Source organism: Paraburkholderia sp. CNPSo 3281, from assembly GCF_024206515.1.
Taxonomy (GTDB): Bacteria; Pseudomonadota; Gammaproteobacteria; order Burkholderiales; family Burkholderiaceae; genus Paraburkholderia; species Paraburkholderia nodosa.
This window is the reverse complement of sequence record NZ_JAMBPS010000002.1, coordinates 339341-430719: the sequence shown is the minus strand read 5'-3', so window position 1 is coordinate 430719 and position 91379 is coordinate 339341. Positions and strand designations below refer to the sequence as shown.

At 66.2% G+C, this 91379-nt stretch carries 87 protein-coding genes (1 of these 87 cut by a window edge); 48 read left to right on the top strand and 39 right to left on the bottom strand.

From position 1 onward, the window contains the following. The 10 genes from M3I56_RS04000 to ggt form a co-directional block, all read left to right on the top strand. Positions 1-202, top strand: a 202-nt coding sequence (locus M3I56_RS04000) for a transposase domain-containing protein (protein WP_254352637.1), incomplete at its 5' end; no start/stop codon positions are given. 282 nt (positions 203-484) lie between these two features. After that, entirely contained in the window at positions 485-781 is a 297-nt protein-coding gene (locus M3I56_RS03995; RefSeq protein WP_254352636.1) for a hypothetical protein, read from the top strand. An 80-nt stretch (positions 782-861) separates the two neighbouring features. After that, on the top strand, positions 862-1455 hold the full coding sequence (locus tag M3I56_RS03990) for a type VI secretion system amidase effector protein Tae4 (protein WP_254352635.1): 594 nt from the start codon (positions 862-864) through the stop codon (positions 1453-1455). A 999-nt stretch (positions 1456-2454) separates the two neighbouring features. After that, entirely contained in the window at positions 2455-2808 is a 354-nt protein-coding gene (locus M3I56_RS03985; protein WP_254352634.1) for a helix-turn-helix domain-containing protein, read from the top strand. Between the two features lie 34 nt (positions 2809-2842). Beyond that, on the top strand, positions 2843-3127 hold the full coding sequence (locus M3I56_RS03980) for a SymE family type I addiction module toxin (protein ID WP_309249124.1): 285 nt from the start codon (positions 2843-2845) through the stop codon (positions 3125-3127). Positions 3128-3226: 99 nt separating this feature from the next. Continuing rightward, positions 3227-4015, top strand: coding sequence for a GntR family transcriptional regulator (locus tag M3I56_RS03975; RefSeq protein ID WP_211254022.1), 789 nt, complete (start codon positions 3227-3229; stop codon positions 4013-4015). A gap of 62 nt (positions 4016-4077) precedes the next feature. Further along, positions 4078-4896 carry an ABC transporter substrate-binding protein gene (locus tag M3I56_RS03970; RefSeq protein WP_254352632.1) on the top strand — a complete coding sequence of 273 codons (819 nt, stop codon included), beginning with the start codon at positions 4078-4080 and terminating at the stop codon, positions 4894-4896. Between the two features lie 15 nt (positions 4897-4911). Further along, complete coding sequence (locus M3I56_RS03965) at positions 4912-5679, top strand: amino acid ABC transporter permease (protein WP_254352631.1); 768 nt, start codon at positions 4912-4914, stop codon at positions 5677-5679. A gap of 1 nt (position 5680) precedes the next feature. Next, complete coding sequence (locus tag M3I56_RS03960; RefSeq protein WP_028201726.1) at positions 5681-6481, top strand: amino acid ABC transporter ATP-binding protein; 801 nt, start codon at positions 5681-5683, stop codon at positions 6479-6481. 68 nt (positions 6482-6549) lie between these two features. Next, a complete protein-coding gene (gene ggt / locus M3I56_RS03955) occupies positions 6550-8142 on the top strand; it encodes a gamma-glutamyltransferase (RefSeq protein ID WP_254352630.1) in 1593 nt (530 codons plus the stop codon). A 45-nt stretch (positions 8143-8187) separates the two neighbouring features. Here the strand turns inward: ggt and M3I56_RS03950 are convergent, their stop codons facing one another. Continuing rightward, positions 8188-8634, bottom strand: coding sequence for an SRPBCC family protein (locus tag M3I56_RS03950; protein ID WP_254352629.1), 447 nt, complete (start codon positions 8632-8634; stop codon positions 8188-8190). Between the two features lie 161 nt (positions 8635-8795). On the opposite strand from M3I56_RS03950, the gene M3I56_RS03945 reads away from it, so the two are divergent. Then, the gene (locus M3I56_RS03945; protein WP_254352628.1) at positions 8796-9089 is read left to right on the top strand and encodes a hypothetical protein; all 294 of its coding nucleotides are present in this window, start codon (positions 8796-8798) and stop codon (positions 9087-9089) included. A gap of 274 nt (positions 9090-9363) precedes the next feature. Here the strand turns inward: M3I56_RS03945 and M3I56_RS03940 are convergent, their stop codons facing one another. Continuing rightward, positions 9364-9672 carry a DUF4148 domain-containing protein gene (locus M3I56_RS03940; RefSeq protein ID WP_254334198.1) on the bottom strand — a complete coding sequence of 103 codons (309 nt, stop codon included), beginning with the start codon at positions 9670-9672 and terminating at the stop codon, positions 9364-9366. A 275-nt stretch (positions 9673-9947) separates the two neighbouring features. On the opposite strand from M3I56_RS03940, the gene M3I56_RS03935 reads away from it, so the two are divergent. The 6 genes from M3I56_RS03935 to M3I56_RS03910 all read left to right on the top strand — a co-directional run bounded on the left by M3I56_RS03935 (position 9948) and on the right by M3I56_RS03910 (position 16115). After that, positions 9948-10202: a DUF2282 domain-containing protein gene (locus M3I56_RS03935; protein ID WP_028201731.1), complete on the top strand. Its 255-nt coding sequence runs from the start codon at positions 9948-9950 to the stop codon at positions 10200-10202. A gap of 40 nt (positions 10203-10242) precedes the next feature. After that, on the top strand, positions 10243-11091 hold the full coding sequence (locus tag M3I56_RS03930; RefSeq protein ID WP_254352627.1) for a DUF692 family multinuclear iron-containing protein: 849 nt from the start codon (positions 10243-10245) through the stop codon (positions 11089-11091). After that, positions 11088-11867, top strand: a complete 780-nt coding sequence (locus M3I56_RS03925) for a putative DNA-binding domain-containing protein (protein WP_254352626.1) — start codon at positions 11088-11090, stop codon at positions 11865-11867. The genes M3I56_RS03930 and M3I56_RS03925 overlap by 4 nt, the downstream gene beginning before the upstream one ends. 330 nt (positions 11868-12197) lie before the next feature. Beyond that, positions 12198-13712 carry a sensor domain-containing diguanylate cyclase gene (locus tag M3I56_RS03920; protein WP_254352625.1) on the top strand — a complete coding sequence of 505 codons (1515 nt, stop codon included), beginning with the start codon at positions 12198-12200 and terminating at the stop codon, positions 13710-13712. A gap of 90 nt (positions 13713-13802) precedes the next feature. Next, positions 13803-14438, top strand: coding sequence for a DUF2239 family protein (locus M3I56_RS03915; RefSeq protein ID WP_254352624.1), 636 nt, complete (start codon positions 13803-13805; stop codon positions 14436-14438). Between the two features lie 372 nt (positions 14439-14810). After that, the gene (locus M3I56_RS03910) at positions 14811-16115 is read left to right on the top strand and encodes a solute carrier family 23 protein (protein WP_254352623.1); all 1305 of its coding nucleotides are present in this window, start codon (positions 14811-14813) and stop codon (positions 16113-16115) included. Between the two features lie 88 nt (positions 16116-16203). Here the strand turns inward: M3I56_RS03910 and M3I56_RS03905 are convergent, their stop codons facing one another. Beyond that, complete coding sequence (locus M3I56_RS03905; RefSeq protein WP_254334187.1) at positions 16204-17871, bottom strand: Na+/H+ antiporter; 1668 nt, start codon at positions 17869-17871, stop codon at positions 16204-16206. A gap of 496 nt (positions 17872-18367) precedes the next feature. On the opposite strand from M3I56_RS03905, the gene M3I56_RS03900 reads away from it, so the two are divergent. Both M3I56_RS03900 and M3I56_RS03895 read left to right on the top strand, forming a co-directional pair. Continuing rightward, positions 18368-19633, top strand: a complete 1266-nt coding sequence (locus tag M3I56_RS03900) for an EAL domain-containing protein (RefSeq protein WP_254334185.1) — start codon at positions 18368-18370, stop codon at positions 19631-19633. A gap of 48 nt (positions 19634-19681) precedes the next feature. After that, positions 19682-20383 carry a copper homeostasis protein CutC gene (locus M3I56_RS03895; RefSeq protein ID WP_254352622.1) on the top strand — a complete coding sequence of 234 codons (702 nt, stop codon included), beginning with the start codon at positions 19682-19684 and terminating at the stop codon, positions 20381-20383. Between the two features lie 61 nt (positions 20384-20444). On the opposite strand, the gene M3I56_RS03890 is transcribed toward M3I56_RS03895, so the two are convergent. From M3I56_RS03890 to M3I56_RS03860, 7 genes are all read right to left on the bottom strand, one after another. Further along, positions 20445-24068: an indolepyruvate ferredoxin oxidoreductase family protein gene (locus M3I56_RS03890; RefSeq protein WP_254352621.1), complete on the bottom strand. Its 3624-nt coding sequence runs from the start codon at positions 24066-24068 to the stop codon at positions 20445-20447. A 262-nt stretch (positions 24069-24330) separates the two neighbouring features. Continuing rightward, positions 24331-25269, bottom strand: a complete 939-nt coding sequence (locus M3I56_RS03885) for an ion channel (protein ID WP_254352656.1) — start codon at positions 25267-25269, stop codon at positions 24331-24333. A 240-nt stretch (positions 25270-25509) separates the two neighbouring features. After that, complete coding sequence (locus tag M3I56_RS03880; protein ID WP_028201739.1) at positions 25510-25755, bottom strand: hypothetical protein; 246 nt, start codon at positions 25753-25755, stop codon at positions 25510-25512. Between the two features lie 122 nt (positions 25756-25877). Continuing rightward, positions 25878-26099, bottom strand: a complete 222-nt coding sequence (locus M3I56_RS03875) for a hypothetical protein (RefSeq protein WP_028201740.1) — start codon at positions 26097-26099, stop codon at positions 25878-25880. 210 nt (positions 26100-26309) lie between these two features. After that, positions 26310-27293 carry a carbohydrate kinase gene (locus M3I56_RS03870; RefSeq protein ID WP_254352620.1) on the bottom strand — a complete coding sequence of 328 codons (984 nt, stop codon included), beginning with the start codon at positions 27291-27293 and terminating at the stop codon, positions 26310-26312. Positions 27294-27309: 16 nt separating this feature from the next. After that, complete coding sequence (locus tag M3I56_RS03865; RefSeq protein WP_254352619.1) at positions 27310-28644, bottom strand: AGE family epimerase/isomerase; 1335 nt, start codon at positions 28642-28644, stop codon at positions 27310-27312. A 73-nt stretch (positions 28645-28717) separates the two neighbouring features. Then, on the bottom strand, positions 28718-29773 hold the full coding sequence (locus M3I56_RS03860) for a LacI family DNA-binding transcriptional regulator (protein WP_254352618.1): 1056 nt from the start codon (positions 29771-29773) through the stop codon (positions 28718-28720). Positions 29774-30002: 229 nt separating this feature from the next. Between M3I56_RS03860 and M3I56_RS03855 the strand changes: the two genes are divergently transcribed. Then, positions 30003-30158, top strand: coding sequence for a DUF3309 family protein (locus M3I56_RS03855; RefSeq protein ID WP_035512102.1), 156 nt, complete (start codon positions 30003-30005; stop codon positions 30156-30158). A 107-nt stretch (positions 30159-30265) separates the two neighbouring features. Here M3I56_RS03855 and M3I56_RS03850 read toward each other — a convergent pair whose 3' ends face one another. Both M3I56_RS03850 and M3I56_RS03845 read right to left on the bottom strand, forming a co-directional pair. Then, positions 30266-32113 (bottom strand): phosphodiesterase, encoded by a 1848-nt coding sequence (locus M3I56_RS03850; protein WP_254352617.1) that lies wholly within the window; start codon positions 32111-32113, stop codon positions 30266-30268. Positions 32114-32342: 229 nt separating this feature from the next. Next, a complete protein-coding gene (locus tag M3I56_RS03845) occupies positions 32343-33389 on the bottom strand; it encodes a bile acid:sodium symporter family protein (RefSeq protein ID WP_133185413.1) in 1047 nt (348 codons plus the stop codon). A 590-nt stretch (positions 33390-33979) separates the two neighbouring features. Here M3I56_RS03845 and M3I56_RS03840 point away from each other — a divergent pair. From M3I56_RS03840 to M3I56_RS03830, 3 genes are all read left to right on the top strand, one after another. Beyond that, positions 33980-34540 carry a hypothetical protein gene (locus tag M3I56_RS03840; protein WP_254352616.1) on the top strand — a complete coding sequence of 187 codons (561 nt, stop codon included), beginning with the start codon at positions 33980-33982 and terminating at the stop codon, positions 34538-34540. A gap of 533 nt (positions 34541-35073) precedes the next feature. Beyond that, entirely contained in the window at positions 35074-36171 is a 1098-nt protein-coding gene (locus tag M3I56_RS03835) for a porin (protein WP_254352615.1), read from the top strand. A gap of 195 nt (positions 36172-36366) precedes the next feature. Next, positions 36367-37341: a LysR family transcriptional regulator gene (locus M3I56_RS03830; protein WP_028201744.1), complete on the top strand. Its 975-nt coding sequence runs from the start codon at positions 36367-36369 to the stop codon at positions 37339-37341. Between the two features lie 18 nt (positions 37342-37359). On the opposite strand, the gene M3I56_RS03825 is transcribed toward M3I56_RS03830, so the two are convergent. After that, entirely contained in the window at positions 37360-38325 is a 966-nt protein-coding gene (locus M3I56_RS03825) for a nitronate monooxygenase family protein (protein WP_254352614.1), read from the bottom strand. Between the two features lie 217 nt (positions 38326-38542). Between M3I56_RS03825 and M3I56_RS03820 the strand changes: the two genes are divergently transcribed. Continuing rightward, positions 38543-39436: an alpha/beta fold hydrolase gene (locus tag M3I56_RS03820; RefSeq protein WP_254352613.1), complete on the top strand. Its 894-nt coding sequence runs from the start codon at positions 38543-38545 to the stop codon at positions 39434-39436. 34 nt (positions 39437-39470) lie between these two features. Here the strand turns inward: M3I56_RS03820 and M3I56_RS03815 are convergent, their stop codons facing one another. After that, the gene (locus M3I56_RS03815; RefSeq protein ID WP_254352612.1) at positions 39471-39944 is read right to left on the bottom strand and encodes an Lrp/AsnC family transcriptional regulator; all 474 of its coding nucleotides are present in this window, start codon (positions 39942-39944) and stop codon (positions 39471-39473) included. 159 nt (positions 39945-40103) lie between these two features. Between M3I56_RS03815 and M3I56_RS03810 the strand changes: the two genes are divergently transcribed. Both M3I56_RS03810 and M3I56_RS03805 read left to right on the top strand, forming a co-directional pair. Further along, entirely contained in the window at positions 40104-41012 is a 909-nt protein-coding gene (locus M3I56_RS03810; protein ID WP_254352611.1) for a DMT family transporter, read from the top strand. Between the two features lie 102 nt (positions 41013-41114). Beyond that, positions 41115-42419: a DUF445 domain-containing protein gene (locus M3I56_RS03805; protein WP_254352610.1), complete on the top strand. Its 1305-nt coding sequence runs from the start codon at positions 41115-41117 to the stop codon at positions 42417-42419. Positions 42420-42632: 213 nt separating this feature from the next. Here the strand turns inward: M3I56_RS03805 and M3I56_RS03800 are convergent, their stop codons facing one another. The 6 genes from M3I56_RS03800 to M3I56_RS03775 all read right to left on the bottom strand — a co-directional run bounded on the left by M3I56_RS03800 (position 42633) and on the right by M3I56_RS03775 (position 46729). After that, the gene (locus M3I56_RS03800; RefSeq protein WP_254352609.1) at positions 42633-43565 is read right to left on the bottom strand and encodes an MBL fold metallo-hydrolase; all 933 of its coding nucleotides are present in this window, start codon (positions 43563-43565) and stop codon (positions 42633-42635) included. Next, positions 43562-44023 carry a MaoC family dehydratase gene (locus M3I56_RS03795; RefSeq protein ID WP_254352608.1) on the bottom strand — a complete coding sequence of 154 codons (462 nt, stop codon included), beginning with the start codon at positions 44021-44023 and terminating at the stop codon, positions 43562-43564. The genes M3I56_RS03800 and M3I56_RS03795 overlap by 4 nt, the downstream gene beginning before the upstream one ends. Next, the gene (locus tag M3I56_RS03790; RefSeq protein ID WP_254352607.1) at positions 44020-44247 is read right to left on the bottom strand and encodes a DUF1289 domain-containing protein; all 228 of its coding nucleotides are present in this window, start codon (positions 44245-44247) and stop codon (positions 44020-44022) included. Before M3I56_RS03790 ends, M3I56_RS03795 begins: the two co-directional genes overlap by 4 nt. A 2-nt stretch (positions 44248-44249) precedes the next feature. Beyond that, positions 44250-44756, bottom strand: a complete 507-nt coding sequence (locus tag M3I56_RS03785) for a YbaK/EbsC family protein (RefSeq protein WP_028201753.1) — start codon at positions 44754-44756, stop codon at positions 44250-44252. Between the two features lie 40 nt (positions 44757-44796). Further along, entirely contained in the window at positions 44797-45720 is a 924-nt protein-coding gene (locus tag M3I56_RS03780) for a hydroxymethylglutaryl-CoA lyase (RefSeq protein WP_254352606.1), read from the bottom strand. A 61-nt stretch (positions 45721-45781) separates the two neighbouring features. Next, a complete protein-coding gene (locus tag M3I56_RS03775) occupies positions 45782-46729 on the bottom strand; it encodes a glyoxylate/hydroxypyruvate reductase A (RefSeq protein ID WP_254352605.1) in 948 nt (315 codons plus the stop codon). 279 nt (positions 46730-47008) lie between these two features. Between M3I56_RS03775 and M3I56_RS03770 the strand changes: the two genes are divergently transcribed. After that, positions 47009-47620, top strand: coding sequence for an alpha/beta hydrolase (locus tag M3I56_RS03770; RefSeq protein WP_254352604.1), 612 nt, complete (start codon positions 47009-47011; stop codon positions 47618-47620). Between the two features lie 33 nt (positions 47621-47653). Here the strand turns inward: M3I56_RS03770 and M3I56_RS03765 are convergent, their stop codons facing one another. Beyond that, positions 47654-48910, bottom strand: a complete 1257-nt coding sequence (locus M3I56_RS03765) for an acetate/propionate family kinase (RefSeq protein ID WP_254352603.1) — start codon at positions 48908-48910, stop codon at positions 47654-47656. Then, on the bottom strand, positions 48907-49848 hold the full coding sequence (locus tag M3I56_RS03760; RefSeq protein ID WP_254352602.1) for a bifunctional enoyl-CoA hydratase/phosphate acetyltransferase: 942 nt from the start codon (positions 49846-49848) through the stop codon (positions 48907-48909). The genes M3I56_RS03765 and M3I56_RS03760 overlap by 4 nt, the downstream gene beginning before the upstream one ends. Before the next feature lie 495 nt (positions 49849-50343). On the opposite strand from M3I56_RS03760, the gene M3I56_RS03755 reads away from it, so the two are divergent. From M3I56_RS03755 to M3I56_RS03745, 3 genes are all read left to right on the top strand, one after another. After that, entirely contained in the window at positions 50344-53097 is a 2754-nt protein-coding gene (locus M3I56_RS03755; protein ID WP_309249123.1) for a DUF3141 domain-containing protein, read from the top strand. A 139-nt stretch (positions 53098-53236) separates the two neighbouring features. Then, positions 53237-54016, top strand: a complete 780-nt coding sequence (gene fabI / locus M3I56_RS03750) for an enoyl-ACP reductase FabI (protein WP_266230391.1) — start codon at positions 53237-53239, stop codon at positions 54014-54016. A gap of 143 nt (positions 54017-54159) precedes the next feature. After that, entirely contained in the window at positions 54160-55170 is a 1011-nt protein-coding gene (locus tag M3I56_RS03745) for a sulfate ABC transporter substrate-binding protein (RefSeq protein ID WP_254352601.1), read from the top strand. Positions 55171-55247: 77 nt separating this feature from the next. On the opposite strand, the gene M3I56_RS03740 is transcribed toward M3I56_RS03745, so the two are convergent. The 6 genes from M3I56_RS03740 to argS all read right to left on the bottom strand — a co-directional run bounded on the left by M3I56_RS03740 (position 55248) and on the right by argS (position 61950). After that, on the bottom strand, positions 55248-55553 hold the full coding sequence (locus tag M3I56_RS03740) for a hypothetical protein (RefSeq protein ID WP_254352600.1): 306 nt from the start codon (positions 55551-55553) through the stop codon (positions 55248-55250). 240 nt (positions 55554-55793) lie between these two features. Continuing rightward, positions 55794-57416: an ABC transporter substrate-binding protein gene (locus tag M3I56_RS03735; protein WP_254352599.1), complete on the bottom strand. Its 1623-nt coding sequence runs from the start codon at positions 57414-57416 to the stop codon at positions 55794-55796. 178 nt (positions 57417-57594) lie between these two features. Further along, positions 57595-58371: an SDR family oxidoreductase gene (locus tag M3I56_RS03730; protein ID WP_035512105.1), complete on the bottom strand. Its 777-nt coding sequence runs from the start codon at positions 58369-58371 to the stop codon at positions 57595-57597. 11 nt (positions 58372-58382) lie between these two features. Beyond that, complete coding sequence (locus tag M3I56_RS03725) at positions 58383-59036, bottom strand: thiol:disulfide interchange protein DsbA/DsbL (RefSeq protein ID WP_254352598.1); 654 nt, start codon at positions 59034-59036, stop codon at positions 58383-58385. 204 nt (positions 59037-59240) lie between these two features. Further along, positions 59241-60068, bottom strand: a complete 828-nt coding sequence (locus tag M3I56_RS03720) for an SPOR domain-containing protein (RefSeq protein WP_375541673.1) — start codon at positions 60066-60068, stop codon at positions 59241-59243. Positions 60069-60165: 97 nt separating this feature from the next. Beyond that, positions 60166-61950 carry an arginine--tRNA ligase gene (argS, locus tag M3I56_RS03715; RefSeq protein WP_254352596.1) on the bottom strand — a complete coding sequence of 595 codons (1785 nt, stop codon included), beginning with the start codon at positions 61948-61950 and terminating at the stop codon, positions 60166-60168. Between the two features lie 357 nt (positions 61951-62307). On the opposite strand from argS, the gene M3I56_RS03710 reads away from it, so the two are divergent. Then, complete coding sequence (locus M3I56_RS03710) at positions 62308-62634, top strand: DUF1840 domain-containing protein (RefSeq protein ID WP_035512106.1); 327 nt, start codon at positions 62308-62310, stop codon at positions 62632-62634. Positions 62635-62794: 160 nt separating this feature from the next. On the opposite strand, the gene M3I56_RS03705 is transcribed toward M3I56_RS03710, so the two are convergent. The 7 genes from M3I56_RS03705 to M3I56_RS03675 form a co-directional block, all read right to left on the bottom strand. Then, positions 62795-62998: a hypothetical protein gene (locus M3I56_RS03705; RefSeq protein ID WP_028201768.1), complete on the bottom strand. Its 204-nt coding sequence runs from the start codon at positions 62996-62998 to the stop codon at positions 62795-62797. Between the two features lie 248 nt (positions 62999-63246). Continuing rightward, positions 63247-65964, bottom strand: coding sequence for a methionine synthase (gene metH / locus M3I56_RS03700; protein WP_254352595.1), 2718 nt, complete (start codon positions 65962-65964; stop codon positions 63247-63249). Positions 65965-66025: 61 nt separating this feature from the next. Further along, entirely contained in the window at positions 66026-67096 is a 1071-nt protein-coding gene (locus tag M3I56_RS03695) for a homocysteine S-methyltransferase family protein (protein WP_254352594.1), read from the bottom strand. Positions 67097-67299: 203 nt separating this feature from the next. Then, positions 67300-67557: a DUF3567 domain-containing protein gene (locus M3I56_RS03690; RefSeq protein WP_028201771.1), complete on the bottom strand. Its 258-nt coding sequence runs from the start codon at positions 67555-67557 to the stop codon at positions 67300-67302. Positions 67558-67737: 180 nt separating this feature from the next. Next, positions 67738-68520, bottom strand: coding sequence for a 3-oxoadipate enol-lactonase (pcaD, locus tag M3I56_RS03685; RefSeq protein WP_254352593.1), 783 nt, complete (start codon positions 68518-68520; stop codon positions 67738-67740). A 434-nt stretch (positions 68521-68954) separates the two neighbouring features. Further along, positions 68955-70373, bottom strand: a complete 1419-nt coding sequence (locus M3I56_RS03680; protein ID WP_375541672.1) for a DUF3108 domain-containing protein — start codon at positions 70371-70373, stop codon at positions 68955-68957. Positions 70374-70490: 117 nt separating this feature from the next. After that, positions 70491-71510, bottom strand: coding sequence for an IclR family transcriptional regulator (locus M3I56_RS03675; RefSeq protein WP_375541671.1), 1020 nt, complete (start codon positions 71508-71510; stop codon positions 70491-70493). Positions 71511-71524: 14 nt separating this feature from the next. Between M3I56_RS03675 and M3I56_RS03670 the strand changes: the two genes are divergently transcribed. From M3I56_RS03670 to rfaE2, 7 genes are all read left to right on the top strand, one after another. Continuing rightward, positions 71525-72517, top strand: a complete 993-nt coding sequence (locus tag M3I56_RS03670) for a fumarylacetoacetate hydrolase family protein (RefSeq protein ID WP_254352591.1) — start codon at positions 71525-71527, stop codon at positions 72515-72517. A 154-nt stretch (positions 72518-72671) separates the two neighbouring features. Next, on the top strand, positions 72672-73838 hold the full coding sequence (locus M3I56_RS03665; RefSeq protein ID WP_375541670.1) for an ABC transporter substrate-binding protein: 1167 nt from the start codon (positions 72672-72674) through the stop codon (positions 73836-73838). A gap of 59 nt (positions 73839-73897) precedes the next feature. After that, on the top strand, positions 73898-74722 hold the full coding sequence (locus M3I56_RS03660) for an enoyl-CoA hydratase/isomerase family protein (RefSeq protein WP_028201775.1): 825 nt from the start codon (positions 73898-73900) through the stop codon (positions 74720-74722). A 119-nt stretch (positions 74723-74841) separates the two neighbouring features. Beyond that, positions 74842-75588, top strand: a complete 747-nt coding sequence (locus tag M3I56_RS03655; RefSeq protein ID WP_254352590.1) for a PhaM family polyhydroxyalkanoate granule multifunctional regulatory protein — start codon at positions 74842-74844, stop codon at positions 75586-75588. A 114-nt stretch (positions 75589-75702) separates the two neighbouring features. Continuing rightward, on the top strand, positions 75703-76914 hold the full coding sequence (locus M3I56_RS03650; protein ID WP_254352589.1) for a patatin-like phospholipase family protein: 1212 nt from the start codon (positions 75703-75705) through the stop codon (positions 76912-76914). A gap of 485 nt (positions 76915-77399) precedes the next feature. Next, a complete protein-coding gene (locus tag M3I56_RS03645) occupies positions 77400-78269 on the top strand; it encodes an acyl-ACP desaturase (protein ID WP_028201777.1) in 870 nt (289 codons plus the stop codon). Positions 78270-78422: 153 nt separating this feature from the next. Continuing rightward, positions 78423-78914, top strand: coding sequence for a D-glycero-beta-D-manno-heptose 1-phosphate adenylyltransferase (gene rfaE2 / locus M3I56_RS03640; protein ID WP_254352588.1), 492 nt, complete (start codon positions 78423-78425; stop codon positions 78912-78914). Between the two features lie 111 nt (positions 78915-79025). Here the strand turns inward: rfaE2 and M3I56_RS03635 are convergent, their stop codons facing one another. From M3I56_RS03635 to M3I56_RS03625, 3 genes are all read right to left on the bottom strand, one after another. Continuing rightward, the gene (locus tag M3I56_RS03635; protein ID WP_254352587.1) at positions 79026-79265 is read right to left on the bottom strand and encodes a hypothetical protein; all 240 of its coding nucleotides are present in this window, start codon (positions 79263-79265) and stop codon (positions 79026-79028) included. Between the two features lie 73 nt (positions 79266-79338). After that, positions 79339-80139, bottom strand: coding sequence for a type III pantothenate kinase (locus tag M3I56_RS03630; RefSeq protein ID WP_254352586.1), 801 nt, complete (start codon positions 80137-80139; stop codon positions 79339-79341). Next, complete coding sequence (locus tag M3I56_RS03625) at positions 80136-81047, bottom strand: biotin--[acetyl-CoA-carboxylase] ligase (protein ID WP_254352585.1); 912 nt, start codon at positions 81045-81047, stop codon at positions 80136-80138. Before M3I56_RS03625 ends, M3I56_RS03630 begins: the two co-directional genes overlap by 4 nt. 341 nt (positions 81048-81388) lie before the next feature. Here M3I56_RS03625 and M3I56_RS03620 point away from each other — a divergent pair, with 341 nt between their 5' ends. The 10 genes from M3I56_RS03620 (at position 81389) to M3I56_RS03575 (ending at position 90709) form a co-directional block, all read left to right on the top strand. Further along, complete coding sequence (locus M3I56_RS03620) at positions 81389-82522, top strand: ABC transporter permease (RefSeq protein ID WP_254352584.1); 1134 nt, start codon at positions 81389-81391, stop codon at positions 82520-82522. A 50-nt stretch (positions 82523-82572) separates the two neighbouring features. Then, positions 82573-83454 (top strand): ABC transporter ATP-binding protein, encoded by an 882-nt coding sequence (locus M3I56_RS03615; protein WP_375541678.1) that lies wholly within the window; start codon positions 82573-82575, stop codon positions 83452-83454. 73 nt (positions 83455-83527) lie between these two features. Next, entirely contained in the window at positions 83528-84493 is a 966-nt protein-coding gene (locus M3I56_RS03610) for an MlaD family protein (RefSeq protein WP_254352582.1), read from the top strand. Positions 84494-84571: 78 nt separating this feature from the next. Further along, positions 84572-85249, top strand: a complete 678-nt coding sequence (locus tag M3I56_RS03605) for an ABC-type transport auxiliary lipoprotein family protein (protein ID WP_254352581.1) — start codon at positions 84572-84574, stop codon at positions 85247-85249. A 68-nt stretch (positions 85250-85317) separates the two neighbouring features. After that, complete coding sequence (locus M3I56_RS03600; RefSeq protein WP_254352580.1) at positions 85318-86676, top strand: VanZ family protein; 1359 nt, start codon at positions 85318-85320, stop codon at positions 86674-86676. Positions 86677-86839: 163 nt separating this feature from the next. Beyond that, positions 86840-87166 (top strand): ferredoxin, encoded by a 327-nt coding sequence (locus M3I56_RS03595; RefSeq protein WP_069265095.1) that lies wholly within the window; start codon positions 86840-86842, stop codon positions 87164-87166. 47 nt (positions 87167-87213) lie between these two features. Beyond that, positions 87214-87846 carry an alpha/beta hydrolase gene (locus tag M3I56_RS03590; protein ID WP_254352579.1) on the top strand — a complete coding sequence of 211 codons (633 nt, stop codon included), beginning with the start codon at positions 87214-87216 and terminating at the stop codon, positions 87844-87846. Positions 87847-88149: 303 nt separating this feature from the next. Further along, positions 88150-89457, top strand: coding sequence for a D-alanyl-D-alanine carboxypeptidase family protein (locus M3I56_RS03585; protein WP_254352578.1), 1308 nt, complete (start codon positions 88150-88152; stop codon positions 89455-89457). Continuing rightward, positions 89454-90419: an aminotransferase class IV gene (locus M3I56_RS03580; protein ID WP_254352577.1), complete on the top strand. Its 966-nt coding sequence runs from the start codon at positions 89454-89456 to the stop codon at positions 90417-90419. The genes M3I56_RS03585 and M3I56_RS03580 overlap by 4 nt, the downstream gene beginning before the upstream one ends. A 2-nt stretch (positions 90420-90421) precedes the next feature. Then, the gene (locus tag M3I56_RS03575) at positions 90422-90709 is read left to right on the top strand and encodes a DUF493 family protein (protein WP_246089205.1); all 288 of its coding nucleotides are present in this window, start codon (positions 90422-90424) and stop codon (positions 90707-90709) included. Between the two features lie 84 nt (positions 90710-90793). Here the strand turns inward: M3I56_RS03575 and M3I56_RS03570 are convergent, their stop codons facing one another. Continuing rightward, positions 90794-91379, bottom strand: the 3' portion of a protein-coding gene (locus M3I56_RS03570) for a transcriptional regulator GcvA (protein WP_254352576.1). 392 nt of this gene lie beyond the right edge of the window; 586 of the gene's 978 nt are visible here — the last part of the coding sequence; its start codon lies off the right edge, out of view; it ends in the stop codon at positions 90794-90796.

Here is a 91379-nt window from a genome sequence, read left to right as displayed (position 1 = left end):
GGGGAGGTCGAACTGGTTGTTCGCAGGATCTCTGCGTGCCGGAAAACGAGCGGCCGCGATCATGACTTTAATCCGCTCTGCACAACTGAACGGACACGATCCGTTGGCTTACCTGAAGGACGTGTTGACGCGATTGCCGACACACCGTGCCGCCGACATAGCGCAACTGCTTCCTCATCGCTGGACGCCGGCCGCTGCTTGAGCGCTTGAGCGATTGCCTCCGTCAAGATGACTTCCCCGGGTGCTTACCGCGGTGATTACTCAGGGGCTAGATGACTGCACCTGTTCCAATCCACCGCCAAGCGTTCAGATCGCGACGCTTGGTATGTCGACGTACTGTTCCGCGTGCAAACAGGAAGGCTACATTGCCCCACGCGGGCCGCGCTGGCCGGGCACTGCATCAAACGGAAAGCAATGGGCACTTAGCGGCGATATCAACATATGTGGTTGCGAACCGTCGCCCGTGTTTTACGCGGAGCGCGGAATGAGCATGACGTTCACCGGGGAACAGGCGGTGGCACTGACTGGTAAAGGTTTGGTCAGCCCATCGAGCGCCGCCACGTCGACATTGGACTACGACGAACAGGTGCGCGGCGTTATGGCTCGCGCCTCGCTTTCCGGTTATCCCTACTACATCGAAACGGACTCCGGCGGCGTCTACAGCGGCCGTGTTGATTCGAGCGGGCTTCTTCCCCGCATCGCTACAAGGGAAGCAGAGCGATACACGGTCTATTGGGGCGACGAAGCGCTGGCGAAACAGGCGGATCTGGATAGGTGGTAGCGGGTGTCTGCTTCACACCTACGCCGACAGCAACACGATTCCTTGAAGCAGTGAAGCCATGAGCCACGAGGATGGAAGTAATGCCGAATAAGAAAACACAAGTTCAGACGAATTCGAAGCCCGGATCGATAAAAGAGGTCCAGCTAAGGGCCATCTCATTCCAGGAGCTATGGTCAGCGTATCCGGACGAGGAAGATCCATTCCGCGATTCAAAGACCGGTGAGGTGCCGCCATATGCCGACAATCAATGTGCGATTCGACTAAGCATTGCGTTGCACAATGTAGGTGTTGAGATGAAGTCCTTCCGCGGCGAAGGACAGATCCGCATCGATGGCAAGCGTACGGCGCTACGTGCTAACGAAATGGCGCACTGGCTAAACCTGAAACCCTTCGCCGGTCTTCCGACGCCGGAGGACATCACGGGGAGCGACTGGCAAGAAAAAATTCGGGGCCGTACGGGGATTGTATTTTTTTCGGGATATTGGGCGCGTAAAACCGACAAGAATGGTCAAACAACCGGAGATCATATTGATCTATGGAACGGGAAAAAGCTGACGTCGCCAGGTATGGAGGGTCGTGTGAATTCGTTCATGCGCTTTACCTTGTGGGTATCTTCCGCGTGGTATGCAGACTTGGGAAAGGCTAAGAAAATTCTCTTTTGGGAAATCAAGTGAAGCGTGTCGCCCTATCGATCGTTTACCTGTCTGTCGGACTTCTATTGTCATGGCAGTCAGCGTTGTGGTTCAGTAAATTGTCGCGGAAACTATCACTGCCACTAGTTAGTACCAGTTGGCACGAGTGTTGGGATATCGAGCACTGCAACGTGTCGTCTTGGGGCTACATAGCTATTGCCGCGTTCGTTGTTGGGCCTGGTTTTCTATGGGCTATCGCTGGATTCAAAGAAGCTAATGCCGTTGCATCCTCACGCCTCATCTCGATAGCCCTGCTCGCCACTTTCACGGTCCTTTATTACTTTGGCTTTTACGCCGCAGTGTGGCCTTGACAATGACACAGATCGTCAGTTGATCATGGCTTGGAAGCAAAAGATATCTTCTTTTGGGGGAGATAATTGACAAGGTGTCTCGTTAGCCTTCTGGGGTTCTTCTCTGGATTCGCCCTAACGTGGGTGTGTCTGCACGTCTTGAAGTATTTCCATTGGACTATGCACCCGAATGCTGTGGCTGGCGGTTGCCACGAACTCGGAAAATGCGCTGTCCCTTGGTGGACCTTGCCCTTTCTCATCACGTATCTACTGGGACCAGCAATTTGTCTCGCCATTCTTAATGCAGTAGCGTGGAAGAAATGGTCCGCACGCAAATGGGCGGGTGGGGTCTGCAGTGTGATGGCGATGACGATCACACTGTATGCGTTAGATTTCGTCGCATAACCGCGTCTCTGGTTTTGACCGCTGCGCTTCAAGAGAGCTGCCATGTAGAGGAGAACTGTTCAGTAACGTTGCAGTAACGGGAACCATACTCACAGTGTGCTTTCATTCAAGAGCGGATCTTCGGTCTGTCGCACATCATCGATCTGTCTTGAGTCAAATAAACACAAAAAGAAAATTCAGATAAGAGAAATCCAGTACTTCGTACTCCGATTCTCTATAGAATGACCTAACCAATCATCCTTGTATATTCGGCGTTGGCTAGCACGCTCTTCCGCGAGGCCCGAACATGAAAGATGAACAATTCTTCCGCGAGCTTGGGGAGCGCATCGTCAGCGCGCGCAAATCGCACGGTCTGACTCAGCAGCAATTGGGCGAAGCACTCGGTATCGCCCAACAGACGCTTGCTCACTATGAAGGCGGGCGCTCACGCGTTCCGGCGTCCATGTTGCCCATGATAGCGGAGCTGTTGATGCTCACTGTCGATGAGTTGTTGGGCAAGCCGCTCGGCATGCCGGTTGCAGGCTACAGATCAATGTCCCGCCTACAACGTCAGATCGCAGCAATCGAACAACTCCCCAAGCCCAAGCAGCAGTTCGTCTCACAACTGTTGGACACCGTGCTCGCCCAAGCACAGAAGTAGTAGAAGTCTCAATGCAGTAAACGAAGCGCGGGCCATGAGTGTTACCAGCACTCACGGCCCGCTAACCAAAACCAACTCAACACAGGAGTTGACCATGGCTGACGCCAATCTTAATGCATTGCACGCACATCCCGAGCGCCGCGTAACCATCCGGCAGTCTTGGCGGTACCGCAAGTCCAGTTCACGGGCAAGAAATGACCCACCGCTTTACCCCTGGCTAAAGCTCTCCGGCCGATGGCTCGAAGTCGCAGGCTTTGAACCAGGCCAGCGTGTCCGAATCACGGTAGAAAACAAAAGGCTTGTGATCACCCCAGACTGATCCGCCCGCCAGACCAAAGCCAGCACCAAACAAAGAAGGCCACGAACCCACAGGGTTCGTGGCCTTCACGCCTTCCGCAGGCCCATCATCAAATCTTTTTTGAAAGACTGGATCCACAAATCCACTTGGAGTAATCTGCCCCAACGACTCAGCAACCGCAATGGCATCCTCCCGCACCGCACAAAACGGATCAAGCGCACAAAAATGCCTGCTACCAACGTCCGCAGCACAGCCGGTCTGGCCTTAACCGCCGAGGAGGAGGCCTACCGCTTCCTGCTGGAAGCCATCATCGAAGGCCGCTACGCCGCAGGCCAGCGCATCGTCGCCGAAACGGTTGCCGAAGAACTCTCAATGAGCCGCATGCCGGTGCGGGCGGCGCTAAAAAGACTGCACACAGAAGGCCTGATCATCCAGCGCCCCAACCGAGGCGCAATCGTCCGCGGCCTGACCGTGGAAGAAGTCCAGGACATCTTCGACATGCGCATCGCGCTCGAGTGCCTGGCCATGCGCGTCGCCGCCCCCCGCTGCACCGAAGCGCATCTCACGAAGCTCCAACGCCTGCTGGAAGACATGGACGCCTGCGTAGGCGACACGGACACCTGGGTCCAACGCCACTGCGCGTTCCACGAATACCTATGCGAAATCAGCGGCCGCACGCGTCTCTACCAGCAGATTCACTCGCTCTACACGCTGATCGAAGGCCCCATGCGCCTGTGGATCGAGCAGGCCACCTTCAGACGCAAACGCGCACGCGACGCCCACCAGATCCTCATCGACGCGCTGCGCACCCGCGACCCCGCGCAAGCCGAGCAGGCGCTGCGCGAGCACCTCGAATCAACCGTTCCCCAGATCATCAAGTTCCTCGAATCGCCCGCGTCACGAGCGTAACGCGTCGGCGTCCTAACTGTCGTCGTACCTCACGCAGCTCACATTCAGCCAGGAGCCTCTCGATGTCAGCAAATCAGTTCAAGCGTCTTCGTCTCGCCGCCTGCGCAAGCTTCGCGCTCCTCGCGCAGGTTGCCGGCGCCTCCGTGGCGCAGGCCGCCGATCTGGGTCTCGTGAAAGGCGGCACGCTCACTTACTGTTCGAGCATGGATGCGCCACCGCTCGCGTCCTACGACGAGAATCAGCAGCCGCGCGGCTTCTCCGTCGACGTGGCGCATGACGTCGCGAAGCAGCTCGGCAATCTCAAGGTCGAGTGGAGGGTCATGTCGTTCAGCGGGCAGATTCCGGCGCTGCAGGCGAAGCAATGCGATCTCGTGATCGGCCAGCTCTTCGACAAACCCGAGCGCCGCCAGATTATCGACATCGTCGACTACATGTATTCGAGCCAGTCGATCATGGTGCCGCGCGGTAACCCGCGCCACGTGCGCTCGCTCGACGACCTTTCGGGCATGAAGGTCGCTGTGCTCAACGGCACGACCATCGGCACGCTGCTCGACAAGGAGAACGAGAAGCTCAAGGCTGCGGGCAAACCGCCCATGAACATCGTTGTCTATAGTTCGGATGCCGATGCATTTCAGGCCTTCCGTCTGAATCAGGTCGATGCCTACGGCACCACCTCGGAAAGCGCCGCGCACTTTCAGCAGGTCTCGGGCGACATGTTCGAGGAGGCGGTGCCCGGTTTCAATCGAATCGCGACCGGCATTGGCGCGCGCAAGGGCGAGCCGCTTTCGCCGGCCGTCGCGAAGGCCGTGGCCGATCTCGTGAAGAGCGATCGCTACGGCAAGATGCTCGCCACCTGGAAGCTCGAAAACGATCGCCTGTGAGCGCGGGGTGACGCCATGAATTTCAGTTGGGAAATCTTCCGGAAATTCCTGCTGGACCCGAGCCCGGCGTATCTGCACGGTTTGTGGCTCACGTTCTCGATCAGCGCCTGCGCAATCGCGTTCGGCGCCTCGCTCGGCCTGATCGTCGCGCTCATGCGGCTTTCGTCGAGTCTGCCCGTGCAGTGTCTCGCGCGCAGCTATATCTGGGTCATGCGCGGCACGCCGTTGCTCATGCAGATCGTGTTCCTGTACACCGCGTTTGCCGCGGCGAACATCTTTCACTTTCACGATCTCGACTTCGGCATCATCTCGCTGCCCGGCAATATTCAGGCGGCCGTGCTTGCGCTCGGCATGAATTCGGCGGCCTATCAGGCGGAGATCATTCGCGCGGGTTTGAGTTCGGTGGACAGAGGCCAGTACGAAGCGTCGCGCTCGCTTGGCATGTCTTCGGTGCTGCTCATGCGCCGTGTCGTGCTGCCGCAAGCGTTCCGCGTGATCGTGCCGCCGCTCGGCAACGAGTTCAACGTCATGCTCAAGAACACCACGCTCGTGAGCGTGATCGGCGTGCCGGAACTGCTGCTCAGCACGCAGATGATTACCTCGGTGAACTTCCGCGTGTTCGAGTTGTATCTCGTGCTCGGCATCTACTTCCTCGCGCTCACCACGCTCTGGGGTTTCGTGCAGCGGCGGCTCGAAGCGCACTTCGGCCGCGGCGAGGCGAAGCCGGCTGCGAATACGCGTCTGTTCGGCGCGCAAACGATGAAACTGCTGCGGGGGCGTTGACATGAACGAAGCACGCGAAATCGTCATCGAGGCGTCGGACATTCACAAGTCGTTCGGCCCGACCAAGGTGCTCAACGGCATTTCATTGAGCGTCGCGAAGGGGGAGGTGGTGGTGCTGATCGGCTCGTCGGGCTCGGGCAAGACCACGTTCATCCGCTGCCTCAATCTGCTCGAGTCGTACGACAGCGGGCGGGTGCGCGTAAACGGCCATCTGCTCGGGTTTGTCGAGCGCCCGAACGGTACGCTGGTGCGCGATTCCGCGCGCCAGCTCGCACGGCAGCGCCGCGATATCGGCATGGTGTTCCAGCGCTTCAATCTGTTTCCGCACATGACAGCGCTGGAGAACGTGATCGAGGCGCCTATCCACGTGCTGAAGATGCCGCGCGAAGAGGCGATCAAGCAGGCAAAGGCGCTGATCGCCCGCGTGGGTCTTGCCGATCGCGCCGATCACTATCCGTCGCAGCTTTCCGGCGGCCAGCAGCAACGCATCGCCATCGCCCGCGCACTTGCCATGCAGCCGAAGGTGCTGCTCTTCGACGAGCCCACCAGCGCGCTCGATCCGGAAACCGTCGGCGAAGTGCTGCAGGTGATGAAGGAGCTTGCGGAAGACGGCATGACGATGGTCGTCGTCACGCACGAAATGGGCTTTGCGCGCGAGGTGGCCGATCGCGTGGTCGTGCTCGACCAGGGCGAGTTGATCGAAGAGGGCCCGCCCGAGCGTATCTTCACCGCGCCTTCGCATCCGCGTACGCAGACGTTCTTGAAGCGTACGTTGCGAACTGCCATGCCTGCATCTGCGTAGGCATGAGCCGCAATGCTGCGTCACGTGAAATAACACATCGTCAGGACACCAAAGAGGAGAACGCTTCGATGCGTAACTTCGAAACGCCGGGCCGCTCGCTCGTCATGGCTCGAAACGGCATGGCTGCGACTTCGCACCCGAGCGCGACGCTGGCCGCCGTCCAGATTCTCGCCGCCGGCGGCAACGCCATGGATGCCGCGATTGCCGCGTGCGCGGTGCAGTGCGTGGTCGAACCGGGCTCGACGGGCATAGGCGGCGACTGTTTCGCGCTCTATTCGCGCGGCGGCGCGGATGACGTGATCGCCTACGACGGCTCCGGCTGGGCCCCCGCCGCAGCGAGCGCCGAGCGTCTGCGCGCCATGGGTGTGGAAACCATTGCGCGTCATTCGCCGCACGCCGTCACGGTGCCGGGCGCGGTGGATGCATGGACCACGCTCCATCGCGATCACGGCCATTTGCCGCTGCGCGACGTACTGGCTCCGGCCATCCGTCTCGCCGAAGAAGGCTACGCCGTCGCGCCGCGCACCGCGCGCGACTGGGCGGCAGAAGTGGAAACGCTCTCGCGCGACGCCGTAGCGCGCACCACCATGCTCGTGGATGGCGCTGCGCCGCGCGCCGGCTCGACGCACCGTCAACCGCGCCTCGCGAATACGCTGCGCGCCATCGCCGAAACGGGCCGCGATGCGTTCTACCGCGGCGCCGTTGCGGCCGATCTCGTCGCGCAGCTTCAGGCGCACGGCGGCTTGCACACGCTGGAAGATTTCGCAGAATTCCGCGGCGAATACGTCACGCCGATTCGCGCGAAATTCCGCGGCTACGACGTGATCGAATGCCCGCCGGCAGGGCAGGGCGTCATCGCGCTGCTGTTGCTGCGTCTGCTCGACAAATACGACGCCGAAGGCAGCCCGCTCGACCCCGACCGTCTGCATCGCGAGATCGAGGCGGCGAAGCTCGCCTACGCAGTACGCGACGCCGTGCTAGGCGACCCGCGCCATGGCGGCGTCGATGTCGATCGCCTGCTTTCCGACGACTATGTGGACAGCCTGCGCAGCCGCATCGACCTCGAAAGCGTTCTGGACCCGGCCGCCGCGCTCACCCAGGTCGAGCACCGCGACACGGTCTACATCACCGTCGTCGATCGCGACCGCAACTGCGTGAGCTTCATCAATTCGTTGTTCTATCCATTCGGCAGCGGGCTGATGGGCAAGGAATCCGGCGTGATGCTGCACAACCGTGGCATGAGCTTCTCGGTCGAGCTAGGACACCCCAACGCGATTGCGCCGCACAAGCGTCCGCTGCACACCATCATTCCCGGGATGGTCGCGCGCGATGGTCGCGTGCAGATGAGCTTCGGCGTGATGGGCGGCCACTATCAGGCCATGGGGCACGCGCACTTCCTTTCGAAGGTGCTGCATTACGGCCTCGACATGCAGGCTTCGATGGATCTGCCGCGTGTCTTTCCGCGCCCTGGGACGGGCACTGTGGAAATCGAATCGACCTTGCCCGCCAACGCGCGCGCGGTGCTCGCGGATCGCGGCTTCAGGCTCGTGCCCGCTGCCGGACCGATTGGCGGTTCGCAGGCGATCCGCATCGACTGGGAGCGGGGTGTGTTGACCGGCGCGTCCGATCATCGCAAGGACGGCTGCGCACTCGGGTATTGAAGCGGCATGCGGTCGAAAAGAAGGGGCGCGAGCGCCCCTTTTTCTTTACTGCTTGATCTCGGCTTCGACGAGCTTCGCGAGCAACGCCAGCGACTCCTGCCAGCCCAGATAACACGCCTCGACCGGAATGATCTCCGGTATGCCTTCCTGCACGACGGTCATTTCCGCGCCGAAAAACACCGCGCGCAGTTCCACCGTCGTCTGCATGGTGCCGGGCAGGTGCTGATCCTCGAACACACCGGTGTACCGCAAACGCTCGTTCGGCACGAGTTCGAGATATTCGCCGCCGAACGAATGACCGTGGCCGGCCGTGAAATTCTTGAACGACATCCGGTAGTGGCCGCCGACTTTCGCGTCGAGTTCATGAACCGTGCAGGTGAAGCCGTTGGGCGGCAGCCATTTCACGACTGCGCTCGCGTCGAGAAAGGCGCGATAGATGCGCTCGGGCGGCGCGCGCAGCACACGATGCAGGCGGACGGTGTTCGATGCCATGTGTAAGCTCCCAGGGTGGTGGATCGCCCTGCAATAGTAGGCCACCCGCCCGGGACCCATCGCCTAAACTTCCCAATACCGAATCAATACCGAACACCTGGCCGCATACCCATCGGCCGGATAGCCCGCAGCCGCTAACCCCGCGGCACCCGGAGGTCACCATGAGCGCTCAACCGCTTGCGATGCATCAGGTCGACTACGAAGGCTTCGAGATTCACGTTAGCGCTACGCCTGCCGACGAAGGCGCGAACCGCTACACCTATACGGCCTACGTTTGCCATCCCGGCGCGAATCCCTCGAAGCCGGGCCACACGGTCACGTATCACGCGGACGGCGACGAAACCTGGCGCAGCGAGCAGGACGCCACCGAAGAGGCGGTGCATGTGGGCCGCAGCATCATCGACGGCACGCACCCCGATCTTTCCGTGCTCTCGCTCGTCACCCACGGCTTTTAGGCCCTGCGAGCGCGCCGCCTGCGCGCGCGGCCCGCGCTAAAAAGCGGGCCGCATGCGTCGCGAGAGGGAAGCAGGAAAAAGGCCCGGACCGCAGTCCGGGCAAAGCCACCGGATTTCCGGCGGCGGAGGTTTTCGTGGGCGTACCGCTTATTTCTGCCGCGCGCGTTGCACGCGCGGCGCAGAAATGAAAGGCGGGCCCGCTCTCTCCCAATCGGGAGAGCGGGCCCGCCAGGCGTTGCTCGCGTAGTGCGCCGGCACTACGTGTGAGCCGCGATTACTGGCCGAAGTAGGTCGGCTTGATGTTCGGTGCGCGGGTGCCGGCTTGCGCGCTGCCGTTCGTCGATGCGCCATAGGCCGTGGCTTCTGCTGCGCCGTTCTGCTGGGCGACGCGTGCCTGGGCAGCCTGCAGGTCTTCCGGATAGTACGGGCTCGACAGATTCGGGCGGTAGCCGGCCTTTTCCAGCTGAACCAGTTCGGCGCGAACTTGAGCGCGCGTCACGGGCGCTTGCTCGGCTTGTGCGAACGACAGGGCCGGAGCGGCGAGGACGGTAGCGGCGAGTGCAGCAGCAATCAGATTCTTCATGGTAACAACCTCCGAAAATTATGTTGTCGATCCGTAACAATCGTGTTGTTCGAACCGTTGATGACACTTTATTGCAGTGCACTTCAAAGAAAAATACCGCAATCCAGCAAACATACTTACCGCGATTGCAATAATTCCGTCCATCTTCGGTGCTTTGGCCGGACCGGGACGTGGCCCGGTGAGGCAAAATAGGGCGCCGAAGGCCGCGCGTTGCGACGGCTGCGTATCCCGATCGCTTACTGCGAAACCCATTTCGAAGTTCAAGGAGAAACGCCATGAAGAACTCTCTCGGCCGCCAGGCGCTGATCGCCGCCGCGCTCGCGGGTCTTGCGACGGCCGGCGCGGGCGTGGCCCAGGCGGACGACACCGTGAATTGCTACGGCGTCGCCAAGGCCGGCCAGAACGACTGTTCGAGCAAGACCGGCGTGCACGACTGCGCGGGCCAGGCCAAGGTCGATCACGACAAGGGCGACTTCAAGACCATGCCGAAGGGCACGTGCGAGAAGCTTGGCGGCATGCCGGAAAAATGAGCCTCGCGGCTGAGGCGGCGCGTAACGCGGGGGGCGCAAGATGAGCGCGCCAGATGCACTGAGTGGCGTGGGCATTGGCCTGCGTCACGCGCACTACGAGGCCTTCATGGCAGGGCCGCCTGCGGTCGACTGGATCGAAGTCCACAGCGAGAACTACTTCGGCGAAGGCGGTTACGACCTGCACGTGCTCGAAACCGTGCGCCGCGATTTGCCGGTGAGCCTGCACGGCGTGGGGCTCGGGCTCGGCTCGGCTGCGCCGCTCGATACGGCGCATCTCGCGAGGCTCGCGCGGCTGGTGGCGCGCATCGACCCGGCTGTCGTCTCCGAGCATCTATGCTGGGGTGCGAGCGCGCAAGGCGCGCTGCACGATCTGCTGCCGATGCCCCTCACGCAAGCCTCGCTCGATCACTTGAGCGCGCGCGTCTCGCAGATGCAGGACGCGCTGCACCGTACCGTGCTGATCGAAAATGTTTCGACCTACGTACGATTTCGCAACGATAGCTACAGCGAGGCCGAATTCCTCGCCGCGCTCGCGCAGCGCACGGGCTGCGGCGTGCTTCTCGACGTGAACAATCTTTACGTGAATCAATGCAACCACGGTGAGGATGCACTGGCGGCCATGGCCATGCTGCCGCCGCAGATCGTCGGCGAGATCCATCTGGCGGGGCATCGCGCGACGCCCGCGGCCGTGATCGACGATCACGGTTCGCGGGTCGCGCCGGCGGTCTGGTCGCTGTACGAGGCCGCGCTCGAGCGCTTTGGCGCGACGCCCACGCTCATCGAGTGGGACACGGCGGTGCCGGCGCTCGAAGTGCTGCTCGACGAGGCGCGTCTCGCGCGCGAACGCTTCGCGAAGTACACGCGTCACGTAACGGAGCTGCGCTCATGACGGTGCGCAAGACGCTGGAAGCGACGCAACAAGCCTTCGCCGCCGCACTGGACGATCCGGGCGTCGATGCGGCGCTCACCCGCGAGCTGCTTCCCGCCGATGCCGCGCTGCTGCACGAGCGCATGGGCCTGTATCGCGGCAACGTGCGCGCGGCGCGGCGGCTTGCACTCGCGAACGCGTATCCGGTGCTCGCGGCCCTGACCGGCGAGACCTGGTTCGACGCGCTCGCGCTAGCCTATGCGCGCGCGCTTCCGTCGCGCGATGCCGATCTGAACCGCTTCGGCGCGCAACTGCCCGAATTCATCGAGCGTTACGAGACCGACGCACGTTATGCGTATTTCGGCGATGTCGCGCGACTCGAATGGGCGCTGCACGTAGCCAGCTACGCAGCGAACGCCACGCCTATCAACGCGCAGCAATGGCAAGCGCTCGGCGCAGAGCGCCTTGCGCAAGCGCGTCTCGCGGTGCACCCCGCCTGCGCCGCGCTCGCTTTACGCTTCGATGCCGTGGCGATCTGGCGAGCACACCAGCCGGGCGGCGTCTGGCCTGCGCGTGTGGATGTGCCGTCGTGGGCGCTCGTGGTCCGACCGCAATGGCGGCCCACGGCGCTCGTGCACACGCACGCCGCGCACGCGGCGTTTGTGGCGCTGCGCGACGGCGCCACGCTCGACAACGCGCTTGCGCAAGCGTTCGACATCGACCCGGCTTTCGACTTCGGCGGCCAGTGGCGAGCGTGGATCGAGGCGCGCGCCATCGTTGGCGTGCGCGACAACTGACCACGCCGCATGACAAGCGCATACGCAGACTCGCCATAAAGCAGAGGAATCCAGACTAACAAAACGCACGCCTCTCGAAACGCACTTTATTCAGGAGAATAGGGCGAAAAATCGAGCCGCGCCCCAAACGCCACCCTCGACCGGACTTGCCCGCATAGCCACGCCTGATGCGGCATGCGAGGATGAATGCATACGCACAACATGCGCCCGCCGGCCGTCGTACACTCGATTGCATCCCGGCGCGCGCGGCGTCGGGCATCGTCCACGGTCGGGCGCAGGCAAGCGCCCGGCAACCGGCGCCACTGCAAGGCCAGCCCCCGAAGGCCCGAGATGATGATCCGCCGACCGAACGCCGTGCTTGCCATCGGCATCGCGCTGGCCGCAGCGCTGACGCTGATCGCCGCATGGGTCATGGCGCAGATGCGGCACGACGCGCTCGCGAGCGCCCGCGCTTCCGCCTCCAATATGGCGCTGCTTTTCGAGCGCGACACGGCGCGCAATTTCGACGTCTACGACCTTTCGCTGCAGGCCGTCATCGACGCCATCGACGATCCGCGGCTCGCCTCGCTGCCCGCCGACATCCGCCAGAACCTGCTGTTCGACCGCTCGGCCACGGCGAAGAATCTCGGCGCGATCTTCGTCACCAACGCGGCGGGCGACGTGGTGTTCGATTCGCGCTCGGTGCCGCCGCGCGCGCTCAACGTGGCCGACCGCGACTATTTCATCGCGCAGCGCGACTCGGCGCACGTGGGCCTCTTTCTGAGCCACCCGTTCATTCCGCGCGACGGGCCGGCCAACGCGACCATCGGATTGAGCCGACGTCTCTCGAACCCCGACGGCTCGTTCGCGGGCGTGGTGGTCGGCACGATGCGGCTCGATTATTTCCGGCAGTTGTTCAGCGGCGTGGACATCGGCACGAACGGCACGGTGGCGCTCATGCTCGCCGACGGCACGCTGCTCATGCGCCGCCCATACGATCCGGCGCTGATCGGCAAAAGCGTCGCAGAAACCGCGCTGTTCCAGCGTTTCCAGCGATCGCAGGCTAACGGGTTCTTCTCGCTGGGCCCGATCGACAGCGTGCGGCGCTGGTTTGCGCTGCGGCGCGTGGAGCGCTATCCGCTCGTGTTCAGCGTCGCCGTCGCGGCGGACGACATCTACCGCGAATGGCGCGTGCGCGCCTGGATCATCGGCACGCTCACGTCGGTGCTCGACATCTCGCTGATCGCGCTCGCGTTGATGTTCACGCGTCAGTTGCGCCGGCGTGGCGCGGTGGAGGCGGAGTTGCGCGTGCAGGCGGGCACCGACGCGCTCACGTCGCTCGCGAACCGGCGCGCGTTCGAAACCCGCGCGGACCACGAATGGGCGCGCGCACGCCGCTCGGGCAGCCCGCTCGCGCTCGTGCTGCTCGACGTGGACCGCTTCAAGCTCTACAACGACCGCTACGGCCACCTCGCGGGCGACGACGCGCTCGCGGCCGTCGCGCACGCGTTCGGCGCACACGCACGCCGCGCGGCGGACTGTGCGGCGCGCTATGGCGGCGAGGAGTTCGTGCTGCTGCTGCCCGAAACGGGCGAGGCCCAGGCGCTCGCGCTGGCCGAAAAGGTGCGCGCCGCCATCGAGGCGCTGGCGGTGCCGCACGCCGGCAGCCCGAACGGCGTGCTCACGGTGAGCGTGGGCGTGGCGTGCACAACCCAAAGCGCGTTTGCCGACTGGCGCGCGCTGACCGACGCCGCCGACGCGGCGCTCTACACGGCCAAGCGCTCGGGCCGCAACCGCGTGGCGGCGTGGCTGCCCGCCACGACCGACGACACGCGCGGCGCGGATGTTGAAGGCCGCTCCGGCTGACCGCAATCAAATTTCACCCGGATGATATTGCGCAATGTAATTTACCCGGATAATATTCGCTCATCATTGGGTATCAAGAAGGAGAACACCATGGTGGTGGCGAACGGCTGTACGGCATTTGCGGGCACGCGCCTGATCGCGCGCGGCGCGCCGCTTCAGGTGGCGCTGGCGGTCAAGGCGGCACTCGAGCGCGAAGTGAATGAAAACGGGAACGAAAACGGCGCGCCGGTGCTGGTCTTCGACGACCGCGACGCGCGCCCGGTCGAATTCGATTTGCGCGGCACGGAACAGGACATCGAGGCGCGCATCGTCGCGCAGGCGAGCCGTGCGGAAAGTGCAGCCGCGCCGAACGTCGTCGACGAAGCAGCCCCGGACGACGCACCGCGCGGCCGCGGCCGCCCGAAGCTTGGCGTGGTGGCGCGCGAGGTGACACTGTTGCCGCGCCACTGGGACTGGCTCGGCGCGCAGCCTGGCGGGGCCTCGGTGGTGCTGCGCCGACTCGTGGACGCCGCGCGCCATGCGAGTGAGGCACGCGAACGCGTGCGCGCGGCCCAGGAAGCCGCGCACCGCTTCATGACTGCACTGGCGGGCAATCTTCCGGATTACGAGGAGGCGCTGCGCGCGCTTTACGCGGGCGAGCGTAGCCGCTTCGAAGCGGCTAGCGCGCCCTGGCCGGAAGACGTGCGCGACTATGCGCGGGAACTGGCGGAAGCCGCATTCGCCTGAACGGGCGAAGGGCTCAAATTGCGCGGGCAAAAAAAACCGCTCCAGCGGGGGGCAGGAGCGGGGAAGTCGGAGAGTTTACAACTTACAAACTCTGCATGAACTCTCGTGGGGGTCACGCAGCAAGGCCAGTCTAAATCCGGCATCCCACCCTCCATATAGGAGGAATCTGAAACTCCATTCGATGTTGACTTCATAACTCACGTCGACGGCTGCCGCGGTGGTTTCGGACGCCCGACATCCGGCTTGCCACGCCGATTGCGGCTCCGTACACTCCCGCCTGACCTGCATCAAGGGCGGCCGTTGCATCGATGCGTGCGCGCCAACGATCAAAACCAGAACCAAAACCGCAAATCACGCCGACAAGAGGAACCCATGTCCGACTCCTATTTCCCCCGCTGGCGCGCGCAGACGGGTGACGCCCGCAGCGTCGTGGCCCCCGACGAGCGGCTGGCCTGGCCGCAGATGTTCGCCATGGGCGTGCAGCACGTCGTCGCCATGTTCGGCTCGACCGTGCTCGCGCCGCTGCTCATGGGCTTCGACCCGAACCTGTGCATTTTCATGTCGGGTGTCGGCACGCTGCTGTTCTTCGTGGTGGTGGGCGGGCGCGTACCGAGCTATCTCGGTTCGAGCTTCGCGTTCATCGGTCTCGTGATTGCCGTGACGGGCTACGGCGGGCAGGGCCCCAATCCCAACATTCCGGTCGCGCTCGGCGGCATCATCGCGTGCGGCGTGGCGTATACGCTGATCGGTCTGCTCGTCTCGGCCGTCGGCACCAAGTGGATCGAAACGCTCATGCCGCCGGTCGTGACCGGCGCGATCGTCTGCGTGATCGGACTGAATCTCGCGCCCATCGCGGTGAAGGGCGTGAGCGGCTCGACCTTCGACTCGTGGATGGCCATCGTCACCGTGCTCTGCGTGGGCGGCGTGGCGGTCTTCACGCGCGGCACGCTGCAGCGTTTGCTGATTCTCGTCGGCCTGTTGATCGCCTATGTGATCTACGCGATCGTCACGAACGGCATGGGCCTCGGCAAGCCGATCGACTTCTCGATCGTCGGGAACGCCGCCTGGTTCGGCATGCCGAAGTTCACCGCGCCTGTGTTCGACCCGCACGCCATGACGCTGCTCGTGCCGATCGCCGTGATTCTGGTGGCGGAGAACCTCGGCCACATCAAGGCTGTCTCCGCGATGACGGGCTACAACCTCGACCGCTACGTGGGCCGCGCGTTCATCGGCGACGGGCTCGCCACGATTGTCTCGGGCTTCGCGGGCGGCACGGGTGTCACGACCTACGCGGAAAACATCGGCGTGATGGCCGTGACGAAAATCTATTCGACGCTCGTGTTTGTGATCGCCGCGGTCATCGCGCTCGTGCTCGGTTTCTCGCCGAAGTTCGGCGCCGTCATTCAGACGATTCCGGGCCCGGTGCTGGGCGGCGTCTCGATCGTCGTGTTCGGTCTGATCGCCGTGACGGGCGCGCGTATCTGGGTCGTCAACAAGGTGGACTTCTCGGACAACCGCAATCTGATCGTCGCTGCGGTCACGCTCGTGCTCGGCGCGGGCGACTTCTCGCTCAAGCTCGGCGGCTTCGGACTGGGCGGCATCGGCACCGCCACGTTCGGCGCGATCATTCTCTACGCGCTGCTGCGCCGCAAACCGGCGCAGGAAGCGGCGGTTTAAGCCTCACCGCCTTAGCGCGATATGCGGCGCCGGTCCTCGGCGCCGCGTTTTCTTTCTCCCGTTTTTCTACTCTGCGCGAGGCGCGCGCTCAGTTGCGATTGCGCCCGCGCGTCGTCATCGCGGTTTCCGAAAGATCGACTTCGCGCATCAGCTTCGCCAGCGTTTCGTCGTTGATCTGCATCAGGTTGCGCAGCTTGAGCAGCGTCGCGCGTTCGGCGCGCACGCCGGCGAGGCGCATTTCCAGTTCCAGCGCGTCAGCGCGGCGCGCGTTCGCGCTGCGGTCGCGGTCGGCGTCGAGCGAGGCGAGGCGCCGGCGGTAGGTGTCCATCACGCGCGCGGTCGTGTCGGCGGCGTAGGCGGCCTGCGATTCGTCGAGATCCTCGCTCACCTTTTCGTGCACCGCATCCACGGCGCGGATTCCCGCTTGCGCCGCCTGGATGCGCGCCGCGCGCTCCTCGGCCGCGTGCGGTCCCTGCGCGCCGCGCCGCACGCCGCGCAGCAAGAGCGGCAGGCCCACGATCGCCACCAGCAGAGACGCGAGAATCACACCTGTCGCAATGAAAATGGCGCTGTCGCGCCCCGGCAGCGGGCTGCCGTTGGCGAGCGCCACAGGCAGCGAGAGCACGCCCGCGAGCGTCACCGCGCCCCGCACGCCCGCCACCGTCGTGATCGCCACGGTGCGCAGACCCGGTACCGCGTTCGTCACGCCGTGACGCGCGGCGCGGCGGCTCGCCACCCAGCGCAGCAGCCACACCCAGCCGAAGCGCATGGCGTAGAGCGCTGCGAGCACGGCGGCGATATAGCCGATGAGGCGCAGCATTTGCACGTTGCTCGTGTGGTGCGCGTCGAGCAGCGCCTTGCCGAGAATGCCCGGGAACTGCAGGCCGAGCAGCGTGAACACCATGCCGTTGAAGACGAACTCGATCATCGACCAGGTGCTCGTTGCGCGCACGCGTGTCGACACCGGTCCTTTGTGCGCGATGCTCGTGTAGTTCATCGTCATGCCGGCGGAAACGGCCGCGAGCACGCCGGACACGTCGAGGTGCTCGGCGAACAGATACGCCGCGAACGGAATCAGCAAGGTGAGCACGACGCCGGGCGCGGGGTCGCCGTCTTCGTTCACGTTGAGAAAGCGCTCCGAAACAAAGCTGAAGAGCCAGCCGATCGCCGCCCCCAGCGCGAGACCGCCCGCCGCGATCAGGACGAAGCTGAGCGCCGCCGCGCGCAGCGAAAAATAGCCGGTGAGCGCGGCCGCCACGGCGAACTTGAGCGCGACGAGGCCCGAGGCGTCGTTCATCAGCGCTTCGCCTTCGAGGATGTGCATGAGCTGCGCGGGAATGCGGTCCTTGCCCGCGATGCCCGAGAGCGCGACGGCGTCGGTGGGCGAGAGCACGGCGGCGAGCGCGAATGCCACGGGCAGCGAGATCTGCGGCACGAGCCAGTGCACGAAATAGCCCACGGCGACGACCGTCAGCAGCACGAGGCCGAGCGCGAGCATGAGGATCGCGCGGCGCTGCATGAAGAACTCGCGTTTGGGCATGCGCCAGCCATCCGCGAACAGCAGCGGTGGAATGAACAGCGCCATGAAGATGTCGGGATCGAACGTGACGTGCGGATTCACGAGCGGAAACGTGAGAAGCGCGCCAATGCCGATCTGCACGAGCGGCAACGGCAGCTTGAGGGGCACGGTGCGCGTGATGACGCCGGACACGGCGACAGCAAGCAGCAGAATGAGAACGGTGAAGAGGATGTCCATCGAAAAACGTAGCGGGGGCCAAACGGAACAGGCGGGGAAGCGCTGAAGAGGGGACGGACGCCTCTTTTCACGCGCGGTGCGGCACTGCGTTCTGGCGCGCATTAGAGAGGGGCGCGCCGGTCGAGGGACAGTTTAGCCCGACGCGTCTGTAAGCCGTCGCGAAGCGCGCACGGCGAATGCGTGGCAAGCCCGATATTTGCCGAAAATGCGGCAATTTGTCCGCCTTGTGTGCGCCACGATTAAAGCAAAGGCGCGTGGAAAGGCGCACGATATCGGTGCGCCGTGCGATGTCTCGCGTGGTGCATGGCGTGCCCAATCGCTGCGCACGCGATGGGCGCGAACGCATTTCCCGATGCGTGCCAGATCGCAGTGCGAGCGAGCACGGACCTTGCTTGATCCCTCCTGTGACGCAACGAAAATCAGGCTATGGAGGAAAGCGCAGGCCGTGCAGAGGCTGTGCGGACTGCAGCGTCCTTCCTACGCGCTAGAGGATGGCATGATCACAGAGCAACAGGACAAAACAGCCGTGGCCCCCCACGGCTTCGATCTCAGCGTCACTTCGGGGCTGCAGCGCTACAGCGCACACCATGGCGACCTCACGCTCACGAGCGTGTTCCAGCCGGTGTTCAGCCTCTCGCACATGCGTGCGGTGGGCTACGAAGGGCTGCTGCGCGCGCACGATCCACTCGACCGCCCGGTCTCGCCGCTCGACGTGTTCGGCGACGCCGCGCGCGTGGGCGAAGCGCTGTTGGTGGACCGGCTCGCCCAGGGGCTGCATCTGGAGAACTTCGCGCTGCTCGGCGCGGAGCGCGAGTGGCTCTTTCTCAACGTGCATCCGGGCACGCTGATCGAGGCGTATCACTCGGCGGCGCTGCTCGCGAACCTGCGGCGGCTGAACATCGCGCCGCGGCGCGTCGTGCTGGAGGTGCTGGAGGACGAGGCGACGGACCTCGACGCCCTCGCGCAGGCCGTGGCGACGTTTCGCGAGCGTGGCTTTCTCGTGGCGCTCGACGACTTCGGCGCGGGCAACGTCGATATTGGCCGCGTGTGGCAGCTCAATCCCGACATCGTGAAGCTCGACCGCATCATGCTCATGCACGCGCAGCATCGCGCCGACATGGCCGCAACGCTGCCCGCGCTCGTCGCGCTCCTGCACGACGCGGGCAAGCTCGTGCTGATCGAGGGCGTGGAGACGGAACACGAGGCGCAGCTCGCGCTCGCGTGCAACGCGGACTTCGTGCAGGGCTTCTTCTTCGCGCGGCCAGCGCCCGGACTCGCCGACGCCGCCCAGGCGCAAGGTGTGATCGCCGAGGCGACGGAGCGTTTTCGTCAGCAGACCGAAACGCGCGAACGCGGCGAGACGAATCGCCTGGCGCCTTATCAGCGTGCGTTCGAGCGCGCGGCCGAACGGCTCTCGGCTGGCGAACCGCTGGAGGAGGTGTGCTGGAACTTCCTCGCGCTCGATCATGCGGCGCGCTGCTATCTGCTCGATTCGAACGGCAGGCAGGCGGGCCGCAACGTGGTGCTGCGCGTCGATCGCGCGGAGCGCGATGCGCGCTTTTTGCCGCTGGAGGACGCGCAAGGCGCGAGCTGGCTGCGCAGGCCGTATTTCCGCTCGGCGCTCGTGACGCCGGGGCGCGTGCACGTGACCGGACCGTATCTGTCGATCAACGAGGCGCTGCCGTGCTTGACGCTTTCGATGGCGGTGCAGGTGGGCGAGCGCCTGTGCGTATTGTGCGGCGATATCGACTGGTTCGAGTAGGCGTGCATCTGCGATCATGTCGTGTTCTTCACGACATGGCGCGCAAACATGCAACATGAACGGGTTCTGCTGGAAGTCATCGCGACCACTGTCGCCGATGCGCAAGCCGCTGAGCGCGGCGGCGCGGATCGTCTCGAACTCGTTACCGCGATGGGCGAGGGCGGCCTCACGCCGAGCATCGGCATGATCGAAGCCGTGGTCGCGGCGGTGGCGATTCCCGTGAACGTGATCGTGCGGCCGCACAGCCGGTCATTTGTTTACGATTCGAACGATTACGAGGTCATGCTGCGCGACGTGCGCGCCGCGAAGCTCGCGGGCGCGCATGCGGTCGTGATCGGGATGCTCACGCCTTCGCATGAAGTGGATCGCGAAGGAATGCAGCGCGCGATCGACGCCGCCGACGGCATGCCGCTCACGTTTCATCGCGCGTTCGACGAAGCGCGCGATCTGCACGAAGCGTTCGACGTGCTGCTCGGTTTCGACGCCGTGACGAACGTCCTCACGTCGGGCGGCAAGCCTTCGGTGCTGGACGCGCAGGCGCAAATCGAAACGCTCGTGCAGCGTGCGGCGCACACGCATTGCACGGTGCTCGCGGGCGCGGGACTGAGGGTCGATCGCGTTGCGCAATTCGTGAGCGCGACGCGCTTGCGCGCGGTTCACTTTGGCTCGGGCGTGCGCGTTGACGGTAGAGGGCTCGCTCCCGTCGACGAAAGCCAGGTGCGGCGCGTGCGGAACTTGCTCGACGCCTGATTCATAAAAAAAGCGCGCGCCATTCAGATGAACGGCGCGCGCTTGCCAGCTTCACCTCAGCTTACTTCGCCACGACCACCGGAATGCCGCGCAACGCGCCCGCGCCCTTGAACGACGCGAGTGCCTCTTGTACTGCCGTGCTCGTCTTCACGTCGATGGCAAGGCGCGCCGCCAGTTCGCGCTCGCTGCGTTTCACCGCCGCGAGGTTCGCAAGCTTCACGTGCCCATAGCCACGCACACGTTGATGCAGATTGGCGAGCTTGGCAATGTCGTCTGCGTTTTCGGCGGTGAGGCTTGCGAACGCACCGCGCAGCGTCGCCTCGTAGTCGCCGGCGAGTGCGCGCTCCATGCGGCGCTCCAGCGTCTTGCCGAACGGATCGAGCCAGGTGCCGCGCACGCTGCGGCCCTTCTTCAGCAGCCCGAATGCGCTCCACAGCCACTGGCCGAACTGCATCTTGCGCGGAGGCTGGCCGTTCTTCTCGCGCGCGATGAGCGGCGGCGCGAGGTTGAACTTCACGGTGAAATCGCTGCCGGCCGTGCCTTCGAACTGTGCTTCGAGCGCGGCGCGGAACGCCGGGTCGGCGTGCAGGCGCGCGACTTCGTATTCGTCCTTCACGGCCAGCAGCCGATAGAACGTGGTCGCGACGGCGCGCGCGAGCGTTTTCTCAGCACGCTTGTCGGCGTTGCGTGCGGCGTCGACCAGCGCGCGATAACGCTTCACGTAGCTCGCGCCGCCATAAGCGAGCAGACGCGCTTCGCGGTCGGCGATCAGTTCGTCGAGCGTTTGCGTGAGCTTGCGCGCCGTGGCTTTCGCGGCTGCCGCACGTTGCGTGTCGAGCGCTTCGAGCGCGGCCGGGTCGGCGGCGGCCATGCGGCCGATGGAGAACGCGAACAGGTTCGCCTGCACGGCCACGTTGTTCAGTTCGATGGCACGCGTGAGCGCCGCGAACGAAACCGGCACGAGGCCAAGTTGCCACGCAAAGCCGAGCATCACGATGTTCGCGCCGATCGTGTCGCCGAGATAGCGCTGCGCGAGCGCCTGGGCGTCGCAAGCTGAGAGCGGATCTTGCGCCGACGTTGCGCCATTCGTCGCCGCGTGCCGCATCTTCGCGAGCAGCGCATCGGCGTGCAGGTTCGCTTCTGGGTTCTGCACGAACGACGCGTTCGGAATCTCATGCGTGTTCACGACGATGCGCGTGCGGTCGTGTCGCACCGTTTGCAGCGCGTCCGCGCTCGCGCCCACCACCATGTCGCAGGCGAGCAGCAGGTCGGCCTGCTGCGTGTCGATGCGCACCTGGTTGAGCAGCGCGTCGGTCGCCGCGAAGCGCACGAACGAGAGCACCGAGCCGCCCTTCTGCGCGAAGCCCATGAAGTCGAGCACCGAAGCGCTCTTGCCTTCCAGATGCGCGGCCATGCTGATGAGCGCGCCCACCGTTACGACACCGGTGCCGCCCACGCCCGTCACGAGGATGTCGTAGGGCGCGTTGTCGAGCTGCGTGGCCGGAATGGGCAGCGCATTCACGCGCGCGGCGAGCGCCTGCGGATCGAACGCGGCGCCTGCGGCCTTCTTGAGCTTGCCGCCCTCGATGGTCACGAAGCTCGGGCAGAAGCCGTTCACGCACGAATAGTCCTTGTTGCAGGACGACTGGTCGATGCGGCGCTTGCCGCCAAGCTCCGTTTCCACAGGTTCGACCGAAAGACAATTCGACTGCACGCCGCAATCGCCGCAGCCTTCGCACACTTCCTCGTTGATGAAGAGGCGCTTGTCCGGGTCGGGGAATTCGCCTTTCTTGCGGCGGCGGCGCTTTTCGGCGGCGCAGGTCTGGTCGTAGATCAGCACGGTCACGCCCGGCGTTTCGCGCAGTTCGCGCTGGACCGTATCGAGTTCGCTGCGGTGATGGAACGTCGTGCCCTTCGGGAACAGGCCGTGATGGCCGTCGTACTTCTCGGGCTCGTCGCTCACCACCACGAAGCGCGAGACGCCTTCGGCTTCCACCTGGCGTGCGATCTGCGGCACGGAAATGCTCCCGTCCACGGGCTGGCCGCCCGTCATCGCCACGGCGTCGTTGTAGAGGATCTTGTAGGTGATGTTGGTCTTCGTCGCCACTGCCTGGCGAATCGCAAGGATGCCTGAGTGAAAGTAGGTGCCGTCGCCGAGATTCTGGAACACGTGCGGCATCTTCGTGAACATCGAGTGCGCGGCCCAGTCCACGCCTTCGCCGCCCATCTGGATCAGGCCGGTGGTGTCGCGCTCCATCCACGAAGCCATGAAGTGGCAGCCAATGCCGGCCTGCGCGATCGAGCCTTCGGGCACTTTGGTCGAGGTGTTGTGCGGGCAGCCCGAGCAGAAGTAGGGCGTGCGGCGCACGGCGTCGGCGGCGTTCGAGAGGATTTGCGGCGCGACGAGATCGACCACGCGCTCGCGGCGGTCGAGCGCGGGCCGGTGCTTCGCGAGCCACGCGGCGAAGACGGGCAGGATGCGCGAGGGGCGCAGCTCGCCCAGCTCCGAGAGCAGCAGCGTGCCGTCTTCGGCGTGCTTGCCGATCACCGTGGGGCGTGCGCCTTCCTTGCGGTTGTAGAGGTAGTCCTTGATCTGTTGCTCGATCACCGGGCCTTTTTCTTCGATCACGAGCACGTCGGTGAGGCCCGAGACGAACGCGTCGATACGCGACATCTCCAGCGGGAACGACAGGCCCACCTTGTAGATGCGCACGCCCGCGCGATCCAGGTCCTCGATGGTGAGATCGAGGCGGCGCAGCGTTTCCATCAGGTCCAGGTGCGCCTTGCCGCAGGTGACGATGCCCACGTTCGCGTGCGGGCTCGGCGCGATCCACTTGTCGATGCTGTTCATGCGCGCGAAGTGGCGCACGGCGTCGAGCTTGGCGGCGAGGCGCTGCTCGATGGCGAGACTCGGCAGATCGGGCCAGCGGTTGTGCAGGCCGCCCGGCGGCGGCGTGAATCCCTCCGGCGCTTGCCAGTCGGTCTTGATGGCATCGAGATCGACGGTCGAGCCCGACTCCACCGTTTCCGAAATCGCCTTGTAGCCCACCCACGCGCCCGAGTAGCGCGAGAGCGCCCAGCCATACAGGCCGAATTCGAGCATGTCCGCAATGTTCGACGGATTCACGACAGGCATGTGCCAGGCCATCAGCGCGAAGTCGCTCTGATGCGGCATGGACGACGACACGCAGCCGTGGTCGTCGCCGGCCACCACGAGCACGCCGCCGTGCGGCGACGAGCCGTAGGCGTTGCCGTGCTTGAGCGCGTCGCCGGCGCGGTCGACGCCCGGGCCCTTGCCGTACCACATCGCGAACACGCCTTCGACGGTGCGCTCCGGGTCCGCTTCCACGCGCTGTGTGCCGAGCACGGCGGTGCCGCCTAGCTCCTCGTTGATGGCGGGCAGGAAGCGCACGTCGGCGGCTTCGAGCAGTTTCTTCGCCTTCCACGCCTGCTGATCGACCATGCCGAGCGGCGAGCCGCGATAGCCGCTGATAAAGCCCGCGGTGTTCAAGCCATGCGCGCGGTCGAGCGCGCGCTGCATGAGCGCGAGGCGGATCAGCGCCTGGGTGCCGGTCAGGAAGATGCGGCCGCGGGTGGCGGTGAGGTTGTCGGTGAGCTTGTATTCAGCGAGGGGCGGCGTATCAAGCGGCGAGGACGTGTCGCCAAACGCGGGGCGCGCGGTCATTGGGGGGAGTCTCCATTTGTCGAACGCAGTTAGCGCTTCAGCGCTGACTGCGATTCCGTGCATAGCTTTGTGGTCGCTCAAGCCCCACGGAGCAGGGCGGCGACAGAGACTCTATTTTTTCTCGCCAATGACGGAAATTTTTTGCTAACTCTCCGGCGCTGCCGCTTATTCGCGCGAGAGCCTGCCCGCGCAGGGCGAATTTGGAGAGAGATTTTCCCTGCCGCGCCGCAACCCCGTCTGGATCGGCCTTCGGGACAATCTGTCAGATCGTCCGAGGTGCGTAGGGCTTCGTCCGATCGAACGGCACGACATCGTGAAAGTGCGTGTAGTCCATCGTGCTCACGCCGTCCGCGTCGCTCATCAGGTCGACGTAGCGGTAGTCCCAGCGGATCTGGCGGTCCGACCAGCTAAAGCGCGCCTGCATGGTCTGCGCGGTCGATTCGTCGGAGCCCTCGATCACGACAAGCAGCGTGGCGTGCTGCTCGGCCAGCGTCTCGGGCGTGACGCCGTAGAGCGGGCTCGACTCGTCGATCACGTGCATGAGATTCCAGCCCAGCGTGAAGAGCGGATGCTGGTCGCGCACGAGCTTGAGGTCGTGGATGCGCCGCGCGCGAAAGCCGTCCGACGAAGTCTCGATCCGGATGAGCCGCAGCTTCGCGCCCGCTTCGGCGATCACGTTCTGGCGGGCGTTGGCGGCGCGCGCCATCAGCGTCATGCGGCCTTCGATGGGGTGCACCACCACCTGGCTCGCGAACATGATTTTCGCGCGCGGGCGCGAGAAGCGCGCGAACACGAGGCCGGTCGCCAACGCGATACCTGACATGCCGACGAAGATTTCCAGCGTGGCGACGATATGCGCATAGAGCGTTTGCGGATGCATGTCGCCGTAGCCGACGGTGGCGAGCGTTTCCACGCTGAAGAAGAACGCACCGAGGAAGCCCTTCGGGTACTGGTTGGCGATAGACGCGGTGCCGAGCTGGTAGAGGCACGCGAACACGCCGTTCATGAGCAGGAAGAGGGCCGCGAGCGACGCAAAGAAGGTGGGCCAGCGCATGGTGAGCGCCGTGTGATAGAAGTCGCCCCAGGACTGCGGCATGCCGTAGACGAGCACCTCGCGCGTGCCGATCATCACCTTGCGCGGCCTCCCGCGTCTGGCTTTTTGCCTGGGCCCCGCGGGCGTTTCGGCCTTGCAGGCGGCCATGTCCACGCCGGGCGAAGCCTCGGGTGCCGATTCGGCTTGCTGGGCCGCTTCCTGGTTTGCGAAGCGCTCCGGCGTCTCGGACGTCATGATGGTCCCTGCGGATCTGAAGTAAGGAGAAGAGCGTAGCAATGCTGCAGGGGCAGGACAAGCGGGCACGCGCCAACGGGCGCTGGCAGGGCGCAGGGCTGGCGCGACGAGAGCAGGAGTGAGACGCGGCAGGAACGGCGTCGAACGAGAGGCTTACGGAAACCCGTGCGGCTTCGGAATGCCTGCGCCGTGTTCGATATCCGCGATGGCCTGGCGGCGCGCGGCGTCCACGGCTTGCGTGGGCGCCTCGAAGCCCGCGTTGCCGCCGACCGTGACCCACGGCTGCACGGCCTTGTCGCGATGCGTGATCTGATACTCGGCGTCCCAGCGAGCGCCCTGCAGTTCGAGGGGATGCACGTGGATGGCGTAGACGCCGTATAGAAAGAGCTGTTCGGACATGGCTAACCTCCTGTCGACCAGAGTTGGCGCTTTAGCGCTTACTCTGGTCCCATGCAGAGCACCCCCGTCTCATGCAGCGCTGCCGGCAGTCCCCGAGCGGGCACTGGGCTCACCGCGGCGACTTACAGTTCGAGTTCGCCGAGAATGCGATGCGCCAGCGCCTTGGCTTCTTCGAGAGCCTCTTCCGGCGTGCCCGAGGCGGCTTCGACTTCATACACCGCGTTTTCGAGTTCCTCGCCGTCGTCGCGCGCCAGGGAGACCAGGCCCTGGTACTGGCCGGCGTTCATGGGCCGCACAGAGGCGACGGCCGTGTAGATCCCCTTGGTGTAGCTGACGTCTTCCATAACGTGCTCCTCGTGGAAGGAAACTCCCCTCGACGGGTCACGTGGACTGGGGCGCGCAAGCGTCGCGCCTGACCCGCAGCAAGAGGGAGATTCCATGCTAGCACGTTGCCCGCGCGGCTGCGGGACACGGATATGACGGCGGCGCGGCGCTTTCGTGTCAGCCCCGCGCGGTGTCCAGGCGGTGCGCCAGAATGCGCGCCGCGTGCGCCTTCAGTCGGCGAGCAGCGCGACGACTTCGTCGAGCGTCGGCGAATGCGCGCCGGGCCGGCGGCACGCGGCCGCGCCCGCGGCGAGCGCGAAGGCGAGATGCTGGCGCCAGTTGCGCTGCGGCGCGCTCATGAGGCTGAACAGCAGCCCGCCGATGGACGCGTCGCCGGCGCCCACCGTATCGGCCACTTCGACGCGCGGCGGCGCCGCCTCGATCACCTCGTCGCCCACATAGAGCGTGGCCGCCTGCGCGCCGCGCGTGACGAGCAGTGTGGCGGTCGGATTGAGCGCGCGCACGGCGTCGATGGCTTCGGCTTCGCTCTTGCCGGCGAACAGCATGCGCAGGTCTTCATCGGAGACCTTGATGAGATCGGCGAGCGCAGCCATGCGACGCAGGATCGGCTCGTAGCCGTGCGCCATGAGGTTGCGGTAGTTCGGATCGAAGCTGATCTTCACGCCGGCCGCGCGCAGCTCGGCGGCGAGCGTGGCGAGCGTTTCGCCGAGCGGCTGGCGCACGAGGCTGATGCAGCCGAAGTGCGCCCACTTCGCGTGCGCGCGCCAGCCTTCGGGCAGCTTCGCGGGATCGAAGGCGAGGTCGGCGCTGTGCTCGCCGATGAAGTAGTACGCAGGCGGATGCGTCTGATGCACGATCGCGAGCAGCGGCGCGCGCTCCACGCGCTGCATGAAGCGCATGTCGAGACCGGCGGCCACGCTCGCGTTCCAGAGTTCGTCCGAGAAGTTGTCGACGCCGAGCGCCCCCACGCTCGCCGTGGGCAGCCCGAGGCGCGCGACTGCGCGCGCGACGTTCCAGCCCGCGCCGCCAGGATGCGCGCGCCAGTGCGAGTCCATGCCCGGTGAGCCGGGCTGCGAGGCGTGCGGCGTGCCCTCGGGCGCGGGGGTGCGCACGAGATCGGTGAGGATGTCGCCGGCCGAGATGAAGGCCGGGAAGCCGGACGAAAAGTCCGGACCGGTGCTGCAGGTGCTCATCGTCGTGTTCCTCTGTCTAGTTCTGGCCGCTGGTGCCTGTCATGCCCGTCATGCCACCAGCGGCGGCGGTCGCTTCCTCGCGGCCCGCGACCGGCGCCATGCCGCGTCCCGGCAGCGCGTTCAGCGCTTCGTAGCACGCGCCCATGGTGTGATAGTCGGTCTTGCCGGCGGGGCTCTTCTCGTCACTGTACTTGCGGTTGTCGCAGGTGAGGATGCGGTACCACGCACCGTAACGATGATCGACGAAGTTCGCCCAGCTGTAGCGCCAGATTTCGTCGTACCAGTCCCAGAAGCGCTCGTTGCCGGTGCGCTTGCCAAGCAGCGCCGCCGTGGCGAAGGTTTCCGCCTGCACCCAGAAGTACTTGTCGTGATCGCACACGGTGCCGTCCGGGCCGAAGCCGTAGTAGAGGCCGCCGTGATCGTTGTCCCAGGCGTGCGCCATCGCGGCGTCGAACAGTTCGATTGCGCGCGGCAGCAGCCAGGGCAGCGGCCGGTGACGTTCGAGCAGCAGTAGCAGCTTCGCCCACTCCGTTTGGTGGCCCGGCTGGAAGCCCCACGGACGGAAGATGTTCGAGCTGTCTTCCTCGTTGTAGTGCCAGTCCACCGACCAGTCCGCGTGAAAGTGCTCCCACACGAGCCCTTGCGAGAGCTTCGCCTGGCGCAGCGTGATGTTCGAGGCCACCCGCTCGGCGCGGTCGAGATAGACGAGATGGCCCGTCGCCTCGTAGGCCGCGAGCAGCGCCTCGGTCGTGTGCATGTTGGCGTTCTGGCCGCGATAGCCCGAGACGATCCAGTCGGCGCTGGCCTCGTCGGCGTAGAGGCCCGCCGCGCCGTCCCAGAAGCGGTGTTCCATCAGATCGAAGGTCGCGCCGATCATCGGCCGCGCTTCCTCGATGCCGGCCATCGCCGCATGCGCGTAAGCGAGCAGCACGAACGCGAGGCCGTAGCAGTGGCGCGTGGCGTCGAGCACGCGCTTCTTGCCGTCGCGCCAGTCGATCTCCCAGTCGTAGCCCTGCAGATGCGGGTCCCAGTGGCCCTCGCGCAGGAACTGCAGGCCGTGGCGCGCGTATTCCAGGTGCTGCGCATCGCCAAACTCGCGATACGCCATCGCATAGTTGAAGACGTAGCGGCAGCTGCTCACGAGGTGCCGCGAGTGCGCGTTGTAGATCGAGCCGTCGTCGCGGAAGTAGTGGAAGAAGCCGCCCGACGGATCGAGCACGTTCGGCGCGTAGAAGCGCAGTGTGTCCTGCACGTGGCCGAGCAGGAAGCCGCGGTCGCGAAAGCTCGCGACGCCCGGTACGGCGACGGGTTGTGCGGTGGCGGAGGAGGCGGTGTCGGCGGTCATCGTCATGGCTTTCTGTTCTGTCCTGGACGTGGCTTCAGCGTATTTTCAATGTGTGTTCAGCGTGTTTCGACGGAGCGCCTCAGGCGCTCTGTGGCGTGCCTGCAGCGTGATGGACGGCGTGCGCGGCAACGAGGTTCGATGACGCCGCACCCAGCGTGCTCGCACGCGCGACGAGCTGCACCGGCAAACGGATTTCACTCGCGGCAGGCGTCTCTTCGAGCAGCAGCTCGACGCCGCGCCGCCCGAGTGCTTCCTTGTCGACGGCGATCGTCGAGAGCGGCGGCGTGGCGTGCGTGGCGCCCGCGATATCGTCGAAACCGATGATGGCGATGTCCTCGGGCACGCGCAGGCCATTGGCGAGGCACACGCGCATGGCCGCGAGCGCGGCGGCGTCGTTGTAGGCGAAGAGGGCGTCGGGCGGCGGGCGCGATGCGGCGCGCGCCGCGTCGATCAAACGCTGCATGGCGAGCGACGCACCCGTGTCGGGATCGAGCCCGCCGTCGATCGTCGTTTCGAGCGACGGGTCGAACAGCAGGCCCGCCTCGAAGAACGCGCGCCGGTAGCCGAGCGCGCGCTGCGCGATGCTGTAGTGCGCGAGCGAGCCGCCGATGAACGCAATGCGCCGCCGTCCCAGCTCGAACAGATGCTGCATGGCGAGCGCGGCGCCCGCCGCGTTGTCGATGTTCACCGAGCGCAGGCCCGGCGCCCACAGGTCGATCAGCACGAGCGGGCGTTGCAGCGCGACGAGCGCAGCGAGCATTTCCGGCTCGACGAAGCCCGCCACGGCGATGGCGTCGGGCGCGTGCAGGCGCAACTGCTGGACGGTGTCGTCGGCGGGGCCGGCGGTGAGCAGCGCGGGCACGATGCCGTGTTCGCGACAGGCGTCTTCCACGCCGTGCAGCACGTGCGAGAAGAACGGGCTAGCCGCGAAGTTGTTGTGCTGGCGGTGGAGCAGGAAGGTGAGCCGGCGAATGCGCGGACGCAGTTGCGCGCAGTCATAGCCGAGCGTGCGCGCGACTTCGACGATGCGCCCGCGCGTGGCCTCGGAGAGGCCCGGCTGGTTCTTCAACGCGCGCGACACCGTGCCGATCGACACGTTGGCGGCTTGCGCGACGTCACGAATGGTTGTCCCCATGATTCCTGGCTGGCGGTGGCGCGGTGAGCGTTCCGGGTGTGGTCAGGTGTGCGGCGATTGTATAGTAAAAACCTGTCCAAAAAACCCGAATCTACGTCTCGAATTCCAGGTAAATACCAGTAAACAATGAAATAAACGCAAACATTCATGTTTAGTAAAATTCACTAAACGGGCGCAGGCACGACGGTTGCGGAAAGCCGGACACCAACATTCGACTTACGGAGGCGTCATGCTCGGCACCCTGCTTCTGGTCATTCTGATCCTGCTGCTCATTGGCGCGTTCCCAGCGTGGCCGCATAGCCGTTCATGGGGCTACGCGCCTTCGGGCACGCTCGGCATCATCGTCGTCGTGGTCGTCGTGCTGGTCTTGATGGGGACGATCTAGCGACGGCGCAGCAGTCAAGCAACGCAAGCAAAACGGGCCGGCGCGCGGCACCCGCCGCGCGGCCGGCCCGTTCATGTTCTGGGCTGCCGCAGGGGAGGTTCAGGCCGCTATGACCAACCGGCTTCGCCTGGTGTCGAACTGAGCGTGGGCACGAGGTTGGCGCTCGCGCTGCCGTCGATCACGACGAGCCCGCTCGCTTCCTGCTTCGCGCGGCGCTTGGCGAGGGCCGCGAGCGAGGCGATGGCGTCGCTGCTGTGCTGCGCACCCTCGCCCGGGGCGATGTACACGCAGCCGATCGCCATCGTCACGAAGGTGAAGAAGGTGGCGTTGCCGTGGCGATCCTCGCCGTGAATGCCGCCCGCGAGGCGGTCGCCCGGTGCATAGAAGCGCTGCGCGCCTTCGTTGAACGTTCCGATCGCCTGGCGCGCGCGCTCGCGCCACGTCTCGCTCTGGAACAGGATCAGGAAGTCGTCGCCGCCCACGTGGCCGAGGAAGTCGCGCGTGGGGTCGCAGGCGTCGGCGAGCACCGTCGCCGCGAACTTCAGCACCTCGTCGCCTTGCCAATAGCCGTACTGATCGTTGAAGGGCTTGAACTGGTTCAGGTCGACGTAGCACGCGTGAAAGCCCGCGTCGTGCGACAGCAGACGCTCGATATGCGAGCTGATGGGGATATTGCCCGGCAGGAAGGTGAGCGGATTGGCGTAGCGCGCCGCCTGGATGCGCACCTCCGTCACGGCGCGCACGAGGCTCTCGCCAGTGCCGAGCCCGGCGTAGCGGCCGTTATCGGTGATGACGAAGCCATCGGCGAGATAGCGCTGGTCGTCGCTTACGAGGAGCGTCGCCATCTGCTCGACCGTCATCGACTGCTCGATCAGCACCGGCTGCGCGTTGGCGAATTGCAGGCAGGCCTTCTTGCCGAACAGCTCGCGGTGATACGGCAGCGCATAGCGGTCCATGAACGCGCGCCGGTTGATGAGCGCGACGGGGGCTTCGTCTTCCACCACGGCCACCGCGTGCAGCTCGGGTTGACCGTTGAACAGTTCGAGCACGTCGTTGTTGGTCGCCTGGCGCGGCAGCGCGGGCGCGCGCACGAGCATCTTGCTGGCCGGCGCGCCGCCGCCCGCGGGCTGCGTGGCGGCGCTGCGCGTGGCCTCGGGGAACACGGCGATATGGTCCGCGCGAATCGCCTCGCGCGCTTCGCGGGCCAGCACGCGCAGCGGCTCCACGTTGGGGCGGCCGAAGAAAAAGCCCTGGCCGCAGTCGATGCCCATGTCGCGCAGCACGATCAGGTCGGCAGCGTTCTCGATGCCCTCCGCCACGAGCCGTGTGCCGCTCGCCTGCGCGAAATGCTGCACGGCGCGCACGGCTTCGAACTTGAGCGCGTCGTTGGCGATGTCGTGGATGAAGAAGCGGTCGATCTTCACGACATCGGGCTGCAACTGCACCCAGAGGTTGAGGCTCGCGTTGGCCGTGCCGTAGTCGTCGAGCGCGAACTGGGCGCCGGCCGCGCGCAGCGTGTCGACGACGGGCGAAAAATTGCGCAAGTCGTGGATGGCGCTTTGCTCGGTGAGCTCGATCACGACGCGCGTGGGGTCGATCGGGCCGTCGAAGAGGGCGAGCGCGGCGTCGCCGTCGGCGGTGAGCTGGCGCAGCGCGTCGGCGCTGAAATTGAGGAACAGCTTGCCGGGGCAGTCGAGTCTCGCGAACGTTTCGATGCAGGTGCGGGCGGCCGCGCGTTCGAGCGCGGCGGTGCATTGTTCGTCGCCGGCGCGCGCGAAGAGGGCGGCGGGCGTTTCGAGCGGCGAGCCGGCCGGCCCGCGAATGAGGCCTTCGTAGCCGAGGATCGCGCCACCCTCGAAATCGACGATGGGCTGGAAGACTGCGCGCAGCTGGCGCTGGGCGATCAGCGCCCCGACGCCGGGCGCCGCGTGCAGGAGTGGCGCGGGAGCAGACATGGACAGGCCGGAACGGGCGAAGACGATGAACTTAACGGCATATGATCGGATGAATTAAATGAAATTTTGGTGACAGTGCCGCGATGTCCAATCTTTGGGCGTGCGGCGGATGCGTGCGTGACGCGGGGAGGGGCTGGCGGAGGAGGTTGAGACGCCGGGAGCAAGCCGCGGCGTTTGCTGCAGCAGGGCGGCGGTTTCTCGCCGCCCCGAGTGACGTACTGAACGCCGCTTAGCGGCGCGCGGCGGTGGCGGTGCGTTCGCTCGCGCCGGCGCGCGATTCGTCGCCCGCGCTGGCGGCGCGCTCGGCGCTCATGTCGCGGGCACCCCAGCGCTGGGCGAGCGCCGCGCACACCATCAACTGGATCTGGTGGAACAGCATGAGCGGCAGCACGACCGCGCCCACGGCGTTGGAGGCGAAGATGACCTTCGCCATCGGCACGCCGGCCGCGAGGCTTTTCTTCGAGCCACAGAAAATGATGGTGATCTGGTCGGCGCGCGAGAAGCCGAGCTTCTTGCTCGTGAACATCGTGATGCCGAGCGCGAGCGCGAGCAGCACCGCGTTCACCACGAGCAGGCCGCCGAGTGCGGTGAGCGGAATGTGATGCCAGAGCCCTTCGTTCACGGCCTCGGAAAACGCGCCGAACACCACCAGCAGGATCGACCCCTGATCGACGAACTTGAGCACGCCCTTGTTGCGCTCGATCCAGCGGCCGATCACCGGGCGCAGCAGCTGGCCCGCCACGAACGGCACAAGCAGTTGCAGCACGATGTTCCACACGGTGTGCCAGGCCGAGCCGCCGCTCGCGCTCTGGTTCGTGACGATCAGGCTCACGAGTGCGGGCGTGACGAAGATGCCGATCAGGCTCGACGCCGAAGCGCTGCAAACGGCGGCGGGCACGTTGCCGCGCGCAATCGAGGTGAACGCAATGGACGACTGCACCGTGGAGGGCAGCGTGCAGAGGAACAACACGCCCGCGTAGAGCGCCGGGGTGACGAGCGGCGAAAGCACGGGCTTGAGCGCGAGGCCCAGCGCCGGAAAGAGCACGAAGGTGCTGAGCAGGACGACGATGTGCAGCCGCCAGTGCGTCGCACCGGCGACGATCGCCTCGCGCGAGAGCTTGGCGCCGTGCAGGAAGAACAGCAGGCCGACGGCCACATTGGTCAGCCAGTTGAAACCGGTGGCGGCCTGGCCGTGCACCGGGAACAGGCTCGCAAGAATCACCGTGCCGACGAGGCAAAGGGTGAAGTTATCGGGCAGGAATTTCGGACGTGCCATCGGACAATCTCAAATGCGCGCCTGGGCGCCTGGCTGCGCGCAGATCGATGTGCGTGCAACGGGTGAATCGGGATGTCTATTGTCGGCGCAAGCCGATTGAAAAAGCAAATTCATTTGAAGCATCGATTCATGATGGATACGCATGTATCGCCGGCGTCGATGTCCCCTTTATGCCGGATTCCTCATCGACGGGCGAGGGTATTCCCGAGCCGCAAAAGTCGTCAGGAGTCCGCGCATTCTTCAGATGTTCAGGCTTGCTCAAACATAAAACGAACAGCGCTCACACCTGTTCGGAGAGCCTTGCCAGGCGGCCTTCCGAGGGCGCATCCGAAGCGAGAAAACCCAGCAGTAACATGGTGTTACAACCCTTCGGGCGGCATAACATCTTTTGGCTCGACACCCATACAGCACGCCCATAAATTACCGTCAAGGACGCCCGGACCGTTGTGGCGGCAATCGTTACGCGCTCGCGCGGCGAGCGTCCCGGGACTGGCCTGCCATGGCCCGAGTGGCGGGTTGCCAAAGCGCGAACGTCGGGCAGGTGAAACGTCACAATGCACGCAGGGTTGTCAAAACTGGGACAGTGGGTCTTGGGGGCCGGATTAGCGGCCTTCGTTGCGCTCGCCCATGCTCAGCCCGGTTTTCCAGGGCACGGCGGGGGCGGCGGCTTCGCGCGCGCGCCTTCCATGCCCGCGATGCCCACCATGCACTCGATGCCCGCGCCGCGCGGTGGCATGTCGTTGGGCGGCGGCTACCGCGGCGCCCCTGAGCGCGGCCGCGGCCCGGCCGCTTACGCCGGTGCCGCTTCGCCCATGCGCGTGGCCGACCAGGGCGGCCGCTATGAGCGCGGCGGCAATCGTGCGCCGAACCAGTGGCAAGGTCAGGTCCAGCAGCAGGCTCCCCATCGCGACTACAGGTATGGCACGCCGTTCGGCGGCTACGGCGGCGGCTATCGCGGCAATCCCATCACGCCCGTGAGCGCGGAAACGCGTCCGGTGCCGCATCCGCCGGCCGACTCGCCGGTGCGCGCGGGCTCGATCCGCGAAGACGTCGCCCGCTACAACGAGGAGCGCGGCGGTACCTACCGGCCATTCCCGCGCAACGGCGGCGAGGTCCCGCGTCCGCCCATGCCTTCGCCTTACCGCAATTGAGCGCTGCCTCACGGCCCGCTTTTGTTTTCTTCCCCCGCACGCTTTCTCCCGCTTTCTTCATTTGATTCTCCTCAGGATTCGCTTCAGGCATTGACCTGCTAGCGACGCCGAAACACGTCCAAAACAAGGTGCGTTCGTCCACGCCGCGAAAACTGACGCGTGGATACCACACTTTTTTGGAAATCTCTCGTCATACACAACCCGTGCGTCTCAAATCTCGCTTTCGTTTCGGCGGCACGTCATTCGCAGCCCCACGCGTGCGGGAGCGCCCCGCTGGGCGCGGCCCGGCAGGCTGCGATTCGCTGTGACGCAGCGCAGCGGAAAGCGGCGTCGACAGCGGCAAACAAGGTTCTATCGACGGCAATCTAATCCGCCCCATATACCGGCAATAACACCGTTTATTTTTGATCATAAAAATGGTCCGCAAAGATGGATCCGCCCAGAACGGCCACGCCTGCGAACGACGAAAAAACAGAGCTCGCGTGAGCGCCTCAGCCGCCCGACACCCTTTTTTGACAAAGACTGGAGAACCCATGAATACAACGGTCAGCCGTGCGCTGAGCACCACCCTGAAGGCGAGCGCGCTCGCCGCTGTTATTGCCGCCGCGTCGTCGTCGGCGTTTGCGCAGTCGAGCGTCCAGCTCTACGGCCAGGTCGACGAATGGGTCGGGGCGACGAAATTTCCGGGCGGCCAGACTGCCTGGAACGTGAGCGGCGGGGGCATGTCCACGTCGTACTGGGGCATGAAGGGATCTGAAGATCTGGGCGGCGGCTACAAGGCGATCTTCACCCTGGAAAGCTTCTTCCGCGCGCAAAACGGCCAGTACGGCCGCTTCGCGGGCGACACGTTCTTCGCGCGCAATGCGTACGTCGGCATCGAATCGCCGTACGGCACGGTCACGGCGGGGCGCCTGACGACACAACTGTTCGTCTCGACGATTCTCTTCAACCCGTTCATCGATTCGTACACCTTCTCGCCGATGGTGTACCACGTGTACCTCGGCCTCTCGACGTTCCCGACCTACACGACCGACCAGGGCGTGGTGGGCGACTCGGGCTGGAACAACGCCGTGCAGTACTCGACGCCTAACTTCAACGGCCTCTCGGGTTCGGCCATGTATGCGTTCGGCAACCAGGCCGGCCAGAACGGCTCGAAGAAGTGGAGCGTGCAGGGCCTGTATTTCCATGGCCCGTTTGCGGCCACGGCGGTCTACCAGTACGTGAACTTCAACAACACGCCGGGCGACATCGGCAGCATCGTGAGCGGCGACACGACCATCATCGGCCTGAAGAGCCAGGGCGTGGCGCAGGTCGGCCTCTCGTACGACCTCAAGTACGTGAAGTTCTTCGGCCAGTACATGTACACGGCGAACTGGCAGCAGGTGGGCAGCTGGCACGTCAACACCGCCCAGGGCGGCGTGACGGTCCCGGCCGGCCCGGGCACGGTCATGGCGTCGTATGCGTACTCGCGCGACGGCGGCGGCCTGAACCAGACGCGCCAGACGGCGGCTATCGGCTACGACTACGCGCTCTCCAAGCGCACCGACGTCTACGCCGCGTACATGTACGACCACTTCGACAACATGTCGAGCGGCCAGACCTACGGTGTGGGCCTGCGCGCGAAGTTCTAAACGGCGCAGCCTGTAACGTCGCCGTTCGACGCAAAAACCCCGCGCTATGTGCAGCGCGGGGTTTTTGCTTTCTGGGCCGCCCGATTTAAGGCGCGGCAAAACGCGCCTGCGCGTTTCAACACCCGCATTTGATAAAACGAGGAAAATATCGCCGATTGATTCTCATTCTTTGATATTCGAATTGAAGGCCGCGCAATGGATACCCTCGTCAGCATGAAAGTGTTCCGCCAGGTGGTGGAGGCGGGCAGCTTCGTCGCGGCGGCCGAGCGCATGAACATGTCCGCCGCGATGGCGAGCAAGCATGTAATGCATCTGGAGCAGCAGCTCGGCGCGCGCCTGTTGAACCGCACCACGCGCCGCGTCGCGCCCACCGAGGCGGGGCGCGAGTATTACGAGCGCGTGGCCCAGGCGCTCACCGAACTCGACGAGGCCGGCCAGGCGGTGGGCGCGGCGAGCGTGGTGCCGCAGGGGCGCCTGCGCGTGTCTTCGCTCACGGCGTTCGGGCTGCGTCATGTGATGGGCGCGGTCGCCGACTACGCCGCCGGCTATCCGCAGGTGACCGTCGACATCACGCTGTCCGACCGCGTGGTCGAGCTGATCGACGAGGGCTTCGACGTGGCGATCCGCGCCGCGCCTTCGGGGCTCAAGTCGTCTTCGCTGATCGCGCGGCCGCTCGCCACCGCGCACATCGTGCTGTGCGCCTCGCCCGAGTACCTGCGCCGCCACGGCGCGCCGAAAACCGTGGCCGATCTCGCGCGGCACAACTTCGTTCAGTACGCGGGGGCTTCGGCCCAGGAACTCGCGCCGTTCGCGGAGGGCGCGGGCGGCATGAAGCCGAAGCCGGGCGGCAATCTCATCGTCAATCACCTGGAAGCGCTGCGCGTGGTGGTGCTGCAAGGCGGCGGGCTGTCGATGCTCGGCACCGAAGTGGTGGGCGACGATATCGCCGAAGGTCGCCTCGTGCCGCTGCTCGTCGACGCGCTGCCGCCGCGCGAACTGCCGATCTACGCTGTGTACGCGAGCCGCCGCCATCTCTCGGCGAAGGTGCGCTCGTTCGTCGATTTCCTTGCCGCGCGCTTTTCGGAGCGCGAACTCTGGCCGGGCGTCGAAGCGATACGCGCGGCGGCGGTCAATGCCGACGCCGCCCGTATTGCGTCCGCCCGCGGCTGAAACCGGGCCCGCCTGCGCTCAGCGGCCCACGCCCAGCCGCGCCTTCGTCGCCTCGTACTCGTGCTTCAGGCGCGCCACGAGATCCGCCACGGAGGGCACGTCGTCCATCAGGCCGACGGCCTGGCCTGCACCCCACACGTCTTTCCAGGCCTTCGCCTTCGAGGTGCCCGCGCCGAAGTCCATCTTCGACTTGTCCGACTCGGGCAGCGCATCGGGATCGAGCCCGACGTTCACGATGCTCTCGCGGATGTAGTTGCCGTGCACGCCCGTGAAGAGGTTCGTGTAGACGATGTCCGCGGCTTTCGCTTCGAGAATGGCGTGCTTGTAGTCGTCCACGGCGTGCGCCTCTTTCGTCGCGATGAAGCGTGTGCCCATGTAGGCGAGGTCCGCGCCCATGGCCTGGGCGGCGAGGATCGAGCCGCCGTTGGCGATCGCGCCCGACAGCACGATCGGGCCGTCGAAGATGCGCCGCACTTCGCCTACCAGCGCGAACGGCGAGGTCGTACCCGCATGGCCGCCCGCGCCCGCGGCCACGAGGATCAGGCCGTCCACGCCCGCTTCGAGCGCCTTGGCGGCGTGGCGCAGGTTGATGACGTCGTGCAGCACGATGCCGCCGTAGCTGTGCACCGCGTCGAGCAGCTCGCGCGGCGGCGCGCGCAGGCTCGTGATGAAGATCGGCACATGGTGCTCGACGCACACGCGCACGTCGTGCTCGAGCCGCGCATTCGACTGATGCACGATCTGGTTGACGGCGACCGGCCCGATGACGGCCTCGGGGTTCGCGCGCTTGTGCGCGGTGAGTTCCTCCCGGATCTGCGTGAGCCAGACGCCCAGTTCCTCGGCGGGGCGCGCGTTGAGCGCCGGAAACGAACCGACGATGCCCGCCTTGCACTGCGCGAGCACCAGCTCCGGGTAGCTGACGATGAACATCGGCGAGCCCACGACGGGCAGCGAGAGGTTTTGCAGGACGGCGGGCAGTGCCATGGGGAGGTCTCCTTGCGGCGCTTCGATAGACGGCGGGGGCGCGAAAACGGCCGTTCGATTATAGGCGTGAGGTCGATCGGGCACCGCGCGTGCGGATCCCTCGTGCGGTTTTCGAGGGAGTGTTCGGTTTCTACCGCTGCGGACCCAAAAGCACATTTTCGAGCCGTGCTCGCCTCATACAATGACCGCAGACCAACAAACACAAGAGACTAATCCCATGCTCTTCGACGGATTCCAGCCTTTCACCGTTCGCACAGCGGGCGGCGTAGACATCTGCGGCGTGAAGGGCGGCGACGGACCGCCGCTGTTGCTGCTGCACGGCCATCCGCAGACGCATATGATCTGGCACCGGTGCGCTTCCTCGCTCGTGCAGCACTTCACCGTCATCGCGACGGATCTGCGCGGCTACGGCGCCTCCTCGAAACCGGCCAGCGACGACACGCACGCCGCCTATTCGAAACGCGCGATGGCGGCCGATCAGGTCGAAGTCATGCGTCACTTCGGCTACGAGCGTTTTCTCGTGTGCGCGCACGACCGTGGCGCGCGCGTTGCGCACCGCATGGCGCTCGATCACGCCGACGCCGTCGAGCGGCTCATGCTGCTCGACATCGCGCCCACGCTCGCCATGTACGAGCAGACCGACCGCGAGTTCGCCACGCTCTACTTCCACTGGTTCTTCCTGATCCAGCCCGAGCCGCTGCCGGAAACGCTGATCGAAGCGAACCCCGACGTCTATATCGAGCGCGTCATGGGCAGCCGTCACGCGGGTCTCGCACCCTTCGCGCCGAAGGCGCTGGGCGCCTACCGCGCGGCGCTGCGCCAGCCGGGCGCCGTGCATGCGATGTGCGAGGACTATCGCGCATCGGCCACCATCGACCTCGAGCACGACCGCGCCGATCTCGAGCGCGGCAACAAGGTGGCGTGCCCGCTGCGCGTGCTGTGGGGCGAGGAAGGCGTGATCGAGCGCTGCTTCGACCCGCTCGCCGAATGGCGCAAGGTGGCGCGCGACGTGAGCGGGCGTGCGTTGCCGTGCGGCCATTACATTCCCGAAGAGGCGAGCGAGGCGCTGGTCGAGGAGATGCTGGCGTTCTTCGAGACCACGGAGCGCTGACGGGCTGCCGCGCCCGGGTTTCAGCACCCGGGCTTCAGCGTAGCGGCGGCAGGCGGCGCGGCACCGGCGTGGACTTGACGATGGCCGTGCTGGTTTCGGCGCGCTCGGTGACTTTCGCGAGAATCTCGTCGAGCTGATCGATCGAATGCAGATAAAGCCGGGCGATGAAGCAGTCGTCGCCCGTGACCTTGTCGCACTCGACGAACTCGGGAATGCGCCGCAGCACCTCTTCCACCAGATGCAATTGTCCGGGCAGCGGCTTCACGCGCACGATGGCCTGCAAGGTGTAGCCGAGCGCGCGCGGATCGATCTGCACCGCATAGCCGCCAATCACGCCTTGCGCTTCGAGCCGGCGCAGCCGCTCGGACGTGCTCGGCGCCGACAGCCCCACGTGCTTGGCCAGTTCGGCGACGCTTGCGCGGGCGTCCTCGGCGAGGGCCGCGAGCAGCATGCGGTCGATGTCGTCGAGCGGGGCCGCGGCGGGCGTTGGGTTCGGACGTCGGTTCATGATTGCGCGGGTGCTCCGCTAGGTTGGCCTTTCAATCGAAGGCAAGTCTTGCCTCTCGCCTAAGTTTAGCCATGTATTCCTCGCCTTGCAGCCGATAAACTGGCTTGCAGATACGAAGGGCTGCGCGCCCTTCGTGCGCTACAACGAGGATGCAAGCTCATGTCTTCCACCACTCCTGAAATTCGCCGCGGCGCCGCCGAGATGATCGTCGCGATGCTGATGTCCGGCACCATCGGCTGGCTCGTGGTCGCCTCGCGGCAGGCCCCGATCAACATCGCCTTTTTGCGCTGCGTGCTGGGCGGCGCGACGCTCACGCTCGTGTGCGCCGCGCTCGGCCTGCTGCGCCGCAAGCACCTGCCGCCGCGCACGCTCGCGCTCGCCGTGCTGGGGGGCGCGGCCATCGTCGCGAACTGGGTGCTGCTGTTCGCCGCCTATTCGCGTGCGTCGATCTCCATGGCCACGGCCGTCTACAACACGCAGCCGTTCATGCTGGTCGGTCTCGGCGTGGTCATTTTGCGCGAGCGCGTGAGCGCTTCGACGGTTGCGTGGCTGGCGGTGGCCTTCCTCGGCCTCGTATGCGTGGTCGAGGTGCAGCCCGCCGTGCTCGCCGTGCCCGGCGAGTACCTGCAGGGCGTGGCCTATGCGGCGGGCGCGGCGTTTCTCTACGCGATCTCGTCGATCATCACGCGCCATCTCAAGGGCACGCCGCCACACCTCATCGCGCTCGTCCAGCTCGCGTTCGGCGCGCTCGCGCTCGCGCCGTTCATCCACTACGGCACGCTGCCGGCCACGCCGCTGCACTGGGCGCAGCTCGTCACGCTCGGCATCGTGCACACGGGCATCATGTACGTGCTGCTCTACGGCGCGATCCAGAAGCTGCCCACGGCGATGACGGGCGCGCTCTCGTTCATTTATCCCGTGGTCGCGATCCTCGTGGACTGGTTCGCGTTCGGCCAGCGGCTCGCGTGGATCCAGGTGGTGGGCGCCGCGCTCATCCTGGTCGCGGCGGCGGGCGTGAACCTCGGCTGGCGGATCGTGCCGCAGCGGCGGGACACGCGTTCGGCCTGAGGCGTCGCGAGCGCGCCGCGCTGGCGCGGCGCTTCGGCATGCGGCGGTTGGCGCGCGGGCAGCATAATGTCGCGATTCGAACCTCGCGACTCTCTGCTCCTCATGACGCCTTCGAACGCCCCACGGGACGAAGCCGAACTCACGCGCGCCAAGCGCCAGGCGCTGGCGTTTCTGCTGGTTGCGGCGCTCGTCTTCGCCGGCACGGCGCTTTTTTTCCCGCCAGGCGTCGTGACGGACGGCGTCAAGTCCGTGAGCGAAGCGGCGATGGTCGGCGGCCTCGCCGACTGGTTCGCGGTTGTCGCGCTGTTCCGGCGCGTCCCGATTCCGTTCGTTTCGGCGCACACGGGCGTCATTCCGCGCAACAGGGACCGCATCGCCGACGAACTCGCCGCCTTTGTGCGCGACAAGTTTCTCGACGTGGGTTCGCTCGTCGGGCTGATCCGGCGCCACGATCCGGTGGCGCGGCTTTCCAGCTGGCTCACCGCGCCGCAGAATGCGCAGCGCCTCGGCGACTACGCGGTGCGCATGATGTCGGGCGTGCTCGGCCTCACCGATGACGCGCGCATCCAGAGCTTCATCCGCGACAGCCTGCACGCGGCGCTCGCGCGCGTCGACTTCTCGAAGTCTGCGGGCGCGATTCTCGACACGCTCACCCGGGACGGCCGCCACCAGGAGCTGCTCGACCAGATGCTCGAGCAGCTCGCCATCCTGCTGCGTGACGAGGGCACGCGCGCGTTCGTCGCATCGGCCATCGTCGACTGGCTCAAGAGCGACTATCCGACGACCGAGAAGTTTTTGCCGAGTGAGTGGATCGGCGAGAGCGGCGCGCGCGTGGTGGAAAGCGCCGTGAACCGGCTGCTGCTGCAGGTGAGCGAGGATCGCGAACATCATCTGCGCCAGAAGTTCGATGAGGTCGTGGAGAAGCTGATCGTGAAGCTGAAGAGCGATCCGGCGTTCCTGCGCAAGGGCGAGGAGCTGAAGGCGAGCCTGCGCGAGGGCAGCGCGCTCAACGACTACACGCGCGCGCTGTGGGACAGCCTGCGCGCGTGGCTGCGCGACGATCTGGAGCGCGAAGACTCGGCGCTGCACGCGAAGGTCGCCGCAACGGGCCGCTGGCTAGGCGAGACGCTCGCCGCGGACGCCGAACTGCGCGCTTCGCTCAACGGCCATCTCGAAGACGCCGCGCGCGCCATGGCGCCCGACTTTGCGCGTTTCCTCACGCATCACATTCGCGACACCGTGAAAAACTGGGATACGCGCGAAACCGCGCGGCTCATCGAGTTGAAAATCGGCAAGGATCTGCAGAAAATTCGCGTGAACGGCACGGTGATCGGCGGCGCGATCGGGCTCGGACTCTACTTGTGTTCGCATCTGTTCGAGCTTGTGCGGCTCAAGCTCGGGCAGTGAGATTGATTCGGATTCCAGATCAATGACTCGTGCGACGATGCGCCATGCCTGTGCCCGTAGGTCATCTGTAGGGAAATCACCGATGCTTCGGGAATTCTGGCGCGAGTATCATGCCTTCGACAGTTTGATCACGTCAGAGCTAATTCCAACGCTCGTCCGGAAACGGACGAGCGTTTTTTTTTGCGCTTTTCCAGCTTCTTTTATGCAGCCTGGCTAGACGGCAGCCGCCGGGGCTTCGAGGCGTTCGCCGTTCACGACCAGCGCGCCGCTCTTCGCCAGTTCCCCAGCCAGTTCGCGCAGCAGCCCCGGCCACTCGCTGCGCGAGGAGAGTTGCTGCGCCGCGGCGTGCAGGGAGGCGGCGTTTTCCAGCATCGCCAATAACGAGTCGAAGGTCATCGCGCGCACTTCCAGCAGCTTGAAGACGATCAGCACCTTGAGCGCGTTCTTCGCGTTGCGGGCCGGGTCGGCGCGCAGCCAGGCGAGGCGCGAGAACGCGCGTTCCAGCGCCGCCTCGACGTTCGTGAACGGCTTGCCGTGGCCCGGAATCACCACGCGCACGTCGAGCTTCGCGATGGCTTCGAGCACCGCGTGCTGCTCGGCGAACCCGCTTTCGCCTTCGAGCTCGGGAAAAATCACGCCGAAGCCATTCTCCCAAAGCGCATCGGCGCTGATGAGCAGGCGCGGCCCGGCTGCGTAGAGCATCACGGAGTCAGGGTCGTGCCCCGGCGCGCCGATCACCTCCCATTCGAAGCCTCCTAGCGCGAGCCGTTCGCCCGCCGCGAGCGTGCCTGTGAACGCGAATCGGTCGCAGCTCTGCCCGGTGGCGAGAAAGCTCAGGCGCGCCTCGTCCCACTCGCGCACGATCGTCGCGCTCGCCGCGGGGATCAGCGTCGCGCAGGGCCAGTGCGCCTGCAGCCGTGCGTTGCCGCCGCAATGGTCGGAGTGCAGGTGCGTGTTGACGATGAGATCAAGTGCTCGAGGGCCCAGTGCGTGACGCACGAGCGCGAGCGTCTGTTCGGCGTGCGTGGCGTAGCCAGTATCGACGAGTGCGGCGCGCGCCTCATCGACGAGCAGCACGTTGTTCGACGAAAGCCAGCCGCGCTCGAAAACGCGGATCGATTCGGGGAGTGCGGGCGCGGCGCTCATGCCTGTGCGTGTGCCGATGCGTGCTCGGGCTTGGGCATGACGAGGATCGTCGCGCGCCCTGCCACGAGCGTTTCGCCGTTCTGGTTCACGGCCTCGCCCGCGAGCTTCACGAGATCGCCGTTCAGGCTCGGCTTCCACCACGCTTGCTCCACGCGCCACTCGAACGTGATCGTGTCGTTCGCGTGTGCGGCGCGCTTGAGCTTCATGTCGAATTCGAGTCCGAGCGGTTGCGCGTACTGCGAGTAGTGCGTGGCGAGCAGCGCCATGAAATGCGCGGTGGGCTGCGTGCCCGATGCGATCAGGCCGCCAAAGCGGCTTTGCGCCGCGTAGGCTTCGTCGTGATGCAGCGGGTTCAGATCGTTCACGAGCAATCCGAACGATTTCACCGATTCGGGCGTGAGCAGGAGCGTCGAGCGGAACGTCTCGCCGATCGATACGACGCGGGCGGGCGCGTTCATTGTTTTTCTCCTGGCGACTCGAAGCGCTGCGCGACCCATTCGGCGTGCCGCGTCTCGATCGCGTCCCAGACGGCGCGCTTTGCGTCGTCGTCGAGCGTGGACCAGCCGGCAATTTCGTCGATGGTGCGCAGGCAGCCCTCGCACAAGCCGCTGCGCTCATCCATGCGGCAGATGTTGATGCAAGGCGAGGGCGGCGGCGTGACGGTGTCGTGAGTCGCGCTCATGCTCACGCGTCGCGCAGCGCGACGTCCACCACGGGCGCGCCGGTCAGCGCTTCCAGTTCCTGTGGCGAGAGGTTGAACACCGCATGCGGATGGCCGGCCGCGGCCCACAGGCTTTCGAGCTCGAACAGATCGGCGTCGATCAGCGTGACGGGCGTCGTGGCGTGGCCGATGGGGCACACGCCGCCAATGGCGTAGCCGGTTTTCTCGCGCACGAACTTCGCGTCGGCGCGGCCGATCTCGCCCACGTGCGCGGCCACTTTCTTTTCGTCCACGCGGTTTGCGCCGCTCGCGATCACGAGCACGGGCGCGTCGTCTTCGCGGCGGCGGAACAGGATCGACTTGGCGATCTGCGCGACTTCGCAGCCAAGACCCGCGGCGGCTTCGGCGGAAGTCTTGCCGGTCTCGGGCAGCATCACGACCGGCCTGGCGTGGCCGCGCTCGCGCAGCATCAGGGCGACGCGGCGCGCGGAGTCGGGCAGGGCGTCGAGGTTGTCGAGGGTTTCCGTCATGAGTTGATTTCCTTCGTACTACGATTCGATGGATCGCGGTTCAAGCGCAGGCGGCTTCGCTGCGCGCTTTCGCAAGCAGGGCCTTGCCCGCGCGCGAGACGTTCGCCCGGCCGATGGCGGTCGAAATGAAGTCACCCGCCGCGACGACCTGGTTCAGGTCGATGCCGGTATGGATGCCCAGGTCGTTCATGAGGTACAGCACGTCTTCGGTCGCGACGTTGCCCGTGGCGCCCTTCGCATACGGACAGCCGCCCAGGCCCGCCACCGACGCGTGGAAAATGGCGATGCCTTCTTCGAGCGCCGCATAGATGTTGGCGAGCGCCTGGCCGTAGGTGTCGTGGAAGTGGCCCGAAAGGCGCTCACGCGGGAACACCTTCGTCACCGCTTCGAACACTTCGTGCACGCGCCTCGCCGTGCCCACGCCGATGGTGTCGGCAATGTCGATCTCGTCGCAGCCGAGCGCGGCGAAGCGCTCCACGACATCGACGACCGAAGCGACCTGCACTTCGCCCTGATACGGGCAACCGAGCGCGCACGACACGCTGCCGCGAATGCGCACGCCGTGCTCCTTCGCGGCTTGCGCCACGGGCGCGAAGCGCTCGATGCTTTCCGCGATCGAGCAGTTGATGTTCTTCTGCGAGAACGCCTCGCTCGCCGCGCCGAAGATCACGATCTCGTCCGCGCGCGCGGCGAGCGCGCCTTCGAAGCCGCGCAGATTCGGCGTGAGGACCGAGTAGATCGCGTCGCTGCGGCGCTCGATACCGGCCATGACTTCGGCGCCGTCGGCCATCTGCGGAACCCATTTGGGCGAGACGAACGAGGCGGCCTCGATGTTCGGAAAGCCCGCGGACGAGAGCCGGTTGATCAGTTCGATTTTGGTTGCGGTGGGAACGAATTCCTTCTCGTTCTGCAGGCCGTCGCGCGGGCCGACTTCGACGATCTTGACTGCGGTGGGTAATGCCATTGCCGTGTCTCCAACGAATATTTGAAATGCTTCGCGATGTTCCGATGCGATTTGCCGATGTTCAGTAACCGCGCCCGACATGCACCACGCCGCTCACGGTCTCGCCGCGAGCCAGAGCGCCGATCTTGTCGGCGACCTGCGAGATCGCTTCGTCGCGCAACGTGAGCGCCGAACTGTGCGGCGTGATCGTGATGCGCGGCTCGCGCCAGAACAGGTGATCGGGCGGCAACGGCTCTTCGCGGAACACGTCGAGTGTCGCCGCCGCGAGCGTGCCGTTGGCCAGCGCGTCGAGCAGGTCCTGCTCGTCCAGATGCGTGCCGCGCGCCACGTTCACGAGATACGCGCCGCGCGAGAGCTTGCCGAAGGTGCGCGCATTGAGCACGCTTTCGGTGTCGGGCGTGGCGGGCAGCAGGTTCACGAGCAGCTTCACGCCGTCGAGGAAGGCGTCGAACTGCTCGCCGTGCAACTCGCCCGAATACGTTTCGATGCCCTCGATCGTCTTCATGCTGCGCGAAAAGCCGCGCACCGGCACGCCGAGCGAGGCAACCGCGTGCGCGACCTGCGCGCCGAGTACGCCCAGGCCGAGCACGCCCACCGTGAAGGTCTCGTGCGGATGCGGTGCGAGCACGTGCCATTCACGGCGCGCCTGCGCGAGCGCGTATTCGTCGAAGCGGCGCAGGTAGCGCAGCACGGCATGCTGCACGTACTCGCTCATCTGCCGGCCCATGCCCGAGTCTTCCAGCCGCACGAGCATCGCGGTGCCGGGCAGCGTGCCCGGCCGCTCGCGTTCGTGGGCGAGGATCGCGTCGACGCCCGCGCCCAGATTGAAGATGGCTCGAAGCCCCGGCACGCCGAAGAGTTCGCGCGGCGGGTGCCAGACGACCGCGTAGTCGGCGGGGTCGGTGTCGCCGGGTTGCCATTCGCTTAACTCGGCATCGGGCAGAGCGCGCGCGAGGCCGTGGAGCCACGTGGAGGCGTCGGTCTGCGGGAACCAGAAAATGATTTTCATGATGGGTGAACCTGTCCCTGGTAACGGCGGTGCGGCTCGAAGATACGCGCGCTGTTGCGTTGCGTGCGGCCCGCTAGAGCCGTGAGAGCCGCCTGCACCGGCACCATTCTACTTTTTCAGGCCCGCGACCGCCGGGCAAATCGCGGCGCGCCCGCCCGCCGCGTGTCTCGCACCGGATCATGCCGGGGCCGCCGAAAAGCTAAGCAAAAAAAATTGGTTCGGCGCGCGTGGCTCGCAGGCCACAATCGATTCACGCCGTGTTCCAGCAAGGAAAAAATCATGCTTTCGTGCGCGCAAATGCGTTGGCCGCCCCGCCTCGTCACCGTGCCGGGCCTGCACGGCAGCGACGGCGCTCACTGGCAGAGCTGGCTCGAACGCCAGTTCGCGCGCTCGCTGCGCGCGGAGCAGGACGACTGGGACGCCCCCGATCTCGCGGTCTGGGGCGCGGGGCTCGCGCGGCGGCTAGCGGGCGAGCGCGGGCCGTTCCTGCTGGCCGCGCACAGCTTCGGCTGCCTCGTGGCGGCGCATGCGCTGCACACGGGCGTGCTGGGGGAGAGCGGCGCCGACATTGCCGGCGTGCTGTTCGTCGCGCCCGCGAGTCCCGAGAAATTCCGCTTTGCCGGCGCGTTCGAGGCGCGGCAGCTGCCCGTGCCGTCCATCCTCATCGGCAGCGAAACCGATCCGTGGATGCCGCTCGAAGGCGCCCGCGCGCTCTCGCAGCAACTGGGCAGCACGTTCGTGAATCTCGGCGATGCAGGGCACATCAACACGGCGGCCGGCTTCGGGCCGTGGCCGCGCGCGAAGTATTTCGTCGATACGCTCGTCCATGGCGCAGCGCCGGGGCGGTTGCGCGACGCGGCATTCGACCAGGGCGGTCCGGCGTACGCCTGAGGTGAGGCGCAGCGAACCGCAGCGTAGGCCCGCTCAGTGCCTGAGCGCCGCCCGCAGCAACCGTGCCGTATGGAGCGCGATCATCCCTTCTTCGTCGGTGCGGATCGCGAAAACGGGAACGCGGCTTTCGCGTGCGCTCACGCGCTCGTTGCCGTTACTGCTGCCCACCTCGTTGACTTGCGCGTCGAGCAAGGTGCCGAAAACCGGCGCGAGCCGCTCGCACACCTGTGCGCGAACGGGCGCGGCGTGCTCGCCGATGCCCGCCGTGAACACGAGCGCGTCGAGCCCGCCCAGCACCACGGCGAGCTTGCCCACGTCCTGCGCGATGCGATACGTATAGAAGTCGATCGCGAGCCTCGCCCGGTCGCTGCCGCTCGCGAGCAGTTCGCGCATGTCGCTGCTCAGGCCCGACAGGCCCTTCAGGCCCGACTCCTGATACAGCACCTTCTCGATGGCGTGGTAGTCCATGCCCTTCGCCATCATCCAGAGCACGGCGCCTGCGTCGAGCGCGCCGCAGCGGGTGCCCATGGGCAGGCCGTCGAGCGCGGTGAGGCCCATGGTCGTCTCGACGCTCTTGCCGTCCTTCATCGCGCACAGGCTCGCGCCGTTGCCCAGGTGCGCGACGACCACGCGCCCGCGCGCAATGTCGGGCGCGACCTGATGCAGGTGCCTGGCGATGTACTCGTACGAGAGACCGTGAAAGCCATAGCGCCGCACGCCCTCGCCGTAATAGCTGTACGGCAGCGCGAAGAGCTGCGCCATGATGTCGTTGCCCGCGTGGAACGCGGTGTCGAAGCACGCCACCTGCGGCAGCTCGGGCGCGGCCTGGCGCACCGCGCGAATCGCGGCGAGATTGTGCGGCTGATGCAGGGGCGCGAGCGGCGTGAGCGAGTCGAGCTCCTGGATCACTTCGTCGTCGATGAGCACCGCGTCGGCGTAGCGCGCGCCGCCGTGCACCACGCGGTGACCGATCGCGGCGGGCGGCGTGTCGCGCAGGCCCACGGCGAGCACGAGGCGCAGGAGCCGAAACGCGGCGTCGTGATCGGCGACCTGGGCGACCGGAAACTTCTCGTCGACGATCAGGCGCCCGTCGGCCATATGCGCGACCACGCGCGGTGCGACGCCGATGCCCTCGATCTGGCCGCCCGCGCCATGCAGCGCGCGCGCGCCGCCCTCCACGTGGTCGTCTTCGATCACGCGAAACACCGAACACTTGATGCTAGACGAACCCGCGTTCACGACGAGCACGACATGGCCTTCCACGGCCGGCTGGGCTTGGACGCTGCTCACAGGATCTCCGTGGCTTTGCGCGCGCGCCGCGCATGCGCGAGCAGTACGGCGATTGCGCAACTGCCGATGCGCGAGCGCACGCTGTCGGCGCGGCTCGTGAGGATGATCGGCACGCGCGCGCCGAGGACGATGCCGGCCGCTTCCGCGCCGGCGAGGAAGGTGAGCTGCTTGGCGAGCATGTTGCCCGCTTCGAGGTCGGGCACCAGCAGGATGTCGGGGTCGCCTGCAACAGGCGAGTGGATGCCCTTGATGCGCGCGGCTTCGGCGCTGATCGCGTTGTCGAAGGCGAGCGGCCCATCGAGCAGGCCGCCCGTGATCTGGCCGCGGTCGGCCATCTTGCAGAGCGCGGCGGCGTCGATGGTGGAGGGCATCTTTTCGGACACGGTTTCCACGGCGCCGAGAATGGCGACCTTGGGCGTGCCTACGCCCAGCGACTGCACGAGGTCGATCGCGTTGCGCACGATGTCGGCCTTGTCGGCGAGCTTGGGGAAGATGTTGACGGCCGCATCGGTGATGAAAAGCGGCTTGTGGTACGAGGGCACGTCCATCGCGAACACGTGCGAGAGGCGCCGCTCGGTGCGCAGGCCATTGGCGCCGAGCGCGACTTCGTGGAGCAGTTCGTCGCTGTGCAGGCTGCCCTTCATGAGCAGTTCGGCCTCGCCCTCGCGCACGGCGCGCACCGCGAGTTCGGCGGCGGCGTGGCTGTGCGGCGCGTCGATGAGAGTGATGCCATCGAGGCGCAGGTCGGCTTCCTCGGCCACCGCGCGGATCTTCGCCTCGGGGCCGACGAGGATCGGCACGATCAAGCCGAGGTTCGCGGCGTCGAGCGCCCCGGTGAGCGAGGACACGTCACAGGGATGCGCCACGGCGGTGGGCACGGGCGCGAGGCCGCCGCAACGGGCGAGCAGAACCGAATACTTGTCGGGCGATGAAGTCATGGCGGTCTCCACTAGGGCGTCCATCTGGACCATGCTGCGGCGCGCAAAGCCGTAACAGTGTAGACCAGCGCGAATGAGCCAGTCGGCTGGATGCACGCCAGGCCGGCGCGGCATCGTGACGCGTCGCGCCCAGGCCCGGCAGTCGCGGCTGTCATGCTTCGTTCACAGGGCGTTGCGATCATCGGGTAGGCCCCGAGGGCCGGCGCGAACCTTGACTTTCGCAAGGCTGACGCCTAAGTTTTTAGATGCCGCAGTGCAACATGATCTGGCTCTTTTCACGTCGCGGTCGCGAGGCGCACGAAGCGCGCATGCGGCCGCGAATATCTTTTGCCGGCCCCGTTGCCCGCAATGCCGCCGCTGTGAGGGCGGCAGCAGAGGGGCAGCGGCCAGGCCCCGCGCGCCGTTCGTCATGAAGGCGCGCGTCCACGGCCCGCGCCGGCCTGGCGCCTGCTTGCCGCGAGGCGGGCGGGTGCTCCCTTAAAGGAGATTCGTCTCGTGGCAGTTCCCACCTCCTCGCCGCTCGTTTCGTCGCCGTTTTCGTTTCTGCCCACGCTCGCATCGGGCACGTCTTTCTGGCCCTTTGCGCCTTTCTGGCCCCTCGCGGGCGCATCCGACGAGGAGTCATCGCCCCAGACGCCGCTGATCGAGGCGGCTTCGGCTGTGTCTTCGGCAGTGAACCAGGCAATCGAATCGGCGCAGGCCGCGCCGACGGCCGCGCAGCCGCTCTACGAGTACCTCTACGACGCCTGGCAACGCAGCGTGCTGTTCCTCGACGTGCTGCGCGAGCGCGGCAATCAGACTTACATGCACGAGCAGGCCGGCATGCCGCCGGTGCTCGCATTCGACTACGAAGTGATCGTCGACGGCCGCGAACTCGACGATCCATGCAATTACGCGCTCCTGCGCATCAAGCCCGAAGAGGGCGTGGCGACCGACCCGCGCATGCGCCCCTTCGTCGTGATCGATCCGCGTGCGGGCCACGGCCCCGGCATTGCCGGGTTCAAGATGGACAGCGAAGTCGGCATCGCGTTGCGCAAGGGCCACCCGTGCTATTTCGTGACCTTCTTCCCGGTGCCCTGCGAAACGCAGACGATCCAGTCGGTCGCGCAGGCCGAAGGTGTGTTCGTGCAACGCGTGCGCGAGCTGCATCCGGACGCGGACGGCCTGCCGTTCATCATCGGCAACTGCCAGGGCGGCTGGGCCGCGGCGCTGCTCGCGGCTTCCGCGCCCGCGCTGGTCGGGCCGCTCATGCTCGCGGGCTCGCCGCTGTCGTACTGGGCCGGCGTGCGCGGCAAGAATCCCATGCGCTATTCGGGCGGCATGCTGGGCGGCTCGTGGATGTCCTCGCTCGCCGCGGACCTGGGCGACGGCCGCTTCGACGGCGCGTATCTCGTGCAGAACTTCGAGTACCTCAACCCGGCCAACACATACTGGGGCAAGCTCTACAACCTCTACTCGAGGGTCGACTCCGAGCGTGAGCGCTTCCTCGAATTCGAGCGCTGGTGGGGCGGCCATTTCCAGCTGAACCGCGCCGAGATCGACTGGATCGTGCAAAACCTGTTCGTGGGCAACCACCTCACGCGCAACGAGGTGTTCGCGAAGAACGCGCGCTCGCCAGTGGACCTGCGCAACATCCGCACGCCGATCATCGTGCTCGCCTCGTGGGGCGACAACATCACGCCGCCGCAGCAGGCGCTCAACTGGATTCCCGACCTGTATGCGAGCGTCGACGAGATCGTCGCCAACGAGCAGGTGATCGTGTACTGCCTGCACGACAAGGTGGGGCACCTGGGCATCTTCGTTTCGGCGAGCGTGGCCAATAAGGAACACACCGAACTATTCTCGGCGCTCGACCTGATCGACGTGCTGCCGCCGGGCCTCTACGAAGCGAAGATTACCGACTCGACGCCGGAAGCCGGGCGCCTCGAAGCGCTCGAAGGCCGCTACGAGATCCGCTTCGAGCGCCGCACCATCGAAGACATTCTCGCGCTCGACGACGGCCGCGACGACGAGCAGCCCTTCGAAGTGGTGCGCCGCTTCGCGGAGAACAACCAGCGTCTCTACGACCTGTTCGTTTCGCCGTTTGTGCGCGCGTCGACCAATGCGTTCAGTGCGCACGCGCTGCGCGAGTCGCATCCGTCGCGCGTGGAGCGCAGCGTGATGAGCGACGCGAACCCGGCGCTCGGCGTGCTGCCCGCCATGGCCGAAGCGGTGCGCGGCAACCGCAAGCCGACCGCGTCCGACAATCCGTTCACGCTGCTCGAGAAGCAGACTTCGGCGACCATCGAGGCTTCGTGGGACGCGTACCGCGACGCGCGCGATGCCTGGATCGAGAGCACGTTCTACAACGTCTACACCGCGCCGTGGGTGCAGGCCTGGGTGGGCGTGACGCCGAACGAGCCGCTCGAGCCCATCGCGCCGCCGCTCATGGCGCTGCGCAAGGAGCTCGCGCAGTACCGCCTGCGCGCGGCGCGCGCGCATCTCACGAAAGGCACGCTCGTCGACGCGTTCATGCGCATCGCCGCGTACATCGTCGACGAAATGCATACCGTGCAGTACCGCCCGTTCCAGCGCATGCGCGAACTCGCGCGCGAGTATCTCGGCGATCGCCAGCCGAGCATCGCCGAACTCAAGGAAGCGGCGCGCCGCCAGGGCGCGATCGTGCAGCTCGATCCGCAGGCCGCGATCGACGCGTTGCCCGAGATCGTGCCCGACATGAAGTTGCGCCGCGCGCTGCTCGCGGCCGTGTACCGCATCGCGACCGTGTCCGGGCCGCTCGAAGGCGAGCGGCGCGAGCGCTATCGCCACGTGCAGCGCGCGCTGGGCGTCGAGCCGGGCAGCGAGAAGACGGGACTGCCGCCGCTCGACGGCGGCGGGTCGTCGTCGGAGGGCGGCGGTGTTTCGGGCGCCGGCGGCGGTACGGCTGGCGACGGCAGCGCGGAACAGGGCGTCAAGGCATCCTCCGCGGCGCAAGCTGCGGAACCTGAAGCTGAAGCCCCGGCGGCTCCCGCGAAGTCCTCCCGCGCGAAGGCTGCCGCTGCGGGCGAACACGCCGCGTCCGCGAAACCCATGCGCGCGGCGCGCGCCGGCGTGAAGGTGAAGACCGCGGAACCGGCCGAAGCGAAGAAGGCGCCCGCTGCCGCCAAGACGGCGGCGCGCCGCTCGCGCGCGGCATCGACGCCCACCGCCACGCGGGCCGCGGGCACGACGGCCACGCGCCGCCGCGCGACGCGCAGCGCGAGCGAGTAACGAAGCCCAATCCCGTGGCACCCCGGACGCGCCGCATCCCCGCCGATGCGGCGCGTCGTTTTGAGGTCGATACATCGGCAGCCAGATCGGCAACTGCATCCGCGGCCATCACTGGCCGTTTTCCACTGCGAGGTCAGCCGTGCATACTCCTCCCGAACGGCCGCTTGCCGGCATGCGCGCGCTCGTCACCGGCGTGGCGAACGCCGATTCGATCGCCTACGGCTGCGCCCGTGCGTTCGCCGATCTCGGTGCGCAACTCGCCATCACCTATCTCAACGACAAGGCCAAGCCCTACGTCGAGCCGCTCGCCAACGAACTGGGCGCGCAATTGCTGCTGCCATTGAACGTCGAGGAAGACGGCCAGCTCGACGCTGTATTCGACGCCGTGCGCGAAACGTGGGGCGCGCTCGACATCGTGCTGCACTCCATCGCCTATGCGCCGAAAGAGGATCTGCAGGGCGGCCTGCTCGACTCGTCGGCGCAAGGTTTCGCGTATGCGATGGACGTGTCGTGCCACTCGTTCATCCGCATGGCGAAGCGCGCCGTCCCGCTCATGCCGCACGGCGGCACGCTCTTCGCGATGAGCTACGACGGCGCGAACCGCGTCGTGCCCAGCTACAACCTGATGGGCCCGGTGAAAGCGGCGCTCGAAGCGTCATGCCGCTATCTTGCGTACGAACTCGGGCCGATCGGCATCCGCGTGCACGCGATCTCGCCTGGGCCGCTCAAGACGCGCGCGGCCTCGGGGCTGCCCGACTTCGACCGCATGCTCGCCGAGGCCGTGGAGCGCGCGCCGCTCGGCGAACTCGTCGACATCATGGACGTGGGCTACGCGACCGCGTATCTCGCCACGCGCTACGCCCGCCGCATGAGCGGCAACACCGTGTATATCGACGGCGGCGCGCACATCATGGCGTAACAGGCCTTAGCACGAAAGCCGCAAAGCAAAGCTCGCATCGGTATAAGCCGTGCGCCCCGGCTCGCTAGAATCGAGCGTTCGGTCTGCTTACGAAAATCATGCAGGTAGGCCGAAACGCCTTTCAACGACAGACGGGGATCACCATGGCAGGTTTGGGACGCACGGCGCGCTGGCTCGGCGCGGGCATCATCGCATTGAGTGCAGCGGCGGCGCACGCCGAAACGTCGTTGCTGAATGTCTCGTACGACGTGACGCGCGAGCTGTACAAGGACATCAACGCGAGCTTCATCGCCGACTATCAGAAGAAGACCGGCGAGACCCTGTCGATCAAGCAGTCGCACGGCGCGTCGAGCGCGCAGGCGCTCTCGGTGCTGCAAGGCCTGCAGGCCGATGTCGTGACGATGAACCAGCCCAACGACATCGACCTGCTCGCGCAGCAGGGTCATCTCGTGCCCGCCAACTGGCGCACGCGCTTGCCCGACGCGAGCGCGCCCTATACGACGACGATGGTGTTCCTCGTGCGCAAAGGCAACCCCAAACACATCAAGGACTGGGACGATCTCGCCAAACCTCGCTTGCAGGTCGTGATCGCCAATCCGAAGACGTCGGGCAATGGACGCTACGCGTATCTGGCCGCGTGGGGCTACCGCAAACAGCAGGGCGCGAGCGACGCCCAGGCGCTCGACTTCGAACGCGCGCTCCTGAAGAACGTGCCGGTGCTGGACGCGGGCGGCCGGGGCGCCACGACGACCTTCACGCAGCGCGGTATCGGCGACGTCCTTGTGACCTTCGAAAACGAAGTGGCGCTCATCGATACGGGCGTGGGTGCGAAGGACTTCGAAGCCGTCTATCCCTCGGTGAGTCTGCTGGCGGAGCCGCCGGTGACGATCGTCGACAAGGTCGTGGACAAGCGCGGCACGCGCAAGAGCGCGCAGGCGTATCTCGACTATCTGTATTCGCCCGCCGCGCAGGAGATCATCGCGCAGCACCATCTGCGTCCGCGCGATGCCGCGGTGCTCGCGAGGCACACAAACGAGTTCAAGCCGATCAAGACCTTCACGGTCGAGCAGGTGTTTGGCAGCTGGCAGAACGCGCAGGCGACGCATTTCGCCGATGGCGGCACGTTCGATCAGATCGTCGCAGACCGCAAGTAATCCGGGCGCGACGTAACGACACCGCGTAAAAAAAGCGCCTCGCAATTTGCGAGGCGCTCTGCATTCAGGCTGCGGATTTAGTACCAGCCGCGACGGCCATGCCATTCGTTGCGGCCGTACCAGCGACGGCCGTCCCAGTAGCGGTCGCCGTGCCAGCCGACCACGACAGCCGGCGCGTAGGCCACGCGCACGGGCGGCGCGACGTAGACCGGACGCGGCGCGACATACACGGGCTGCGGCGCGACATACACCGGCGCCGGTGCAACATAAACGGGAGCGGGCACGCCGACGTTCAGGCCGACTACCACGCCGGCCATCGCGGTTTGCGAGGCGGCCAGGATGAGCGCTCCAGCACCCAGCGCGGCAAAGAGTTTGGTTTTCATTTTGAGCCCCTTCGGTTGAAGATTCGATGGCTTCAATGTAGCTGGGCGCTCGGCGGCTTGAGTTACCAAACTGCAACAAACTGCGCGCGAATTTTACCGGCGGTAATGAGAGGAAAGGGCACTCGCCCGCCTGCGGCGGGCTTCCCGCATGTTTGGCGCAGGCGGGCGTGTTTCAATTCGTGATCGTCGGGGCAGGTCTGTAATCGGGGCGCCGGGCGCGAACGCCCGGCGCTCGTACCGTTACTGCACCGCGACGCTCGCGAAGTTCTGGCGTCCGAACGGACTCACCTGATAGCCGCTCACGTTCGTGCGCGTGATGGCGGCGGCGGTCGGGTAGCCAAGCGGAATCCACAGCGCCTCGTCGTGGATGATCTGCTGGGCGGCTTCGTAGAGCTTCACGCGCTTCGCCTGGTCGGCGGTGGCCTTGCCTTCGGCGATCAGCTTGTCGAGTTGCGGATCGCAAAAGCGCGCGAAGTTGATGCCCGACTGCACCGCATTGCAGCTAAAGAGCGGCGAGAGATAGTTGTCGGGGTCGCCATTGTCGCCGGCCCAGCCCATGAAGAGCGTGTCGTGCTGGCCTTGCTTCGCCTGCTTGATCAACTCGCCCCACTCGATCACCTTGATCTCCGCCTTCACGCCGATCTTCGCGAAATCGGCCTGCAAAAGCTCCGCGCCCGCACGCGGGTTCGGGTTCAGCACGCTGCCGTTCGGGCGCACCCAGATCGTCGTCGCGAAGCCGTTGGGGAAGCCCGCGTCGGCGAGCAGCTGTTTCGCCTTCGCCGGGTCATACGGATACGGCTGGATCGACTTGTCGTAGCCCCAGGTGATGGGCGGCCAGGGGTTCGTCGCGGGCGTGGCGGTATCGTCGAAAATCGCCTTCAGGTACGTCGTGCGGTCGAACGCCATGTTCAGCGCCTGGCGCACCTTCTGGTTGTCGAGCGGCTTCTTCTGCGTATTGAGCGCGACGAACGCCGTCATGAACGCGGGCGTCTCCACCACCTTGAGCGACTTGTCGTCCTTCGCCGAAGCCACGTCCTGGGGCTTGGGCGAGAGCGCGATCTGGCATTCGCCGGCCTTCACCTTCTGCGCGCGCACGGCGGCGTCGGGTGTGATCGCGTAGATCAGGCGGTCCGCCTTCGGTTTCGGCCCCCAGTAGGTCGGGTTCACGTCGTAGCGGATCACCGCGTCCTTCGTGTAGCTCTTGAGCACGAACGGGCCCGTGCCCACCGGCTTCGCGTTGAGGTCGACCTGCTGGCCGGCCTTGAGCAACTGGTCGGCGTACTCGGAGGAGTAGATCGACGCGAAGCCCATCGTGAGGATCGAGAGGAACGTGGCGTTCGGCTCGTTGAGCTCGAACTTCACCGTGTTCGCGTCGACCTTCGTGACCGCCTTCACGAGCTTCACGAGGCCCATCGACTGCGCGTGCGGGAAGCCGCTCGCGCCAGCCACCTTGTGCCACGGATTGTTCGCGTCGAGCATGCGATCGAACGTGAAGACCACGTCGTCGGCGTTGAGCGTACGCGTGGGCTTGAACCATTCGGTCGTCTGGAACGCCACGTCGGGGCGCAAATGGAACGTGTAGGTCAGGCCGTCGGCGCTCACTTCCCACTTGTCCGCGAGCGCGGGCACGACCTTCTTCTGCGCTTCGTCGTAAGCCACGAGCGAATTGAAGATGACGTCGGCCGACGCGTTGGTCGTGACGAGCGAGTTGAACTGCACGACGTCGAAGCCGTCGGGACTCGACTCGGTGCAGACCGTCAGCGGTTTGGCGAGCGCGGGCGCGGCCGCGAACGCGGCGCCAAGCGCGGCCGCGAGCACGAAAGCAGGCGCAAGCGTGCGCGCGGTGGGCGAGGTGAAGCGCATGGGATCTCCGTGGTTCTTCGGTGGCGGGCGGCGCCCCGTTTTGTTCGATTCAGGAGAGGCGAGAAGGCTCAGAAGGGCGCCCGGACGAGCCAAGCTTATCGAAGGGAAATTGCCGAGACAACAATTTAATCCACATACCCATATGGCATGGAGGCGCCGTGTGGCGAGCCGCAGCGGCTCAGTGGCTCGCCGTACGCGGCTTGCGGGGCGCCTTTTCGAACACGCGGTCGTAGACCCAGCGCGGCAGCGCGCGCAGCATCGTGGCGGCCACGCGCATCGGCCAGGGGAACACCGCGAACGACGTGCCGCGCGCGATCGCCTGCGCGGTCTTCGCGGCGAACTGGTCCGCGTCCATCAGGAAGGGCATGCGGTAGGGGTTCTTCGCCGTCATCGGCGTGCGGATGTAGCCTGGCGCGATGGTGACCACGGGCACGCCGAACGGGCGCATTTCCACGCGCAGCGCTTCGAGATAGGCGAGCGCCGCGGCCTTCGAGGCGCTATAGGCACCCGAGCCCGGCAGCCCGCGCACGCCGGCCACGCTCGCGATGCCCACGAGCGTGCCGCGTCTTGCCTGCGCCATCGCCGAGGCGAACGGCTCGAAGGTGGCGACCATGCCGAAGTAGTTGGTGTCCATCACGTCGCGGAACGTGGCGAGATCGCCTTCGCCCGTCAGCACGCCGCGGCTCACGCCCGCATTGGCGATCACGATGTCGGGCATGCCGTGCTGGGCGATGAAGTCGCGCGCGGCGGCGGCGAGCGCATCGGCGTCGCGCACGTCGGCGGGATAGATGGAGATGGGGTGATCGGGGTGGGACTGCCGGAAGCCGGCAAGGGCCTCGCCGCGGCGCGCGACGAGCCCGAGAACGGCGCCCTGCCGCGCGTAAACGGCTGCGAGCGCGGCGCCAATGCCGCTCGACGCGCCGGTGATGAAGACCTTCAGTGGCGCGTCTTGCATGGCGCTAACCCTCACATTTTCTTCGCGCGGATCTGCGAGATGATGAAGTCCATTACCTGGGCCGTGCCCGGCAGCGCCTTGTCTTCCGGACCCTGGACCATGGCCGGGCCGGTTTCGTATTTGCCCTGGATGGCGATGGTCGGCACGCCGTCGATCTTGTAGGCATCGAGCAGGGCCTTGTCGCGCTGCAGCGCGCTCTGCGTCGAGAACGAGTTGTACGCTTCCATGTACTTCTTCGCATCCACGCCTTGCGTGGCGAGGAACTTCGCCTGGTCTTCCGGCGTGAGCAGGTAGTTCTTGTTCACGTGGATTTCGTGGAACACGACCGGCGTGAGCTTCTGGGCGAGGCCGAGCGCGTCGAGCGCGTAGTACATCTTCGAGTGCGGGATGAAATCGTCACGGAACGCCACCGGCACGCGCTTGAATACGACGTCCGGGCCCTGCTTCTTGATCCACGCTTCGAGATACGGGTCGAACGCATTGCAGTGCGGGCAGCCGTACCAGAAGAACTCGATTACTTCGATCTTGCCCGCGGGCACGTCGAGCGCCTGGGGCGCCTTCAGGACCGTGTAGTCCTTGCCGGCCACGGGTGCCTCGGCCGAGGCGTGGGCCACACCGGCGATCAGCGAAAGCGAGAGAAAAAGCGTACCGAGAAGTCGTTTCATGGCGTAGGAATCCACTGTTCTTGGACCGGCGGCGGCCGGTTGTCTGCCGCGGGACGCCGTTGGCGCGAAGCTGGCGCGTGCGGGTGCTGCGCGGGTGTTGCTCGTTGACGGACGCCGCGCCGCGCGCCGCGGCCCGGCCTCACGCGATTGCCGCTCTGCTGCGGCTTCGGTGGGCGGGCGCGCGGTGCGCGGCGCGGACGGCGATTACTGCTTCGTGAAGCGGATGACGGCCGTATCGATACCGGCGTCGGACAGGCGCTGACGCGTCGAGTTCATATCGTCGAACTTCGTGAACGGACCGATGCGCACACGGTAGTACGTCACGCCGCCGGCGTCGCGCTGCGTCACCTTCGACTCGAACCCCTGGAACGCGAGGCGCGCGCGCTGCTGCTCGGCGTCGCCCGAGGTCTTGTACGCGCCCACCTGCAGGAAGTAGCCGGTGTTGGCGTCGCCCGGTGTGGGCGCGACGCTGCCGGGCTTGGCGGCCGGGGGCGCCGGCACCGCGTTGGCGGGCTTCTGCGGCTGGTTGTTCGCGAGGATCTGCGCGGGGTTGCTCGTCGAGTTGCTGGCCGACTGCGGCTTCTTCGCGATCGCCGTGCCGCTCGTGACGTTTTCACCCGTCGACGGTTGCGGCGCGACCGCCACGCCGTTGTTATTGGCGGAGTTGCTGTTCGAACCCGAGGGCGGCACTTCCACGATCTGCGGCTCTTCGAGCATGCCCGAGGACTGCGACTGGTTCGTGGTCTGGCCCGGCGCCGTGTTGGGCGGCGTGCTTTGCGCGGCCTGCGGCACCGGCTGGCCCGGCGACTTGCCCTGCAGCGCGCGGTTCGGGTCGACCTGCTCGTTGTTCTGGCTGACGTCGGAGGCGGCCGGCGGCGCGACCTTCGAGACGAACGGCGTGGGCGCGCGCGTGATGTAGAGCGCCACCACCACCGCGATCGCAAGGCCGACGATCAGGCCCAGCACGATGCCGAGAAAGGTTCCCCCGGACTGCTTCGACTGCTGTTTTGTAGTGCGGCGCGGTTTTGCCATCGTCTGAATCACCTGCAAACAAGAGAATCCTGGAATGGCCGTCCGCGCGAGGCGGCGGCCCCATACAAGCTGCTGCGCGCGGGTCTCGCGCGTCTCGTTACATGCGCTCCGGCGCGGACACGCCGATCACGGCCAGGCCGTTCGCGAGCACCCGGCGCGTGGCCGCGAGGAGGGCGACGCGGGCGTCGCGTTCGGCGACGTCGTCGACGAGAACGCGTTCGGCATTGTAGAACGAGTGAAACTCAGCGGCGAGTTCGCGCAGGTAGAACGCCACCGCGTGCGGCGCGAGTTCGCTGGCCGCATGCGTGAGCATGTCGGGGAATTCGCCGAGTTTTGCGATGAGCGCGAGCGCTCGCTCGCTCGCAAGCGGCGCGAGCTCGACCTTGGGCAGCGCGGCCGGATCGCCGCCGAACTTGCCCTGCCAGTCGCCGAGAATCGACGAGATGCGCGCATGCGCGTACTGCACGTAGTACACCGGGTTTTCGTCGTTTTCCTTCAGCGCGAGGTCGATGTCGAACACGAATTCGGTGTCGGCCTTGCGCGAGATGAGGAAAAAGCGCACGGCGTCGCGGCCGCGGCGGATGGTCGCCTCGTCGAGCAGGTCGGGCGAGACTTCGCTGCCCGGGTTCGCGCCGCCCGACCATTCGATCAGGTCGCGCACCGTCACGTAGCTGCCCGCGCGCTTGGAGATTTTCACCTCCTGGCCGTCGCGCATCACCGTGACCATCTTGTGCAGCACGTAGTCGGGATAGCCCTTCGGAATGCCGATGCCGAGCGCCTGCAGGCCCGCGCGCACGCGCGCGATGGTGCCGTGGTGGTCGGAGCCCTGAACGTTGATGACCTTCGTGAAGCCGCGCTCCCACTTGGTGACGTGGTAGGCCACGTCGGGCAGGAAGTAGGTGTAGGTGCCGTCGGACTTGCGCATCACGCGGTCCTTGTCGTCGCCGTAGTCGGTGGTCTTGAGCCACAGCGCGCCTTCCTGCTCGTAGGTCTGCCCCGACGCGACCAGCGCCTCGACGGTCTTCTCGACGCGGCCCTCCGTGTACAGCGACGACTCGAGGTAGTAGCGGTCGAACTTCACGCCGAACGCCTGCAGGTCGAGATCCTGCTCGTGGCGCAGATAGGCCACGGCGAAGCGGCGGATCGCTTCGAGGTTCCCGGGATCCTTCTCGCCCGTGACGGGCTCGCCGTCCTTGGCCGCGACGGTTTCGCCCGCGAGGTAGTCGCGCGCGATGTCGGCGATGTATTCGCCGTTGTAGGCCGCTTCCGGCCATTCGGCGTCGCCGGGCTTGAAGCCGCGCGCGCGTGCCTGGGTGGAGACGGCGAGGTTGCCGATCTGCACGCCCGCGTCGTTGTAGTAGAACTCGCGATGTACGTCATAGCCCTGCGAGGCGAGCACATTCGAGATGGCGTCGCCGAGCGCGGCCTGGCGGCCGTGGCCCACGTGCAGCGGACCCGTGGGGTTCGCCGAGACGAACTCGACGAGCACGCGCTTGCCGGCTTCGCGCTGCGAGCGGCCGAATGCCTCGCCCTGCTCGAACACGGCGCCGATCACGGCGCGCTTCGCGCTGGCGGTGAGACGCAGGTTGATGAAGCCAGGGCCGGCCACTTCGGCCGCCTCGACGAGGCCTGCGGCCTCGGGCTGGGCGAGCACGGCGTCGACGATCTGCTGGGCGAGCTGGCGCGGGTTCGCGCGCATGGGCTTGGCGAGCTGCATCGCGACGTTGCAGGCGACGTCGCCGTGGGCTGCGACCTTCGGGCGCTCGAGCGTGATCGCGGGCACGACGAATGCGGCTTCGCTCGCGCCTTCGGCGGCCTTCGCCACTTGGGCTACGGCTTGCGCGAGCAGGGTCTCCAGGGTGTGTTTCTGTGCGGGCAGCATGCTGGTTGCAAGTCCTGTGCGGGTAATGGGATGCGGGGCCGGCGCTGGGGGCGTAACCCGGGGCATGGCCCCTGGCTTGCCGGCGCTGACCGCCGAATACGGGTGAGGGCGCCAGCCTCGCGGCGGGCCTCCTGCCATGCGCCAATGCACGGGGGGCCTCGTTGCGGCAGGCGGCGTGGCGGCGTCCCTGATGCCAGAACGTCCGGTCGCCGCACCCTGCGGGTAATTCCGTCCTGACGGATTTTAGCAGGTGCTAATATGTGAAATGAGGTAGCGCGACATGGGTCGCCTTGGCCCGTCTGGCTTCGCAGGCCGGAACGTCACGCGCAGATCCAAAAAATCATAAAGGGAACAGACATGCTGGTTACTTTTAAATGTCACGCGGCGCCTGACGTCACGATGCTGGAGAACCTCGCACAATACCTTCTCGGCATCATCGGCAAGCGGCTCGGCCCGCGCGGCGTCATTACCCACGACGAACTCGACACCGCCATCACCAAGCTCGAAGCGGCCATCGCCACGGACAAGAAGGACCGTCACGAGCAGGAAGGCCACTTTCACGAAGGCGAGGATGACCGGGTGCATCACGAACTGCCGGTCGGCCTCGCACAGCGCGCCTTTCCGTTCCTCGACATGCTGCGCGCCGCGAAGAAGGAAGACAACGACGTTTTGTGGGGCATTTGAGGTCCGTACCTGACGTGACTGGGCGTGGGGCTGCGCTGTCGCCATGGCGCATGCCGGCCAGCCTGTGAGGGCGCTCTGGTTGCGCCGCCCGATTCGATGTTCCAAAGCAAAGAGCCCGCAACATCGCGGGCTCTTTGCTTTTGTTCACCTTCGGCTCGCCTTACTCGCTGGCGGCCGCCGGTTCGGCAGCGGAAGCCTCCGACTTCTTCATCTTCTTTTTCTTCGGCTTCTTCACGTGCTTTTCGGTGGGCGCCGAATACGACGTCGCCGGGCTCGCCTGCTCCGGCGCGGCCGGCTGGGCGAACGACGGCTGCGCAAGCGCCGCGACGCCGAAGGCGGTCAACATCAACATCAGCTTCTTCATACGATTTCTCCGTCGAGGTTGCTTCGATTTTGCGTTTTAAGGATTTGCTGATGATCGAGCCGGCGCGGCGTTGCCGCATGTGGCCGGGTGTCATGCAGGTGATACCGGGTCTTGCCGGGCCATCTTACAAAGCCGAAAAATCGCACGCGCGTAATCTTCACCTTGCCGGATGGCGTATGTCGGGCGGCGACAACAGGGGGTAGCGCGACGGGAGAAAGCGCGCCGCCCGGGGCGGCGCGCCGTGCGGCTTAGAGCTGCGGCGCGAGCGCGCGGCGGGCGTCCGCGTCGGAGAGCGACATACGCTTTGCATAGTCGGCGAGCTGGTCCTGGCCGATCTTGCCCACCGAGAAATAGGTGCTGTCCGGGTGCGCGAGATAGAAGCCCGAAACGCTCGCAGCCGGCAGCATGGCGAGCGATTCCGTCACGCTCATGCCGACCTCGCCCGCCTGCAGGAAGTCGAACATGTCGCGCTTCACGAGGTGATCCGGGCAGGCCGGGTAGCCAGGCGCCGGGCGAATGCCCGCGTACTTTTCGGCGATCAGCGCGTCGTTGTCGAGCGTTTCGCTGGCTGCATAGCCCCACAGATCGCGGCGCACGCGTGCGTGCAAAGCTTCGGCGAACGCTTCCGCGAAGCGGTCCGCGAGCGCCTTGAGCATGATCGCGCTGTAGTCGTCGTGGTCCTTCTCGAACTGCGCTTCCTTCACATCCACGCCAATGCCCGCCGTCACTGCGAACATGCCGATATAGTCCGCCACGCCCGAGTCCTTCGGCGCGATGAAGTCGGCGAGCGAGCGGTTCGGGCGCATCACGCCGTCCACCACCGGGCGCACCGACTGCTGGCGCAGGTTGCGCCACGTGAGCGCGACTTCGCTGCGCGACTCGTCGGTATAGATCTCGATGTCGTCGTCGTTCACCGTGTTTGCGGGCAACAGCGCGATCACGCCGTTGGCGTGCAGCCAGCGGCCTTGAATCAGGCGCGCAAGCATCGACTTCGCGTCGGAAAAGACGCGGCGCGCCGACTCGCCCACGATCTCGTCGTTGAGAATCTGCGGATAGGGGCCGGCGAGATCCCACGTCTGGAAGAACGGACCCCAGTCGATGTAATTCGCGAGCTCGTTCAAGTCGAAGTTCTTGAACACGCGGCGGCCGATGAACTTCGGCTTCACGGGCTGGAAATTCGCCCAGTCGATCTTCGTCTTGTTCGCGCGCGCTTCTTCGAGCGTCACGAGCGGCGTGGCCTTCTTGTTGGCGTGCTGGTCGCGGATGCGCTCGTAGTCGGCCTTGAGTTCGTCGAGGTACTTCGCTGCGCCTTCGTCCGAAAGCAGGCTCGACGCCACGGAAACCGAACGCGACGCGTCCGGCACGTACACGACCGGACCTTCGTAGTGCGGCGCGATCTTCACGGCCGTATGCACGCGCGAGGTGGTCGCACCGCCGATCAGCAGCGGAATCTTCTTGATGCGGAAGTAGTCGTCACGCTGCATTTCGCTCGCAACGTAAGCCATTTCCTCGAGCGACGGCGTAATCAGCCCCGAGAGGCCGACGATATCCGCGCCTTCGACCTTGGCCTTCGCGAGGATCTCGTTGCACGGGACCATCACGCCCATGTTGACCACTTCGAAGTTATTGCACTGGAGCACCACCGACACGATGTTCTTGCCGATGTCGTGCACGTCGCCCTTCACGGTCGCGATGACGATCTTGCCCTTCGCGCGCACGTCGGCGCCCGATTCGGCGAGCAGGCGCTTTTCTTCCTCGATGAACGGAATGAGGTGCGCCACGGCCTGCTTCATCACGCGCGCCGATTTCACCACCTGCGGCAGGAACATCTTGCCCTGGCCGAACAGGTCGCCGACGATGTTCATGCCGTCCATGAGCGGCCCTTCGATCACGTTGATCGGGCGGCCGCCGGCACCCATGATCTTCACGCGCGCTTCTTCGGTGTCCTCGACAATGAAGTTCGTGATGCCGAGCACGAGTGCGTGCGCGAGACGCTTTTCCACGCTCTGGTTGCGCCACTCGAGGTTTTCTTCCTTCTTCGCGGCGCCGGTCTTGAACTTGTCGGCGATCTCGAGCAGACGGTCGGTGGCGTCGTCGCGGCGGTTGAGCACCACGTCTTCCACGCGCTCGCGCAGTTCCGCGTCGAGGTCGGCGTACACGCCGAGCTGGCCCGCGTTCACAATGCCCATGTTCATACCTGCCTGAATGGCGTAGTAGAGGAACACGGTGTGGATCGCCTCGCGCACCGGGTCGTTGCCGCGGAACGAGAACGACACGTTCGACACGCCGCCGCTGATCTTCGCGTAGGGCAGGTTCTGCTTGATCCAGCGCGTGGCTTCGATGAAGTCCACCGCGTAGTTGTTGTGCTCCTCGATGCCGGTCGCCACCGCGAAGATGTTCGGGTCGAAGATGATGTCCTCGGGCGGGAAGCCCACTTCGTTCACGAGGATCTCGTAGGAGCGCTTGCAGATCTCGGTCTTGCGCGCGTAGGTGTCGGCCTGGCCCTTCTCATCGAAGGCCATCACGACGCTCGCCGCGCCATAGCGGCGAATGAGCTTCGCGTGATGCACGAACTGCTCCTTGCCTTCCTTGAGCGAGATCGAGTTGACGATGGCCTTTCCCTGCACGCACTGCAGGCCCGCTTCGATCACCTCCCACTTCGACGAGTCGATCATGATCGGCACGCGCGCGATGTCGGGCTCGGAGGCGATCAGGTTCATGAAGCGCACCATCGCCGCCTTCGAGTCGAGCATGGCTTCGTCCATGTTGACGTCGATGACCTGCGCGCCGTTTTCGACCTGCTGCCGCGCAACCGCGAGCGCCTCGTCGAACTGGCCGTTGAGAATCATCCGCGCGAAAGCCTTCGAGCCGGTCACGTTGGTGCGCTCGCCCACGTTGATGAACAGCGTGCCTTCGGTCACGTTGAAGGGCTCGAGGCCGGAAAGGCGCAGGGTATGGTCAGTCATGGCGTGGGACCGGATCGTGTGTGGTTGGAGCGGGACTCGGAAGCAGCGATCGAACTTGCCGTCAGGCGGCGTCGCGATACTGGCCGGGCCAGCGGCGCGGCTTGATCTCTGCGAGCGCGCGGGCAATGGCCGCGATGTGTTCGGGCGTCGTGCCGCAGCAGCCGCCCGCCACGTTCACGAGACCGGCGCTCGCGAATTCCTCGAGCAGTGCCGACGTATCGGCGGGCCTTTCGTCGAAGCCCGTGTCGCTCATCGGGTTGGGCAGGCCCGCGTTCGGATAGCACGAAACGTAGGTGTCGCAGAGCTTCGCAAGCTCGGCGATGTACGGGCGCATGAGCGCCGCGCCCAGCGCGCAGTTCAGACCGAACGTGAGCGGCTTCGCGTGACGCAGCGAGTTCCAGAACGCTTCGACAGTCTGGCCCGAGAGAATGCGGCCCGAGGCGTCGGTGACGGTGCCCGAGATCATGATCGGCAGATTCTCGCCCGTGTCTTCGAAGAGCTGGTCGAGCGCGAACAGCGCGGCCTTGGCGTTGAGCGTGTCGAAGATCGTCTCAACGAGGAAGAGGTCGCAGCCGCCGTCCATGAGCGCCTTCGCCTGCTCGTAGTACGCACGGCGCAGTTCCTCGAACGTCACGTTGCGCGCGCCCGGATCGTTCACGTCGGGCGAGATGCTCGCCGTTTTCGGCGTCGGCCCGATCGCGCCCGCGGCGAAGCGCGGCTTGTCCGGCGACGAATACTTGTCGCAGGCGGCGCGCGCGAGCTTCGCCGACTCGACGTTCATCTCGATGGCCAGTTCGCCCATGCCGTAGTCGTCCTGGGCCACCGTGGTCGCGCCGAACGTGTTGGTCTCGATGATGTCCGCGCCCGCCGCGAGATACTGCTCGTGAATCTCGCTGATGATCTGCGGCTGCGTGAGCGAGAGCAGTTCGTTATTGCCCTTGATATCGCGCGGGTAGTCCTTGAAGCGCTCGCCGCGGTAGGCGGCTTCGTCGAGCTTGTAGCGCTGGATCATCGTGCCCATCGCGCCGTCGAGGATCACGATACGCGAGGCGAGCAGCGCGGGAAGCGCTGCGCCGCGCGTGTATTTGGCGTCCCCGGCGGGACGCGAGGCAAGGGCTGCGGGCTGGTTCATGGATCGCGGGCGGGCGTGGTACCGGTTGAACTGGGAAACCCCACATTGTAGCCGCTGCGGCAACGCTCCGCTGCGGGCAGCGTCGCGTGCCGGCAACCGCTGTGGCGCGTGCCGGACGGCCAAAAGAAAACCCCGGCCGGCCAAGCCGGACGGGGTTTCGTGTGAAGGACGCTGCGCGTTGAGTGCCGCGGGGTGCGCTAGCGTCAGTGAAGCACGACGGGTTGCTGCATGAGGCTGTCGAACTGTCCGAGGAATTCGTCGACTTCGTCGAGAGACTGGTCTTCGTCCATCAGCTTTTGCACGTCTTCGCGAAAACGTGCCGCCATCACGCCATCGATGAAGATCTCGCGGCGCGCGTTTTTGTCGACGATCTCGTAGCCGCCTGCGCGCATCGCGCTATGGCCGTCCTGCGGTGGGAACTCGACAACGCAATAGTTGGGACTGTTGTAGATCATTTGCATGGCGACACTCCTTTTTCCTGTGCTCCCCGACCTTCTCGGTCAATACATGGAGCGTTCGTTCTGGAATTCAAGGGGTGGGTCCCGCATCACCTCTTATGTGGACTGCTCTCCCTTTTTACTTCACTTCTCAACTGCGTCTGCTGCCACTGCCACGATGCTTTTACTTCGAACTGCTTAGACCTACTGTTTGAGAAACGTTTCGAGCAACGCGGTGAAACGGTGCGACTCCTCTACCGGGGCCAGATGCGCGGCATCGAGCACCACGAAATGCGACCCTTCTATTGCTCTTGCCAGGGCCTGCGTCACGGCCATCGGCGTGCCGCTGTCGTGGCGGCCCGCCACTGCGAGCGTCGGCACGCGCAGTTGCGCGAGCCTGTTTTCCACGTCGAAATCGCGTAGCGCCTCGCAAGCCATCGCATAGCCTTCTGAAGGGGTCCGTAATAAAACGTCACAAATCCGCTCGACAGTCGGCGCATGCGTGTGCCGGAAGTCGGCGGTGAACCAGCGCGCCATCGTCGCGTCGACGAGCGCCCCGAGACCCTCGCTGCGTACCGTGGCGGCGCGTTCGTTCCACGTTTCGCGCGCTTGAGGCGGCGTATGGCTTGCCGTGTCGCAAAGCGTGAGCGTCGTCACGCGTTCGGAGTAATCGAGCGCGAACTGCTGCGCAATCATGCCGCCCATCGACATGCCGACGAGATGCGCATGCTCGATGCCGGTTGCGTCGAAAAGCGCATCGAGGTCGGCAGCGAGTTCTGCGAAGCCGAAGGGCTCGCTCGCGACGGCGCTCCCACCGTGGCCGCGCACGTCATAGCGCAGCACACTGTGGCGATGGCGGAAATGTCCAGCGAGCGTGTCCCACACGCCAAGGTCGCCGCCCAGTTGGTGAATGAACGCCAGCGCGGACCCACCGCTCCTGTCGTCGAAGACATAGTGCGTATCGATGCCATTGACAGTCACTTGCATGGGTTCCTCCTTCGCCTTCCAGGCTGGGAGTCAAGCCGTTTGCGAGGTACTGCATGCACGCGATGCTGATGGAGCAATCCACGCGCCTGGGGCGCGCAGACGATGCGCGATGCGATGTTCGTTAGCTTGTGTGTCGCGTCCCTGGTTGCTGCGCCGTTTATTGTGTCGAGCCGATTTTGTCCGTCTTGTGCAGCGTTGTATCGGTTTGTCCGTGCTGGTCCGTTTGCTGGTGCGTTTGCTGGTGCGTTTGCTGGTCCGTTGTTTGCGCGCGGTGTGTTGCTGCCGTGTTTCGTCTGCTTGTTTTTTTGGGGCCTTCGTAGTGCGCGCGATGCCTTGCGATCCTTGACACATGGCTCGATTCCAGTATGCGCTATTTCGCGAATTTGTGTTGCGAAGCGGGCCGTCCGGATCGAGCGGTGCGTGCGGTTGCGCGCTCAGGGATGCTCGGGCGCCGGGCCCGGCGACGCGGGTGAGGGTTGCGCGTCGTCTGTCGACGGTTGCGGTGGTGATTCTGTTGGCGTTTCTGTCTGCATATTGGCGGGTGGCGCCGGCTGCGCAGACGGTTGCGGTTCCGGTTGTGACGCAGCAGGCGCAGAAGCAGGCGCAGCTTCCGGCGTTGCGGATTGTGCCGATGTTGTGTCGGGCGCGGCGCTGGGCGCCGTGGCGGTCGCGGCCGCTGCGGAGTCGGGCGCCGACGCGGGTGCGTTCGTCGCGCTCGGCACCGTGAGCGCGCCGCGCCACACCAGTTCGAACTGGTTGCCATTCGGTTCGGTTTGCACGAGGCGCACGGGCAACCAGCCTAGCGACTGCGCGAGCCACACGTCGATGCGCCGCTTGTCGCCCTCGCGGCGCGGCAGACGCATGAAGTGGCGCGCTGCGACGTAGCCATGATCCGTGCTCACGGTTTCGTCGCCGATCGTGGTGATGGGCCAGGTCTCACCGCTGTCGTTGTCCGCGACATAGAACTCGCGCGTGACGCCCGGCTTGTACGCGTCGGGGTCGCCGCGCACGAGGCTCGCGAGCTGCATCACCATGCTGAAGCGGTCCTGCGCGGCATCGGGCAGCGCGAGCGAGTTGGGCGTGCGCGTGAACACGATCTGCTTGTCGGTGCGATTGAAAATCGTCACGTCCGAAGGACGATGGCCGCGCTTTTCGATGTACTGATCGGGCGCGAGGCCGAAGGCGTCCACTTGGCCCTTGCTGGTCCAGCTGAACTCGCCGACGAAGGGCAGGGGCACACGCACGACCATCTCGTAGCGTTGCCCATCGCTCGACCAGTGGATCGTGCCGGGCTGATTGCGCACACCGTTATAGAACGTGTCGTACTGCAGCTCGCCCGATGGGGGCACCGAAAATTTCAGCCCATGCGAGGCTTGCGTGGCTTGTGCCGAAGGCTGCTTGCCGTTGCCGGGCGCCGTGCTTGCCGTCCCGCTCGTGCCGGCGGCGCTCGCGCTGGCTGGCGATGCGGCTGCGGGCGCGGACGCCGCCTGCGTATCCGGCGGCGAGGCCGGCGCTTTGGGGTGCGGTTTGGGCGGCGTCACCGCGTGCAGCGTATGCGGCTCGGCGGCCCTGGGCGCCGGTTTGGGCGCGGCATGCGCCGCCGCCGCAGGACCCGCGGGCTTCGCCTCGCGCTCGATGCGCTCGGGTTTGAGGAGCGCCACTTGCACCGGTATGCGTCCGTGCGCGACGGGCGGCGGCGCGCCGTGATGCCGCGTGAACCATTCGGCCGCGAGCCAATGGAGCGCCGTGACCGCGACGAACACACCGACCCAGCGCCACGCGCGCATGCGCTGCGGCGTGCGTGAGTCAGTGTCGAGGCGGCGTGCCTCGCGCGGGGCGGCTGGCGTGGACATCGGCGGTTCGTGGGCGGTATCGGTCGTACGTTAATGTGACACAACCCGCCGGGTGCATGCAGAAAGGCAGACGCGTGCGAGAGGGGTCACATGGATGCGGGCCCCGGCGTACAGCCCTCAGCGCGGCGTTGGACTGTACCCCAATTCGTACGACAGTTTCTCGGCGCACGCGCGCAGCGCGGTATCCACGGCGCCGTTCCAGGCGATATCGAACGCTCCTTCGTGACCGAGCGCGATGAGTCCCAGCGCGAGTTCGCCGCTCGCGTCGAACACGGGTGTGCAGAACGCGTGGATGGTCGGCAGCAACATGCCTTCCACGCGGGCGGCACCATGCTCGCGAACTTCTGCGAGCGCCTGTTCGAGCGCATCTGCCGTGCGCGGTGTCGAGCCGTACGAGTAGTGCTGCGCGCCCGCGAGTTCGCGCTCGATCATCGGGGCGGTCTTGCTGCGCGGCAGGTAGGCGGCGAATAGCAGGCCCGTGGCGGAACTGAGCATCGGCATGACGTCGCCGAGCTTGAGCGACGCTTTTGCGGGGTGGCTCGACTCCAGCCAGTGCACGACGGTCGGCCCCTGGTTGCCCCACACGGCGATGCCCACGGTGATGTCGAGCGTGTCGCGCAATTCGGTGAGTGCGAGGCGCGCGAGCTTGACGCCATCCACGCGCGCGAGACGCGCGAGTCCAAGCTGCAACGCGAAGCCGCCCAGTTCGTAGCGTCCGGAGAGCGGGTCCTGCGCCACCACGCCGAGGCGCATGAAGCTCACGAGATAGCGGTGCGCCTTTGCCGGGCTCATGCCCGCGCGCTGCGCGAGGTCGCGCAGCATCATCGCGCGCGGCTCGCTGGTGAGCACTTCGAGCAGGCGAAAACCCACTTCGATCGACTGGATGCCCGAGCGCAGTTTTTCTTCGCCGGCTTCGGTACCTTCCGCGGCGTCGGCGGTGTCGAGGGTGTCGGCGAGATCTTCGGCGTTCGGGGCGTCTGGGGCGCTCGCGCGCGGCGCGGCGGATCGGACGGTTGGCGGCATGGATGCGTTGTGGTGTTCAAACGTACGGCAACTGTACGGCAACTGAGGGCATGCGGCGCACCCGCTTGGGTCACGCCGATTCACCATCGTAGAATACATTTCCCTTATCGTCACTCACGTCTGATTCCATGAAACTTGCCACGCTGAAGGACGGCACCCGCGACGGGCAACTGATCGTCGTTTCCCGCGACCTGCGCAGCGCCGCCATCGCCGACACGATCGCCCCCACGCTGCAGCGCGTGCTCGACGACTGGCGCTTCTACGCGCCGCAGCTCGCCGAACTGTACGACGCGCTCAACTACGGGCGCGCGCGCAACGCGTTCAGCTTCGACGCGCGCGATTGCATGGCGCCGCTGCCGCGTGCGTACCAATGGGCGGATGGCTCGTCGTACGTGAATCACGTCGAACTCGTGCGGCGCGCGCGCGGCGCCGAGATGCCCGCCGAATTCTGGACCGACCCGCTCATGTACCAGGGCGGCAGCGACGACTTCATCGGGCCTTGCGACGACATCGTGTGCGCATCCGAGGCGTTCGGCATCGACTTCGAGGCCGAAGTCGCCGTCGTGACCGGCGACGTGCCGATGGGCGCGAGCCCCGACGAAGCGCTGCGGGCCGTGCGGCTCGTCACGCTCGTCAACGACGTCTCGCTGCGCAACCTCATTCCCGCGGAACTCGCGAAGGGCTTCGGCTTTTTCCAGAGCAAGCCGGCGAGCGCGTTCGCACCGGTGATGGTCACGCCCGACGAACTCGGCGAGCACTGGCGCGAAGGGCGCGTGCACCTGCCGCTCATCGTGCACTGGAACGGCAAGAAGGTCGGCCAGCCCGATGCCGGCACGGACATGGTGTTCCACTTCGGCCAACTGATCGCGCACGCTGCGAAAACCCGCCATCTGCGCGCGGGCGCCATCGTGGGTTCGGGCACGGTCTCGAACAAGGACGCAAAGCGCGGCTACTGCTGCATTGCCGAGAAGCGCTGCCTCGAAATGATCGAAAGTGGACAGGCGAGCACCGAGTTCATGAAGTTCGGCGACAGCGTGAAGATCGAGATGTTCGACGAAGCGGGCAAGTCGATTTTCGGCGCGATCGATCAGGCTGTGGCGTCGCTCCACGGCGAGCCATGACACCCAGGCGCTGAAGGGTTTCGCCGGATGCCGCGCGCCACGCGTGCGGCTACACTGGCGAACGCCCTTTTTCTGCGAGGGCATCGGGCAGACCAGTCAAGGTACGAGCCGTAGAAGCACGCAGCATCCGAACGTAAAACGACAAGGAGACACCGTGAACGCTTCTCGCCCCAGCCGTCTTGCTGTACGCATCGCCCCGCTTTTCAGTATCTGTGCGCCCACGCTTGCGCTCGCGCAGGTCAAGATCGGCCTCGTGCTTTCGCTCACGGGTCCGGCCGCCTCGCTCGGCATTCCCGCGCGCGACACCGCCGCGATGTTCCCCACCGAGATCGCAGGCCAGAAAGTCCAGTACATCGTGCTCGACGACGCCTCGGACACGACCCAGGCCGTGCAGGACACGAAGAAGCTCATCGACGAACAGCATGTCGACGCGATCATCGGCTCGTCGATCACACCCAACTCGCTCGCGATGCTCGACGTGATCGCGCAGGGCGAGACGCCCACCATTTCGCTCGCTTCGTCGGCGAAGATCATCGAGCCCGTCGACGACAAACGCCACTGGATGTTCAAGACGCCGCAAACCGACGCGATGATGGCCGGCGCGATCATGGAGCACGCAGCCGCCCACAACGTGAAGACGCTCGCCTATATCGGCCAGGCCGACGCGCTCGGCGAGACGTTCTATGCCGAGATCGCGAAGGCCGCGCAGCGGCACGACATCAAGCTCGTCGCGAACGAGCGCTTCAATCGCACGGATCCGGGCGTGACGGGGCAGGTGCTCAAGATCGTCGCGGCGCATCCCGATGCCGTCGTGGTGGGCGCGGCCGGCACGCCCGCCGCGCTGCCGCCCAAGGCGCTCAAGGAGCGCGGCTACAAGGGCGTCGTCTATCACAACCACGGCGTGGGCAACCGCGACTTCCTGCGCGTGTGCGGCGCCGACTGCAACGGCACCTTCCTGCCCGCAAGCCCGGTGCTCGTGGCCGCGCAACTGCCCGAGGACCAGCCCGGCCGGCGCCTCGCGCTCGACTATATTTCGCGTTATGAAGCACGCAACGGCGCGGGCACCGTGTCGGCGTTCGGCGCGTACACGTGGGACGCGGGGCTCTTGCTGCAGAACGCGATACCCGTTGCGCTCAAGTCGGCTGCGCCCGGCACGCCCGCGTTTCGCCACGCGCTGCGCGACGCACTCGAGGCGACGCACGGCCAGCATGACACCAATGGCGTCGTCAACATGAGCGGCACCGATCACCTCGGCCTCGACGCGCGAGCGCGCGTGATGGTCGAGATCCGCGATGGCAAGTGGGCGTATCAGCCGCATTGATGAGCCGCGCTGCCAGCGCTTTCACGTAATCAGCAATCCGAAGTAAAGGAGGTCCGCCCATGAACGATCCTTTTTACGCCCGCTATCACGCTCTGCGCGTGCGGCGGCACGAGCACGGCATCGTCGAGATCGTGATGAGCGGCGAGGGCGCGAACAAGAGCGGCCTCGCGACCGCCGACGCCAACATGCACCGCGAACTCGCCGAGATCTGGCGCGACGTGGACCGCGATCCCGACGCGCGCGTCGCCGTGATTCGCGGCGAGGGCAAGGGCTTTTCGGCGGGCGGCGACCTGCAACTCGTCGAGGACATGGCCACGCATTTCGACGTGCGCGCGCGCGTGTGGCGCGAGGCGCGCGACCTCGTCTACAACGTGATCAACTGCGGCAAGCCGATCGTCTCGGCCATGCACGGTCCGGCGGTGGGCGCGGGGCTCGTCGCGGGACTGCTGGCCGACATTTCCATTGCCACGAAAACGGCGCGCATCATCGATGGCCATACGCGTCTGGGCGTCGCGGCGGGGGACCACGCGGCGATCGTGTGGCCGCTGTTGTGCGGCATGGCGAAGGCGAAGTACTACCTGCTGCTGTGCGAGCCGGTGAGCGGCGAGGAGGCGGAGCGCATCGGCCTCGTCTCGCTCGCCGTGGACGAGAACGACCTGCTGCCGAAGGCGTTCGAAGTGGCGAAGCGCCTCGCCAGCGGTTCGCAAACCGCGGTGCGCTGGACCAAGTACGCGCTCAACAACTGGCTGCGCATGGCGGGGCCGACGTTCGACACGTCGCTTGCGCTCGAATTCATGGGCTTCGCGGGACCCGACGTGCGCGAGGGCGTGCAGTCGCTGCGCGAGCGGCGCGCGCCGGAGTTTCCGGGCGGCGATCCATTCTGACGCATTTTGGTTCGTGCTTTCTGCCGATTTCTACTTTTACGCGCGCTATCATCGAAGAGATCGTTTCGTGCCGCCCACGCGCGCGCATTTGACCACCTATCTATGCGAGGGAGTACCGCATGACCGACTCAGCAGGCACCATGCCGCCGTTCCCGGGCTTTCCAGGCTTTCCGCCTGCCGAAATGCTCGACCAGATGTGGGGGATGATGCGCCTCACGCCGTTCGGCGGCGCGTTTGCGGGGGGCGAGCCGGGCGTGGCGCAAGCCTTTGGCCCGCCGCTTTCGATGATGTCCGACATGATGACGCCGCTCACCAACATCGAGGAGCTCGACAAGCGCATCACCGATTTGCGCGCCGTCGAGCAGTGGCTCAAGCTCAATCTCGGCATGTTGCAGTCCGCCATCCAGGCGCTCGAAGTGCAGCGCGCCACGCTTTCCACGCTGCGTGCGTTCGGCGCGTTCGCGCAGGCGCAGATGACCCCGACGCACGCCGAATCCGAAGCGCCGAGAGCGGGCGCCGCGCGCGAGCGGGCCGCCGAGCCGCAGGCCGCGAACGCAGGCGCTGCGCCCGAGGGCGCCGCAGCCGCGCAGCCGGGCTTCGACGCGGGTTCGTGGTGGAATCTCGTGCAGGCGCAGTTCAACCAGCTCGCGCAATTCGCGATGGCGCAGCCCGCCGCCGCGGCGCAGGCCGCGCAAGCGGCCGCCGAAGCGGTGAGCGAGGCGCAGGCGAAGACCGAAGCCGCCACGGCGAAACGCAGCACCACCGCCCGGCGGAGCAGCAACGCTGGCGGCGGCAATGGCAACAACGGCGGCGCGGGCCGCAGCGCGCCGCGCGGCGCGAAAAAGGCGCCGACGCAGCCGGAATAAGGTGCACCGCGTGACGTCACGTCACGAAGAAGCACCCCCGCGGGACGCAGCAGAAGGGCAACAGAAGGCCAACTGCGGGGCAAAAGCGAAACCACGACGGGGAGCGTCGGCATCATGCGGCTAGCGCTCGTGATGATGGGCGGCGGCGCGCGGGCGGCCTACCAGGCCGGCGCCTTGCGCGCGCTTGCCGAGCTGGCCGGCCAGGCCGAGCCGGCGCGGCGCGCCATGCCCTTCACGGTGATCTGCGGCACCTCGGCGGGCGCAATCAACGCCACCTCGATCGCGAGCCACGCCGACCAGTTCGCGCACGGCGCGGCGCGCCTCGTCGATGTCTGGTCGGACATGCGCGCAAGCCAGATCTATCGCACCGACTGGCCCGGCGTCGCCGCCGCGGGCGCGCGCTGGCTCGCCGCGCTCGCATTCGGCTGGGCTGCGTCGAGCGTGGGCGCGCGCGCCGCGCCGCGCACCTTGTTCGACAGCACGCCGCTCGCACGGATGCTCCCGCACGCGCTCAATTTCCATCGCATCGAGCAGATGCTCGACGAACGGCTGCTCTACGCGCTCGCCGTCACGGCGCTCAGCTATTCGTCGGGGCGGCACGTCACGTTCTATCAGGCGTGCGAGCCGATTACCGCGTGGCGGCGCGCGCAACGCACCGCGCGCATGGTCGCGCTCACACCCGCGCATCTGCTCGCCTCAGCGGCGATTCCATTTGTGTTCCCGGCCGTGCGTCTCGAACTCGACGGCCGTCACGAATACTTCGGCGACGGCTCGGTCCGACAGATCGCGCCGCTCTCGCCGGCCATCCACTTCGGCGCGCAGCGCATCGTCGTGTTGGGCGCGGCTGCGCCCACGCCCACGCCGGAAGTGCCGGCGGCGCGCCCCGACATCGACCGCTATCCGACGCTCGCGCAGATCGGCCAGCAGGTGCTCGCGAGCGTGTTCCTCGACTCCCTCGGCGCCGATATCGAGCGCATCGAGCACGTGAACCGCATGGTGCTGCAACTGCCGCATACGGTGGAGCCGGAAAGCGGCTGGCGGCAAGTCGAGGTGCTCGCGATCGCGCCGAGCGAGCGGATCGAGCTGATCGCCGCGCGCCATTTGCAGCAGTTGCCGCGCTCCGTGCGCATGCTGCTGGGTGCGATGGGCGGCAACCGCGCTTCGGGTGCGGCGTTTGCGAGCTATTTGCTTTTCGAGCGTGAATTCACGCGTGAATTGATCGAGCTGGGTTATCGCGACACGCTCGCGCAAAGTGATGTTCTTTTGAGTTGGCTCAAAGCTCCGACAGACGGCGCGATCAACGATTTTGGGGCGTGGCGGAACTGAAACACCGGCATGCTATTATTGTGTAAGGTTTTTCTGGTTATTTGTGGGAGTTGCGGGCGGCGTTGCGGCGCTTCGCCGCGCGGGTTCCACGGCCTTGACGGGCGGGATGTTTGCCCATTGGAAAATCAGCCAGCAAGGTGTGTCCAAAGGACGTCGAACGTAGGGCGCTAGAGTGCGACATTGTGTCGCATAGGCCCGCGGCGATGGCTCGCACGCCTCGCGGGTATCGGTGGTGATCAGCGGTATCAGGCGGCCGGGTTCAAGGAACGGAGCAGCTACCCAGAATCCACGACGGCGCCTTCATTCCGGTTAGCTGGATTGTCGTGGGGCAACGCGTGTTGCGTTCGCCGGTCTGCGATTGCGTCCAGAGGGCCGGATACCGCGTAAAATTAAATGCTTTTTGCCTGCGCGACCGCGTTGTATGCGGCACGCGGCACGCTACGAATTCGTCATGCGCGCGTTTTGCGCAGATCAGGGGCGGGACTATGAACACGATGCTTTATCCGGAACTTTACAAATCGCTCGAATCGGTCCGATGGGACATGGAAAAGGACATTCCCTGGGACAAGTTCGATGCGTCGCTCCTTACCGATGAGCAGGCCGCGACCATCAAGATGAACGCGATCACCGAATGGTCGGCGCTGCCGGCCACGGAAATGTTCCTGCGCGACAACCACCACGACAGCGACTTTTCGGCGTTCATGAGCGTGTGGTTCTTCGAGGAGCAAAAGCATTCGCTCGTGCTCATGGAATACCTGCGCCGCTTCAAGCCGGAAATGGTGCCGACCGAAGAAGAGCTGCACGCCGTGCGCTTCGAGTTCGATCCGGCGCCGCCGCTCGAAACGCTCATGCTGCACTTCTGCGGCGAAATCCGCCTGAACCACTGGTATCGCCGTGCCGCCGAATGGCACACGGAGCCGGTCATCAAGGCCATCTACGAAACGATTTCGCGCGACGAAGCGCGCCACGGCGGCGCTTATCTGCGTTACATGAAGAAGGCGCTCAACAATTTCGGCGACGTCGCGCGCGCGGCGTTTGCGAAGATCGGCGTGCTGATGGCTTCGGCGCGCCGCACCGAAAAGCCGCTGCACCCGACGAACCTGCACGTGAACCAGGCGCTGTTCCCGCGCGACACCGTGCAGTCGCGCCTGCCCGACCCGGAGTGGCTCGAGCGCTGGCTCGACGAGCAGATCCGCTTCGACGACGGCTGGGAAAAGAAGGTGATCGAGCGCATTCTGCACAACCTCTCGATCCTGTTCGAGCGCACGTTCACCACGGCACAGGAACTGAACCGCTATCGCAAGGAAGTGGTGCAGCGCCTGCAGGCCGAGCAAGGCACGCAACAGCCGGCCTGACGCGCCGGGACATCTCGCGTGCGCGTCTTTCGTGGCGCGCCGCGACCGGGACGGCCCGAAGCGCTCCTCGCGTGACGGGCCGTTTTCATTGGCGCGTTTGTCGATGACTTGCTCGATTCGATCCGCGCCCATTTTTTATCCGAGCCTCATTCCATGCCCGCTTCCTTCGAACGCAAGATCACGACCCGCGAGGCGCTCGCGCAACTGCGCGCCTCGCTGCCCGGCCCTGTGGTGTTCACCAATGGCGTCTTCGACATCCTGCACCGCGGACACGTCACCTATCTCGCCGATGCGAAGGCGCTGGGCGCCACGCTGATCGTCGGCGTGAATAGCGACGCTTCGGTGAAGAGGCTCGGCAAGGGCGACGACCGCCCCATCAACAACGAGAACGACCGCATGGCGCTGCTGGCGGCGCTGGAGAGCGTGGACTGGGTCGTTCAGTTCGGCGAGCAAACGCCCGTCGAGCTGATCGGGGCCGTGCGTCCGGACATTCTCGTGAAGGGCGGCGACTACGACATGGACGCGCTGCCCGAGTCGGCGCTGGTGCGCGGCTGGGGCGGGCGCGCGCTCGCGATCGCCTTCGAGCACGACCGCTCCACGACAAAGCTGCTGCAGAAAGTGCGCGCGCAGGAAGGATCGAAGTAAGTTTCGACCTACGTCCGCCCCGTGCGGCGGACGATGCAGAACCGGCCGGAGGCCGGGCCGCCCAACGCTTGGGCGCGCCCGATCTCCGGCCGGTTGCGTTTGAAGCGCCGATTACTGCGTGAGGGTCGACGCCCGCACCGCCGGATCCGCTACGGGGCCGCCGACGGTCGGCACGTCTGCCGATTCGGAGGGCCGGATCGCCTTCACCACGAGCCGCTCGGGGTGGATCTGCCGGTTCAGGTGCTGGGTTTCGCGCGTACCCGACGAGGGTGTCGGGCCAAACACGCCGCCAATGGCCGCAAAGGCCAGCCCGTTGGCGAGAATCAGAATGGCGATCAGCCAGCGCAGCATCGTGTGAAGCTCCTTCGAAATCGTTCGTTCAGTTTCAGGGCTAGATGTGGGCGGCGCGTGGGTCGCGCGCGCCTCAGGACTGTGCCGCGATGAGCGCGAGGCCCGAAAGCACCAGTGCATCGTGGCGAGTATGCGGCACCTTGAGCGCCGCTGTCACTTCGGCCGCCGCGCCGCCGCTCACCACGAGCCGCACCGGCATCCTCCACGCATCCTGCAGATCGGCCCAGGCGCGCTCGATGAGCGCGGCCTGCGCGAGCGCACAGCCCGCCGAGATCGAGCTTCGCGTGTCGGTGGCGAAGGCAATGCCCGGGTGGGCAGCATTCGCCATGCCGCCGGCGACCACGGGCAGTTGCGCGGTGTGCTCGCCGAGCGAGCGCATCATGAGCGTGAAGCCCGGCGCGATCATGCCGCCAACGAACGTGCCGTCGGCGCGCAGTGCTTCGAGCGTGGTGGCGGTGCCAAATGTCGCGATCAGGAGCGGCTCGTCCGGATACGCGGCGTGCGCGCCGATCATGCCGGCCCAGCGGTCGCTGCCGAGCGCATCGGGCGTGGCATAGCTGTTCGTCACGCCACACTGCTGCGCGCAGGCCCTCACCACGGTGCGCGACAGACCGGGCCAGTGCGCCTCGACTAGCGCGTCGAGGCGTTCGCCGACTCCTGCGCCCGCGACGTTCGAGATCCACGCGCCGGCGGGCCGCGGCAGTGTCGCCCATTGTTCGCTTCCGGCTTCACCGGCGGCGGGCGTCGATTGCGCACCGTCGTCGCGCACATGATCCATCGTTCCCGCATGCAGGCGCGACCCGTCGGGCGCGACGAGCGCCCATTTGATCCGGCTGTTGCCTGCGTCGATCAGGAGGAAAGGGCCGCGGCTCATGCGCCGCTGTCCGCGAGCCGCAGCGACACGTCGCCGGCCGTGACGGTCTCGCGCCCGTTCGGCGTATCGACGAGTAACTGGCCGCGCTCGTCCACGCCTGCCGCCGTGCCGCGCAGCAATTCCTTGCCTTGCTCGTAGATCGCGACCTCACGGCCCGCGTACGCGTGGCACGCGTTCCAGCGCGCCTGGAAGGGCGCAAAGCCCGCCGTGCCGAAGCGTTGCAGTGCCGCTTCGAGTGCGTTCAACTCGGCGGCGAGCGTGTCGGTGAGGTTGGCGTTCGGCCACGCGCGCGAAAGCGCCGTGGGCGTCGTGCCGGGCACGACCGCCGCGCTGCCGGCGGCGGCGTTGAGCGCCTCGACTTTGGCGGCGAGCGCATCTTCGCCGCGCACGTTCGTGCCGATGCCGATCACGACCGCCGTGGCGTCGGCGGTGGTCCAGGCTGTCTCGACGAGAATGCCCACCAGCTTGTCGCCTTCGAGCAGCACGTCATTGGGCCACTTGAGCGCAATCTGTCCGGGCGCGCTCACGGGCAGCGTGCGCAGGCCGTCCACCAGTGCCGAGCCGATGGCGAGGCTCAAGCCCGCAAGCCCTTCGATCGGGCGCGGCAGCACGCAGCCGATCGAGAACAGCAGTGCATCGCCGGGCTGCGCGACCCAGGTGCGGCCGCGCCGGCCCCGGCCGGCCGTCTGCAGATAGGCCACGCGCACGATCGGGCGCGCGAGCGCGTCGCGCTTTTGCGGCAGCGCCTTGAGGCGCGCCATGAGGTCGGCGTTGGTCGAGCCGGTTTCCTCGACGATCTCGATGGGCCAGTCGTGCGCGGCCGGGCCGAACAGCGTGATCGCGCGGTTGCGGTCGATGCGCCAGTCGCCGGCGCTCGGAGTCTCGGGGGTGGGGGGCGTCGCATTCATGTCTCATATTGTAGTGGCTGGGGCGCGGGCAGCAGTCCGCAACGCTGGTTTCGACCCGAAATGTGGGCAATCCACATGTCACCCACAGGCGGCCCACAGGTTATCCACGGAATCGTCCACAGGGTCGAGGGTGCGCGATGGTGGCAATCGCACTGCCGATTGCCGCGCAATTTGCTTACTCTTTAGGCAATTCACAGGTCGCCCACAGGCAGTCCACAAGTTATCCAGAGAGTTGCCCACAGTTCGCCTCGGGTCTGAGCGCCGGCCGTGCGCTTTCGGACCGACGAAACGGGGCGCGTTCGCTACAATGTTTGCTCACCCCGTCCGTCGAGTGCTTACCCTTGAATCAAGACACGCCGCCCGGCCTTGAAGTCTCGGCCGGCACCCACGGAAAGACCGTGCGCCTGTCTGGCCAGTGGACAGCGCTCGCGCTCGCGCGCGACCGCGACCAGGGCGGTGCCGCGCGCCGTCTGCGCGAGATCGCCGAAGAGCGCGTAGGCGTTTGGGACCTCTCGGGCGTGGAGCGCATGGACCACGTGGGCGGCCAGGCGCTCTGGCGCGTCTGGGGCCACAAGCTGCCGGCCGATCTCATCGACCTCACGCAAACGCAGCGCGACATCTTCGAGCGCATCGCGCTGCTCGACTCCGTGCGCGAGCCGGCGGAGCGCATCGTGCGCGTCGATCCGGTCACGCAGCTCGGCCTCGCGATCTTCTCGTTCTTCGACCACCTGTACGGCGGCATCGCCATGTTCGGGCGCGTGATCCTCGATCTGCTGCTCGTTCTGCGCAAGCCCAAGGTCACGCCCTGGATCGAGATTTCGGCGAACGTCTACAACGCCGGCGCGCGCGCACTGCCCATCACGGCGCTCGTGGCGTTTCTGATCGGCATCGTGCTGTCATACCTTTCGGCGCAGCAATTGCGCCTCTTCGGCGCGAACCAGTTCATCGTCAACATCCTTGGCCTCGCGGTGATCCGCGAACTCGGGCCCGTGCTCTCGGCGATTCTCGTGGCGGGGCGCTCGGGCTCGGCCATCACGGCGCAGATCGGCGTGATGCGCGTGACCGAAGAGCTCGACGCCATGCGCGTGATGGGCATCTCGCACGGCCTGCGCCTCATCCTGCCGCGCGTGATCGCGCTCGGCGTCGCGATGCCGCTGCTCGTGATCTGGACCGACATCATTGCGTTGCTAGGCGGCGCGATCGCGGCGAAGATCGTGCTGGGCATCGACATTTCGTGGTTCATGCGCTCGATGCCCAGCGTCGTGCCGATCGCCAACGTGTGGATCGGCCTCGGCAAAGGAGTGGCGTTCGGCATGCTGGTGGCGATCGTGGGCTGTCACTTCGGCTTTCGCATCAAGGCGAATTCGCAGAGCCTGGGCGAGGGCACGACCACGTCGGTCGTCACGTCGATCACGATCGTGATCCTTGCCGACGCCGTATTCGCGATCCTGTTCCAGAACGTGGGGCTTTCATGAGCACGACTGGCACGACGGTTACGACGATCGAGACGAAAACGACCGGCACGATCACCACGCCGCTCAAGGAGGTCGCGCAGGATCTGCCGCTGCCGACCATCGGCGAGCCGGTGATCGAGGTCCACAATCTCTCGAAGCGCTACGGGCGCAACGTCGTCCATCAGCATCTGAACCTGGAAATTCGCCGCGGCGAGATCGTCACGCTGGTGGGCGGCTCCGGCTCGGGCAAGACCACGCTCGTGCGCCAGATCCTCGGGCTCGAGAAGCCGACCTCGGGCTCCATCAAGATGTTCGGCGAGAACATTTCGACCATCGACCCCGAGCACGCCCGCCTCATGCGCACGCGCACCGGCATGCTGTTCCAGCAAGGCGCGCTGTTCTCGTCGCTCACGGTATTCGACAACATCGCCCAGCCCGTGCGCGAGCTCGGCAAGGTGCCGGCCGCCCTGCTGCGCGACATCGTGATGCTCAAGCTCGAAATGGTCGGGCTGCCCTGCAAGCACGCCTCGAAAATGCCGGCCGCGCTGTCGGGCGGCATGATCAAGCGCGTGGGCCTCGCGCGCGCGATCGTGCTGGAGCCGGAGCTGCTCTTTCTCGACGAGCCCACGGCCGGGCTCGACCCGCGCTCGTCCGACGAAGTGGTGGACCTCATCAGCACGCTGCACCGGGCGTTGGGGCTCACCGTGGTGCTCGTCACGCACGACCTCGACGCCATGGTCGCGCTCTCCACGCGCGTGGCCGTGCTGGCCGAGCGCCGGGTGCTCGTGGCGGCGCCCGTGGAGGAGGCGGCGAGCGTCGATCATCCCTTCATCCGCGAGTACTTTCTGGGCATGCGCGGTCGCCGCGCGCTCCAGGCGCTGCCGCCCGAACGGCGCGCGAAGCTGCCGCCGGCGGCGCTCGCTCCCGCAGCCGTGGGGTACAAGCCGTGGTAGGGCCTGCGCACGCCTCTATCCGGCCTGACCGGCTCAACCGGCGCGCCGCGGCCGCCAAAGAAGGAATCTGACGATGGAAAACAAACCGCATGCGTTCTGGGCGGGCATGTTCACGATAGGCCTGCTGATCGTGATCGCGCTTGTCGTCATCTTCTTCAGCGCCGACCGCTCCGTGCGCGTGCCGTACGACCTCATTTCGCGCTCGAGCGTGACGGGCCTCTATCCGGACGCGGCGGTGCGTTTTCGCGGTATCGACGTGGGCAAGGTGCAGTCGATCAAGTTCGATACCCAGCATCCGGGCCAGATCCGCATTCGCATTCTCGTCGACCAGAAGGCGCCGATGACGCGCTCCACCTTCGGCTCGCTCGCGCTGCAGGGCGTGACGGGCATCGCGTTCGTGCAGCTCGACGACAACGGCATCGACCTCTCGCCGCTGCATTCTTCCCCGGCGCACGTGGCCGAGCTGCCGCTGCGCCCGGGCTTGCTCGACCAGCTCCAGCGCCGCGGCGACGCGCTCCTGCGCAAACTCGACAACATTGCCGGCGATATCGACGAGATGCTCTCCGAAGACAATCGCAAGCAGGTGATGCAGGCCGTGAACAGCCTGCAGCAGGCCGCGAGCAGCGTGAACGTGCTCGCTGAGCAGCTCCAGCCCGCGACGAAGCAGCTGCCGGGCGCGGTGACGGAGCTGCAGCACACGCTGCAGTCGACCAACACGCTCATCACGAGCATGAACCGCCCGGACGGCCCGTTCCAGACCAACCTCAACAAGGCCGGCACGGCGGCGGCCCAGGCGGGCGCGGCGCTCACCTCGATCGACGTCTCGATCCAGGACCTGTCGGCGCGCGTGGGCTACGACACGCTGCCACGCGTCGACTCGCTCACCGACGACGTGCGCTCGGCCATGCGCTCCGTGGACCGTGCGGCGGGCACTTTCAGCACGAGCCCGCGCAGCGTGCTGTTCGGCGGTGCGCCGCAGCCGGCGCCCGGGCCGGGCGAGCCGGGCTTTGCGTGGCCGGCCGCTGCGGGGACGAAGTAGGCGGCGCCATCGCCTTGGCGACACCATTCGATGTACTTTCGCGCGGCGCATGCGCCGCGCGCCAAAGAAGGAAACGCAATGTCACGCACATCACGCCTGCCACGATCGATGCAACGCGCCGCAACCGCCGGCTCGGCCTGGCTGGCGGCGCTCGCGCTCGGTGCGCTCCTCGCCGCCTGCGCGGGCGGTCCGTCTTCGATCAACGAGGCTCGCTACGACCTCGGGCTGCAGTCGTGGCAGGAAGCGCAGGGCGCGCAGGCCGGCCCGGCAGTGTCTGGCGTGCCGGGTGCCAGGCCGCTCCTGAAGGTGCTGGCGGTGAGCGCGCCGCCGCCGCTCGATAACGACGGCATCCTCTACCGGATGAATTTCGACTCGCAGCGCACGGCGCGCTACGCGAACAGCCGCTGGACGATGTCGCCCGCGCGGCTGCTCACGGAACACCTGCGCACGTCGCTCGGCGCGCACGCGACGGTGCTCGCGGGCGGCGACGCCGTGCAGGCGCCGATGCTCAAGGTCGAACTGTATGAGTTCGAGCAGGTGTTCGAGAGCCCGACGCAAAGCGCGGGTGTGCTGGCTGCGCGCGCAACGCTCATGCAGGGCGGCAAGGTGCTGGCGCAGCGCTCGTTCGCCACGCGCGCACCGGCGCCCACGCCGGATGCCGCGGGCGGTGTGCGAGCGCTGCAGGCGGCCAGCGACGATTTCGCCAATCAGCTGGGCGCGTGGCTGAGCACGCAGTCGTTCGCGGGCACGCCTTGAGGGACATGGACAGGCGTCGCGCGATAACAGTGCGCGGAGCGGCATTGGGGGCAAGGGCGGGATAGCGGATGATCGAAGCGGGACGGCTCCGGCTGCGCGCCCCGCAAGGCGGGCGGCGCGGGATGGACGGCGACGAGGGTGGCCAAAGCGGTGGCCAAAACAGCGGCCAGGGCGCTGGCGACGAACGCGGTGCGATCGCCAGCGGCGACACGCCCGCGCCCGCGGCATCATCGGCATCGCCAGCCGCCGCATGCGAGCCGCTGCTGCGCCAGGCCTCGACGCTCTCGCGTCAGGCGCTCGCGCTTTACACGGCGCTGATCGTCTACGGTTCGTGGTATCCGTTCACCGGCTGGCGGTCGCTCGGCCTCAGTCCGTTCGCCTATCTCGGCGATCCGTGGCCGCGCTACTGGACGGTTTTCGACATCGTCACCAACGTGCTCGGCTATATGCCGTTCGGCGCGCTTGTCGTGCTCGCCGCTTGGCCGCGCTGGCGTGGTTCTCTCGCGGTGCTGCTCGCCGCCATTGCGGGCACGCTGCTCTCGGGCGTCATGGAGGCCGTGCAGACCTGGCTGCCCACGCGCGTGGCGTCGAATCTCGATCTCGCCTCGAATGCGCTCGGCGCGTTGCTTGGCGCGCTCGTGGCGGCGCCCGCCACCGGCGCGCTGCTCGAGCGCGGCTTCCTGCGCCGCCTGCGCTTTCGCTGGTTCGAGCGCGACGCGGCCGTGCTGATGGTGCTCGCGGCGCTCTGGCCGTTCGCGACGATGTACCCCACGCCGCGCCTCTTTGGCCTCGGCGAGTGGGCGCGCGCGCTCTGGCAGCGCCTCGACGGCTCGATGCAGGACGCCGTGCTCGCCTGGACGCCCGCCGCCTGGCATCTGCGCTCGCTGCCCGACATGCTCGCCGCGCGCCTGCCCGATAGCGGCTGGGAAGCGATCGTCACGACGCTGAACCTGTTCGGCGCGGCGGCGTTCGCGACGCTCCCCATGCGCTCGCGGGCGCCGCGCGCGCGGCTCGTCATCGCGCTGATCGTGGTGACGCTCGTCGTCAAGGTAGGTGCGACCTTTCTGCAGTCGCAAAGCGGCCTCATCTTCGACTGGGCGACGCCGGGGGCGCTCGCGGGCCTCGTGTGGGGCACGCTGCTCGCGTTTCTCGCCTTGCGCCTGCCGCGCGCCGTGCGCGCAGCGGCGGCGACGCTCGCGCTCGCGGTGGCACTCGTGTTCGTGAACGTGTTGCCCGTGAACCCGTATTTCGACGTCGTGCTCGCGGACTGGCGGCAGGGCCGCTACCTGCACTTCAACGGCCTCGCACGCTGGCTCGCATGGACGTGGCCCTGGGCTGCGCTCGCGTGGACGGCGTTCTCGCTCGAACGTGCGTGGCTCGTGCGGCGCGCGCGCCGCGCCGCGAAGCGCGCTCGCCACGACCGGTGAGGGCGCGCGGCGCTCGCCTGAGCGTTCACGCCGCGCTCGTTATAATCGACCGGATCGCCGCGCAGCCACGCTCGCGCGCCACGCATTCTATTGCCGCCAAGGCGGGCCACACGCTTTCAGCAAGCCTGCGCTCACTGCACGACACTCACCGGTGCCCCACGCCATGACCGATTCGTTCTACAAGTACCACGTCTTTTTCTGCCTGAACCAGCGCGACCCCGGCGCGGACCGCCCGAGCTGCGCGAATTGCAACGCACAGGCCATGCAGGAGTACGCGAAGAAGCGCGTGAAGCAGCTGGGTCTCGCAGGCCCGGGCCAGGTGCGCATCAACAAGGCGGGCTGTCTCGACCGCTGCGAGGAGGGCCCGGCCGTCGTCGTGTATCCGGAAGGCACGTGGTACACGTATATCGACGAGAGCGACATCGACGAAATCGTCGTCTCGCATCTGCAGAACGGCCAGGTGGTCGAGCGCCTGAAGATCGATCGCTGATCGACCCCGATGCACGGCCCAACAGTACCCGTAAGGACTGCCGCACGATGAACGCCCAGACACAAAAATTCCAGATCGACGGTCCCGTCGGCAAGATCGAATGCGCGCTCGACGTGCCCGACGCCGGCACGACGCCGCGCGGCATTGCGCTCGTCGCGCATCCGCACCCGCTCTTTGGCGGCACGATGGACAACAAGGTCGCGCAAACGCTCGCGCGCACGCTGGTGCAGCTCGGCTACACGACCTATCGCTCGAACTTTCGCGGCGTGGGCGAAACGGCGGGCACGCACGACAACGGCATCGGCGAACAGGACGACCTGCTCGAACTCATCGCTTACATGCGCGCGCAACCGGGCCAGGCCGACGTGCCGCTCGTGCTCGCGGGCTTTTCGTTCGGCACCTTCGTGCTCTCGCACGTCGCGAAGCGCTATCTCGAAGCGGGCGGCGCGATCGAGCGCATGGTGTTCGTCGGGACGGCAGCGAGCCGTTGGGAAGTCGCGCCCGTGCGCGACGACACGCTCGTGATCCACGGCGAACTCGACGACACCGTGCCCGTTCTCTCGGTGTACGAATGGGCGCGTCCGCAGGAATTGCCCATCGTCGTGATTCCGGGGGCAGAACATTTCCTGCACCGCAAGCTGCATATCCTGAAGCGCATCATCGTCGAAGCGTGGCGCTGATGTGTCGGCTCAGCAGTCGGTCCCGCAGTCGGTCCCGCAGTTGCCTGCAGTTTCGGGGCCCGATGCAAGCCGTTCGTCCCCCCGCGTATGCCGGCAGAAATGCGTGAAAAATGCACCACAGGTACGCGCAAACGTGTGACTTAGCGAAAATTCGCCACGACGTGCCGCGTATAATGTTCGCCAATTTTGTGCTTGCTGCGCCGCGATCGGCGCATGCACGGCACCCGCATTCCCGCTTTCACCGACCGTGCGCCGCATGGCGCGTTACGTTCATCCCGTCCCCATTCCGCCCGACCCGAACCTATGCGTTTTCTCTCCTCTGGCCAACCGTCTTCTTTTGTTCCTTCCACCATCGTTCGTAACGTCACGCTTGCAGTGCTCCTGCCCGCCTCGCTGCTGGCGAGCGCGAACACGTTCGCCCGCACGCCCGCACACACCGCGGGCGTGAAAGCGCAGGTGCAGCCGCAAACGGCGGTGGCTGTGGGCACCCCCGCAGACAACGTGCTCGGCGGGCTGCCCCCTCCCGGCGTGAATGCACGCTCGTGGGTGCTCGTCGACGCCACCGCGAACCAGGTGCTCGCCTCCGGCAATGCCGATGAGCGTGTCGAGCCGGCATCGCTCACGAAGCTCATGACCGCGTACCTCGTGTTCGAGGCGCTGCAGAGCAAGAAGATCACGATGGATCAGATCGTCACGCCGAGCGAAGCCGTGCGCCGCGTGAAAAACGACGAGTCGCGCATGTTCATCGAAGCGAACAAGCCGGTCTCGGTGCATGACCTCGTGTACGGCATGATCATCCAGTCGGGCAACGACGCGGCCATCGCGCTTGCCGAACTCGTGGGCGGCAGCGAAGCGAACTTCGTCAACATGATGAACGCCGAAGCACAGAAGCTCGGCATGACGCACACGCACTTCGCCGACGTCAACGGTATGCCCGACCCCAATCACTACACGTCGGCCGGCGACCTCGCCACGCTCTCCGCGCGTCTGATCCGCGACTATCCCGAGTACTACGACATCTTCTCGGTCAAGGAATTCAAGTACAACAACATCAAGCAGCCGAACCGCAACCGCCTGCTGTGGATCGACCCGACGGTCGACGGCCTGAAGACCGGCCACACCGAAGCGGCGGGCTACTGCCTGATCGCATCGGCGAGGCGTCCGCTCGCGGGCGGCGGCAACCGCCGTCTCGTCTCGGTGATGATGGGCGAGCAGAAGGAACACGACCGCGTGCAGGACAGCCTCAAGATGCTGAACTACGGCTATAGCGCGTACGACACCACGCGCATCTATCAGGCGAACCAGGCCGTGGCGACGCCGCGCGTCTACAAGGGCACGCTCGACGCCGTGAAGGTCGGCGTGCAGAAGGATCAGTTCGTCACGCTGCCCAAGGGCGCTGCCGACAAGGCCAAGCCGCAGGTCGAACTCAGCAGCCCGCTGATTGCGCCGCTCGCGGTTGGCCAGAAGGTCGGCACGGCGAAGTTCGTGGGCGCGGATGGCAAGGTGCTCGCGCAGGTTCCGCTCGTCTCGCTCGAAGCCGTGCCGCAGGCCGGCGTCGTCGGCCGCGTGTGGGATTCGCTCATGCTCATGGTCAACAAGAAGAAGTCATGACACCCGCTTCAGCGACGCAGGCGGGCGAGCCGCTTGTCTGGCTCAACGGCGAGATCACGCCGCTTGCCGAAGCGCGCATTCCCGTGCTCGATCGCGGCTTCATCTTCGGCGACGGCATTTACGAAGTCGTGCCCGTCTATGCGCTCGCCGATGATGCAGGCACGCTGCGCGTGCCGTTTCGCATCGCGCAGCACCTCGCGCGTCTGAAGCGTTCGCTCGAGAAGGTCGGCATTGCGAATCCGTTCGACGAAGCAGGCTGGCGCGCACTGGTCGCGCGTTTGATCGAGGCGAACGAAGCCGCGCTCGCGCTCGCGCGCGATGCCCACGCCAACTTCTACGTGCAGGTGACGCGCGGTGTGGCGCCGCGCGGCCACGCCTTCCCGGCGGCGGCCACGCCCACCGTGTTCGCGATGGTCAATCCGCTCAAGCTGCCGGGCGTTGCACAGCGCGAGCAAGGCGTGCGCTGTGTGACGGCTGAAGACAAACGCTGGCTGAATTGCGACATCAAGTCGACTTCGCTGCTCGGCAACGTGCTGATGGCGCAGCACGCGGCGGAAAACGATGCATTCGAAACGATCCAGCTGCGCGACGGCTGGCTCACCGAAGCGTCTTCGTCGAACGTTTGGGTCGCGAAGGGCGGCGCGCTCGTTGCACCGCCGCGCAGCAACCGCATTCTCGAAGGCATTCGCTACGGCCTGATCGAGGAGCTGGCCAAGGAATGCGGCGTGCGCTTCGAAGCGCGCGAGGTCGCCGAAGCCGAACTGCGCGAGGCGGACGAGATTCTCGTGACCTCGGCAACCAAGGAAGTGCTGGCGGTCGTCGCGCTCGACGGCAAGCCGGTGGGCGGCGGCAAGCCGGGGCCGGTCTACGCCGCGCTCCACGCGGCGTACCAGCGCGCGAAGCAACGCGAGGCGCAGGCATTGCGCGCAGCGGCCGCCGAGCTACAGCAAGTGGAGAAATGAACGTGACACAACAGGCAAACAACCCCGAAGCGAAAGAATCGCTGATCGAATTCCCCTGCGACTTCCCGATCAAGGTGATGGGCAAGACGCATCCGGAATTCCAGGACACCATCGTGACGGTGCTGCGCGAATTCGACGGCGGCTTCGACGCCACGACCATCGAGACGCGTCCTTCGAGCGGCGGCAACTACACAGGCCTCACCGTAACGGTGCGCGCCACGAGCCAGGCGCATCTCGACGACATCTATCGAGCCCTCACCGGGCATCCGATGGTGAAGATCGTGCTGTAAGCGGGCGGAAGGCGTTCACATGAAAAGGGCCGCAACGTGCGGCCCTTTTTGCATCCGCCGCTCGCATCCGGTCCCCTCGGGTCGTCAAGGCATATCGCCCACGCGCGCACGTTGCGCCGCGGCGGCGGCCGTCATCAGCGGACCGGCTTCGCATGCGTCCTCGTAAAGCCGCCGAAAGCGCGCGACCTCGTCGAACACCCAGTCGCGGAACGCTTGCACGCGCTCGGTCTGCATGCGTTGCGGCGGGCAGATGAAGTAGTAGCGCCACGGGCTCGGGCCGTCGATGTCCTTGAAAAGGCGCACGAGGCGCCCGAGCGTGATCTCATGCATGGCGAGCGAGCGGCGCACGAGCGCGATGCCCTGGCCGTCCATCGCCGCCTGCAAAAGGTTCGACGAATCCTGGTAGAGCACGCCGCGCTTCGGCTCGGGCAGGTCCTGGAGGCCCGCGGCGTCGAACCACGGGCGCCAGAGTTCGTCGTCCGAGCGCAGCAGCGGCAGCTTCGCGAGTTCGTGTGGATCGGTGGGCAGCCTGCCGCCGTTGAAATCGGGCGAGCAGGCGGGAAAGAAGATTTCGTCGAGCAGCAGTTCGGCGTGCAGCCCCGGATAGTGCCCGTAGCCAAAGCGGATGGCGACATCGACGTCGTCGCGCGCGAAGTCGGTGAGCGAATTC

Bases quoted from the DNA above. Each gene is read 5' to 3' on its own strand.
- M3I56_RS03995 (WP_254352636.1), top strand. From the start codon at position 485: ATGAGCATGACGTTCACCGGGGAACAGGCGGTGGCACTGACTGGTAAA.
- M3I56_RS03990 (WP_254352635.1), top strand. From the start codon at position 862: ATGCCGAATAAGAAAACACAAGTTCAGACGAATTCGAAGCCCGGATCG.
- M3I56_RS03985 (WP_254352634.1), top strand. From the start codon at position 2,455: ATGAAAGATGAACAATTCTTCCGCGAGCTTGGGGAGCGCATCGTCAGC.
- M3I56_RS03980 (WP_309249124.1), top strand. From the start codon at position 2,843: ATGAGTGTTACCAGCACTCACGGCCCGCTAACCAAAACCAACTCAACA.
- M3I56_RS03970 (WP_254352632.1), top strand. From the start codon at position 4,078: ATGTCAGCAAATCAGTTCAAGCGTCTTCGTCTCGCCGCCTGCGCAAGC.
- M3I56_RS03965 (WP_254352631.1), top strand. From the start codon at position 4,912: ATGAATTTCAGTTGGGAAATCTTCCGGAAATTCCTGCTGGACCCGAGC.
- M3I56_RS03960 (WP_028201726.1), top strand. From the start codon at position 5,681: ATGAACGAAGCACGCGAAATCGTCATCGAGGCGTCGGACATTCACAAG.
- ggt (WP_254352630.1), top strand. From the start codon at position 6,550: ATGCGTAACTTCGAAACGCCGGGCCGCTCGCTCGTCATGGCTCGAAAC.
- M3I56_RS03950 (WP_254352629.1), bottom strand. From the start codon at position 8,634: ATGGCATCGAACACCGTCCGCCTGCATCGTGTGCTGCGCGCGCCGCCC.
- M3I56_RS03945 (WP_254352628.1), top strand. From the start codon at position 8,796: ATGAGCGCTCAACCGCTTGCGATGCATCAGGTCGACTACGAAGGCTTC.
- M3I56_RS03940 (WP_254334198.1), bottom strand. From the start codon at position 9,672: ATGAAGAATCTGATTGCTGCTGCACTCGCCGCTACCGTCCTCGCCGCT.
- M3I56_RS03935 (WP_028201731.1), top strand. From the start codon at position 9,948: ATGAAGAACTCTCTCGGCCGCCAGGCGCTGATCGCCGCCGCGCTCGCG.
- M3I56_RS03930 (WP_254352627.1), top strand. From the start codon at position 10,243: ATGAGCGCGCCAGATGCACTGAGTGGCGTGGGCATTGGCCTGCGTCAC.
- M3I56_RS03925 (WP_254352626.1), top strand. From the start codon at position 11,088: ATGACGGTGCGCAAGACGCTGGAAGCGACGCAACAAGCCTTCGCCGCC.
- M3I56_RS03920 (WP_254352625.1), top strand. From the start codon at position 12,198: ATGATGATCCGCCGACCGAACGCCGTGCTTGCCATCGGCATCGCGCTG.
- M3I56_RS03915 (WP_254352624.1), top strand. From the start codon at position 13,803: ATGGTGGTGGCGAACGGCTGTACGGCATTTGCGGGCACGCGCCTGATC.
- M3I56_RS03910 (WP_254352623.1), top strand. From the start codon at position 14,811: ATGTCCGACTCCTATTTCCCCCGCTGGCGCGCGCAGACGGGTGACGCC.
- M3I56_RS03905 (WP_254334187.1), bottom strand. From the start codon at position 17,871: ATGGACATCCTCTTCACCGTTCTCATTCTGCTGCTTGCTGTCGCCGTG.
- M3I56_RS03900 (WP_254334185.1), top strand. From the start codon at position 18,368: ATGATCACAGAGCAACAGGACAAAACAGCCGTGGCCCCCCACGGCTTC.
- M3I56_RS03895 (WP_254352622.1), top strand. From the start codon at position 19,682: ATGCAACATGAACGGGTTCTGCTGGAAGTCATCGCGACCACTGTCGCC.
- M3I56_RS03890 (WP_254352621.1), bottom strand. From the start codon at position 24,068: ATGACCGCGCGCCCCGCGTTTGGCGACACGTCCTCGCCGCTTGATACG.
- M3I56_RS03885 (WP_254352656.1), bottom strand. From the start codon at position 25,269: ATGGCCGCCTGCAAGGCCGAAACGCCCGCGGGGCCCAGGCAAAAAGCC.
- M3I56_RS03880 (WP_028201739.1), bottom strand. From the start codon at position 25,755: ATGTCCGAACAGCTCTTTCTATACGGCGTCTACGCCATCCACGTGCAT.
- M3I56_RS03875 (WP_028201740.1), bottom strand. From the start codon at position 26,099: ATGGAAGACGTCAGCTACACCAAGGGGATCTACACGGCCGTCGCCTCT.
- M3I56_RS03870 (WP_254352620.1), bottom strand. From the start codon at position 27,293: ATGAGCACCTGCAGCACCGGTCCGGACTTTTCGTCCGGCTTCCCGGCC.
- M3I56_RS03865 (WP_254352619.1), bottom strand. From the start codon at position 28,644: ATGACGATGACCGCCGACACCGCCTCCTCCGCCACCGCACAACCCGTC.
- M3I56_RS03860 (WP_254352618.1), bottom strand. From the start codon at position 29,773: ATGGGGACAACCATTCGTGACGTCGCGCAAGCCGCCAACGTGTCGATC.
- M3I56_RS03855 (WP_035512102.1), top strand. From the start codon at position 30,003: ATGCTCGGCACCCTGCTTCTGGTCATTCTGATCCTGCTGCTCATTGGC.
- M3I56_RS03850 (WP_254352617.1), bottom strand. From the start codon at position 32,113: ATGTCTGCTCCCGCGCCACTCCTGCACGCGGCGCCCGGCGTCGGGGCG.
- M3I56_RS03845 (WP_133185413.1), bottom strand. From the start codon at position 33,389: ATGGCACGTCCGAAATTCCTGCCCGATAACTTCACCCTTTGCCTCGTC.
- M3I56_RS03835 (WP_254352615.1), top strand. From the start codon at position 35,074: ATGAATACAACGGTCAGCCGTGCGCTGAGCACCACCCTGAAGGCGAGC.
- M3I56_RS03830 (WP_028201744.1), top strand. From the start codon at position 36,367: ATGGATACCCTCGTCAGCATGAAAGTGTTCCGCCAGGTGGTGGAGGCG.
- M3I56_RS03825 (WP_254352614.1), bottom strand. From the start codon at position 38,325: ATGGCACTGCCCGCCGTCCTGCAAAACCTCTCGCTGCCCGTCGTGGGC.
- M3I56_RS03820 (WP_254352613.1), top strand. From the start codon at position 38,543: ATGCTCTTCGACGGATTCCAGCCTTTCACCGTTCGCACAGCGGGCGGC.
- M3I56_RS03815 (WP_254352612.1), bottom strand. From the start codon at position 39,944: ATGAACCGACGTCCGAACCCAACGCCCGCCGCGGCCCCGCTCGACGAC.
- M3I56_RS03810 (WP_254352611.1), top strand. From the start codon at position 40,104: ATGTCTTCCACCACTCCTGAAATTCGCCGCGGCGCCGCCGAGATGATC.
- M3I56_RS03805 (WP_254352610.1), top strand. From the start codon at position 41,115: ATGACGCCTTCGAACGCCCCACGGGACGAAGCCGAACTCACGCGCGCC.
- M3I56_RS03800 (WP_254352609.1), bottom strand. From the start codon at position 43,565: ATGAGCGCCGCGCCCGCACTCCCCGAATCGATCCGCGTTTTCGAGCGC.
- M3I56_RS03795 (WP_254352608.1), bottom strand. From the start codon at position 44,023: ATGAACGCGCCCGCCCGCGTCGTATCGATCGGCGAGACGTTCCGCTCG.
- M3I56_RS03790 (WP_254352607.1), bottom strand. From the start codon at position 44,247: ATGAGCGCGACTCACGACACCGTCACGCCGCCGCCCTCGCCTTGCATC.
- M3I56_RS03785 (WP_028201753.1), bottom strand. From the start codon at position 44,756: ATGACGGAAACCCTCGACAACCTCGACGCCCTGCCCGACTCCGCGCGC.
- M3I56_RS03780 (WP_254352606.1), bottom strand. From the start codon at position 45,720: ATGGCATTACCCACCGCAGTCAAGATCGTCGAAGTCGGCCCGCGCGAC.
- M3I56_RS03775 (WP_254352605.1), bottom strand. From the start codon at position 46,729: ATGAAAATCATTTTCTGGTTCCCGCAGACCGACGCCTCCACGTGGCTC.
- M3I56_RS03770 (WP_254352604.1), top strand. From the start codon at position 47,009: ATGCTTTCGTGCGCGCAAATGCGTTGGCCGCCCCGCCTCGTCACCGTG.
- M3I56_RS03760 (WP_254352602.1), bottom strand. From the start codon at position 49,848: ATGACTTCATCGCCCGACAAGTATTCGGTTCTGCTCGCCCGTTGCGGC.
- M3I56_RS03745 (WP_254352601.1), top strand. From the start codon at position 54,160: ATGGCAGGTTTGGGACGCACGGCGCGCTGGCTCGGCGCGGGCATCATC.
- M3I56_RS03740 (WP_254352600.1), bottom strand. From the start codon at position 55,553: ATGAAAACCAAACTCTTTGCCGCGCTGGGTGCTGGAGCGCTCATCCTG.
- M3I56_RS03735 (WP_254352599.1), bottom strand. From the start codon at position 57,416: ATGCGCTTCACCTCGCCCACCGCGCGCACGCTTGCGCCTGCTTTCGTG.
- M3I56_RS03730 (WP_035512105.1), bottom strand. From the start codon at position 58,371: ATGCAAGACGCGCCACTGAAGGTCTTCATCACCGGCGCGTCGAGCGGC.
- M3I56_RS03725 (WP_254352598.1), bottom strand. From the start codon at position 59,036: ATGAAACGACTTCTCGGTACGCTTTTTCTCTCGCTTTCGCTGATCGCC.
- M3I56_RS03720 (WP_375541673.1), bottom strand. From the start codon at position 60,068: ATGGCAAAACCGCGCCGCACTACAAAACAGCAGTCGAAGCAGTCCGGG.
- argS (WP_254352596.1), bottom strand. From the start codon at position 61,950: ATGCTGCCCGCACAGAAACACACCCTGGAGACCCTGCTCGCGCAAGCC.
- M3I56_RS03710 (WP_035512106.1), top strand. From the start codon at position 62,308: ATGCTGGTTACTTTTAAATGTCACGCGGCGCCTGACGTCACGATGCTG.
- M3I56_RS03705 (WP_028201768.1), bottom strand. From the start codon at position 62,998: ATGAAGAAGCTGATGTTGATGTTGACCGCCTTCGGCGTCGCGGCGCTT.
- metH (WP_254352595.1), bottom strand. From the start codon at position 65,964: ATGACTGACCATACCCTGCGCCTTTCCGGCCTCGAGCCCTTCAACGTG.
- M3I56_RS03695 (WP_254352594.1), bottom strand. From the start codon at position 67,096: ATGAACCAGCCCGCAGCCCTTGCCTCGCGTCCCGCCGGGGACGCCAAA.
- M3I56_RS03690 (WP_028201771.1), bottom strand. From the start codon at position 67,557: ATGCAAATGATCTACAACAGTCCCAACTATTGCGTTGTCGAGTTCCCA.
- pcaD (WP_254352593.1), bottom strand. From the start codon at position 68,520: ATGCAAGTGACTGTCAATGGCATCGATACGCACTATGTCTTCGACGAC.
- M3I56_RS03680 (WP_375541672.1), bottom strand. From the start codon at position 70,373: ATGTCCACGCCAGCCGCCCCGCGCGAGGCACGCCGCCTCGACACTGAC.
- M3I56_RS03670 (WP_254352591.1), top strand. From the start codon at position 71,525: ATGAAACTTGCCACGCTGAAGGACGGCACCCGCGACGGGCAACTGATC.
- M3I56_RS03660 (WP_028201775.1), top strand. From the start codon at position 73,898: ATGAACGATCCTTTTTACGCCCGCTATCACGCTCTGCGCGTGCGGCGG.
- M3I56_RS03655 (WP_254352590.1), top strand. From the start codon at position 74,842: ATGACCGACTCAGCAGGCACCATGCCGCCGTTCCCGGGCTTTCCAGGC.
- M3I56_RS03650 (WP_254352589.1), top strand. From the start codon at position 75,703: ATGCGGCTAGCGCTCGTGATGATGGGCGGCGGCGCGCGGGCGGCCTAC.
- M3I56_RS03645 (WP_028201777.1), top strand. From the start codon at position 77,400: ATGAACACGATGCTTTATCCGGAACTTTACAAATCGCTCGAATCGGTC.
- rfaE2 (WP_254352588.1), top strand. From the start codon at position 78,423: ATGCCCGCTTCCTTCGAACGCAAGATCACGACCCGCGAGGCGCTCGCG.
- M3I56_RS03635 (WP_254352587.1), bottom strand. From the start codon at position 79,265: ATGCTGCGCTGGCTGATCGCCATTCTGATTCTCGCCAACGGGCTGGCC.
- M3I56_RS03630 (WP_254352586.1), bottom strand. From the start codon at position 80,139: ATGAGCCGCGGCCCTTTCCTCCTGATCGACGCAGGCAACAGCCGGATC.
- M3I56_RS03625 (WP_254352585.1), bottom strand. From the start codon at position 81,047: ATGAATGCGACGCCCCCCACCCCCGAGACTCCGAGCGCCGGCGACTGG.
- M3I56_RS03610 (WP_254352582.1), top strand. From the start codon at position 83,528: ATGGAAAACAAACCGCATGCGTTCTGGGCGGGCATGTTCACGATAGGC.
- M3I56_RS03605 (WP_254352581.1), top strand. From the start codon at position 84,572: ATGTCACGCACATCACGCCTGCCACGATCGATGCAACGCGCCGCAACC.
- M3I56_RS03600 (WP_254352580.1), top strand. From the start codon at position 85,318: ATGATCGAAGCGGGACGGCTCCGGCTGCGCGCCCCGCAAGGCGGGCGG.
- M3I56_RS03595 (WP_069265095.1), top strand. From the start codon at position 86,840: ATGACCGATTCGTTCTACAAGTACCACGTCTTTTTCTGCCTGAACCAG.
- M3I56_RS03590 (WP_254352579.1), top strand. From the start codon at position 87,214: ATGAACGCCCAGACACAAAAATTCCAGATCGACGGTCCCGTCGGCAAG.
- M3I56_RS03585 (WP_254352578.1), top strand. From the start codon at position 88,150: ATGCGTTTTCTCTCCTCTGGCCAACCGTCTTCTTTTGTTCCTTCCACC.
- M3I56_RS03580 (WP_254352577.1), top strand. From the start codon at position 89,454: ATGACACCCGCTTCAGCGACGCAGGCGGGCGAGCCGCTTGTCTGGCTC.